Origin of the sequence: Winogradskyella rapida (genome assembly GCF_042675845.1) — a bacterium.
GTDB lineage: Bacteria > Bacteroidota > Bacteroidia > Flavobacteriales > Flavobacteriaceae > Winogradskyella > Winogradskyella rapida.
The window spans coordinates 230,687-346,029 of the sequence record NZ_JBHTKM010000001.1; the positions used below are offsets into that span (position 1 = coordinate 230,687).

General features: G+C 36.5%; 104 protein-coding genes and 2 riboswitches (2 of these 106 running past the window's edge). Of the genes, 57 read left to right on the plus strand and 47 right to left on the minus strand.

Translation table 11 applies throughout. The features are described from left to right. On the plus strand, positions 1–1,250 hold the 3' portion of the coding sequence (gene purB, locus ACFQ13_RS01060) for an adenylosuccinate lyase (protein WP_386113241.1). The gene continues 94 nt to the left of window position 1, outside the view; only the last 1,250 of its 1,344 coding nucleotides appear in the window; its start codon lies off the left edge, out of view; it ends in the stop codon at positions 1,248–1,250. Positions 1,251–1,262: 12 nt separating this feature from the next. Beyond that, complete coding sequence (locus tag ACFQ13_RS01065; RefSeq protein ID WP_386113242.1) at positions 1,263–1,493, plus strand: hypothetical protein; 231 nt, start codon at positions 1,263–1,265, stop codon at positions 1,491–1,493. A gap of 38 nt (positions 1,494–1,531) precedes the next feature. Here ACFQ13_RS01065 and ACFQ13_RS01070 read toward each other — a convergent pair whose 3' ends face one another. Genes ACFQ13_RS01070 through ACFQ13_RS01085 form a run of 4 tightly spaced genes read right to left on the minus strand, consistent with a single transcriptional unit; the run spans position 1,532 to position 3,698 of the window. Continuing rightward, on the minus strand, positions 1,532–2,077 hold the full coding sequence (locus tag ACFQ13_RS01070) for a DUF4252 domain-containing protein (RefSeq protein ID WP_386113243.1): 546 nt from the start codon (positions 2,075–2,077) through the stop codon (positions 1,532–1,534). A gap of 11 nt (positions 2,078–2,088) precedes the next feature. Continuing rightward, on the minus strand, positions 2,089–2,697 hold the full coding sequence (locus ACFQ13_RS01075) for a DUF4252 domain-containing protein (protein ID WP_386113244.1): 609 nt from the start codon (positions 2,695–2,697) through the stop codon (positions 2,089–2,091). A 13-nt stretch (positions 2,698–2,710) separates the two neighbouring features. Then, positions 2,711–3,202 (minus strand): hypothetical protein, encoded by a 492-nt coding sequence (locus ACFQ13_RS01080; RefSeq protein ID WP_386113245.1) that lies wholly within the window; start codon positions 3,200–3,202, stop codon positions 2,711–2,713. Beyond that, the gene (locus tag ACFQ13_RS01085) at positions 3,189–3,698 is read right to left on the minus strand and encodes an RNA polymerase sigma factor (RefSeq protein ID WP_386113246.1); all 510 of its coding nucleotides are present in this window, start codon (positions 3,696–3,698) and stop codon (positions 3,189–3,191) included. The genes ACFQ13_RS01080 and ACFQ13_RS01085 overlap by 14 nt, the downstream gene beginning before the upstream one ends. A 188-nt stretch (positions 3,699–3,886) precedes the next feature. On the opposite strand from ACFQ13_RS01085, the gene ACFQ13_RS01090 reads away from it, so the two are divergent. Beyond that, the gene (locus ACFQ13_RS01090) at positions 3,887–5,308 is read left to right on the plus strand and encodes a S41 family peptidase (protein WP_386113247.1); all 1,422 of its coding nucleotides are present in this window, start codon (positions 3,887–3,889) and stop codon (positions 5,306–5,308) included. Positions 5,309–5,421: 113 nt separating this feature from the next. On the opposite strand, the gene ACFQ13_RS01095 is transcribed toward ACFQ13_RS01090, so the two are convergent. Together ACFQ13_RS01095 and ACFQ13_RS01100 are read right to left on the minus strand one after the other, a co-directional pair. Further along, the gene (locus tag ACFQ13_RS01095; RefSeq protein ID WP_386113248.1) at positions 5,422–6,468 is read right to left on the minus strand and encodes a YncE family protein; all 1,047 of its coding nucleotides are present in this window, start codon (positions 6,466–6,468) and stop codon (positions 5,422–5,424) included. 10 nt (positions 6,469–6,478) lie between these two features. Next, on the minus strand, positions 6,479–8,329 hold the full coding sequence (locus tag ACFQ13_RS01100; RefSeq protein WP_386113249.1) for a TonB-dependent receptor plug domain-containing protein: 1,851 nt from the start codon (positions 8,327–8,329) through the stop codon (positions 6,479–6,481). A gap of 32 nt (positions 8,330–8,361) precedes the next feature. Then, positions 8,362–8,593, minus strand: a riboswitch (cobalamin riboswitch). A gap of 200 nt (positions 8,594–8,793) precedes the next feature. On the opposite strand from ACFQ13_RS01100, the gene ACFQ13_RS01105 reads away from it, so the two are divergent. The 7 genes from ACFQ13_RS01105 (at position 8,794) to ACFQ13_RS01135 (ending at position 15,282) form a co-directional block, all read left to right on the plus strand. Beyond that, positions 8,794–9,945, plus strand: a complete 1,152-nt coding sequence (locus ACFQ13_RS01105) for an ABC transporter substrate-binding protein (protein WP_386113250.1) — start codon at positions 8,794–8,796, stop codon at positions 9,943–9,945. A 49-nt stretch (positions 9,946–9,994) separates the two neighbouring features. Next, a complete protein-coding gene (locus ACFQ13_RS01110) occupies positions 9,995–11,017 on the plus strand; it encodes a FecCD family ABC transporter permease (RefSeq protein ID WP_386113251.1) in 1,023 nt (340 codons plus the stop codon). A gap of 1 nt (position 11,018) precedes the next feature. Then, positions 11,019–11,813 carry an ABC transporter ATP-binding protein gene (locus ACFQ13_RS01115; protein WP_386113252.1) on the plus strand — a complete coding sequence of 265 codons (795 nt, stop codon included), beginning with the start codon at positions 11,019–11,021 and terminating at the stop codon, positions 11,811–11,813. Between the two features lie 86 nt (positions 11,814–11,899). After that, the gene (gene rmuC, locus ACFQ13_RS01120; protein ID WP_386113253.1) at positions 11,900–13,288 is read left to right on the plus strand and encodes a DNA recombination protein RmuC; all 1,389 of its coding nucleotides are present in this window, start codon (positions 11,900–11,902) and stop codon (positions 13,286–13,288) included. A 140-nt stretch (positions 13,289–13,428) separates the two neighbouring features. Then, the gene (locus tag ACFQ13_RS01125; protein WP_386113254.1) at positions 13,429–14,046 is read left to right on the plus strand and encodes a SatD family protein; all 618 of its coding nucleotides are present in this window, start codon (positions 13,429–13,431) and stop codon (positions 14,044–14,046) included. After that, on the plus strand, positions 14,037–14,753 hold the full coding sequence (locus ACFQ13_RS01130) for a DUF3307 domain-containing protein (RefSeq protein ID WP_386113255.1): 717 nt from the start codon (positions 14,037–14,039) through the stop codon (positions 14,751–14,753). The genes ACFQ13_RS01125 and ACFQ13_RS01130 overlap by 10 nt, the downstream gene beginning before the upstream one ends. Then, positions 14,746–15,282: an acyl-CoA thioesterase gene (locus ACFQ13_RS01135; RefSeq protein ID WP_114309919.1), complete on the plus strand. Its 537-nt coding sequence runs from the start codon at positions 14,746–14,748 to the stop codon at positions 15,280–15,282. Before ACFQ13_RS01130 ends, ACFQ13_RS01135 begins: the two co-directional genes overlap by 8 nt. Before the next feature lie 58 nt (positions 15,283–15,340). Here ACFQ13_RS01135 and ACFQ13_RS01140 read toward each other — a convergent pair whose 3' ends face one another. The 3 genes from ACFQ13_RS01140 to rpmH form a co-directional block, all read right to left on the minus strand. Beyond that, on the minus strand, positions 15,341–15,649 hold the full coding sequence (locus tag ACFQ13_RS01140) for a T9SS type A sorting domain-containing protein (RefSeq protein ID WP_386113256.1): 309 nt from the start codon (positions 15,647–15,649) through the stop codon (positions 15,341–15,343). 74 nt (positions 15,650–15,723) lie between these two features. Continuing rightward, on the minus strand, positions 15,724–18,576 hold the full coding sequence (gene carB / locus ACFQ13_RS01145; RefSeq protein ID WP_386113257.1) for a carbamoyl-phosphate synthase large subunit: 2,853 nt from the start codon (positions 18,574–18,576) through the stop codon (positions 15,724–15,726). Positions 18,577–18,675: 99 nt separating this feature from the next. Continuing rightward, complete coding sequence (rpmH, locus tag ACFQ13_RS01150; RefSeq protein ID WP_114309922.1) at positions 18,676–18,837, minus strand: 50S ribosomal protein L34; 162 nt, start codon at positions 18,835–18,837, stop codon at positions 18,676–18,678. 174 nt (positions 18,838–19,011) lie between these two features. On the opposite strand from rpmH, the gene ACFQ13_RS01155 reads away from it, so the two are divergent. Continuing rightward, positions 19,012–19,590 (plus strand): DUF2892 domain-containing protein, encoded by a 579-nt coding sequence (locus ACFQ13_RS01155; RefSeq protein ID WP_386113258.1) that lies wholly within the window; start codon positions 19,012–19,014, stop codon positions 19,588–19,590. 9 nt (positions 19,591–19,599) lie between these two features. On the opposite strand, the gene ACFQ13_RS01160 is transcribed toward ACFQ13_RS01155, so the two are convergent. The 4 genes from ACFQ13_RS01160 to ACFQ13_RS01175 form a co-directional block, all read right to left on the minus strand. Then, the gene (locus ACFQ13_RS01160; RefSeq protein WP_386113259.1) at positions 19,600–20,913 is read right to left on the minus strand and encodes a Na+/H+ antiporter NhaC family protein; all 1,314 of its coding nucleotides are present in this window, start codon (positions 20,911–20,913) and stop codon (positions 19,600–19,602) included. 48 nt (positions 20,914–20,961) lie between these two features. Beyond that, a riboswitch (SAM-I-IV-variant riboswitch) is annotated at positions 20,962–21,058 on the minus strand. A gap of 76 nt (positions 21,059–21,134) precedes the next feature. Beyond that, entirely contained in the window at positions 21,135–22,583 is a 1,449-nt protein-coding gene (gene cls / locus ACFQ13_RS01165; protein WP_386113260.1) for a cardiolipin synthase, read from the minus strand. Positions 22,584–22,586: 3 nt separating this feature from the next. Next, on the minus strand, positions 22,587–23,540 hold the full coding sequence (locus ACFQ13_RS01170; protein ID WP_386113261.1) for a lytic transglycosylase domain-containing protein: 954 nt from the start codon (positions 23,538–23,540) through the stop codon (positions 22,587–22,589). A gap of 145 nt (positions 23,541–23,685) precedes the next feature. Continuing rightward, entirely contained in the window at positions 23,686–24,348 is a 663-nt protein-coding gene (locus tag ACFQ13_RS01175) for an alpha/beta hydrolase (RefSeq protein ID WP_386113262.1), read from the minus strand. A 183-nt stretch (positions 24,349–24,531) separates the two neighbouring features. On the opposite strand from ACFQ13_RS01175, the gene ACFQ13_RS01180 reads away from it, so the two are divergent. Continuing rightward, positions 24,532–24,828, plus strand: a complete 297-nt coding sequence (locus ACFQ13_RS01180) for an N-acetyltransferase (RefSeq protein ID WP_114309928.1) — start codon at positions 24,532–24,534, stop codon at positions 24,826–24,828. Between the two features lie 80 nt (positions 24,829–24,908). Here ACFQ13_RS01180 and ACFQ13_RS01185 read toward each other — a convergent pair whose 3' ends face one another. Together ACFQ13_RS01185 and mtaB are read right to left on the minus strand one after the other, a co-directional pair. Further along, positions 24,909–25,409 (minus strand): hypothetical protein, encoded by a 501-nt coding sequence (locus ACFQ13_RS01185; protein ID WP_386113263.1) that lies wholly within the window; start codon positions 25,407–25,409, stop codon positions 24,909–24,911. Positions 25,410–25,489: 80 nt separating this feature from the next. Continuing rightward, the gene (gene mtaB / locus ACFQ13_RS01190) at positions 25,490–26,824 is read right to left on the minus strand and encodes a tRNA (N(6)-L-threonylcarbamoyladenosine(37)-C(2))-methylthiotransferase MtaB (RefSeq protein WP_386113264.1); all 1,335 of its coding nucleotides are present in this window, start codon (positions 26,822–26,824) and stop codon (positions 25,490–25,492) included. A gap of 45 nt (positions 26,825–26,869) precedes the next feature. Between mtaB and ACFQ13_RS01195 the strand changes: the two genes are divergently transcribed. Then, positions 26,870–28,492, plus strand: coding sequence for an ABC transporter substrate-binding protein (locus ACFQ13_RS01195; protein WP_386113265.1), 1,623 nt, complete (start codon positions 26,870–26,872; stop codon positions 28,490–28,492). On the opposite strand, the gene ACFQ13_RS01200 is transcribed toward ACFQ13_RS01195, so the two are convergent. Together ACFQ13_RS01200 and ACFQ13_RS01205 are read right to left on the minus strand one after the other, a co-directional pair. Continuing rightward, positions 28,489–29,664, minus strand: coding sequence for a GlmU family protein (locus ACFQ13_RS01200; RefSeq protein WP_386113266.1), 1,176 nt, complete (start codon positions 29,662–29,664; stop codon positions 28,489–28,491). The two genes, ACFQ13_RS01195 and ACFQ13_RS01200, sit on opposite strands and share 4 nt — an antisense overlap. 147 nt (positions 29,665–29,811) lie before the next feature. Then, positions 29,812–30,063 carry a type B 50S ribosomal protein L31 gene (locus ACFQ13_RS01205; RefSeq protein ID WP_114309933.1) on the minus strand — a complete coding sequence of 84 codons (252 nt, stop codon included), beginning with the start codon at positions 30,061–30,063 and terminating at the stop codon, positions 29,812–29,814. 172 nt (positions 30,064–30,235) lie between these two features. Here ACFQ13_RS01205 and ACFQ13_RS01210 point away from each other — a divergent pair, with 172 nt between their 5' ends. The 7 genes from ACFQ13_RS01210 (at position 30,236) to ACFQ13_RS01240 (ending at position 37,324) form a co-directional block, all read left to right on the plus strand. Beyond that, positions 30,236–30,757 (plus strand): DUF4199 domain-containing protein, encoded by a 522-nt coding sequence (locus ACFQ13_RS01210; protein WP_386113267.1) that lies wholly within the window; start codon positions 30,236–30,238, stop codon positions 30,755–30,757. 44 nt (positions 30,758–30,801) lie between these two features. Continuing rightward, on the plus strand, positions 30,802–31,764 hold the full coding sequence (locus ACFQ13_RS01215; RefSeq protein WP_386113268.1) for a glycosyltransferase family 2 protein: 963 nt from the start codon (positions 30,802–30,804) through the stop codon (positions 31,762–31,764). An 87-nt stretch (positions 31,765–31,851) separates the two neighbouring features. Continuing rightward, positions 31,852–33,579, plus strand: coding sequence for a phospho-sugar mutase (locus tag ACFQ13_RS01220; protein WP_386113269.1), 1,728 nt, complete (start codon positions 31,852–31,854; stop codon positions 33,577–33,579). 3 nt (positions 33,580–33,582) lie between these two features. Further along, complete coding sequence (locus tag ACFQ13_RS01225) at positions 33,583–35,418, plus strand: ABC transporter ATP-binding protein (protein WP_386113270.1); 1,836 nt, start codon at positions 33,583–33,585, stop codon at positions 35,416–35,418. Positions 35,419–35,706: 288 nt separating this feature from the next. Then, positions 35,707–36,249 carry an RNA polymerase sigma factor gene (locus tag ACFQ13_RS01230; protein WP_386113271.1) on the plus strand — a complete coding sequence of 181 codons (543 nt, stop codon included), beginning with the start codon at positions 35,707–35,709 and terminating at the stop codon, positions 36,247–36,249. A gap of 88 nt (positions 36,250–36,337) precedes the next feature. After that, positions 36,338–36,844 carry a hypothetical protein gene (locus ACFQ13_RS01235; protein ID WP_386113272.1) on the plus strand — a complete coding sequence of 169 codons (507 nt, stop codon included), beginning with the start codon at positions 36,338–36,340 and terminating at the stop codon, positions 36,842–36,844. A 6-nt stretch (positions 36,845–36,850) separates the two neighbouring features. After that, the gene (locus ACFQ13_RS01240) at positions 36,851–37,324 is read left to right on the plus strand and encodes a Spy/CpxP family protein refolding chaperone (RefSeq protein ID WP_386113273.1); all 474 of its coding nucleotides are present in this window, start codon (positions 36,851–36,853) and stop codon (positions 37,322–37,324) included. A gap of 49 nt (positions 37,325–37,373) precedes the next feature. On the opposite strand, the gene ACFQ13_RS01245 is transcribed toward ACFQ13_RS01240, so the two are convergent. The 11 genes from ACFQ13_RS01245 to ACFQ13_RS01295 all read right to left on the minus strand — a co-directional run bounded on the left by ACFQ13_RS01245 (position 37,374) and on the right by ACFQ13_RS01295 (position 45,927). Continuing rightward, positions 37,374–38,462: an oxidoreductase gene (locus tag ACFQ13_RS01245; protein ID WP_386113274.1), complete on the minus strand. Its 1,089-nt coding sequence runs from the start codon at positions 38,460–38,462 to the stop codon at positions 37,374–37,376. An 88-nt stretch (positions 38,463–38,550) separates the two neighbouring features. Continuing rightward, positions 38,551–39,255 carry an SCO family protein gene (locus ACFQ13_RS01250; protein ID WP_386113275.1) on the minus strand — a complete coding sequence of 235 codons (705 nt, stop codon included), beginning with the start codon at positions 39,253–39,255 and terminating at the stop codon, positions 38,551–38,553. Further along, entirely contained in the window at positions 39,230–39,850 is a 621-nt protein-coding gene (locus ACFQ13_RS01255) for a toxin-antitoxin system YwqK family antitoxin (protein WP_386113276.1), read from the minus strand. The genes ACFQ13_RS01250 and ACFQ13_RS01255 overlap by 26 nt, the downstream gene beginning before the upstream one ends. A 3-nt stretch (positions 39,851–39,853) precedes the next feature. Continuing rightward, positions 39,854–40,621, minus strand: coding sequence for a YHYH protein (locus ACFQ13_RS01260; protein WP_386113277.1), 768 nt, complete (start codon positions 40,619–40,621; stop codon positions 39,854–39,856). 84 nt (positions 40,622–40,705) lie between these two features. Continuing rightward, positions 40,706–41,170 carry an EF-hand domain-containing protein gene (locus tag ACFQ13_RS01265; protein WP_386113278.1) on the minus strand — a complete coding sequence of 155 codons (465 nt, stop codon included), beginning with the start codon at positions 41,168–41,170 and terminating at the stop codon, positions 40,706–40,708. A 259-nt stretch (positions 41,171–41,429) separates the two neighbouring features. Further along, the gene (locus ACFQ13_RS01270) at positions 41,430–42,185 is read right to left on the minus strand and encodes a hypothetical protein (RefSeq protein WP_386113279.1); all 756 of its coding nucleotides are present in this window, start codon (positions 42,183–42,185) and stop codon (positions 41,430–41,432) included. Between the two features lie 207 nt (positions 42,186–42,392). Next, positions 42,393–42,674, minus strand: coding sequence for an EF-hand domain-containing protein (locus ACFQ13_RS01275; RefSeq protein ID WP_114309946.1), 282 nt, complete (start codon positions 42,672–42,674; stop codon positions 42,393–42,395). A gap of 208 nt (positions 42,675–42,882) precedes the next feature. Next, the gene (locus ACFQ13_RS01280) at positions 42,883–44,313 is read right to left on the minus strand and encodes a CotH kinase family protein (RefSeq protein ID WP_386113280.1); all 1,431 of its coding nucleotides are present in this window, start codon (positions 44,311–44,313) and stop codon (positions 42,883–42,885) included. 175 nt (positions 44,314–44,488) lie between these two features. Beyond that, positions 44,489–44,992, minus strand: coding sequence for a hypothetical protein (locus ACFQ13_RS01285; protein ID WP_386113281.1), 504 nt, complete (start codon positions 44,990–44,992; stop codon positions 44,489–44,491). A gap of 2 nt (positions 44,993–44,994) precedes the next feature. After that, a complete protein-coding gene (locus ACFQ13_RS01290) occupies positions 44,995–45,309 on the minus strand; it encodes a hypothetical protein (RefSeq protein ID WP_386113282.1) in 315 nt (104 codons plus the stop codon). A 39-nt stretch (positions 45,310–45,348) separates the two neighbouring features. Next, complete coding sequence (locus ACFQ13_RS01295; RefSeq protein WP_114309950.1) at positions 45,349–45,927, minus strand: RNA polymerase sigma factor; 579 nt, start codon at positions 45,925–45,927, stop codon at positions 45,349–45,351. Between the two features lie 220 nt (positions 45,928–46,147). Here ACFQ13_RS01295 and ACFQ13_RS01300 point away from each other — a divergent pair, with 220 nt between their 5' ends. The 3 genes from ACFQ13_RS01300 (at position 46,148) to purL (ending at position 52,349) form a co-directional block, all read left to right on the plus strand. After that, a complete protein-coding gene (locus tag ACFQ13_RS01300; RefSeq protein WP_386113283.1) occupies positions 46,148–47,359 on the plus strand; it encodes an RsmB/NOP family class I SAM-dependent RNA methyltransferase in 1,212 nt (403 codons plus the stop codon). 19 nt (positions 47,360–47,378) lie between these two features. Beyond that, the gene (locus tag ACFQ13_RS01305; protein WP_386113284.1) at positions 47,379–48,467 is read left to right on the plus strand and encodes an endonuclease; all 1,089 of its coding nucleotides are present in this window, start codon (positions 47,379–47,381) and stop codon (positions 48,465–48,467) included. A 165-nt stretch (positions 48,468–48,632) separates the two neighbouring features. Beyond that, positions 48,633–52,349, plus strand: coding sequence for a phosphoribosylformylglycinamidine synthase (gene purL, locus ACFQ13_RS01310; RefSeq protein ID WP_386113285.1), 3,717 nt, complete (start codon positions 48,633–48,635; stop codon positions 52,347–52,349). A gap of 97 nt (positions 52,350–52,446) precedes the next feature. On the opposite strand, the gene ACFQ13_RS01315 is transcribed toward purL, so the two are convergent. Further along, positions 52,447–55,080: a chondroitinase-B domain-containing protein gene (locus ACFQ13_RS01315; RefSeq protein WP_386113286.1), complete on the minus strand. Its 2,634-nt coding sequence runs from the start codon at positions 55,078–55,080 to the stop codon at positions 52,447–52,449. A gap of 263 nt (positions 55,081–55,343) precedes the next feature. On the opposite strand from ACFQ13_RS01315, the gene ACFQ13_RS01320 reads away from it, so the two are divergent. The 8 genes from ACFQ13_RS01320 to ACFQ13_RS01355 all read left to right on the plus strand — a co-directional run bounded on the left by ACFQ13_RS01320 (position 55,344) and on the right by ACFQ13_RS01355 (position 65,102). After that, complete coding sequence (locus ACFQ13_RS01320) at positions 55,344–57,116, plus strand: AMP-dependent synthetase/ligase (protein WP_386113287.1); 1,773 nt, start codon at positions 55,344–55,346, stop codon at positions 57,114–57,116. 315 nt (positions 57,117–57,431) lie between these two features. Beyond that, positions 57,432–57,887, plus strand: a complete 456-nt coding sequence (locus ACFQ13_RS01325; protein WP_114309954.1) for a MarR family winged helix-turn-helix transcriptional regulator — start codon at positions 57,432–57,434, stop codon at positions 57,885–57,887. A gap of 1 nt (position 57,888) precedes the next feature. Then, on the plus strand, positions 57,889–60,297 hold the full coding sequence (locus tag ACFQ13_RS01330; protein WP_386113288.1) for a 3-hydroxyacyl-CoA dehydrogenase/enoyl-CoA hydratase family protein: 2,409 nt from the start codon (positions 57,889–57,891) through the stop codon (positions 60,295–60,297). Between the two features lie 105 nt (positions 60,298–60,402). Next, the gene (locus tag ACFQ13_RS01335) at positions 60,403–61,593 is read left to right on the plus strand and encodes an acetyl-CoA C-acyltransferase (RefSeq protein WP_386113289.1); all 1,191 of its coding nucleotides are present in this window, start codon (positions 60,403–60,405) and stop codon (positions 61,591–61,593) included. Between the two features lie 46 nt (positions 61,594–61,639). Next, positions 61,640–61,996, plus strand: coding sequence for a four helix bundle protein (locus ACFQ13_RS01340; protein WP_386113290.1), 357 nt, complete (start codon positions 61,640–61,642; stop codon positions 61,994–61,996). A gap of 37 nt (positions 61,997–62,033) precedes the next feature. Continuing rightward, positions 62,034–63,842, plus strand: a complete 1,809-nt coding sequence (locus ACFQ13_RS01345) for an acyl-CoA dehydrogenase family protein (protein WP_386113291.1) — start codon at positions 62,034–62,036, stop codon at positions 63,840–63,842. Positions 63,843–64,044: 202 nt separating this feature from the next. Further along, positions 64,045–64,302: a DUF6265 family protein gene (locus ACFQ13_RS01350; RefSeq protein ID WP_386113400.1), complete on the plus strand. Its 258-nt coding sequence runs from the start codon at positions 64,045–64,047 to the stop codon at positions 64,300–64,302. A gap of 2 nt (positions 64,303–64,304) precedes the next feature. Continuing rightward, entirely contained in the window at positions 64,305–65,102 is a 798-nt protein-coding gene (locus ACFQ13_RS01355) for a sugar-binding protein (protein WP_386113292.1), read from the plus strand. Here the strand turns inward: ACFQ13_RS01355 and ACFQ13_RS01360 are convergent, their stop codons facing one another. Continuing rightward, positions 65,103–66,914, minus strand: coding sequence for a glycoside hydrolase family 15 protein (locus ACFQ13_RS01360; protein WP_386113293.1), 1,812 nt, complete (start codon positions 66,912–66,914; stop codon positions 65,103–65,105). It lies immediately after the preceding gene. An 82-nt stretch (positions 66,915–66,996) separates the two neighbouring features. Here ACFQ13_RS01360 and ACFQ13_RS01365 point away from each other — a divergent pair, with 82 nt between their 5' ends. From ACFQ13_RS01365 to ACFQ13_RS01380, 4 genes are all read left to right on the plus strand, one after another. Next, a complete protein-coding gene (locus ACFQ13_RS01365) occupies positions 66,997–69,204 on the plus strand; it encodes a bifunctional alpha,alpha-trehalose-phosphate synthase (UDP-forming)/trehalose-phosphatase (RefSeq protein WP_386113294.1) in 2,208 nt (735 codons plus the stop codon). Next, on the plus strand, positions 69,197–70,543 hold the full coding sequence (locus tag ACFQ13_RS01370; protein WP_386113295.1) for a M28 family peptidase: 1,347 nt from the start codon (positions 69,197–69,199) through the stop codon (positions 70,541–70,543). The genes ACFQ13_RS01365 and ACFQ13_RS01370 overlap by 8 nt, the downstream gene beginning before the upstream one ends. Positions 70,544–70,589: 46 nt before the next feature. Then, positions 70,590–72,236, plus strand: coding sequence for a M1 family metallopeptidase (locus tag ACFQ13_RS01375; protein WP_386113296.1), 1,647 nt, complete (start codon positions 70,590–70,592; stop codon positions 72,234–72,236). 105 nt (positions 72,237–72,341) lie between these two features. Then, positions 72,342–72,914 carry a YdeI/OmpD-associated family protein gene (locus ACFQ13_RS01380; protein WP_386113297.1) on the plus strand — a complete coding sequence of 191 codons (573 nt, stop codon included), beginning with the start codon at positions 72,342–72,344 and terminating at the stop codon, positions 72,912–72,914. Between the two features lie 93 nt (positions 72,915–73,007). On the opposite strand, the gene ACFQ13_RS01385 is transcribed toward ACFQ13_RS01380, so the two are convergent. The 3 genes from ACFQ13_RS01385 to ACFQ13_RS01395 all read right to left on the minus strand — a co-directional run bounded on the left by ACFQ13_RS01385 (position 73,008) and on the right by ACFQ13_RS01395 (position 76,563). Then, positions 73,008–74,471: a magnesium chelatase gene (locus ACFQ13_RS01385; protein ID WP_386113298.1), complete on the minus strand. Its 1,464-nt coding sequence runs from the start codon at positions 74,469–74,471 to the stop codon at positions 73,008–73,010. Positions 74,472–74,579: 108 nt separating this feature from the next. Continuing rightward, complete coding sequence (locus ACFQ13_RS01390; RefSeq protein ID WP_386113299.1) at positions 74,580–75,710, minus strand: vWA domain-containing protein; 1,131 nt, start codon at positions 75,708–75,710, stop codon at positions 74,580–74,582. Between the two features lie 169 nt (positions 75,711–75,879). Beyond that, a complete protein-coding gene (locus ACFQ13_RS01395; protein ID WP_386113300.1) occupies positions 75,880–76,563 on the minus strand; it encodes a Crp/Fnr family transcriptional regulator in 684 nt (227 codons plus the stop codon). Between the two features lie 100 nt (positions 76,564–76,663). Between ACFQ13_RS01395 and ACFQ13_RS01400 the strand changes: the two genes are divergently transcribed. From ACFQ13_RS01400 to ACFQ13_RS01445, 10 genes are all read left to right on the plus strand, one after another. Next, positions 76,664–79,036 (plus strand): heavy metal translocating P-type ATPase, encoded by a 2,373-nt coding sequence (locus ACFQ13_RS01400; protein WP_386113301.1) that lies wholly within the window; start codon positions 76,664–76,666, stop codon positions 79,034–79,036. Between the two features lie 73 nt (positions 79,037–79,109). Then, complete coding sequence (gene ccoS / locus ACFQ13_RS01405) at positions 79,110–79,298, plus strand: cbb3-type cytochrome oxidase assembly protein CcoS (protein WP_114309969.1); 189 nt, start codon at positions 79,110–79,112, stop codon at positions 79,296–79,298. Between the two features lie 5 nt (positions 79,299–79,303). Then, positions 79,304–81,496 carry a cytochrome-c oxidase, cbb3-type subunit I gene (ccoN, locus tag ACFQ13_RS01410; RefSeq protein WP_386113302.1) on the plus strand — a complete coding sequence of 731 codons (2,193 nt, stop codon included), beginning with the start codon at positions 79,304–79,306 and terminating at the stop codon, positions 81,494–81,496. 6 nt (positions 81,497–81,502) lie between these two features. After that, positions 81,503–81,688 carry a CcoQ/FixQ family Cbb3-type cytochrome c oxidase assembly chaperone gene (locus ACFQ13_RS01415; protein ID WP_114309971.1) on the plus strand — a complete coding sequence of 62 codons (186 nt, stop codon included), beginning with the start codon at positions 81,503–81,505 and terminating at the stop codon, positions 81,686–81,688. Then, complete coding sequence (locus ACFQ13_RS01420; RefSeq protein ID WP_386113303.1) at positions 81,685–82,575, plus strand: cbb3-type cytochrome c oxidase N-terminal domain-containing protein; 891 nt, start codon at positions 81,685–81,687, stop codon at positions 82,573–82,575. Before ACFQ13_RS01415 ends, ACFQ13_RS01420 begins: the two co-directional genes overlap by 4 nt. A gap of 15 nt (positions 82,576–82,590) precedes the next feature. Beyond that, positions 82,591–84,015, plus strand: a complete 1,425-nt coding sequence (ccoG, locus tag ACFQ13_RS01425) for a cytochrome c oxidase accessory protein CcoG (protein WP_386113304.1) — start codon at positions 82,591–82,593, stop codon at positions 84,013–84,015. A 144-nt stretch (positions 84,016–84,159) separates the two neighbouring features. Continuing rightward, positions 84,160–84,606, plus strand: coding sequence for a FixH family protein (locus ACFQ13_RS01430; protein ID WP_386113305.1), 447 nt, complete (start codon positions 84,160–84,162; stop codon positions 84,604–84,606). Then, positions 84,607–85,308, plus strand: coding sequence for a sulfite exporter TauE/SafE family protein (locus ACFQ13_RS01435; protein WP_386113306.1), 702 nt, complete (start codon positions 84,607–84,609; stop codon positions 85,306–85,308). Between the two features lie 160 nt (positions 85,309–85,468). Then, positions 85,469–85,957 (plus strand): YqiA/YcfP family alpha/beta fold hydrolase, encoded by a 489-nt coding sequence (locus ACFQ13_RS01440; RefSeq protein WP_386113307.1) that lies wholly within the window; start codon positions 85,469–85,471, stop codon positions 85,955–85,957. A gap of 28 nt (positions 85,958–85,985) precedes the next feature. Next, the gene (locus ACFQ13_RS01445; protein WP_386113308.1) at positions 85,986–86,549 is read left to right on the plus strand and encodes a hypothetical protein; all 564 of its coding nucleotides are present in this window, start codon (positions 85,986–85,988) and stop codon (positions 86,547–86,549) included. A 150-nt stretch (positions 86,550–86,699) separates the two neighbouring features. Here ACFQ13_RS01445 and ACFQ13_RS01450 read toward each other — a convergent pair whose 3' ends face one another. Continuing rightward, positions 86,700–87,533, minus strand: a complete 834-nt coding sequence (locus tag ACFQ13_RS01450; RefSeq protein ID WP_386113309.1) for a universal stress protein — start codon at positions 87,531–87,533, stop codon at positions 86,700–86,702. An 11-nt stretch (positions 87,534–87,544) separates the two neighbouring features. Then, positions 87,545–88,909 (minus strand): oxygen-independent coproporphyrinogen III oxidase, encoded by a 1,365-nt coding sequence (gene hemN, locus ACFQ13_RS01455; protein ID WP_386113310.1) that lies wholly within the window; start codon positions 88,907–88,909, stop codon positions 87,545–87,547. 152 nt (positions 88,910–89,061) lie between these two features. Between hemN and ACFQ13_RS01460 the strand changes: the two genes are divergently transcribed. From ACFQ13_RS01460 to ACFQ13_RS01475, 4 genes are all read left to right on the plus strand, one after another. After that, a complete protein-coding gene (locus ACFQ13_RS01460) occupies positions 89,062–89,691 on the plus strand; it encodes a YceI family protein (protein WP_386113311.1) in 630 nt (209 codons plus the stop codon). A gap of 202 nt (positions 89,692–89,893) precedes the next feature. Next, positions 89,894–90,475 (plus strand): superoxide dismutase family protein, encoded by a 582-nt coding sequence (locus tag ACFQ13_RS01465; RefSeq protein ID WP_386113312.1) that lies wholly within the window; start codon positions 89,894–89,896, stop codon positions 90,473–90,475. 101 nt (positions 90,476–90,576) lie between these two features. Continuing rightward, positions 90,577–91,104, plus strand: a complete 528-nt coding sequence (locus ACFQ13_RS01470) for an RNA polymerase sigma factor (protein WP_386113313.1) — start codon at positions 90,577–90,579, stop codon at positions 91,102–91,104. 1 nt (position 91,105) lies between these two features. Then, complete coding sequence (locus ACFQ13_RS01475; RefSeq protein ID WP_386113314.1) at positions 91,106–91,906, plus strand: anti-sigma factor; 801 nt, start codon at positions 91,106–91,108, stop codon at positions 91,904–91,906. A 133-nt stretch (positions 91,907–92,039) separates the two neighbouring features. Here the strand turns inward: ACFQ13_RS01475 and ACFQ13_RS01480 are convergent, their stop codons facing one another. Beyond that, positions 92,040–93,512 carry a T9SS type A sorting domain-containing protein gene (locus tag ACFQ13_RS01480; protein WP_386113315.1) on the minus strand — a complete coding sequence of 491 codons (1,473 nt, stop codon included), beginning with the start codon at positions 93,510–93,512 and terminating at the stop codon, positions 92,040–92,042. A gap of 373 nt (positions 93,513–93,885) precedes the next feature. Between ACFQ13_RS01480 and ACFQ13_RS01485 the strand changes: the two genes are divergently transcribed. Continuing rightward, complete coding sequence (locus ACFQ13_RS01485) at positions 93,886–94,446, plus strand: type 1 glutamine amidotransferase domain-containing protein (protein ID WP_386113316.1); 561 nt, start codon at positions 93,886–93,888, stop codon at positions 94,444–94,446. A gap of 100 nt (positions 94,447–94,546) precedes the next feature. Here ACFQ13_RS01485 and ACFQ13_RS01490 read toward each other — a convergent pair whose 3' ends face one another. Continuing rightward, positions 94,547–95,479 (minus strand): peptidylprolyl isomerase, encoded by a 933-nt coding sequence (locus tag ACFQ13_RS01490; RefSeq protein ID WP_386113317.1) that lies wholly within the window; start codon positions 95,477–95,479, stop codon positions 94,547–94,549. Positions 95,480–95,789: 310 nt separating this feature from the next. Here ACFQ13_RS01490 and ACFQ13_RS01495 point away from each other — a divergent pair, with 310 nt between their 5' ends. Further along, positions 95,790–96,248, plus strand: coding sequence for a hypothetical protein (locus tag ACFQ13_RS01495; protein WP_386113318.1), 459 nt, complete (start codon positions 95,790–95,792; stop codon positions 96,246–96,248). 1,015 nt (positions 96,249–97,263) lie between these two features. Here ACFQ13_RS01495 and recQ read toward each other — a convergent pair. Beyond that, positions 97,264–99,465 (minus strand): DNA helicase RecQ, encoded by a 2,202-nt coding sequence (gene recQ, locus ACFQ13_RS01500; protein WP_386113319.1) that lies wholly within the window; start codon positions 99,463–99,465, stop codon positions 97,264–97,266. Positions 99,466–99,553: 88 nt separating this feature from the next. Here recQ and ACFQ13_RS01505 point away from each other — a divergent pair, with 88 nt between their 5' ends. From ACFQ13_RS01505 to lptB, 4 genes are all read left to right on the plus strand, one after another. Further along, positions 99,554–100,519 carry a KpsF/GutQ family sugar-phosphate isomerase gene (locus ACFQ13_RS01505; protein ID WP_114309989.1) on the plus strand — a complete coding sequence of 322 codons (966 nt, stop codon included), beginning with the start codon at positions 99,554–99,556 and terminating at the stop codon, positions 100,517–100,519. Then, the gene (tatC, locus tag ACFQ13_RS01510; RefSeq protein WP_386113320.1) at positions 100,519–101,349 is read left to right on the plus strand and encodes a twin-arginine translocase subunit TatC; all 831 of its coding nucleotides are present in this window, start codon (positions 100,519–100,521) and stop codon (positions 101,347–101,349) included. Before ACFQ13_RS01505 ends, tatC begins: the two co-directional genes overlap by 1 nt. A 4-nt stretch (positions 101,350–101,353) precedes the next feature. Further along, positions 101,354–101,716: a carboxymuconolactone decarboxylase family protein gene (locus ACFQ13_RS01515; protein ID WP_386113321.1), complete on the plus strand. Its 363-nt coding sequence runs from the start codon at positions 101,354–101,356 to the stop codon at positions 101,714–101,716. A gap of 96 nt (positions 101,717–101,812) precedes the next feature. Continuing rightward, positions 101,813–102,553 (plus strand): LPS export ABC transporter ATP-binding protein, encoded by a 741-nt coding sequence (gene lptB, locus ACFQ13_RS01520; RefSeq protein ID WP_386113322.1) that lies wholly within the window; start codon positions 101,813–101,815, stop codon positions 102,551–102,553. A 173-nt stretch (positions 102,554–102,726) separates the two neighbouring features. Here the strand turns inward: lptB and ACFQ13_RS01525 are convergent, their stop codons facing one another. Together ACFQ13_RS01525 and ACFQ13_RS01530 are read right to left on the minus strand one after the other, a co-directional pair. Beyond that, entirely contained in the window at positions 102,727–103,608 is an 882-nt protein-coding gene (locus ACFQ13_RS01525; RefSeq protein WP_386113323.1) for a DUF808 domain-containing protein, read from the minus strand. A gap of 49 nt (positions 103,609–103,657) precedes the next feature. Further along, positions 103,658–104,416: a CDP-alcohol phosphatidyltransferase family protein gene (locus tag ACFQ13_RS01530; RefSeq protein ID WP_386113324.1), complete on the minus strand. Its 759-nt coding sequence runs from the start codon at positions 104,414–104,416 to the stop codon at positions 103,658–103,660. A gap of 338 nt (positions 104,417–104,754) precedes the next feature. Between ACFQ13_RS01530 and ACFQ13_RS01535 the strand changes: the two genes are divergently transcribed. Both ACFQ13_RS01535 and ACFQ13_RS01540 read left to right on the plus strand, forming a co-directional pair. Continuing rightward, positions 104,755–105,807, plus strand: a complete 1,053-nt coding sequence (locus tag ACFQ13_RS01535; protein ID WP_386113401.1) for a putative type IX sorting system protein PorV2 — start codon at positions 104,755–104,757, stop codon at positions 105,805–105,807. Positions 105,808–105,818: 11 nt separating this feature from the next. Next, the gene (locus tag ACFQ13_RS01540; RefSeq protein WP_386113325.1) at positions 105,819–106,994 is read left to right on the plus strand and encodes a lipoprotein N-acyltransferase Lnb domain-containing protein; all 1,176 of its coding nucleotides are present in this window, start codon (positions 105,819–105,821) and stop codon (positions 106,992–106,994) included. Between the two features lie 255 nt (positions 106,995–107,249). Here the strand turns inward: ACFQ13_RS01540 and ACFQ13_RS01545 are convergent, their stop codons facing one another. The 7 genes from ACFQ13_RS01545 to ACFQ13_RS01575 all read right to left on the minus strand — a co-directional run. Continuing rightward, the gene (locus ACFQ13_RS01545; protein ID WP_386113326.1) at positions 107,250–108,644 is read right to left on the minus strand and encodes a sugar transferase; all 1,395 of its coding nucleotides are present in this window, start codon (positions 108,642–108,644) and stop codon (positions 107,250–107,252) included. A 55-nt stretch (positions 108,645–108,699) separates the two neighbouring features. After that, on the minus strand, positions 108,700–109,710 hold the full coding sequence (locus ACFQ13_RS01550; RefSeq protein ID WP_386113327.1) for a glycosyltransferase family 4 protein: 1,011 nt from the start codon (positions 109,708–109,710) through the stop codon (positions 108,700–108,702). Then, complete coding sequence (locus ACFQ13_RS01555) at positions 109,661–110,959, minus strand: O-antigen ligase family protein (protein ID WP_386113328.1); 1,299 nt, start codon at positions 110,957–110,959, stop codon at positions 109,661–109,663. Before ACFQ13_RS01555 ends, ACFQ13_RS01550 begins: the two co-directional genes overlap by 50 nt. Before the next feature lie 150 nt (positions 110,960–111,109). After that, positions 111,110–111,916 (minus strand): transglutaminase domain-containing protein, encoded by an 807-nt coding sequence (locus ACFQ13_RS01560; protein WP_386113329.1) that lies wholly within the window; start codon positions 111,914–111,916, stop codon positions 111,110–111,112. Between the two features lie 63 nt (positions 111,917–111,979). Next, positions 111,980–113,113, minus strand: a complete 1,134-nt coding sequence (locus ACFQ13_RS01565; RefSeq protein ID WP_386113330.1) for a glycosyltransferase — start codon at positions 113,111–113,113, stop codon at positions 111,980–111,982. Then, on the minus strand, positions 113,110–114,207 hold the full coding sequence (locus ACFQ13_RS01570; RefSeq protein WP_386113331.1) for a glycosyltransferase family 4 protein: 1,098 nt from the start codon (positions 114,205–114,207) through the stop codon (positions 113,110–113,112). Before ACFQ13_RS01570 ends, ACFQ13_RS01565 begins: the two co-directional genes overlap by 4 nt. Positions 114,208–114,381: 174 nt before the next feature. Beyond that, positions 114,382–115,343: the 3' portion of a glycosyltransferase family 2 protein gene (locus ACFQ13_RS01575; RefSeq protein ID WP_386113332.1), read on the minus strand. The gene runs 355 nt beyond the window's last position; 962 of the gene's 1,317 nt are visible here — the last part of the coding sequence; its start codon lies beyond the right edge, outside the window — the gene reads right to left on this strand; it ends in the stop codon at positions 114,382–114,384.

Here is a 115,343-nt window from a genome sequence, read left to right on the forward strand (position 1 = left end):
TTATTAAATATCGTGTTTTAGTAGAAATTGAATACTTTATCGCACTTTGTGAATTACCCTTACCTCAATTAGAACCGGTTTCAGCTTCTGTTTTTGAAGATTTAAGAGCGATTTATAAAAATTTTACAGCTGAGGATGCTCAGGCTATTAAAGACATTGAAAAAGTAACCAACCATGATGTAAAAGCGGTTGAATACTTTATAAAAGATAAGTTTGATGCCTTAGACCTTGCGGCTTACAAGGAGTTTATTCACTTCGGATTAACGTCTCAAGACATTAACAATACCGCAATTCCTTTAAGTATTAAGGAGGCGATGAATGACGTTTATGTTCCTGAATATTTAGCCTTATTAGAAAAGATTGAAGCTTTGGCTACAGAATGGGCAGACATCCCAATGTTGGCAAGAACCCATGGTCAACCTGCTTCACCAACACGTTTAGGTAAAGAAATCAGTGTATTTTCTGCACGATTAAAAGAGCAGTTTAACTTATTAAATGATGTTCCTAGTGCGGCTAAATTTGGTGGTGCAACAGGAAATTTTAATGCGCATAAAGTGGCTTACCCAAATATAGATTGGAAAGCTTTTGGAACACGCTTTGTTCAAGAAAAACTAGGTTTACAACACTCGTTTCCAACAACGCAGATAGAACATTACGATCATGCAGCAGCTTTATTTGATGGACTAAAACGTATTAATACCATTATCATAGATTTAGATAGAGATATCTGGACCTACGTTTCTATGGATTACTTCAAACAAAAAATTAAAGCTGGTGAAGTTGGAAGTTCTGCAATGCCTCATAAAGTGAATCCTATTGATTTTGAAAATAGTGAAGGAAACTTAGGGATTGCTAATGCAATTTTTGAACACTTATCGGCTAAACTTCCTATTTCTAGATTACAACGTGATTTAACGGATAGTACGGTTTTAAGAAATGTAGGAGTTCCTTTTGGACATACACTTATTGGCTTTAAATCGACTTTAAAAGGTTTAGATAAATTATTATTGAATGCCTCTAAATTTGCACAAGACCTAGAGAACAATTGGGCTGTGGTTGCAGAAGCAATTCAGACTATATTAAGACGTGAGAGTTACCCTAATCCTTATGAAGCTTTAAAAGGGTTAACAAGAACCAACGAAGCTATCACTCAAAGTTCTATATCAAATTTTATTGATACCTTAGAGGTTTCTGATACGATTAAGGCTGAATTAAAAGCTATTACGCCAAGTAATTATACAGGAATATAAGTGTTATAAACCATGTTGAAATTCATTCCTAAAACGATAGACACTATTGTCTTAACCCTTGTCACCTTGCTTACTATCGGTGTTTTTACCGCTGGACTTTGCGATGTTCTTGACTATATTATTGTTAAGGTTGTACTGGTAATTAGTTTTGGAACGCTTTTCTTTATGGCTTGTTATTATGCCATAAAAAATGATGTTATAGAAAATCGTCTTGAGGAAACCCCTCAAGACGATTTAAATTAATGGGGTTCTAAGTCCCCAGATAAGCGTTAAAGCTGTAATTATTTAAAGAATTCTGTTAGGCCTTTTAATTGTTCTTCTTCAAAACTAGCCTTATCCAATACAGAACGCAAAGCCATAAGTTTTTTGGCATTCATCTCATCACCTAATACTCTTGCCACTATAAATCCTTTATTATTGGCATTGCCAAAGAGCACAAGTTCATCAATAGCATCTACCTCTCCTAAAAATTTAATTACAAATTTTCCATCCTTAGCATTCCCACCTCTCATTAACTCATCATATTTGGGATCTTTTAAGATGGTTTTCACCTTATTTAATTCTAATTTATAAGCCTCATCTTCGGTATTATCAATGCTAAAGGTTAAGACATTAAGTTTATCAACCGAATTGTAAGCTTCTTCTTGCGTGTCTGTTAAAGTTATATTTTCAACATTAACAAAGCTTTTAGGCACATCAAAGGTGGCAAAGCCGGGCTCTAATTCATGATCTACAAAATAAGTTTGTAAAGTAGGCTCTTGATTACAGCTGGTAAAAGCCGTAACCAAAAGCAACACAACTATTGATTTTTTGATTGATTGTATCATTTGATTATTTATTATTTATTACCAACTTTCTTTAATTGCTCCCCACCAGGAATGTCCATTTTACCGGTAATCTTAGAGATTTCTCTTAAATCAATATCCCCAGTTAAAGACAATACTACGGTTTCAAAAACACGCTTCTCTCCATTTATCTCAATATCAGAACCTTCGGTTAATCCTTTTAAACCTGTCATATACATCAACAATTCTTTTACATGGTTTTCGTCATTACCTTCTTTTACGTAAAACTTTACGGTTTGGTCACCGTCTTTAAAACGCATTAATTCTTCAAGTTTAGTAGAATTTAAATAAGACTCTACCGTAGCTTTCATATCGGCTGACACTTTATCATTTCCGGTAGTAAACACTTTAAGACCCGTTATTTTCTTAACCATCTCTAAAGTCTTTTGTTCTTCCGGATCATCTAAATCAATATCAATACTGGCTAACATTCTAAACATCTTCTGATTGATTACAAAAGAAGTCACTTCTTCATTGTCTTCAAATTTATCGAATATACCCTGAGCAAACGTCAATACGGGAGTCAATAAAAAGGCGGTGATGATTACTAATTTTTTACTCATACTAATTCTATGATTTAAATATTGGTGAAAATTTTTCATGATTTCTAATGTTTTAATGGGACTTGTTTTTTAAAATTTTGTTTGTAATGGTACTAAACGTTCCTAGCTTACTGGCTTGTTGCACACCTTCTTCAATGTTCTCGCCTACCAAAGCTAGATTTGTTAATTGTGATTTTCCTTCGTGCATGCCTATAGAAATTAAACTAAAAGCCTCCATGGTTTGGTTATAGACCAATTGTGCTTCTTGTTTTTCTTTTTCTGTAGGTCCCATAAAATTTGGTACCACTAAACCAAGTATAAGAACGGCAACGGCTGCGACAGAAATCCATGGATACAATGAAGTTTTCTTAGATTTTAATGGAACGTCTTTGGTGTACTGTTCTTTTTTAGATTCTGAAAAGTATTGAAACATGGGCTTATAAGCCTCAAATTGTGGTGCAACATCATCGTTATTGAAGTAGGCTTTTAACTGCGCTTCTTCTTGTAGAGAGGTTTCTGCATTGAGATACTTTTCTATTAATTTCTCTATATTATTTAATACCATATTGATGTGTATTAGTTAATTTTTCTCTAATTGTTTTTCGTGCTCTAGACAAATTCACCCGAACTGCTGTTTCATTCATATCTAACATCTCAGCGATTTCAGCAAAATCATAGGCTTCAATATCTCTTAACTGCACAATAATTTTTTGTTGTTCTGGCAGGGCTTCCATAATTTTAGACACCCAATCTACGCTATCCTTAGCTTCAACTTGCTTTTGTAAAGACGTATGGTCATCGGTATAATTACTATGAACAATTTTTAAATTAGACGCTTGCTTGGATTTTAAGCGGTCTAAACAAAAATTCTTTGTCATCGTCATGCTAAAGGCTTCCACATTTTTATACTCACCAATCTTTTTACTATTGTTCCATAATTTCAACAATATTTCTTGCGTGGCGTCTTCTGCTTCTTCACGAGATACAAGTAATCGTTTCGCTAAACGAAATACTTTATCCTTAAAAGGCATTACTAAGCTTACAAAATCTGCTTGCTTCATGTTGTGGTTAGATTGGTTGGTCTCATCATTTTCACATGATACAAAGTCCTATTTAAGGCCTTCTATCTTTACGACGACCCAGTTCAGCATTTGTTACAAAGTTTTTTTTATTTATAATAATGTCAGTAAATTTAGAGTTTTACTTCTAAGCTTGTAAAAGCGCTCCAAAAAAAAGAAAAATTGAAAATATGAAAAAGCTAAAAATTTTATTACTCACTTGCCTTATTGGTTTTAGTGCCAGCAGTTGTTTTGATGACATGGACGACAACATCGTTTCTAGTGGAGAAATTAAGGACTTTATATGGAAAAGCATGAATTATGTTTATTTATATAAGTCTGAAATTCCAGATTTAGCCGATGACCGCTTTACGTCCTCCGCAGAATATGCCGATTATTTAGACAGTTATAGCTCGCCTGAAGACTTATTTGCTTCCTTAAAATACCTACCTACAGAAGTGGATAGATTTAGCGGAATTTACAGCAATTACTATGACCTTCAAAATTTGTTATCGGGGACCACACTGAGCAACGGTATGGAATACAATCTGTATTACGTCCCTGGTAGTCAAACCGAAGTCTTCGGGGTGATCACTTTAGTTTTGGCCAATAGCCCAGCAGAAAGTTTAGGATTGCAACGTGGGCAAATTTTTAGAGCGGTTAATGGTGAAAATCTAAACTTAAACAATTATACAACGCTATTAAGTGCTAACTCATATACGCTAAATTTTGCAGATTATGATGATAATGGTACTACCGAAACTACAGATGATGATACCCTAAGTTTATCTAACGTCAATGTCAGTTTAACAAAAGTGAGCTATACTGAAAACCCTGTTCATAAAACTGAAATTTTATCTGTTGGAGGTTCTACCGTTGGCTACCTTATGTACAATGGTTTTACCAGTGATTTTGATAACCAGCTGAATGCTGCTTTTGGCGAGTTTAATGCGGCGGGAATTAGTGATCTTGTTATCGATTTGCGCTATAATGGCGGTGGATCTGTGCAAACAGCTGCTTATTTAGGAAGTATGGTAACTGGGCAGTTTACAGGGCAAGTGTACTCTAAACTGTTTTATAATGAAAATTTAGCCAATAATGATACAGACTACCTCTTTACTAATACGATTAATGGCGGCGGAAGTATTAATAGTCTTAACCTTTCTCGTGTTTATGTGCTCACTTCAGAACGACGAACGGCCTCTGCTAGTGAACTTCTTATAAACAGCTTAAAACCCTATATAGAAGTGGTGGTTATTGGTGAAAACACCGTAGGAAAAACACAAGCTTCGAGAACGGTTTACGATTCGCCAACAGTATTTTCAGATACCCAAGCCAATCCTAGTCATACTTATGCCTTACAGCCTTTAATTGCTAATTCTACTAATGTTGATGAAGAACTGGTGCCTTCAACCGGAATGGTCCCTGATATTTTAATTTCTGAATCGGCAACGAACTTAGGGATATTAGGAGATGTTAACGAGCCACTTTTAGCCGAAGCTTTAGCCCATATTTCTGGTTCTGGAAGATCGGTATATCAACCTGAAGCTGCAGCTCTAAAAACCGTAAAACTGCCAATTTCTGCTTTAGAACAAGATATGCATATAGATTAAATAACCACAGAAACTAAAAAAAGCCGCTTTTACACCAAGTAAAAGCGGCTTTTTTATATAACACCTCAATTGCGACACAGTACATAGTCAACAATCTGAAGTGGCTTCTTTTTTTAGTTAAAATATATTTTTGAAGCCCCTACACCAACACTAAACGTATTTGTTTCTGTTCCTGTAGCTATATCGTAAATCAATAATGTACTGTTCTCTGTAAAGCTAGCATCAGTTACAAATAACTGGTCATCATCAACAGATAAACCATAAGCATAACTTGCATTAATATCAAATAAAGATGTGGTTGGTAAGCTAGTCGCATTATCCGTTAACCCATAAACTCCATTGTTTAAAATATAATAAGCAACTCCATCCTCATAAGACATTAAGCCTGGGTGGTCTCCTAGAGGAAACTCTAAAGTAGAGATTACAGAATTGTCACTTAAATCGATTTTAACTATTGCTGCCGTAGTTTCTCCAATGGCATTCCAAGAGTTACCACCTTGACATAATACAACTAAGTCACCCTCTTCATTAATTGCCATTTCATCTGGTACATCTTTAACCGTAATTGTTTCCACTGAATTATCTGCTGTATTAATTACAGAAACAATATTATTGGTACTATAGCCTCCACTGTGAGACACATAAAGTTTATCCGATTCCTCTAAAATTTGTTCAGGACCTTCTGCAACAGCAATTGTTGAAACTACTGTATTAGAGTTTAAATCAATAACTGCAATATAGTCATCGGTAGCATCAATTGGATCTCCCCAATCAGAAACATAAGCCTTATCATCTTCAAAAGCAATGTATCTTGGTAATGTTAATCCGGTAGAAATGGTCGCTAATTTTTCAAATGTATAACGGTTAACCACTGTAATTGTACCATCTTGTACTACGATATAGGCTTTTTCATCTTCAAAACCTAAAGACTGCAAGTATACGCCTGTTGTTTCATTATTAACATTGTAAAAAATTTGATTTTCTGATGTGGTTAAATCTTCAGAAATAAATGAGATCGATGATGGCCCACCTTCTGCACTTACAATAATTCCATCTTCATAAGCTCCTAATGGCTCAGATGGAGATATAGTATCGTCATCGTCGGTACATGAAACGATAAATAATGACATCGTAAAAATTGATAAAATAACTTTTTTCATTGTAATGGTTTTAAAATTTATATTGAACTTGAAAATTAAAATTACGATCTGGCATAGGTCTAAATGCCACGTTCTCGTAAGCGGTATTAAATAGATTGTTCACTTTTAAGCTTAGATCTATTTGTTGTGATTTTTTATTAAAGAGCGGGTAACTTATCCCTAAATTACTTAAAGTATACGCCTCTACACTGTAGAAGACACCCGATAGATTTTCTGTTGTGGTATACACTTCACCGGTATACAACCGCTGAAAATAGGCTGTTAATTTTTGATAATTATAAGCTAGATTAAAATTCGCTTTATGGTAAGGCACATAAATTAACTGGCTTTTGGTTTCTAAATCTTCTGAAACCGTATACGCATAATTGGCATGTATAGAAAACTGATGAGCGTTGATATGATGCGTATAATCTAAGCTCAGCTCAGCGCCATAATTTTGGGTCTTAGCCACATTTTCTGGACTCCAAAATCCGGAAGCACTCGGTTGCCACTGAATGAGATCACTGGTTTTAATATAATAAGCATTCAGACTTAATTTGGCACTTTTATAGCTAAGCTCTTGACCAAAATCTACCTGATAGGAACGCTCTGGTACTAAGTCTAGATTACCACCGGGCTGCCAATACAGATCATTAAAAGTAGGCACGCGATAATTTTTAGAGCCATTTAATTTTAGTTTATAGTACTCCGATACGGCGTAAGCCACATCAAAAGAAAATAACAACGGACTTTTAAAACCTGAAGTGAAATCTTGTCTTAGATTTATTCCATACTCCCATTGGTCAGTTGGTTGGTATTGAAGCAGTGCCGTAGTGGAAAACTCTTTGCGGTTAGGATCGCCAAAGCTACTGCCCTGACCTTCATAATAATTATAAGAGAGTATAGGTTTAAAATTCAATTCCTCCGAAAGCTTGATATCTGAAGTATAATTTATAAGGTAAGTATTTACTTTTCCGAAGGAATAATTGGAGGTATTTTTATTCCCGTAATATTTAAAATGCTCTTGCAAATGCGCCACTTTCAGTTTAGAAAATGTCTTATCGCCTTGATGCGACCATTCTAACATCGTTCTAAAATTCTTATCGTCATATTTCGCTAAAGAGCTTGAACTTACAGTGCCTGAAAATTCACGTTCTCCTATAAAACTTTGATGATAAAGTTTTAGCACATTTCTTGGCGATAGCACATAACCAATATTTGCATTAAGACTTCCGTTGTTAAACGCCCCATTTTCATTACGCTGATCGGTATTTAGATATTTATAATCATTATCTGAATCCACATAGTTAAGCCCAATATTAAAACTTAATTTATCATTAGCATAGGAGGACAAATAGCTGATATTTTTGGTATTGTAACTTCCGTAAGACAGGCTTAAGGAATTATCAAAATGAGACTCAAAACTCAACGTATTGTTAAGATGAATACTACCGCCAATGGCACCACTTCCATATTGCACAGAGCCACCACCCGATCTAATTTCAACACTCTTAAAATTTGTGATATTTATGGTATTAAAATCGGTCTGACCTGTGAGCTGGGAGTTAATGGCAATGCCATTCCATATCACCGCCGTTTGCGAAGCATTCGTTCCTCTAAAGGAAGGTGAAGACACCATACCATATCCATTTTCTTTAAAATATAGTGTTGAATTAAAACGTAAAACATCGGTAAACGAGCCTTTGTTTTGCTTCAGTAAAGAGTCATTGAGTACAGCGACTTTAAACCCATGGGCATAGCGTTTAAGCTTTACATCACTCAACACCACTTCATCTAAACGTTGAATAGAATCCGTAGGCTTTTGGGCCCTAACCATAGGAGCCAAACAGAGTAATAAAACTAAGAGTATTATACGTACCATACTGCAATCACTTTTATCCCGAAAGTTTGATTTCTTATTAATGAAAATAGGCAGGTCTCCTGACTTGTTTTATCGTATTTAACCTTCCCAGCATATAGCCAGTGGTGTTGAAGAAAATACAATTGCTCTTAAAAGAGCTGCCCTATTAAATACGGCAAAAACTTACAGTTGCGGGAACAGTTCTGGACTTGAAATTAAATTTCTCACCAGATTCCCTTTTAATCCAATCGGTTAACAATTAGAACCTAATTCTGCCGCAAAAATAGCCTTTTAATCATCGTTCAATGCTGATTTTTGTCACTTTTTTTTAGCGTTGTATAAGCCTAAGCGATGAAAAGAATTAAAAAATAGGCAGCAATTATTCATGAAATGATATATAGTGTTAAATTTGAAACGTCCCTCTAGACTTTAGAGAGCTTAGAACACCACAGATAGTATTCAATCCTTAGTGACCACAGTGCCCTATGAAAATCATAAAATTCTTCTTGCTTTTACTTGTCTTTAGCGCTTGTAAAAATGAATCCGGAAATCAAAGCCTTCCCCCGCTTAAGGCTTCAGAAGTAAACGAAGTCAATTTAAGCTACGCCAAAGGTTTTAAAATTAAAAAATCTGAAGATCTTACACTTTTAGAGATCACTCAACCTTGGCCAAAAGCTGAAAAAACATACAAATATTTATTGCTTAACAAAGCGCAAGCCACCAAAACCACCTATAACAAAGCTGATTATGATGGGGTTATTATTACGCCTGTCTCAAAGTTAGTCGTAACATCAACCACGCATATTCCGGCCTTAGAACTTTTAAATATGGAAGAGCGCTTAGTTGGTTTTCCTGGTACAGACTACATTTCCTCTGAACGTACACGACGTTTAATTGACAATAAAAAGGTGAGAGAGCTCGGTAAAAATGAAGGGATTAATACGGAAGTCCTTTTAGAACTGAATCCTGAAGTGGTTATTGGTTTTGGTGTTGATGGAGTGAATAAAACCTTCGAAACTATAAAAAAAGCTCATATTCCGGTGATTTATAATGGCGACTGGGTAGAGTCTTCTGCGTTAGCCAAAGCGGAGTGGATTAAATTTTTCGGGTTGCTTTTTAATAAAGAGAAAGAAGCCGATTCTATCTTTACCGCTATTGAGCGCGATTATCTAGCCGCAAAAGCACTAGCCACCCAAGCCCAACAGCAACCCACGGTTTTAAGTGGTGCCATGCATAAAGACGTTTGGTATTTACCGAATGGGTCTAGTCCTGAAGCACAATTTTTAAAGGATGCTAATGTGAATTACCTCTGGAGCGAGACCACAGGAAATGGTAGCTTAGCCCTTAGTTTTGAAGTGGTGTTAGATAAAGCTAAGGACGCCGATTTATGGTTAAGTCCTTCGTATTACAGCAGCTTAGAACAATTGGAAGAAGCCAATGCTTTATATACCAACTTTAAGGCCTTTAAAACAAAAAACATCTATAGCTTTACAAATACCACTGGAGCTACTGGCGGCGTTTTGTATTACGAGATGGGGACTGCAAGGCCCGATTTAGTCTTAAAAGATATCATTAAAATTTGTCACCCTCATTTATTAGAAGACTACACGCCATATTTTTTTAAAAAATTAAATTAAAACCGATTAGAACCTTAGGAGTTTTAGAATTCGTAAGCGCAACGCCTTAATGAAAATTAATTACACATATCAATTTATAAGTTTAACCGCTCTACTCCTGTTATGCTTTGTTTTTAACTTGAGTTTAGGCTCTATCAGCATTCCTTTTACAGAAGTGTTTAAAAGCCTTTTTGCTTCCACCGAAAATAAAACTTGGGAAGTCATTATTATGGAATTTAGACTTCCAAAGGCACTTACGGCAATTATGGTGGGGTCTGGCTTAGGCGTTACAGGGCTTTTAATGCAAACACTGTTTAGAAACCCACTTGCAGGTCCGTTTGTATTGGGGATAAGTTCTGGTGCCAGTTTAGGTGTCGCTTTAGTGATCTTAGGGTCTGGACTTTTCGGAGGCTTATTTGCCACCGCGTTAATCACCAAATGGAGTATTGTTATTGCAGCTAGTTTAGGGAGTTTTTTGGTGTTACTCGCCGTACTTGCCGTTTCTAATAAAGTAAGAGATACGATGGCAATTTTAATTATTGGGTTAATGTTTGGTAGCATCACTGCCGCCGTTGTTAGCGTATTGTCTTATTTTAGTTCAGCAGAACAATTACAGCAATATATATTTTGGGGTTTTGGGAGTTTAAGTAACTTATCGTGGTACGAGATTTTAATTTTCTTCTTAATTTATGCCTTAGGTTTAGTACTCAGCATGTTTTCCATCAAAGGATTAAACGGCTTATTATTAGGCGATAATTATGCAAAAAGTTTAGGCTTAAATTTAAAGCAAAGCCGATTGATCATCATTTTAGCTACAAGTTTAATTGCAGGAACCATCACCGCGTTCTCAGGTCCTATTGCCTTTATTGGATTAGCGATACCGCATTTAACACGTCAGATTTTTAAAACCACCGATCATAAAATATTATTACCCGCCGTGTTTTTGTTTGGCGCCATCGTCATGTTAATTTGCGATAGTATCGCCCAAGTTCCTGGCAGTGATTATACCTTACCCATTAATGCTATTACCGCTTTGGTGGGAGCACCGGTTGTGATTTGGTTATTAGTGAAACAACGTAAAATGATGTTTTAATATGATAAAAGAAACATCACATAGCATCCTTAAAGTCGAGGAACTTTCTATAGGGTATAAATCCAAGAAGGGCGACACGCTTATTGCTTCTGATATTAATTTTGAATTACAAAAAGGGCAACTCATTGGCTTGGTTGGTGCTAATGGTATTGGAAAATCCACTTTATTACGCACTCTAATTAAAGTGCAACCCGAATTGTCTGGTCGGTTATTTCTAAACCAGAAAGACCTTAAATCGACTTCAATATTAGAACTTGCTAAACAATTGAGTATTGTTTTAACCGAGCCCCTAAGCTCTAAAAATCTGTCTGTGTTTGAACTGGTTTCCTTAGGACGCCATCCTTATACCAATTGGATCGGACGCCTTACAGAAGCTGATACAGCCATAATAAATAAGGCTTTAACCCTTGTTAATATTACAGCACTGAAAGAAAAAAAATGTTATGAACTTAGTGATGGTCAACTCCAAAAAGTAATGATTGCAAGAGCTTTGGCCCAAGATACCGATTTGATTGTTTTAGATGAACCGACTTCGCATCTCGATATGTATCATAAGGCCTACATCTTAAAATTGCTTCAAAAATTAACCAAGGAAACCGGAAAAACCATCTTATTTTCTTCACACGAAATTGATTTGGCCATTCAACTATGCGACACCATGATTGTAATGACCAAAGATCAAGTGGTTTGTAACCAGCCTTGTCAATTAATTTCAGAAGGTATTTTTAACGCCCTTTTCCCAAAAGATTTAATTGTTTTTGATGAAAAAACGGGAAGCTTTAGAGTCACCAAATAGGCCTTACCCTTTTAGACAATTTGGCTTTTTATTCTTCGTCCTATTTAACTTTAAAATTTATCTTTGATACATAAGCATTTTCAATTATGAACGACACCATCATTCTTTTTATAGCAAGCCTTGTTTCAGCAGGACTTGGCGGTTTTATAGGTTTAAAATTTGCACAACTAAAAAGTAAAAGTGATAAAAGCACGCTAGAAGAGCGCAATACAAACCTTCAGCAACAATTAAATGAGCTTAAAAAATCGTCTGAATTAGACCTTGAGAAACAAGTTCAATACTTTAATCAGCAAGTCACACAAGTTAAAGAAAGCCTTTCTAAAGCGGAATCTGAACGTGAAGAAATCCGAAGAGAAAAAGACTTTTTAAATGCTGAACTTTCAAGACGAAATACCGAATTTGAAAACTTACAGCAACGCCACAAACAACGTGATGAAGAATTTATAGCCCAGCAAGTACAACTGCGTAAAGATTTTGAACTGATGGCTTCTAAAATTCTAGAAGAAAAGTCTGAGAAATTCACCATTCAGAATCGCGATAACATTAAGAACATCTTAAATCCGCTTGAAGAGAAAATTAAAACCTTTGAGAAAAAAGTAGAGGATACACAAAAGGAAAGCATCAGTATGCATTCCGCATTAAAAGAACAGCTTTTAGGCTTGAAAGACCTTAACCAACAAATGACCAAAGAGGCTACAAACCTTACTCGCGCTTTAAAAGGCGATAGTAAAACACAAGGTAATTGGGGCGAATTGGTCTTAGAACGCGTTTTAGAAAAATCTGGTTTAGAGAAAGACCGTGAGTATTTTATTCAGCAAAACTTTCAACGCGAAGATGGTTCGCGGGTTTTACCTGATGTGGTGTTATACCTCCCGGATTCTAAAAAAATGATCATTGACTCTAAGGTATCTTTAACGGCCTACGAGCAATTTGTTAATGCAGAAGATGAGGAACGGGCACTGTTCTTAAAAGCCCATGTTAACTCTATAAAAAAACACGTCGATCAACTTTCAGCTAAGAATTACCAAGATCTTTACGATATACAATCGCCCGATTTTGTATTGATGTTTATTCCTATAGAGCCTGCTTTTGCCGTGGCTATAAATGAAGACAACAACCTCTATAATAAAGCTTTTGAGCAAAATATTGTTATTGTAACGCCTTCTACCCTTTTGGCTACCCTACGAACTATTGATTCTATGTGGAACAATGAAAAACAACAGCAAAATGCTTTAGAAATCGCCAAACAAGCCGGTGCCTTATACGATAAGTTTGAAGGCTTAGTGACGGACTTAACCGGAGTTGGTAAAAAAATTGACGCCGCTAAAAGCGACTATTCTGCAGCTATGAATAAACTTGTTGAAGGTAAAGGCAATTTAATTTCTCGCGTGGAAAAGATTAAAAAAATGGGCGCTAAAGCTAAAAAATCCCTTCCTGAGAATATTATAAAACGTGCGGAAGACGAGCAGTTTTAATCCTTTTTTTAGGGCTTCTTCTCCGGCTAATTTATTATATGCCATTTTAAAAGCATAATTAATTTTATTCCTTTAAAATGGCATACTTTTGTTTATTCCATAAATAAGGCATATATTTGAAATACTAATTTTTAGGTCTTATGACGAGTATTATTACAGGAGATATTATAAAATCGCGGCAAGCAACAAATGAAGACCTATGGCTTCAGCCCTTAAAGGCCGCCTTGTCAAAACTCGCTACAGATCCCAATTTGTACGCTATTTACCGTGGTGACAGTTTTCAAATAGAATGCAGCACCATTGGTGATAGTTTTAGGCATGCCGTGTATATTAAGGCTTGTTTAAAAACGATTAAAAATTTAGATGTCCGCATGGCTATTGGTGTAGGCCATAAAGCTTATCAGGGCAATTCGGTGAGTGAATCTAACGGAGAGGCATTTATTTATTCTGGAGAGACTTTTGAAACCTTAAAAAAAGAAAAACAGAATCTTAAGATAAAAACAAAAGACGAGGACTTAAATAAGGAAATTAATCTTTATTTTAGGCTAGCGCTTATTGCTATGGATCATTGGACGGTTAATTCTGCTGAAATTGTAAAGTTAAGTTTAGAACAGCCAAATATGATTCAGGTAGAATTAGCTAAAATCATTGGCATTAGCCAAGATGCTGTAAGTAAACGTCAAAAGCGAGCATATTTAGACGAGATTATAGCCTTAGACCAACTATATAGACAAAAAATTAGTCCGCTATGCTCTTAGTGATCTTAAAATTAACGTTAGCCCACCTTATTGGTGATTTCTTTTTACAGCCCAAATCATGGGTAAAATCTAAAGAAAAGAAAAAACTAAAATCAATATGGTTGTACGTTCATGTGGCTATACATGCAGCCTTAATGTTTCTTATCGTCTGGAATGTAACATACAGCTTACTCATTATAAGTATCGCCGTAGCACACCTTGTAATTGATGGTGCTAAACTGCTTTTACAAACCAAAAAAACAAAGCGCTTATACTTTTTTATAGATCAACTCTTACACGGAATGGCTATTATAGGCCTCCCTTTTTGTTTTGGTTATGCCGCGCTGCCACATATTATGCCTATGCCTACAGACTTCTTTTTATTAGTCCTCTGTGGCACCTTTTTAACCCTGCCGACCTCCATTATAATGAAAACTATATTTTCTAAATGGAACATCTCTAAAATCACCAAAGGCAAGGCTTCTTTAAAAGATGCGGGCACTTACATAGGTGTTTTAGAACGCTTGCTTGTCTTTACCTTTATTGCAACAGATCATTGGGAAGCTGTGGGCTTTTTAATCACAGCAAAGTCGGTCTTTAGATTTGGAGATTTGACCGCTTCTGGAGAACGCAAGCTTACCGAATACATTTTAATTGGAACCCTTATAAGTTTTGGTCTTGCCATACTTGTAAGCCTTATATACTTAAATTTAAAAGCTCATGTTTAAATCTACAAAAGAATCAAAAATAGAAATATCCGAACTTATGCTACCCTCCAACACTAATTTTGGTGGTAAAATTCACGGAGGCTATATCTTAAGTTTAATGGATCAGATTGCATTTGCCTGCGCCTCTAAACACTCACGAAGTTATTGTGTAACAGCATCTGTAGATAAAGTCAATTTTTTAAGACCTATTGAAGTGGGCGAATTAGTCACCATGAAGGCTTCGATTAATTACGTTGGAAAATCTTCTATGGTAGTGGGAATCCGTGTTGAAGCTGAAAACATTAGAACAGGTCATACTAAACACTGTAACTCGTCTTATTTTACCATGGTAGCCATTAACGAAGAAGGAAAAACGGAATCAGTTCCAGGGCTCATCATCAGCACAAAAATTGAAGCTAAACGTTTCTTAAGAGCTATAAAAAGACGCCAGGATGATGTTAAAAAAGATGAATATCTCAATGAAATTTATAAAAACGTAGATCAGTATCTCGATATTCTGAAAGACTATAAAGTTCAAGTTGATATCTAATTAAAAAAAAAAAGCCATTTCAAATGAAATGGCTTTTTTTATATCCGTTACTAAACGTTTATTGCTTTATAAATCTTTTCGTCTGTGTGGTCTTATCATCAGAGACTCTAACTAAATAGACTCCATTTTTCCAATTAGAGACATTTACTGTAGCCTTTAATTTGGTAATAACACCACTATAAACACGTTTTCCTAACACATTGAAAACTTCTAACTTTAAATCGCCCTCCGTATGTGGAAGCGAAATATTAAGACTCGTTTTCGCTGGATTTGGCGATATTGTAAACTCCTCAATAGGATTTGACGCTACCTGTGCAAACGAAAATGCTGATATAAAAAATAATAAAATAAGTAATTTTTGTTTCATAGAAGTAGGACATTTGTAAGCTAAGTTAATAATTATAAGCCAATAACAAATATACTTTAACTAAAACTATGCCATTATTTACTTAAATACATTTTTCTTCTTGCATATAAATCATAAAACTGATCGTCCTTTAAACTATCTATAAATAAGATACTTTCTCCAGTACTTTTCATCTCTGGTCCTAGTTGCTTATTTACATTAGGGAATTTGTTAAATGAGAATACCGGTTGTTTAATAGCATACCCTTCTAATTGTGGGTTAAAATCAAAATCCGTTACTTTTTTCTCGCCTAACATCACTTTTGTTGCGTAATTAACGTAAGGTTCTTTGTAAGCCTTAGCAATAAAAGGAACCGTACGCGATGCTCTTGGGTTGGCTTCAATAATATATACAATATCATCTTTTACCGCGAACTGTACATTAATTAAACCAACAGTGTTTAATGCTAAAGCAATGGTTTTAGTATGGTCTTTAATCTGCTGTAAAACAAACTCACCTAAGTTAAACGGTGGTAATGTAGCATTACTATCCCCAGAGTGTACACCACAAGGTTCAATATGCTCCATAATTCCGATGATATAAACATTTTCACCATCACAGATCGCATCAGCTTCAGCCTCTATAGCGCCATCTAAATAATGATCGAGTAATAATTTATTACCTGGGATAGATTTTAACAATCCTACCACATGCTCTTCAAGATCTTTCTTATTAATTACAATTTTCATTCCTTGTCCTCCAAGAACGTAAGATGGACGCACTAAGATTGGGAAATCTAAAACATCTGCAATTGCTAAAGCTTCATCTGCCGTTTCAGCAACATCAAACTGTGGATAAGGAATATTATGTTCTTTTAATATGTTAGAGAAACTTCCTCTATCTTCAGCTAAATCTAAAGCTTTAAAGCTTGTTCCCATAATTTTAACGCCCCACTTTTCAAGCTTTTCAGCAAGCTTTAACGCGGTTTGTCCTCCTAATTGAACAATAACACCTTCAGGCTTTTCATGCTGAATAATATCGTAGATATGTTCCCAGAATACCGGTTCGAAATATAATTTATCAGCAATATCAAAATCCGTTGATACGGTTTCAGGGTTACAGTTAATCATGATGGTTTCGTAACCACATTCCGCAGAGGCTAATACCCCGTGCACACAACAGTAATCAAACTCAATCCCTTGACCAATACGGTTAGGTCCTGAACCTAAAACTATAATTTTCTTCTTATCTGTTACAACACTTTCGTTTTCAACATAGACCTCACCATCAGCAGTTTCTACTTCACTTTCAAATGTAGAATAATAGTATGGAGTTTGTGCTTTAAATTCTGCCGCACAGGTATCTACTAATTTGAAGACACGGTTAATTTTTAATTCGCTACGCTTGTTATAAACTTCACTTTCTAAACAGCCTAACATATGTGCAATTTGTCTATCGCCATACCCTTTTTGTTTCGCCTCTAAAAGCAATTCTCTATCTAAGGTATCAATAGTATAGGTAGAAATTTCTTTCTGAAGTTCAAAAAGCTCTTCGTATTGACGTAAATACCACATATCAATTTTAGTGATTGCATGGATACGACTTAATGGAATTCCCATAGCAATAGCATCGTAAATCACAAAGACACGATCCCAACTTGCATAGGTTAATTTTTCAATAACGGTATCGTAATTGGTGTAACCTTTACCATCTGCACCTAAACCATTTCTCTTAATTTCAAGAGATTGCGTGGCTTTATGTAGGGCTTCTTGGAAAGAACGACCAATAGCCATCACCTCACCTACGGCTTTCATTTGAAGTCCTAAAGTACGGTCTGAACCTTCAAATTTATCAAAGTTCCAACGTGGAATTTTAACCACAACGTAATCTAAAGTTGGCTCAAAAAGTGCCGATGTCGATTTTGTAATTTGGTTAAGTAATTCATCTAAATTATAACCAATCGCTAATTTTGCTGCAATTTTTGCAATAGGATATCCTGTAGCTTTACTTGCTAATGCAGAAGAACGCGATACACGAGGATTAATTTCAATAGCGATAATTTCTTCTTCGTCATCCGGACTTACCGCAAATTGTACGTTACAACCACCAGCAAAATCACCAATACTTCGCATCATATGGATTGCCATATCACGCATTTTTTGATAGGTTTTATCTGATAAGGTCATTGCTGGAGCAACCGTAATAGAGTCTCCTGTATGGATCCCCATTGGGTCCATATTTTCAATGGTACAGATAATTACAACATTATCATTTTTATCTCTAAGCAGCTCTAATTCATACTCTTTCCAACCGATTAAAGCTTTATCAATCATCACCTCATGAATTGGAGACACCTCTAATCCGCGGGTTAATAATTCATCAAAATCTTCTTCTTTATGAACAAATGAAGCACCGGCTCCACCTAAAGTATAAGAGGCTCTAATAACTAAAGGAAATCCAAATTCTTGAGCGATTTCTTTTCCTTTTAAATACGATGTTGCGGTGGCTTGTGGCGCCATACCAACACCTATTTTTAGCATTAATTCTCTAAACTGTTCACGATCTTCAGTAATATTAATAGCATCAATATCAACACCGATGATATCAACATTAAAATCTTCCCAAATTCCTTTTTCATCAGCCTCAATACACAGATTTAGAGCTGTTTGGCCACCCATTGTAGGTAAAACAGCATCAATTTGAGGGTGCTCTTTTAAAATCTGAATTAAAGATTTTGTTGTTAATGGCAACAAGTAAACATGGTCTGCCATGGTGGGGTCAGTCATGATAGTTGCAGGGTTAGAATTGATTAAAATGGTCTCAATTCCATCTTCTCTTAACGACCTAAGGGCCTGAGAACCTGAGTAATCAAATTCACAAGCTTGTCCAATAACGATTGGACCAGATCCTATAAGTAGTATCGATTTAATGTTTTTGTTCTTTGGCATGTGTAAAAATTGTTATGGTGTACAAAAATAAGTATCTATTAGGTATAAAAAAAGGCGCTACACCTAAGTAACGCCTAATATATTAACAATTGTTAATCATTATTTTTTATGTCTTGTTTCAGAAGATACAGACAATCTCTTTCTACCTTTAGCTCTTCTACGTGCTAAAACTTTTCTTCCGTTAACAGAAGCCATTCTTTCTCTGAAACCATGTTTGTTTCTTCTTTTTCTTTTTGACGGTTGAAACGTTCTTTTTGGCATTGTCTTATATTTTAAATCTTATAATCTTTTTTTATTTTTTTGAGCGCTATCCCAAAACTGCGTGCAAATATACAACAACTTTTTACATTAGCAAATAGCAAAAGAAAAATTTTGAATAGAATTTTAACTCTGAGATTTTATTATCTTTGCGCACTGTAAAAATACACCTTAAATATGTTTAATAAAAATATAAAATTAGTCATAGCAGCATTAATAATTGGCTATGGTATATATCAATTTACTGAAGGCTATATAGGAAACGGTATTATGTACCTTTTACTATCTACTATTTTCATTTTCTTATACTTTAAGAACGAAATCATTTTATTAGCTTTTCTTAAACTTAGAAAGCAAGATTTTGTTGGCGCTAAAAAATGGCTTGATAAGATAAAAAATCCTGAAGGCGCCTTAGTAAAAAAGCAACAAGGGTATTTAAATTACCTTAATGGTATTATGGTATCGCAAACCAATATGAACGAAGCTGAAGCTTATTTTAAGAAAGCTATTGATTTAGGCTTATCTATGGATCATGATTTAGCAATGGCGAAATTAAACTTAGCCGGTATTGCATTTTCTAAACGTAGAAAACCTGAAGCTCAAAAATTATTAGCTGAAGCTGAAAAATTAGATAAGCGTGATATGTTAGCGGACCAAATTAAAATGATGAAGCAACAAATGAAAAAAGCTTCAATACCAAAGCACCAATACGGTCAACCTACATCAGCTAGACAAAACCGTAGAAGTAAACGCTAATAGCTTCTTTTACCTTGCTTTTTTCTTGGCTAACAGCGGTTGCATCCCAATTAACGCTATCGTTGTTACAAACAAAATAAGTAAATACCAGGTATTCTGAATAAGGTCTAAATAATCAATTTGACCTTTAGAAAAACTTAAAATCATCAAGACTTGTGCTCCATATGGGAGCACTCCTTGTATTATACAGGCAAAGACATCTAAGATAGAGGCTGTTTTTCTATTGGTTAAGCCGTATTCGTCATTAATTGTTTTTGCAATTGGCCCCGATATAATAATAGAAACGGTATTATTAGCAATAGCCATATTTACAGTACTCACCAAGGCGGCAATACCAAATTGGGCTGACGTTTTATTCTTAATAAGCACTTTGATTTTATTTAAAATATAATCGATTCCTCCATTAATTTCTACCAAAGCAGCTAAACCACCCGTTAAAAGTGATAACAAGAAGATTTCTGTCATATTAGTAAAACCTTCATAGGCAATTCGGGTCGATTCCATAAGGGTAAAGTCGCCATAAAACACGCCTAAAATTCCGGCTGAAATAATACCTAAAAACAGCGTTATAAAAACATTTACACCGAGAACAGATAACAGAATCACCAATAGATAAGGGAGTATTTTTACGACAGAATACACATAAGTAACCTCCTCTAGCGCATTAGATTTTAAATCTAAGCCTTGAAAGGTTAAAATCACTAAAGTGATTAAAGCCGCTGGAAGCGCAATTTTGATATTCTCTTTAAATTTATCACTCATTTTACAATCTAAAGATTGTGTGGCTGCAATTGTAGTGTCTGAGATGACCGAAAGATTATCTCCAAACATAGAACCACCTAATAAGGCACCACAAAGTACAGCGAGAGAAATATCACCTTGACCAGAGAAGCCTACTACAATTGGGGCCAGCGTTACAATAGCGCCCACGGAAGTTCCTGTTGACACCGATAAAAATGCTGCGATCACAAAAACACCTAAATAAATGTATTGTATGGCAATGTAATCTAGGCCTAAATTTACAATAGCATCTACACTGCCCGTAGCTTTTGTCACCGTAGCAAAGGCGCCTGCAAGCAAGTAAATTAAACACATGGTAAGTATCTTATGATCGCCACAACCTTTTAAAAGGGTCTGAATTTTAGACTCTACGGAAGATCTAAACATTAAAAAGGCCACAACAATCCCTACCACAACCGCTATAGGTGCTGGTAAAGCATAAAAATCATCTTTATAGATTCCGACGCCTAGAAAGGTAATAACAAATACGAGTAATGGAATTAATGCGGTAACACTTGGGGAAGCAACTTTTGGATTTTTCATTCGATTATGCCTTAAAAAAAGGAGTGCATAGCAAATCAATAGAAAAATTAGATTAACATTTTTTCCAAAGTATTGGCTTATCGCTTTAGCACCTTGCTCGTTATTGCAGGTTGCTATCTCCTTTTAGAGATTCTTGATAATTTATTTAAGGCGGCAAATATATCTATATAAACACATTTAGCACAAACTTTAACGCTTTATTATTATCTGTAACCTTCTTCTTACAATAAAGGCGCCATTAAACGTGCGGTAGCTTCTACAACTTTAGTCCGCTTAGATCGTTTCTTCCAAGAGGCTAGTTCTAATTTTTCGCAATCCTTAAGATCGGCTTTAAAAAGTGACGTCAGATCATCACTAATGGCCTTATTGTAAATTAAAGCATTCACTTCAAAATTAATATTAAAGCTTCGGTAATCCATATTAGTTGTTCCTATGGTACTAAATACACCATCCACAACCATGGTTTTTGCATGTACAAACCCTTTGGTATAGTGATATACTTCTACACCTGCTTCTAAAAGCATTTCCAAATAAGAATTGGTCGCATATTCTGCAATCCAAGAATCCGATTTTTGAGGAACAATGAGTTTAACTTCAATATTACTTCTGGCAATGACTTGTAGAGCCGTTAAAATTTCAGGATTAGGAATAAAATAAGGGGTCGTGATGTAAACATAATCTTCCGCATTGGTTATGGCAACAAATATGGCTTCCATAATATTAGACCAATCGGTATCGGGTCCGCTTGCCGCAATTTGAAGCGGTACATTAGCTTTACAGTTATGATCAGGGAAATAATTTTTGGAAATCTCTAAGGCATCACCGCTTACAAAGTCCCAAGTGGTAAAAAATAAAATCTGAAGGGGTTTTACCGCCTCCCCTACTAATCGTATATGCGTATCTCGCCAATACCTATCATTATTGGCATTAACGTAGGTGTCTGAAATATTCACCCCACCGACATAGCCAATCTTACCATCAATAACTATAATTTTACGGTGATCGCGATAATTCATTTGCCCTGTGAATTTAGAGAATAGCACAGGCATAAATGGGTGCATTTCTATTCCACACTCTTTGAGTTGGCGTTTCATTTTAGAGCTTATAGAACTTCCTACATCATCTATAACAATTCTTACTTCTACGCCATCCCTTGCTTTATCACACAAGAGATTGAGTAATTCTGTACCAATCTGGTCGTCTTTAATTATAAAATATTCTAAATGAATATGATCTGTAGCGTCTTTTATATCTTTGAAGAGGTGTTGAAATTTATCATCACCATTTTTAATAAGCGTAACTTCATTATTAATGGTGAGCTTAGATTTCTCACTGTTGTAAAGCAGTGGAATTAATTTAGATTTCTGCTCTAACAGTTCATCAACCTCATTAATGGTTTTAGTATCTAGCTCTAACTGATCTTGAATCTTTTTAATTACCGATTGGTTAAGGACATTCTTTCTGCTAAAAATCTTTGTTTTACGATATTCTTGTCCGAAAAGATAATACACAATTAAACCCAAGAAAGGCAACGCTAATAAGCCTATGATATAGCTTAGGGCCTTTGTTGGGTTTAGTTTTTTAAGCAGAATGGTAACCACTGCAGATAATGCAATGGTATAATTAAGTATGATTAATACCTGCCAAATATGATTTTTTAAATAATCCAAGGTTTAAGGATGGGTGTTATAATATCCGGCTTCTGGAATTTCTATCTCATATAATTTACGCGAACTATTATTTAAATGGGGCTCTCTTAACCAAGGGTTATGAAGTTTTAAAATCTTATAGTTGATTCCGAATTTCTTAGAGAATTGCGCAAAATCTTTTACGGCCGTATCTACCTTAACCTTGTACGTTGGGATCTCTTTGTATAAATGCGACTTATTAAAGTTGAAACCGTATTTATCAGGATGTGATAAAATTTCTTTTAGAGCTACAATTCTAAACACATAACGCCCCGTTTCTTCACCCAAAAGTAAATCGTAATAATCATTAACATCTTGAGCTTCTAAACGTCTAGAAACTCCGGCATTTCCGGCGTTATAGGCCGCAGCAGCTTTGGTCCAAGACCCTAAATTAGCTTTTGCTTTCTTTAGGTAATTACAAGCTACCTCTGTTGCCATTTCAATATGGTAACGCTCATCGACATTAGAATTGACTTCTAATCCATTCTCACGTCCTGTAGCAGCCATAATTTGCCACATCCCACTTGCTCCTGCAGGTGATTTCGCTGTTGGTATTAATCCGCTTTCAATAACCGCAAGGTATTTAAAATCGTCTGGCACCCCATTTTTCTTTAAAATAGGTTCTATAATCGGAAAATATTTTTGAGCACGCTTAAACATTAATAAACCATTAGATTGCCAATAGGTATTCACTAATAATTCACGATCCATACGCTCATAAATATCCGGATCTTCAACAGGAACGGCTTCTCCTGCAAAATTTAAGTTTTCTGGCATTTCTAAGGCATAGACATTATAATTGTTAACCACAGGATCTTCATGGCCTAAATTACGATCTGAAGGCGCTTGTGCATTCGGTGATTTTTGCATTGAAAAGATAAAGAGTCCTGAGACACAAATGACGCCTACTAAGGCTAAACTATTTTTTATAATTTTCATAAATTTAATTTTAAGTTATAACGGTTTTGAGTTCTCAAATTGGCTTTCCTCCTTTAAGTGTACCTTATGAGGGGCCTACCGTTTAATAGAATTCTATATTTTGCTTTAACATATAAAGATAAGCAATCTGCATAGAGAAATGCATTTAAGCTTCGATAAGTTTTGGTAAATTTTCGTTAAACCACTTATATTTATTGATGATCATTATATGCGTCCCACCACGCAATACAATACAATCATCTTTACAAGAATAAGGAAAGATCACGTCTTTATCCCCATGGATGTATATCGCATCGGGATGCGGCTCCTCTTGGCCCCAGCAAACCACTTGTTTTATAGACCAATCTAAGTAGGTCTTATCTTTTACGGATAAATACTTTTTATAAAGGTCTACACGCTTTTTAACGGTTTCTCCAAAAGCGTACTTGGCCAGTAAATCTATATTACTCACCAATTGTGTAGGGAGAATTTTATAGGCTTTGGTCACTTTTAGTAATTTAAAGCGTTTAGGCAGCTCGTAATGGGATTTTACACTAGACACCACAAACAGTTTTTTCACTTTGATGTATTTTGTCATTTCTTGAACAAGAATTCCCCCAAAGCTCACTCCGAGCAAGACCACATTATCATGGACTATAAATTGACACATCCGTTTGGCATAGGCTTCTAAAGACTCGCGCTTGTCAGGAATCTGCCATTCTAACCAATGAATTTCATACTGGGCATCTGGTAATTTTATATATTCAAATATCGATGGATTTGCAGCCATACCGGGCATTAAATAAACGTGTGTAAGCTCTGTTTTCATGAGTTATTAAGGTCTCAATATTTGTGTTAAAAATTTCTAAAAACAATCTTATAAATCATTACTCAGCAAGGTTTTAACAGTGCCTTTAATAGGTTTATAGCTCATTTTTGCGTATCTTCGTGATACAAAACTATATAAAATATAGTACCTACTCTTCAACTGCTAATTATAAATTAAACAAATATGACAGAAACTGCTGAACTGATTGATAATGATTTTTTACGTCAATTTGAATTAAACGTTGAAAATGAGATGGCTATCATAGAATATTCACTGCAAGAACGTAAGATATTCTTAACCAAAATGATTATTCCAGACACTATTAGAACAGACGAATTTGAATTAGAATTTATAGATTTAGTGTTCAAGAACATCAAAGAACGAGACATAAGCGTGGTCCCAACAAGTCCAGAAATTGCAAAATTTGTGAGGCGTAACAGAAAATATAAGCGTATGCTACCTGTTGGGATTCGTATTTAATCCACACAATTTTAAGGTCATAAAAAAACCGAAACATTCTATGTTTCGGTTTTTTTTATGAGCGTGTATTTTACCGCTACTTATTTTGTGTAAATCAAGGTAAGATCTTTAGTTTCTAAAGCTTCTGAAAAGTCTTCATTATAAATCGTAATGGCATCTTCAAAAACCACCGTCATGGTGTCACCTTGGATCTCATAATTTCGTCCTGAAATTTGAACCGTATTGGCATTAACTTCATCATAACTGGACGCAAAACTTATAAGGCTTTCTTTATTGCAATCCACTTGAAGACCGTAAGTATCGTCTTCATCATGTTTATAAAATTGCATTAGTACTGAAGCTTCATTACCCGAGTAAACGCTCCCATTTTCTTCAAAAGTTAACGTTTCTAAGCTATTACAATCTATTTCTTCAACCAAATTGGTATTTGCTACCCCGTCTTCATTCACATCAAAAGGAATGGCAATAGTGCGTGTGGTTAATTCCCAAACCCCAATCACTTTAGATTTATCATTGTCTGAGCAGGCGGTTGTGACCCCCACTAAACAAAGTATTAAAAAAGCTTTAAATGTTATTTTCATTGTAAGAATTTACGGAACGGTAAAGATAAAACGAAATAGTTTATTAATTAAAATTTTAAGAAAAAAAGATTATTGTTCAATTAGTTAGGTACTAAATCCGCTAAAAAATCAAACCTTACCAATCCATCATCATCAATTTCTGTTAATCTCACCTCATGTAGTGTATTGACCAATTCTGGGTTCCATGGTGCTTTTACTTTGACATAATTTTCAGTAAATCCGTGGATATATCCTTCTTTGTTTTCTCCTTCAAATAAAACGGTACGATCGGTATTTAATTGCTTTTCGTAAAACGCCCGACGTTTTTTAGCCGATAAGCCACGTAACATTTTACTGCGCTTTGCTCTCACATTTTTAGGCACTACACCTTCCATGGCAGCAGCTTCCGTATTATCGCGTTCAGAATACATAAACACATGTAAATACGAAATATCCAGTTCATTTAAGAAATTATAAGTCTCTAAAAAAATCTCGTTAGTCTCTCCTGGAAATCCTACAATAACATCAACTCCGATACATGCGCTAGGCATCACTTCTTTTATTTTAGACACCCGATCTACATAAAGCTCCTTCATGTAGCGACGTTTCATCTTTTTAAGAATAACGTTACTCCCACTCTGTAAAGGCACATGAAAGTGCGGCACAAAAGCTCTTGATTTTGAGACCAAATCAATGGTTTCATTCTTAAGCAAATTAGGTTCAATAGACGAAATTCTTAATCGCTCTATCCCTTCTACTTTATCGAGTTCAGTCACTAAATCTAAAAAGGTATGCTCGTGTTTTTTAATTCCAAATTCACCTTTTCCGTAATCCCCAATATTAACTCCTGTAAGCACAATTTCTTTAATGCCTTGTGCAGAAATTTCTTTGGCGTTAGTTAAGACATTACTCATGGTATCACTACGAGAAATCCCTCTTGCCAATGGAATGGTACAGTAAGTACACTTATAATCGCATCCATCTTGAACCTTTAAAAAGGCTCTTGTTCTATCGCCAATAGAGTAACTTCCTACATAAAAATCGGCATCCTCAATTTCACAAGAGTGCACCTCACCAAAATCATTTTTAGTTAAATCGTTAAGGTAATCCGTGATTTTAAATTTTTCGGTGGCACCAAGAACCAAATCTACACCATCTACATCCGCCAATTCTTCTGGTTTCAGCTGTGCATAACAACCAATAGCTGCCACAAAAGCGTCAGGATTGACTTTCTGCGCTTGCTTTACAATAGATTTAAATCGCTTATCTGCATTCTCAGTTACCGAACAGGTATTTATAACATAAATATCTGCCGACTCTTTAAAATCGACACGGTTAAAGCCCTCTGACTTAAAGCTTCTCGCTATGGTAGAGGTTTCCGAAAAATTAAGTTTACAACCTAGTGTGTAAAATGCGACTTTTTTTGTTGGATTCATTCTTGTATTTTTACCAAGTTGGCAAATTTACAACATATAAGTTATATGCTAAAATTCACATCCTCCTTATTCTACCGACTTCTCTATAGTTTTTTACTTGTAGGCTTATGCGCTTGTTCTTCTGAACAAAAAACAAATACAGAAGCGCAAGTTTTTCGGTACAATGAACATAAAAACATAGGCTCTTTAGACCCTGCTTTTTCTAAGGATCTCGCTGATATTTGGGCCAGCAATCAACTTTTTAACGGGTTGGTAGAAATGGATAACCAACTCCATGTACAGCCTGCAATTGCAAAATCATGGACCATTTCTGAAGATGCCCAAACCTATACCTTTCAATTAAGAAAGGATGTGTTTTTTCATAAGCATGAATTATTCGGGAAAGATTCTACACGAACCGTTGTGGCTTCAGACTTTGAATACAGTTTTAAGCGACTTCTAGATTCTAAAATTGCCTCGCCTGGAAGTTGGGTTCTTAATAAAGTGGATCATTTTTCAGCTGTTAACGATTCCGTATTTCAAATACAATTAAAACAACCTTTTCCGGCCTTCTTGGGCTTATTAACCATGAAATATTGCTCGGTGGTGCCTCAGGAAATTGTAGCGCATTACGGCAATGACTTTAGATCGCACCCTATTGGTACAGGCCCTTTTAAATTTAAACGTTGGGAAGAAAACCTAAAGCTTGTCTTCAGAAAAAATAACGCCTATTTTGAAACGGATTCTACAGGACAAAACCTACCATATTTAGAAGCCGTTGCTATCACTTTTTTACCCGATAAACAAAGTGAGTTTTTGCAATTTGCACAAGGGAATATTGATTTTGTTTCAGGCTTAGACAGTTCTTATAAGGATGAAATATTAACCGCAGATGGTCAATTACGTGCCCAATACGCAGAACGTGTTAGAATGATTAGAGGCCCTTACCTTAACACGGAGTATTTAGGCTTTTTTATGCCTTCGGAAATTAAAACCATTCAGTCTAAATCTTTACGAAAAGCTATTAACGTAGGTTTTGATCGGGCTAAAATGATGACCTATTTAAGAAATGGTATTGGCATTCCCGCTAACGGTGGTTTTATTCCAAAAGGCTTACCCGGTTATGATGAACATATAGGCTATACCTACCAACCTGAATTGGCAAAACAATTGGTGGCTGAATACAAACGAGAAACGGGCATACAAAACCCAGAAATTACATTAACCACCACAAGTAATTATCTGAGTTTTTGCGAATTTATACAGCGTGAACTCCAAAAAACAGGACTTTTGGTCCATGTTGATGTTATTCCGCCGTCTAGTTTAAAAGATGCCAAATCTAATGGTCAGGTAGACTTTTTTAGAGCGAGTTGGATTGCAGATTATCCGGATGCCGAAAATTACCTTTCCCTCTATTACAGTAAGAATTTTGCTCCCAACGGCCCCAACTATACACATTTTAAAAGCGCTGAATTCGATACCTTGTATGAAGCCGCTTACTTAGAAACCGAAGCTAAAAAGCGCGAAGCACTATATACCAAAATGGATGCTTTAATTATGGAATCTGCACCAATAGTCCCTTTGTTTTATGACGAAGTGGTTCGGTTTACACAAAAGAATGTTCATGGGTTAGGCATCAACCCAACCAATTTACTAAGCTTAAAAACGGTAAAAAAAGAAGCGCATTAAGATTTACGATACTTCTGTGTTTCTTCAAAAACGTGCTCTAAAATAGCTTTATCTATGGTGGTGAGTTCTATTTGGCGTCTTTGCATCACTACTTCGGCGACTTCAAAAGCTTTAGCGGTTTTGTAAGTTACAAAGCCTTTACTGCCTCCCCATGAAAAACTAGGGACAAAGTTTCGCGGAAAACCACTTCCAAAGATATTCGCACTTACGCCTACAACGGTCCCCGTATTAAACATGGTATTAATTCCACATTTACTATGATCTCCCATCATTAAACCGCAGAACTGTAAGCCGGTTCTAGCAAAACCTTCAGTTTCATAATCCCACAAACGGACTTCGGCATAATTGTTTTTCAAATTACTATTGTTGGTATCGGCGCCAAGATTACACCACTCTCCTAAAACAGAGTTTCCTAAAAATCCATCGTGCCCTTTGTTAGAATACCCAAAAAGCACCGAATTATTTACCTCTCCACCAACTTTACTATGAGGTCCCACAGTGGTAGGGCCGTAAATTTTACTCGCCATTTTTAAGGTGGCATCGTGGCAGAGTGCAAAAGGCCCTCTTACAATTGAGCCTTCCATTACTTCAGAATTTCTTCCAATATAAATTGGCCCCGTACTCGCATTTAAAGTCGCAAAGTTTACGGTTGCTCCCTTTTCGATAAAAATATGTTCAGGATTAAGAGTATTTACAGTTGCTGGTATTGGTTCTGACTCGCGATCTTTAGTAATTAGATTAAAATCTTCAAGAATAGCCGCCCCATTTTTAGCAAAAATATCCCAGGTGTGTTCAATTTTTAAAATTTCGCCTTCAAATTCTATAGCTTCAAAATCAGAAAAATCAGAATGTTCTTCTCCTTCTTTAGCAAAAAAGGCAATAACATCTTCGCCTTTAAATAAAGCTTGATTGTGTTTTAAGTTTTTAACGAGTTCTGCAACTTCTAAATTGGGCAAAAACGAAGCATTAATCATAATGTTCTCTTCCATTTCTACCATCGGATATTTTTCCGATAAATAATCTTCAGTAATGGTTGTTGTGGTATACTCTACATAAGATTCCCATTTCTGGCGTATGGTTAATATTCCAACTCTGAGATCTGCAACAGGTCTTGTATAGGTAAAAGGTAAAAGATTATTACGATAAGGACCATCAAATAGAATATAGTTCATCAATTATTTAAATTTAGATTGCTTTTATAATGCGAGCGCCACTCTACTAAAGTAGCTGTATTGAAACTCAAAAATAACGTAATTACAGAACATAAAAAAGCCTTTCTGAAAATCAGAAAGGCTTTTATAATATGAGTAAGCAAAGTTTTATTTCTTAAACTTAGCGTATTTGTTTTTAAACTTATCAATACGACCAGCTGTATCAACCAATTTAGATTTCCCAGTGTAAAAAGGGTGAGATGTTCTAGAGATCTCTAATTTTACTAATGGATATTCAGTACCATCGATATCGATAGTTTCATTTGTATCTGCTGTAGACTTGGTTAAATACACCTCTTCATTAGACATGTCTTTAAACGCTACAACTCTATAATTCTCTGGGTGTATTCCTGCTTTCATTACTAAATGCTTTAAATAAATTCGATTTTTTCGAGGTGCAAATTTAAATATTTTTTACAAACCTACAATCTTTTTCTTAATTTTTATTTTACAAATGTATGTAACATTTATGTAACTTTGACTACTAACAAGTCCATTAACTAAATTAATATCATTTCTTATGGATAAAACTATGAAATCTTCTGCTATGAATTTGGGGCTATATCTAGCACTCATCATCTCTTCTTTTACAATTATAGGTTATGCGATCTACCTCGATTTATTTACACAGTGGTGGTTTGGTATCGGACAAATGTTCTTGGTTATTATCTTCGGAATTATTTCAGCAGTAAAAGCACGTAAGATTAACGGCGGATTTTTAAGCTTTAAAGAAGCATTTTCTGCATTTTTTATCACCATAGCTATTGGTATATTAGTACCTGCCCTTATAGGTTTTGTTATCTTTAATATTGTAGATCCTGAAGCTGCAGTGATTCTTCAAGAAAAAATTATCAACTCTCAAGTTGCTATGATGTCTAATTTTGGAGCACCACAAGAGGCCATCGATCAAGCGAGAGCACAATTGGAAGCAGAGGACAGTTTCTTCTCTCTAGGGAATACCATTAAAACCAATGCTTACCAATTAATTGGTTTCTCTGTTATAGGATTAATTGTTGCTGCCGCTACAAAACGAAAAGATCCTGACGCAGCTTAATTAATTTCTTTATTTTTGAAATTTAGAAATTAGACCCAATCTCTATGGATATATCAGTAGTTATACCACTACTAAATGAGGAGGAATCCTTAAAAGAATTACACAATTGGATTGTATCAGTGATGCAATCCAATCAGTTTTCTTACGAAATACTATTTATAGATGATGGTAGTACGGATCAATCATGGCCAATAATCACAGAATTAAGTGAAGTAAACCCTAAAGTAAAAGGAATTAAGTTTCTTAAAAACTTTGGCAAATCTCAGGCTTTACATGCCGGTTTTGCAAAAGCTGAAGGGGATGTTGTGATTACCATGGATGCCGATTTACAAGATAATCCTGAAGAAATCCCGGAACTCTTCAAAATGATAAAACAAGAGGGACTTGATTTGGTCTCGGGCTGGAAAAAGAAACGCTACGATTCCGTTATTTCTAAAAATCTACCGTCTAAACTATTTAATTGGGCGGCTCGAAAAACTTCAGGCGTACAACTCAATGATTTTAACTGTGGCCTAAAAGCTTACAATAACACCGTTGTAAAACATATTGATGTTTATGGCGAAATGCATCGCTATATCCCGGTTTTAGCTAAAAATGCCGGTTTTATTAATATCGGTGAAAAAGTGGTGTTACACCAAGCCCGAAAATACGGGAAAACTAAATTTGGAATGAACCGTTTTATCAATGGTTTTCTAGATTTAATAACCATTTGGTTTATTTCTCACTTCGGAAAAAGACCAATGCACCTTTTTGGGGCCCTTGGGGTGATTATGACCATTATTGGCTTTGGCTTTGCGTTCTATCTTGGAATTGACAAATTGTTCTTAAACCCTTCAGGCCGATTAATTACCCAGCGTCCACAGTTTTATATTGCGCTTTCAACTATGATTATTGGTTCGCAATTTTTCATTGCCGGTTTCTTAGGAGAACTTGTGCTACGTACTAATCATCCTAATCAACGTCGCTACTTCATTAAAGAGGAATTAAATTTATCTAAAGCCGTATAATTATAAGGTAATTACTTACTAAAAAATTGTTATATTGTTTATTTTTGTTACTCAATCAATTTCATTTTCAATTAATCTCATTTTTCCATGACAACGATAAAACCAGAAATATTAGAGCGTGTTAACGCGTGGTTAACACCAACTTTCGATGACGCTTCTCAAACTCAAATCAAAGACCTTATGGCGACAAACCCTAAGGAGCTAGAAGAAAGTTTTTATAAAGATTTAGAATTCGGAACTGGTGGAATGCGTGGCGTTATGGGACTTGGTACCAACCGCATTAATAAATACACCTTAGGGAAAAACACACAAGGTTTAAGTAATTACTTAAAAGCCTCTTTTCCTGGGGAAGATTTAAAGGTGGCTATTGCTTATGATTGTAGACACAACAGCCAAACTTTTGGAAAATTAGTAGCAGATGTCTTTTCTGCCAACGGTATTAAAGTCTTTTTATTTGAAGAATTAAGACCTACACCAGAATTATCATTTGCTTTAAAGGATTTAAATTGTCATTGCGGAATTGTTTTAACAGCCTCTCACAACCCACCAGAATACAATGGGTATAAAGTGTACTGGCAAGATGGTGGCCAATTGGTACCACCACAAGACGCAGGCGTTATTGCTGACATCAATAAATTAAATTATTCTGAAATTAAGTTTGAAGCTAATGACAGTTTAATTCAGTATATCGGTAAAGATGTTGATGATGTATTTATCAATGCCTCTATTGAAAACGGAAGTTTTGACACCCCTAAAGAGGCCAAGGAAAATTTAAATATTGTTTTTACGTCTTTACATGGAACTTCTATTACGGCTATTCCAGAAACTTTAAAACTTGCAGGTTATACCAACGTTAATATAGTTGAAGAACAACGCGAGCCTAATGGCGATTTCCCAACCGTGGTATCTCCTAACCCTGAAGAACCAGAAGCTTTAAAAATGGCTATGGAATTGGCAGAGAAAGTAGATGGAGATATCGTTATTGGTACCGATCCTGATTGTGATCGTTTAGGTGTTGTGGTACGTAATTTAGAGAATGAATTGGTGATCCTTAACGGTAACCAAACCATGATTTTAATGACCAATTTCTTATTGAAACAATGGAAAAATTCAGGAAAAATAAATAATAACCAATTTGTAGGGTCTACCATTGTATCTACACCAATGATGTCTGTATTAGCTAATGCTTATGACGTAGAGTGTAAAATAGGCTTAACCGGATTTAAATGGATTGCTAAAATGATTAAAGACTTCCCTACCATGGATTTTATTGGTGGTGGAGAAGAAAGTTTTGGTTTTATGGTGGGTGATTTTGTTCGCGATAAAGATGCTGTAACCTCTACCCTATTGGCTTGCGAAATTGCAGCCCAAGCTAAGGCGGAAGGTAAAACTATGTACCAAAGTTTAATTGACTTATACGTTGAACATGGTTTCTTTAAAGAGCGTTTAATTTCTTTAACTAAAAAAGGCATTGAAGGAGCGCAAGAAATTAAACAAATGATGGTCGATGCTAGAGCTAATCCTCTAAAGGAAATCAATGGCGAAAAAGTTGTTTTAATTGAAGACTACCAATTAGCGATCTCTAAAAACCTTCAAACCAATGAAGAAACAGCTATAGATATTCCAAAATCTAATGTTTTAATTTATTATACTGAAGAAGGTAGTAAAATAGCCTTAAGACCGAGTGGTACAGAACCAAAAATAAAATTCTACATCAGTGTTAATACCGATCTTGACAATTCGGCAGACTTTGAAAAAGCGGAGCAATTGTTGGATGACAGAATCGAAGCTATCCTCAAGGATATGAAATTATAATTAATGGACTACATAAAGAAGTTAACGCGGTTTATAACCCCGTACAAGAAATATGCTTATCTAAACATATTCTTTAATATTTTATATGCCCTTTTTGGGACTTTATCATTTGTTTCTCTAATGCCAATGCTAAAGGTTTTGCTAAAAACAGCAGAGCCAATTGCGAGCAAACCAATTCCTGCTAATTATGAAGGCATTTTAGAATATGGTGATTATTTAGAGGACTCTTTAAATTTCTTTATTACTCAAAAAATTGAAGCAGACGGGCAATACAACGTTTTAATATTAATGATTTGTGTTGTCCTAGCGACGTTTTTACTTAAAAATGCGGCAGGATATTTTTCTAATTTCTTCTTAGCCTACCTGAGAAATGGAATTCTAAAAGACATTAGAAATGAACTGTACAATAAAACCGTAACCCTTCCGATCTCCTATTTTTCAGAAAAAAGAAAAGGAGATATTATAGCAAGGATTTCAGGTGATGTTAATGAAATTCAAAATTCATTATTAGCAATTTTAGAATTGCTTGTAAGAGAACCTTTGACCATTATATTTACCATTATTGTAATGTTCACCATCAGTCTAAAACTTACCATTTTCGTCTTTATATTTATTCCAATTTCAGGAATTATAATCTCTAGAGTTGGAAAAAGTTTAAAGAAACGTTCTAAACGTGTCCAAGAAGAAAATGGAGCCTTTCTGTCCGTATTAGACGAAACCTTAAACGGTTTAAAAGTTATCAAAGGGTTTAATGCAGAAAGTAGGTTTAACACAACTTTTCAGAGATCTACCTCTAGACTGTATAAATTTGCTAACGAATTAGCCCATAGACAGAATTTAGCCTCACCAACCTCTGAGTTTTTAGGTATTGTTGTTATCGCCGTAATTCTATTATATGGAGGCCAAATGGTGCTAGTTGATAAAACCTTAACGCCAGATCAGTTTATTACGTATATGGCATTAGCCTACAACATACTAACCCCTGCAAAAGCGATTAGTAAAGCGTCTTATAAAGTAAAATCTGGTAATGCTTCTGCAGATCGTGTTTTAGAGATTTTAAATACAGAATCTATAGTACAAGATCCTAGCGACGCCAAGGTAAAAACAGCGTTTGAGTCGGAACTTAAACTGAATCAAATTTCTTTTAAATATGAAGATGATTTGGTGCTTAAAAATTTCTCTCTTAGCGTACCTAAAGGTAAAAGTGTAGCCTTAGTTGGACAGTCAGGAAGTGGAAAAAGTACGATTGCTAATTTAGTGACACGGTTTTATGATGTTAACGAAGGTAGCATTACCATTGATGGCGATGACATTAAACAAATCACTAAGCATTCCCTGCGTGATTTAATGGGCTTAGTAACTCAAGATTCAATCTTATTTAATGACACGGTTGCGCATAACCTAAAAATAGGTAAAGCGGATGCTACTGATGAGGAAATCATAGATGCTTTAAAGATTGCCAATGCTTGGGAGTTTGTAAAAGACTTACCAAATGGTATAGATACTAACATCGGAGATTCTGGTGGAAAATTATCTGGTGGTCAAAAACAACGTTTGAGTATTGCGAGAGCGGTTCTTAAAAATCCACCAATTATGATCTTAGATGAAGCGACCTCAGCTTTAGATACAGAGAGTGAAAAACTGGTGCAAGATGCGCTAGAAAAAATGATGAAAAATAGAACTTCTATTGTGATTGCACACCGTCTTTCTACCATTCAAAATGCCGATGAGATCGTCGTTATGAACAAAGGTGAAATTGCTGAACAAGGTACACATGCCGAATTAATTGCTCAGAATGGTGTTTATCGTAAGCTCGTAGACATGCAGAGCTTTGAGTAATCTTGGAACTTTATTAAATAGAAAAAGGATGTGTCTTACGATACATCCTTTTTTGTTATCAAACTTGGGGCAATGATAACGCTTATTAGGTTAAGCTGAGACAAACATATAACAAATTCTCATAGCCACCAAATAAAATATGTATTTTATCGATTTTATTTACACTTTAACGAGTTAAAGTACCGTAAAGACCTAATAATCAGCACTAACAAAAGCAAGGCAAAATATTAACGTTAAGGCATTAAACTTTTATTACATTCACAAGTCTAAATAGTAAAGCTTTTATACTTGGTTAACGAATCGGAATTTATTGCGCGCTTACAAGACCCTAAGTCTAAAGAAAATGCCTTTAGAGAATTATTACAACTCTATAAGGAGCGCTTGTATTGGCATATACGAAAAATAGTACTGAATCATGCCGATGCCGATGATGTGCTTCAAAACACTTTTATTAAAATTTATAGAAGTATCGACAAGTTTAAAGGGGAAAGTAAACTCTTTTCATGGATGTATAGAATTGCAACGAATGAATCGATTACTTTAATTAACAAGAACGCAAAGCGCTTACAGATTACTAATGAAGAGTACCAAGACCGCGCCATTAATAATCTAACCGCTGATGTCTATTTTGAAGGAGATGCCATTCAACTTCAATTACAAAAAGCCATTGCGACTTTACCCGAAAAGCAACAACTTGTTTTTAATATGCGTTATTTTGACGATTTAAAGTATAAGGATATTGCTGAAATTTTAGAGACTAGCGAAGGCGCTTTAAAAGCCTCATACCATATCGCAGCAAAAAAAATTGAAGCCTTTTTAACTGCCGATTAAACCATTCTTCTAATTTGAAGTCTAACAGTTATCTAAGCTTTTCTAGGACAGTAAAAACACCTACTGAAAACAGTATAGCCTAAAAAAAATGAAAAACGAAAACTTACATAAAATCAAATCTACAGGATTAAAAACGCCAGATCATTATTTTGAGTCGTTTGAAACTGATTTTTTTGAACGTCTCCATAAGACCTCAAGTTTAGACGCGATAGAACAACCAGGTTTTAGCGTTCCAGATTCTTATTTTAGCGATGTAGAAGCACAGATTTTAAATCAGGTTGAAGATCCAAAACCTACCCCTGTTATTCCGTTAAAACCCAAACGCTCATTTTATTATGTGGCAGGGATTGCAGCCAGTTTTGCATTGTTTTTCAGCTTAATTTTTAACACAAAAAACACGGTATCTTTTGATACTATAGACACCGCAATAATTGAAGGGTATTTATACCAAGAAGAATACACTAATGAAGATTTTGCCTCTTTATTTTTGTCCGACGAGATCTCGGAGACCGATTTTATAGACCTTTCCATCTCAGATGAGACCTTAGATCAATATTTTGAGCAAATAGACACTGAAGATTTAATTTTTGAATAATAGCCTATGAACGTTTCAAAGACCCACCACAATAAGATTAACCGCACCAAAATTGCCATGACGCTATTTTTAGGGCTGTTGTTCTCCGTAAGCGTATTTGCACAACGCATGGACCGCGAAAAAATAAAAGCTTTAAAAATTGCCCATATTACAGAGCAATTAGACTTAACTAAAACAGAAGCTCAAAAATTTTGGCCCATTTATAATGCCAATGAGACTGCTCAAAATAATCTTAGAGATGCCTCTAAAAACCGACGTAAAGAAAAAAAGCTAGAGTCGCTTTCTGAAGCTGAAGCTAAAACCCTATTGTTAGATATCGAAGAGATAGAACAGCAGAAAATGGCATTGGAGTCTAAGTACTTAAACGACTTACTGCAGATTCTTCCGGCTAAGAAAATAATTAAACTGTATCATGCAGAACATTCTTTCCGACAAAAAATGTTTGAAGAATACAAAAAACGACATGCTAACGATAAATAAACGTTAGATCACAATAAAAAAAAAGGAAGCCTCATGAGCTTCCTTTTTTTTATAATTGAAATAGTAATTTACTAATCCGACCATTACCTGCGGCATAGGCAACAGAATCATTTAAAAACCGAATCGTATAAAAACCTTCGTCACTTAAATGGGTCCAGGTTTCTCCAGCATCACTACTATAATCCACACCTTTAAACCCTACAGCAACAAGTTTTTGTCCATTGCTATGCGGTACATACTGCACACAACTTCGATACCCTGGTCCGGTTTTATTTGCAACCACTTCCCAAGTTACGCCTCCATCTGAAGTTCTTATTTTATTGGCCGTATTGGCATCTGCTTCAGTATAATCGCCACCAATAGCAAATCCCGTGTAACGGTCGTAAAAATCAATAGAGTAAATCCCTGTTGTTGCCTTACCTTGCACGATAGGCGTTTCAAAAACACGCCAATGCATCCCTTTGTCTGGGGAATATAAAACTCTACTGGCCTTTCCTCCTGTAGCCACCCAAGTGTGATCACCTACAATGGCAATATTAGTATCGCTAGCCGCAAAAGCCGCTTCACCTTCTATTATAGGAGGTAAATTATCGCAACTTAACTTAGACCAAGTTTCACCACCATCACGTGTAATAAGAATACTCATACACCCTTCCGTAGGATCGCCAATAACAATGCCTTCTTGATCATTCCAAAAATCCATAGCGTCATAAAACACATCAGGATGATGTTCAGAATACACAATAGTATTCTTTTCTTTATCTGCATTCAGTTGGTAGAGTAAGGCGGGATTCCCAATGGTAATTCCATAGCCCTTGTCTTTATTCACCGCTAAGGCTCTAAAGTTTAATTGAAGTGAGTCTGTAGACAGATTGACCGTGTTATTGGTAAACGATGGAGCATTTAATGTATCTACAGATTGTAGTACTTTATTTTGGAATAGCATTCCTAACTCCCCTTTAGAGGTTAAATACATAGGACCAACAGAATCTAAGATTTCTAGCGCTCTTACATTTAAGGTGCTATCTTCCACCATAGGAACCATGGTTACCAGAGGCGTTTTTTTGGCATTTTGTAAGCCATTTGTTTTACAGGCTCCTAATAGTAAAAGCAACAAGCCTAAACTTAATAATCGCATAAGATTTCTTTTTTTTATAAAAATAGAAAACCTTCAGGACTTAAGAGGTAATCATCAAAAATAAAGCTGTATTTCTACAAGTGGTCTGCTAATGCAAGGCCTCCTCATCCTTTAAAGCTTTAGCATCAATAATTAATTGTTGCATAGACGCTCTGTTTAAACCGTTGTATATCCCTCTAATATGCTTATCCTTATCAATTAATAAGAAATTCTCAGTATGTAAAAAATCTTCAAGAGTCTTTGGAGTCCCTAAATCATTTTCAACAAAATATTGGGTTCGGCCCAAGTCGTAGATTTCTGTTCGCTCCCCTGTAACCAAATGCCATTTATGCGGAATCACCCCATGCTTATCGGCATATTGTTTTAAAACCGGTATGGAATCTTGCGTCGGCGTCACGGAATGTGATAAAAATAAAATATCATCATCGTCTTTAAAGGTTTCTTGCAATTGAAACATATGTCCTGTCATTTGCGGACAGATTCCAGGGCAACTCGTAAAAAAGAAATCTGTAATATAAATCTTATCCTTAAAAGTATCTTGAGTTACGGTTTCCCCAAGCTGGTTCGTAAGTTTAAAATCTTTAATCTTATGAAAGGCCTGCTCTTCCTCACTACCTGGCACCAACCACTGGGGTGTAAACGATTCTTCATTATAGTAGGGCAAGTAGGCTACACGACTATCGGTTTCAACATCATTAACCGTTTTGGTCTTCGCTTCATTGCATCCTAATACTAGTATTCCTAATACAAGTACCCCTAAAATGCCCTTATTTCTTCTTAACAACTTTTTCATTTTCTAATTTATAACAAGCGTTTGCACGCATCAGTCCAAAAACTCTATCGTTTTTAACTTCGTAATTCACATATAATTTTCCATTGGGTAGCCAGGCCTTTTGTAAACCTTTTTCCTTCCCGCCTTCTAACCAGCGTAGTTTTGAAAGTTCACCATTAGAGTAAAACTGTTTCTCTCGGCCTTCTTTTTTTCCGGCTTTATAAGTGACCTCTAAAGCCACAAGGCCATTTTCCCAATAACTTGTGTAAAGCCCTTCTAATTTATTCTGATGATAATAAGCCTTACTGCGCAACACCCCGTTATCGGACCATGTTTTGGCAACACCTTGCCGTTTCCCTTGGTAGAATCCTAATTTCTCAATATGCTGCCCTTTCGCATTTTCTTTAACCGCATAACCATTATAAGGCTTATCGTTATAAGACCAGACGCCGTTTAATGGATTTAAGACTAAATCTGACTTTTTAACCAGGGTATCGCTAATAAGCAACTCAAGGTCTTTAGCTTTAGGAGCGTTTTGAGCAACAGAATTGCTCGCCCGCTCCTGACAGCTATAATAAGAAAGTAATACGCTAAGCGCTAAAATTAGAAATCTCATAAATTAATACCCTTGAAATGGTCCTGCAAAAGCTAAATAAGAACCTGTTGTAGAATACACTTCATTGATAATATGATAATGATATTCTTCCTCTCCATTAGTATATTGAGTTGCAGAGGTATGCCCTCCTGAAACATCTAAATCCGTTGGATACGTTCCGGTAGAAGCACATTGTCTTCCATAGAGAAATACACCATCTAATAATATACCCACCAAAGCATCGTCATCATCACTGAACGCTTTAGGCTCTAAATGGTAATGATACACCCCAGGACCAATATGGCCTCCTGTCCAATCTAAAGACCCCGCAGCTTCGTCTAATTGCCCTGCACCTTCTTGATCATTAAATATTGATACGCCACTTACCGCAATGCCGATAGTATCGAAATTTGTAGCAACAGAACTTCCAGTAAGATCTGGCGTTGCATCTACCATTATGGTTACCGCATTATTATTACTAGACATAATACTAGGGGTAACATCTACTGTAGGCTCATCTCTATATAACTCATGGCCTTCTCCCCAATACACGGTTTCATGATCTGGTAACCCCGAAGTTTCAATAACAACTTGTGATCCTTCTAAATAGATTGTTGTGGCGTCTGAATTAAACGCGGCAAAAGCAGGGTGAAGTTCTGTAACGACCTCATCGTCGGTATCCGATACACCTGATGTTGAATCGTCTGTGCTGTCATCTTCCGAACAAGCAGTATTCAGTGTAAACATTAATACAGTTAAGCCTAATAATTTTAATACATCTTTCATTTCCATATGATTATTTTAGTTAATATTTGTTTGTCTTTAGAGCAGTATAAAAGGGCTCTTATCTTTTTAGTGGTTTCGTTTTTGTGAATCTTATTTTTGGTAATAGGCTTTTAATTCTTCTTCATCTAACTGAGCATCTCCGTTACGATCAATGGTCTTAAAATCAGCCATCAAGTCCCGTTGATCCTTAGCGGCAATCTCTAATTCATTTAGCATCCCATCGCCATCATGATCAATGGCTTCAAGTAGTTTTTCTACTGTTACAGATTTTAAAACCGTTCCATTAAGTGAGGCCTCTAGTTCTTCAAGAGAAACAAAACCGTCACCATCAATATCAATTTCTTCAAAATCTTCAGCAATTTTTCCTCTTCGGTCGTTTGCAGCTTCACGGGCTTCTATTTTACCGTCGTTATTGGTATCTAACAGCTTCAAAATTTCTGACGCTTCAGGTTGTTCTCCATTTGGCGGCCCTCCACCTTGACGTCCACCTCTACCGCCTTGTGAAAAAACAGATAGACTACCAGCGAAAGCAAGGAGTACTAAAAATGACTTCATATTCATCCGTGTTATTTATTTTGATTTAAAGTTTAGATGCCATACGATTTATAAACTTGCGGTGTCCCCGTATTTTTTTTTAGCTGACATTCAAAAAAAATAATAAAGACTTCGTATTGGTGTACGAAGTCTTATTAAAACAATTTATAAACTTAAACTACAATTTGGTGGAACAGCACCTCATCATTAGATTAATCCTATAGCTTTAGATGCCATAACGAAATTAAACTTGCGGCACTTTACTATTTTTTTTTGCAGCCTACTCATTTTCTAGTTCTTTAGTAAGCTTATAAGCGATCATTTGAGTTTTATCGCGCAGTGTTTTTGCATTTTCTAGTTGGATTTCCGTTTGCAATAACCGATCTACCAAACAGTTTTGATACGATCTACTTAACAGTAAATTATCATAATTAGAGGCCAAAGTAAACTCTTTATGCTCCTGACATGGAAACTCACGCTGCGTTAAAATATCAATAAGGGAAATGTACTTTTCTATGGTGGGCTGCAAGCGATTAACTATAATGTTTTCAATTTTAGTTTCTTGATTCTGAAAATTATCTAATTCATTAGGGTAAGCGGCAATGAGATCTTTTAAGAATACACTTTCTATAAACTCAAATTTATTGGTGGTGTTTACAGAATTTATAGCACCATTGTGTAATTGAGTAGGTTTATAAGCTACATCAATAATGGCTTTTTTTTCGTCGTCAGACAATAGCTTCGGCGTCTCTTCTAAAATTAAATCAATAGTACTATCTAGGTTTTGCACATTTTGAGTATAACTAGCAATGGCATAATCTAATAGGTCTAAATTGGCGTTTAACTCTTCATTTAAAGATTGGTAAATTTTAATTTCAACAATTTTATTTTTTCGCAACTCATTAAGCGTATTAATTTTCCAGGCAATTAAAACCCCTAGTACAATTAAAATAATCTCTCCAAGAGCGTAAATTAAATAGTTTTTAATCTTACCAGACACCAATAATTTTTTTCTAATTTTTCTAAATATTCGCATAATGAGGTTGGGGTATTTTTAGTTGTTTTTTTAGAGGAATAAAAAAGCTTCGCAATTTCTTACGAAGCCTTTTCTCAAAACAATCAATCAAACTATCTATTATAAAATCTTGATGCTGCACATGAATATACAGAATCCAATTTTACAATCTTTTTTATACCTTTTTAAGCGCTGCACACTGAGGTTGTATGCTAGAGCTTTAGGTGCTTATCGTTTTTTTCGTTCTGGTTTTGGTGCGTTTTTAAACTCCTCTTCACTTATAAATCCGTCTTCATCTGTGTCAATTTTAGAAAATTGATCTTTTAAAGGCCCTTTAATTTCAGATTCTGCTAGTTTCCCATCCTCATTCGCATCCATTTCTTCTAATAGTTGTGCAAATGTTGGTGGCGCTTTACGCTCTTGTCGATCTTGCGATTGTGCAAATCCTATACTTGAACTGATCATTAAACCAAATGCTAATACTGCTGTTGTCATTGTGTTACTTTTCATGTCTTTTTATTTTAAGATTATATACTTTTAGATGTGCTTATCACTTTAAACTATTGCGTCTTCGTGTTAAAAAAAACACAAATAAAAAATGATGATAATAGGGTTTATTGATGAATAAAATAATGCTGTATACCTTTAAGAAAAAGCTTCGCAAATCTTTACGAAGCTTTCACTAAACTATTATTATTAAAAACTAAAACATCTTTTTTTACTGATTACTTAAGTACGTACTTACCGCACTATTACGTGAGACCACATGGGCATTTAAGGTACTTACTGCCGACTGAAAATCGGAGCTTCCATTTAAAAATGTATAACCATCCAATTCTGAAGTTGCATAAGGCTCAATTAAGGCGGAGTACGACGCGTATTGTGCCTGAATTTCACTCACGCTAAAGGCACCATCAACAACCTCTTGCACATAAGTATTGTATTGCGCTCTATACACATCATCGGCGTATAAATACCCAATCAATGGCCATTCGTTACTGTTTAGTCCTGAGAAATCTAAAGGTAAAGCGCCTTGCATATTTCCAGTTTGTAAGGCTTCATTATTATCCCAAGGAATCCAAGTTAATTTATCAGTATCGGCATCATTATAGAGGAAATAGTTATGCGTCATTCTTCCGTAGGTATCCCAATTTTGAATCACCGTATTGGTCGCTAAATATTTTAAAAATACATCGGTATCTAAAACCGCATCGAGATTGGTTCTCCAGCTTGCTGCATCTGAAGTTCTACTAGCATCATTAAGTATCGTATAAAGACTTTCAACATCAGAGAAATCAGCCTCATCTTCATTGGTTTTCTTCACCAATTCATCTTCATCATAAGAACCATAAGCAAAACTCGCTGCGTCCCCATCTGGCTTGTATAAATTACCATCATTATCTGAGAATTGAGTATCTATAACCGTATCGTCTACTTCTTCAACTAAAGTATAGAGTCCGAAATAAATAGGTCCATCACCATGATCTATATACACCGTATAGAAAGCTGTATGCGATCCGACCAAACCTGCATTTCTAAAAACATCACCAGCAACTTTTTCTCTCAGCATCGATTTATCGTTATAATTATTTTTTAGACTTAACTTTTTAAATCCATAAAAACGTTGGTTATCAATCTGTGGATAATCATCTTCAAACTCATCAAAATCGAGTTTTAGAGACAGCTTAAGAATACCATTAGCCCAAGAAGAGGCCAAGCTAGAATTTCCTTTAAAGCGCACTCCTACTCTATACCATTCTATGCCGTTATAAAAAACTTCAGCAGGCACAAAAATAGGATCTTCATCATCATCTGAGAACGATCCGTTACCACTTCCAAAGGCACCGTATAAATCCGTCATATCGTCTAACATACTTTCCCATCTAGATTCAGTGATTACAATATCTATTCGTTTTACGGCATCGTCTTCAAAGACTTCTTCAAAATTAGGGTCAGCATCTTTACTGTGTGTTTCGGTAGTCCAATCTGTAGCTTCAAAATCACTATCGTCTACCTCTTCAATATCATCATCTGTAGCGGTTGTCGTTGAACTATCATCATCAGTACTACAAGCATTAAAAGTGACTAGAGCGACACTAAATAGTAAGGCGAAGTACAAGAGGTTAAAATTACTTTTTAGGTTTTTCATCTGTTCTAAATTTTAGAGTTTATGTATTATGCGGATAGTCTTATCCTGCTTAAGCTTTTTACAACTTATACACCTTTAGATGTCTTTTTAGTTTTTAACTTGTGTTCTCTTATGTTAAAAAAAACAAAAAAAAGACCTTCAATTGCTGAAGGTCTTTTTTTATAGTCTGTCGTTATTAATTTCTTTCGGGTGGTGGCGGTCTATGCCCTTGCCCTTCTCTTGGTGGTGGTCCTTGACCTTGATCGCCTTGACGAAGGGCGTCCATTATAATGCTTTTAAATTTTTCTTTCTGCTTATCATTAGACAATTCTTGAATCATTTTAAAATGATAAAAGATTTCTTTTTCCTTTTCGCTTTCTTTTTCACTAATTAATACGGCTAGCGAATCTATGGTAGAGGCCTCAACATGCGTATCAGATAACTTATTATAAAGTTCATCTTTTAGATTTCTAATATCATCAGACAACCGTTTCATTAAGGCATGATGGGCTTCATTTTTAGGATTAAACGCTGCTAATTGTGCGTTATTAAATCCGAGCTCTTTAACTAAAAAATCTCTATTTTCTTGTGGTGCATTGCTGCTCTGCATCCTGTTTTTCCCCATATAATTAAACAAGAAAAAACCGTTAACCACAATTAGAAAAATAAGCAATATATAGACAATTATATTTTTCTTCATAATTAGTTAATTATAGACGTTTCTAAATTTGTAGATAAACCATAAGACTCAGCAAAACTACTAAGACTCTCATCGTAAGTGGTTTCTTTTAAACTGTTAAATGCCATGATATTTAATATTACAATGGCCACTAATGTTACCAATTGTAATTGAGGCGTAAACCATGACCCCGTAGCCTCCTGAACCTCTTCGGATGCCTGACGAATTTGATGCATTACATTTTCCTTAAAAAAAGGAGACACTTTAACCTCTTCAATAGACGCCATGGCATCAAAGGTGTCTTTAACTTTTTTATTCATTTCATCATTAGTTTTCATAATCATAGCTTTAGATGCGTTATTTTAGAAAAACTTGCGCTAATATTCATTTTTATAAAAATTCTCTAAAAGATTTTTTAAATTCTTTTTAGCTCTAAACATTATAGATTCTACAGAAGACAGACTGCGCTTGGTAATATCAGCCACTTCCTGATAACTTTTGCCATCAATTTTATGTAAGGTAAAAACCACTTTCTGACTTTCCGGAAGGTTATTAATGGCTTTAAAGAGCGTGGCACTAAGTTCTTGATTTTCTAATAAGATTCCCGGATGGTTCATTTCCGTAAAATAATTAGTTTTATCAATAGGTACCGCAGTTCCGGTGATGGACTGTAAAAAGGCAAAACGTTTTTTGGTGTTTTTCTTTCTAATAAACTCCAAACATTTATTAGTTGTAATTCTATAAATCCAAGTCGATAATTTAGAGTCGCCTTTAAACTTCCCTATAGAATTGAAGACCTCCACAAACACATCTTGTGCAATATCTTCAGCATCTTCTTTATTAGGCACAAATGAAATACAAGTACTAAACACCTTCTGCTGATAGGCATCCAAAAGGGCACTATACGCCTTTGGGCTTTTAGACTTTAGTTCTTGTATAAATTCTTTGCTTTCCAAAAATATATGATAAATAACAGATTGCTAAATTAATTGAGATCCGATAACTAAAAAATAATTCGGTCATATATTTAATATTAAAGTAACAGTTTAGAATAAAGTCTTAAACTCTAAAAGTTTTCTCTTACCTTTGCCCGTTATTTAATTAATAATTAGTTCTGTTTATAGAAGTTTTAAAATGTTTAAAACGATAAACAGAAACCCGAATACAAGAATAGAAATGCGACTACACAGAAATTTATGCTTTGCCGTAATTGACGGATTACACCTTATTTTTAATGAAGGTGAATATGCAGATAAAGTCATACAACAATTACTAAAACGCGATAAACGCTGGGGAAGTCGCGACCGAGGATTTGTAGCAGAGACTGTTTACACCATTGTACGTTACCAAAGACTTTACACTGAAATTGCAGATGTAAAAGCGCCTTACGATAGAGACAATCTTTGGAGAATCTTTGCGGTATGGGCTACTTTAAAAGGTATAAAATTACCCGATTGGAAATACTTTACAGATACTCCAACTCGAAAAATTAAAGGCCGTTTTGACGAACTGTCTAAAGTGAGAAAATTTAAAGAGTCAATCCCTGATTGGATTGATGAATTAGGTGTTGCCGAATTAGGAGAGGCAGAATGGTCTAAAGAAATTGCTAAGCAAAACGAACAGGCCGAAGTTATCCTAAGAGTAAATACCTTAAAAACCAACAAAAAAGATCTACAGTTAAAATTAGAATCTGAAGGTATTGAAACGGAATTTTTACCTGATCATCCTTCTGCCTTAAAACTGAAAGAACGTGCCAACGTTTTTGTTACAGAAGCTTTTAAAAACGGTTGGTTTGAGGTGCAAGATGCGTCTTCACAATTAGTTGCCGATTATTTAGAGGTTGAACCAGGTATGAAGGTTGTTGATGTTTGTGCTGGTGCCGGTGGAAAAACCTTACACCTTGCTTCTTTAATGGAGAACAAAGGACAACTAATAGCCATGGATATTTACGAAAGTAAATTGAAGAAACTCAAAATTAGAGCACGTCGTAATGGCGTTCATAACATTGAGATGAAGGTGATTGATTCTACAAAACCGATTAAAAAATTACACGGAAAAGCAGACCGTTTATTAATTGATGCGCCATGTTCTGGTTTAGGAGTGTTACGTCGTAATCCTGATGCCAAGTGGAAATTAGAGCCTGAGTTTATAGAAAACATTAAAAACACGCAAGCCGAAGTTTTACAACAGTATTCTAAAATGGTAAAACCTGGAGGAAAAATGGTTTATGCCACTTGTTCTGTATTACCTTCTGAAAACCAAAAGCAAGTTGATAAATTCTTAAACTCTGAAGCAGGTAAAGACTTCACCTTCGTTAAAGATAAAAAAGTCTTAGCCTACAAATCGGGTTATGATGGATTTTACATGGCTTTACTTCAAAAAAAATAATCCCCTTAAAATTTAAATAATGAAACAAATTTACTTACTACTATTTGTGTTCATTACCACCACGGTATGTGCACAATTAGTTCCCCCTACAGAATTAGAATCTTATTATAACACCGTAGATTTTACAGCTACAGGCATTAGTCTTAAAAATGATTTAATTGAAGTTACGGAGAATAAGCACACCAATTACTTAAGTTATAGCGATGTTTGGGAAGCTTCAATGGCTACCGACCTTGACCCAGATAATGCTAATAATGTGCTTTTATTATATGGTTATAACGATACGGATGGCGATGTCACTACAGACCGTACCAGAGGAAAAACTTTAAACGGAGGAAACGTTGGCGATTGGAACAGAGAACACGTTTACCCAAAATCTTTAGGAAATCCAAATTTAGGAACTTCAGGACCAGGATCTGATGCGCAAATGCTAAGACCTAGTGATGTTCAAAGAAATGGAGCCCGTGGTAACCTATTATTTGCAGAAAAAAGTGCCAACCAATTTTTAAACGGTGAATCTGGAAGTACTAATGGAGGTTGGTATCCTGGTGACGAATGGAAAGGCGATTGTGCTCGTATCATTATGTATATGTATATCCGTTATGGCGATCGTTGTTTACCAACAAATGTTGGTATTGGTAGTAGCATCACTACACCTGATGATATGATTGACTTATTCCTTGAGTGGAATGCCGAAGATCCTGTTGTAGAAGGAGGTATTGAAGACCTACGTAACAGCTACCACAGTAACACGAGCAACACTTACGCACAAGGGAATAGAAATCCATTTATTGACAACCCTTATATTGCTACTGCAATTTGGGGCGGACCAGAAGCTCAAAACCGTTGGGACAATCTTTCTATTGAGGACAACGAACAAAACGTTGTAACCGTATACCCAAATCCAGTTCGAGGAAATGAGGTTACCATACTTTCTAACCAAGATATTATCGCCGAGGTTTACGATATTTTAGGAAAAAAGGTTAAAGTTCAGAGCATCACAAACAACCAAAAGAAATTAAATATCTCCGGATTATCAAAAGGGGTTTACCTATTAAAATTAAATTCTGAAACCGGAAGTCAGACTAAACGACTGATTAAACAATAATTACGAAATTTTACCCATTTTATAAAGCGACTCAGTGAGTCGCTTTTTTAATGTTTAAAACCTCGTGAATAACTCCCCTATTTTCAATAGCATATTATATACCAAATCACGTTTAAAAAAGGTAAATTTGCATTTTACTAAACACAACTCAAACACCAGACATAAATGATTCATTTCTTCGGAAACCAAAACAGCAAAGTATATGCTGTTCAAGCCACAAAAGAATTATCAACAGAAACCATCTCTAAATTGACATGGTTATTTGGCGACCAGCCCAAACTTGAACAAGCATCAATCGATGCTTTTTTTGTTGGACCTAGAGCTGCGATGATAACCCCTTGGAGTACCAATGCTGTAGAAATTACTCAAAACATGGGAGTTTCTGATCTTATAAGAATTGAAGAGTTTACTTCAGTTTCAGAAGATTTCACGGATTATGACCCTATGATTTCTGAAAAATATCAAGGCTTAAATCAAGAGATTTTTACGATTGATATTCAACCAGAAGCCATTCTCAATATTGAGGACATTGCGGCTTATAACCAACAAGAAGGCTTATCGCTTAGTGATGAAGAAGTTGCTTATTTAGAAGGCGTTTCTAAAAAAATAGGCCGTCCATTAACCGACTCTGAAGTCTTTGGCTTTTCGCAGGTGAACTCAGAACATTGTCGTCATAAAATCTTCAATGGGACCTTCGTTATTGATGGTGAAGAAAAAGAAACCTCGCTTTTTAAACTGATTAAAGAGACATCGAAACAAAACCCTAATGCTATTGTTTCGGCCTATAAAGATAATGTGGCTTTTATTAAAGGTCCTGTGGTACAGCAATTTGCACCAACCCGTGCCGATGTACCGGATTTTTACACCACAAAAGATTACGAATCTGTAATTTCATTAAAAGCAGAAACACACAATTTCCCAACTACCGTAGAACCTTTTAACGGTGCTGCTACAGGATCTGGTGGAGAAATTAGAGACCGTCTTGCTGGAGGAAAAGGTTCTTTACCCTTAGCAGGAACTGCGGTTTATATGACCTCTTATTCACGATTGGAAGAGAACAGACATTGGGAAAATAAGTTTGAAGCTAGAGAATGGTTATACCAAACTCCAATGGATATTTTAATTAAGGCTTCTAACGGGGCTTCAGATTTTGGAAACAAATTCGGACAACCTTTAATTACTGGGTCTGTATTAACCTTTGAACATAATGAAAACCCTTCTTCTAGCACCTCTAAAGCTCGAAAATTAGGCTATGATAAAGTTATCATGCAAGCCGGAGGTATTGGTTACGGAAAAGCAGAACAAGCCTTAAAAGATACGCCTAAAACAGGTGATAAAATTGTTATTCTTGGTGGTGAAAATTACCGCATAGGAATGGGTGGTGCTGCGGTATCTTCTGCAGACACGGGCGAATTTGCTTCTGGTATTGAGTTAAATGCCGTACAACGTTCTAACCCTGAAATGCAAAAACGTGCTGCAAATGCTGTACGAGGAATGGTAGAGAGTGATGAAAATTTCATTGTTTCTATTCACGATCATGGTGCAGGTGGACATCTTAACTGTCTCTCTGAACTTGTAGAAGATACCGGTGGAAAAATTGATTTAGACAAACTTCCTGTTGGAGACCCTACCCTTTCAGCAAAAGAAATTATTGGTAACGAGTCTCAAGAACGTATGGGCTTAGTTATCGGAGATCAGCACTTAGAAACTTTACATAAAATTGCCGATAGAGAACGTTCTCCTATTTACGATGTCGGTGAAGTGACAGGAAATGAACGTTTTACTTTTGAATCGGAATCCTCAGGAGCTAAACCTATGGATCTGGCTTTAGAAGATATGTTTGGGTCTTCGCCAAAAACGGTAATGACAGATAAAACCGTTGCAAGAAATTATAAAAACCCACGTTATAAAACTAAAAATTTAGACATCTACTTAAAGCAAGTGCTACAGTTAGAAGCTGTGGCTTGTAAAGATTGGTTAACTAATAAAGTAGACCGTTGTGTAGGTGGTAAAGTGGCAAAACAACAATGTGTGGGTCCTTTACAGATTCCGTTAAACAACGTTGGGGTTATGGCTTTAGATTACAACGGAAAAGAAGGGGTGGCAACATCTGTGGGTCACGCTCCTATTTCGGCTTTAATTGATCCGGCTGCAGGAAGTAGAAATGCAATTACTGAAGCTTTAACAAATATCATTTGGGCGCCGTTAAAAGACAATTTACAATCTGTATCCTTATCCGCTAACTGGATGTGGCCTTGTAAGAATGAAGGTGAAGATGCACGTTTGTACCAAGCGGTACAAGCGGTTTCAGAATTTTCTATCGACTTAGGCATTAATATTCCTACCGGAAAAGATTCGCTTTCTATGAAACAGAAGTACCCTGATGGTGATGTTATTTCTCCGGGTACGGTTATTATTTCTGCAGCAGGAAACTGTAATGAAATTACCAAGGTTGTAGAACCTGTTTTACAAGTTGATGGTGGTAATATTTATTACATAAACATCTCTCAAGACAATTTTAAATTGGGTGGAAGTTCTTTCAACCAAGTTTTAAACGCTATCGGAAACGAGACGCCTGACATTAAAGACACGGCCTTTGTAAAGACGACATTCAATGCCTTACAAGAGCTTATTAAAGCTGATAAAATAAAAGCAGGACACGATGTTGCTTCGGGAGGTTTAATTACCACTTTATTAGAAATGTGTTTCGCAGATGTAAACTTAGGGGCTAATTTAGACTTAAGTGCACTACAAGAAGACGATGCCATTAAAATCCTTTTCTCAGAAAATTCAGGAATTGTTTTTCAAGCTGATGCCTCTGTTGAAACTATTTTAAAGTCACAAAACATCGAGTTCTTCAGCTTAGGAGAAGCGAATACTTCTGGAACCGTAAACATTAAAAATAATGAAGAGCTGTTCACTTTTGATGTTGCTGAAATGAGAGACGTATGGTTTAGAACCTCGTTCTTATTAGACAAAAAGCAAACAGCAAATAACTTAGCGCAAGAGCGTTATGACAATTATAAAAATCAAGCTTTAGACTTTAAGTTTCCTGAAGGATTTTCTGGAAAATTAAATGCGGTCTTATCTGGCTCTACGACAAACACTGAGGCTTCTCAGAACTCTGTACGCCCTAAAGCTGCTATTCTTAGAGAAAAAGGTTCTAACTCTGAACGTGAAATGGCGAATGCAATGTATTTAGCCGGATTTGACGTGAAGGATGTGCATATGACCGATTTAATTTCTGGACGAGAAACCTTAGAAGACATTCAGTTCTTAGGTGCTGTTGGTGGCTTTAGTAACTCGGATGTATTAGGTTCTGCTAAAGGATGGGCTGGCGCTATTAAATATAACGAGAAAGCCAATAAAGTCATTAAAGATTTCTTTAAACGTGATGACACCCTTTCTATCGGAATCTGTAATGGAGCACAACTTTGGATGGAATTAGATCTGGTGAATCCAGAACATGAAGTTCATGGAAAACTGACCTATAACGATTCTAAAAAACACGAAAGCGGATTTACATCTGTAGCCATTCAAAAAAATAACTCTGTAATGTTATCGTCTTTAGAAGGGACAACCTTAGGAGTTTGGATTTCTCATGGTGAAGGAAAATTTAGTCTTCCTTATAGTGAAGAACAATACAATATTGTAGCGAAATACGGTTATGACGCTTATCCAGCAAACCCTAACGGTTCTGATTTTAATACCGCAATGCTTTGTGATAAAACCGGAAGACACTTGGCTACAATGCCACATATAGAACGTTCTATTTTCCAATGGAATTGGGCTAATTATCCTCAAGGTCGAAAAGATGAAGTTTCACCATGGTTAGAAGCTTTTGTCAACGCTAAAAATTGGATAGAAAAAACCAAAGCTTAAGCATAAACATTAAGCACATTGCTTAAAACTAAAATGAATAAAAAAGACTTCTCACCTTGAGAAGTCTTTTTTTGTTTACAGAAAAATTATTCAGTTTTTAATCTGAAACGATAATCTTTTTAGATAAGGTCTGTCCTGCTGCACTGTTCAGTTTTAAAACATAAGTACCGCGTTCTAATTTTGAAACGTCTATTTGAAAAACGCTATTGTTGATCTTCGGTTGTGCTTCTAGAATTAATCGGCCATCTAAAGCATACAACTGATACGCACTTACACTACTCGCTTCCGTTACTTTTACGTTTAACATCTGCTGTACAGGATTAGGATAAAGCGTTATTTGTTGCTCTAAGTCTACAGAATCTACACTTAAACTCTGTGTCCCAAAAAATTCGATTTCTGTAATGTTGGTCCAAGCACTCACACGACTTGTTCCTGCAGTATTAAAGCGTCCAAAGCTCAGGAGTTTTACATAACGTGCTTCAGTATCCACTTCATACTGATCAAAATCTACACGAGTTCCGGTAGTGGTTGTAATTTGCAAACCGCTTTCCACTGGTATTATTTTTGTAAAATCTTCATCCGCCGTTCCTGTGGTTGACACCCATATTTGAAAACCATAAGGATCGGGCTTATCATCGGTTGCGATTTGAATCATATCTAAATCATAACTGCTACCTAAATCGTAAATGACGTATTCCCCATCTCCTTTAAAATCATCTATTAAAATTGAACCATCAGAAGCTGTCCATTGGGTATCGGTATCTTTATCTAAGGTATTCACCGCATAATTGGTTTTAGGCGGATTAGCATTAAGATCCACTTCTTCTTGTGAAAAGGCAAAAACAGTCACCGGATCATCTTCTAAACCAGTATTAATAAGATCGTATAAATCTACCAAATCCGCCCCTTCTTGAGTAACATTAAGCACTCTTACAATATCATCACCTCCGGCATCTTGCGTAAAGGTCAACGTCCCTTCTCTACTTGAGGTTTCTGTATTTTCAGTAACACTTAAAACTACCGTTGCATCTCCAGACCCTGAACTTGTAGCGATAGTCATCCAATCTGCATTAGAAACTGCCGTCCAACTTACATTAGCATTTACAGTGACGTCGTAGCTTCCTGCTTCAGGACCTAATGGCTGAAGTGTACTTACCGTTAAACTTTCAGGAATTTCAATAGTACAATCGCCATCTGTAATAGAAGCGCCCAAATGATTGACGTAACAAGCACCAATACCGTAACCAACCATAGCATCGGTTGTTGGGGTATAAACGCCCATATCAGCACCTTTACCTTCAGATCCCGCACCTGTAAAGCTAAAAATTTCACCTGTTGCAGTGGCTTCTAGCGTTAAGGTTTCTGTAAAGCCCGTATTTGTTTCGCCAAGAATAGCCCCAGCATAAACATTACCGGTATAACTTAAGGTAGTTCCTAAATCTGTGTAAGACGAGGCTGTATCCCCAGAAATAACCGGAGTTATATTGGCGTTAGATGCGGTGAAATAAATAAGGTTGTTGGTTACTGTTCCCGTAGGATCCGTAGAACCTTTATCCGTATTATAAAAAAGCGGTGCATTGGTATTCACAATTGTATTTTGTGACACGTTTATATTTTCAACTTTTTGATAACCGTTAGAAGTATTTGATGAAGAACAAGACACATCATTATTAGCACTACCACCTAAAAAAGTAATCCCATTATTCCACTTCGCCTGATCACCAACACTAATACAATCTTGAATATAATTATTGGTAACCGTGTGCTCACTGTCTACAATTCTAATGCCTCCAGTTCCTTCTATATTTTCACCTAAAAAATAATTACCCTCAACAGTCGCATGAGAACCATGACGTAATACTAAAGAGCCTCTACTACGACGAAAGGTATTATTAATAAAACTATTATTTTTACTCTTATTGGTAATAATCTCATTTTCACCATCAGCTTGCACAAAGTAATTGTTAGTTACTAATACGCTACTATCGACATTCTGGTACGAACTTGTCCCAATTCTAATGGTCTCACTGTCGCCAGAGTTCGTTAATTCTGAATCTATTTTTTCGTAATTATAAAAATAGTTATTGCTAATGGTATGGCCTACAATAGCACAACTGTTGTTAACTTCTGGCTCCCCATCATCTACTGGAGGATAGGCGTTATAAGCAAGCTCTGCTAAAATCATATTTCCGGCATTTGTTTTATTCATAAAAGAACAATTAATCACCGTATTATAAGTTCCATATAATACCACCCAGTTATGTTTTTGACTTGCCCCAGCTTCAAAATCATCAGGATCTACTGTAAGTCCATCAATCACACAGTTCTGTAGGGTACTGTGGTTGGCGTAATCATAGCCGTCCCTAAACTCTATAACAACGCTAGCACCATAACCGCCGTCCCAATGAAAACCGTCAACAACAACATGGTCGCCGCCAATACTCATCCGTAAACCTCCAGTAAACTTTACTCCTCCAGGCGTTTCTGCCCTAAAAGTAATTGGCAAAGCGGCGGTTCCTGTAGTCGGTGAAAATTTAATACGGTCATCTGTAGTGTAAATTCCGTTTTCAAGGATAACGACATCACCAGCTTGCAGCGTTTCAGATAAAGCATCAAGGTCCTCGGGATCATCAATAGTGTAAGTGCTCTGTGCTTTAACACATAACACACTAAATAAAAAGAAACTAAAGCATAACAAGGCTTTAGTCTTAAAGCGATAGATTGTTGTCATAATTAAAAAATTAAAAATGTTAGAGATAAATTGGTTAACCAATCTGGTTAACCAAATATATAAAAATATATCATTCAAGAAACCAAGGAATTAATTAATTTTTAGGAAAATATTTAGGCTTTATTATGCAAATCCTGAAATTTAAGGCTAGATATCCCAGTATAAATTCATAATTCTTAATTTATTCTTAGTCCCATTAGTGATTTTATATTCAATATTTTTATACTTTCGTAATATCTCTTACTAAATAAGCGTTGACAACTATGACTAAAGTAACTCGGCTTTTCGATTTTCCATACTATCAATTAAAGCACAAGCCTAACCCTAAATCTCTAGTTACCAAATACAATGGTGAATGGGTCGCGACATCGACGCAAGATTATATCAATAAATCTAATGCCGTCAGTAGAGCTTTACTGCGTTTGGGAATTAAAAAAGACGATAAGATCGCTGTAATTTCAACGAACAATCGTACAGAATGGAACATTATGGATATCGGTATTCTGCAGCTTGGTGCACAGAACATCCCGATTTATCCTACAATTTCTGCGGAAGATTATGAATACATTCTCAACCACAGTGAGTCTATTTATTGTTTCGTTTCTGACGAAGGTGTTTTAGAGAAAATTAAAAAAATTCAACATAAAACGAAGCTGAAGGAGGTGTACTCCTTTGACCATATAGACGGTTGCAAGCATTATTCTGAATTATTTGAATTAGGAAAAGATGAAAGCAATCAACCGGAAGTTGAAGCGCATAAAGATGCCGTACAACCCGATGATTTAGCGACCATTATTTATACCTCTGGAACCACGGGAAAACCTAAAGGCGTTATGCTATCGCATTGGAATATTACCAGTAACGCTTTAGACAGTTCGCCAAGAGTACCCATGAAACCAGGTGAAAATAGAATATTAAGTTTTTTACCCATTTGTCACGTTTTTGAACGCGTGCTCATTTACATTTATCAATATTCAGGCTTTTCTATCTATTTTGCGGAAGGCATCGATAAAATTGGTGATAATGCCAAAGAGGTAAAACCTCATTTAATGAGTGTAGTTCCTAGATTACTTGAAAAAGTTTTTGATAAAATTATGTTTAAAGGCGAAGAGCTCTCTGGAATTAAGAAAGCACTTTTCTTTTGGGCTGTAAAATTAGGAGGCGAATGGCAACCTTACCAAGCCAATGGCTGGTGGTACGAGTTTCAACTTAAAATCGCCAACAAAATTATCTTTAATAAATGGCGCGAAGCATTGGGTGGTGAATTAAGCACCATGGTTTCAGGAAGTGCTGCTTTACAACCGCGATTAGCAAAAGTTTTTGGGGCCGCAAAAATGCAGGTTATGGAAGGCTACGGTCTAACGGAGACTTCTCCTGTTGTTGCTGTGGGACTCTATAAGAACAACAATTATCGTGTTGGTACCGTTGGTAAACCTATTGATAACGTCGAGGTAAAAATTGCTGAAGATGGCGAAATTTTAGTTAAAGGTCCTAACGTGATGTTAGGCTACTATAAAGATCCTAAAAAAACAGCCGAAGTAATGTCTGACGGCTATTTCCATACCGGAGATAAAGGGATGATTGATGCCGACGGATTTTTACAAATTACCGGTCGTAAAAAAGAAATGTTTAAAACTTCGGGCGGTAAATATGTCATTCCACCACTCTTAGAAAATGACATGAAGCAATCGCATTTTATAGAGCAAATTATGGTCGTTGGTGAAGGTGAAAAAATGCCTGCAGCTTTAATTCAGCCTAATTTCGACTTTATACGCGATTGGATCGATATTAAAAAACACGATATAGGAAAAACCGATGCTGATATTGCGAGTTCTCCAATTGTGATTGAGCGTATTCAAAAAGAAATTGATAAATACAATCACCATTTTGGGAAATGGGAACAAATTAAACGTTTTGAACTCACCCCTGATATTTGGTCTATTGATGGAGGTCACCTTACCCCAACCTTAAAAATGAAACGTGCCATTATTAAAGACAAGTATCAAGATCTTTACGATAAAATTTACCGCTCTTAAGTCATAAGAAGGTTCTTATAAACCTTAATGAAGAAAATATAATGCCCTCTGAAAAACAACAGTCTGAGCATTATACATTTTATAAAATTTACGCCTTGTAAAGCCAAGTCCTGAGGACACTCATTATCTTGGCTTAAAAGGTGATAAAGCCCTAAAATTTGAGGCCACCTAAACCTCAGTTTTAAAGATTTAAAACCCTTACTAAATCTTTAAAAATAGGCACAGCCCTTCTCTCCCATTCTTTAACAAAATATTCTCTTAATTTACTATGCGTGCATAGTATTTTTTGTTATATTTGGGTATCAATATATTTTAATGAAAGATAAAACGATAGATTACATACTAAGAACCACTTGGTTAGCGGTTAATAAAATGTACAACGAAGAAGCTGCTAAATTTGACTCAACGATGGCTACAGGCTTTGCCTTACTTAGTATTGACCCCGAAAATGGCACCCCATCGACCTCTCTAGGGCCTAAAATGGGAATGGAAGCCACAAGTCTTTCCAGAACCTTAAAGACGATGGAAAAAAAAGGCTTAATAGAACGTCGTCCTAACCCTGAAGATGGACGTGGTGTTTTGATTTTTTTAACCGAATTTGGTTTAGAAAAAAGGAACTATTCTAAAGCTCGAGTTTTAACCTTTAATGAAACCATAAAAGCTAATGTTACCCCCGAGGAACTAGCCAACTTTCAGAAGGTTGCCGAAGTCATCAATAACATGATCTCTAACAAACAAATATACAACCAAAACGAACACATAATAAAGTAATATGAGCAAACGTAGAATTAATAAGATTGCAATTATCGGCTCCGGAATTATGGGAAGCGGTATTGCCTGTCATTTTGCCAATATTGGCGTTGATGTCTTACTCTTGGATATTGTGCCAAGAGCATTGAATGATAAAGAAAAAGCGAAAGGCTTAACCTTAGAAGATAAAGTGGTGAGAAACCGCTTAGTTAACGAGGCTTTAGCTGCGTCTATAAAATCGAAACCCGCACCGCTCTATCATCCTTCTTTTGCCAGCCGAATTACTACTGGAAATATCGAAGATGATATCGCAAAAGTGAAGGATGTAGATTGGATCATGGAAGTCGTTGTAGAACGCTTAGACATTAAACAACAAGTCTTTGAAACATTAGAAAAACATAGAACTCCAGGAACCCTGATTACCTCTAATACGTCAGGTATTCCTATTAAGTTTATGAGCGAAGGTCGTAGTGAAGATTTCCAGAAGCATTTCTGCGGAACACACTTCTTTAACCCCGCACGTTATTTAAAATTATTTGAGATTATTCCAGGTCCTAAAACAGATAACACAGTTTTAGAATTCTTAAATGACTATGGTGAAAAATTCTTAGGAAAAACTTCGGTTGTTGCTAAAGATACTCCTGCGTTTATAGGAAACCGTATTGGAATATTCAGTATTCAAAGTTTATTTCATACTGTAAAAGATTTAGACCTTACTATTGAAGAAGTAGACAAACTTACAGGACCTGTTATTGGTAGACCTAAATCGGCCACCTTCCGTACGGTAGATGTCGTTGGTTTAGATACTTTAGTACATGTAGCCAATGGTATTAGTGAAAATTGTCCTGATGACGAGCGTTTAGAGCTATTTCAACTCCCAGATTTTATCAATACCATGATGGAAAATAAGTGGTTGGGGAGTAAAACCGGTCAAGGATTTTATAAAAAGACCAAAAACGATAAAGGCAAAACTGAAATTCTTTCTTTAGACCTCAACACATTAGAATATAGAGAAAAGAAACGTGCCAAATTTGCAACTTTAGAACTTACGAAAACGATTGATAAAGTTGTAGACCGATTTAAAGTTTTAGTCAACGGAAAAGACAAAGCGGGAGAATTCTACAGAAAAAGCTTTGCCGCCTTATTTGCTTACGTTTCGCACCGTATTCCAGAAATTTCAGACGACTTATATAAGATTGATGATGCCATGAAAGCCGGATTCGGCTGGGAACATGGACCGTTTCAAATTTGGGATGCTATTGGCGTTTCCAAAGGAATTGAAATGATGAAAGCTGAAGGCTTAGAACCTAAAGCTTGGGTTGATGACATGTTAGCCTCTGGGCACGACAGTTTTTATACTGTAAAAGATGGTGCTAGCTATGCCTATGATATTCCAAAGAAATCACATACTAAAATACCAGGACAAGACAGTTTTATTATTCTAGATAACATTAGAAAAACAAACGAAGTCTTTAAAAACTCAGGTGTTGTTGTAGAAGATTTAGGCGATGGTATTCTTAATGTAGAATTTCAATCTAAAATGAATACGATTGGTGGTGATGTCCTTGCCGGTCTTAATAAAGCTATTGATTTAGCCGAAAAAGATTTTGCCGGTTTAGTCGTCGGTAACCAAGCTGCAAACTTCTCTGTAGGTGCTAACATCGGAATGATTTTTATGATGGCAGCAGAGCAAGAGTATGACGAATTGAATATGGCCATCAAGTATTTCCAAGATACCATGATGCGTATGCGCTACTCCTCTATTCCTACCATCGCTGCTCCTCATGGAATGGCTCTTGGTGGTGGATGTGAACTTTCTATGCATGCCGATAAAGTTGTTGCAGCGGCAGAAACCTATATTGGTTTAGTAGAATTTGGCGTTGGTGTTATCCCAGGTGGTGGGGGTTCTAAGGAAATGGCTTTAAGAGCATCTGATACCTTTAAGAAAGGGGACGTACAACTGAACACCCTTCAAGAGTATTTCTTAACAATAGGGATGGCTAAAGTAGCAACATCAGCTTATGAAGCTTTCGATTTTGGCATTCTTCAAAAAGGAAAAGATGTCGTTGTGGTAAACAAAGATCGTCAGATTGCTGTGGCCAAACAACACGCAATGCTCATGGCCAATATGGGCTATACCCAACCTGTAAAACGTAAAGACGTTAAGGTATTAGGAAAACAAGCCTTAGGGATGTTCTTAGTAGGAACCGATTCTATGGAAGACTCTAATTATATCAGTGAGCACGATAAGAAAATTGCGAATAAACTCGCTTATGTTATGGCTGGTGGTGATTTGTCTGAACCTACCTTAGTGAGCGAACAATATTTATTAGATCTAGAGCGTGAGGCCTTCTTAAGTTTATGTACTGAACGAAAAACTTTAGAACGTATTCAACACATGTTAACCAAAGGGAAACCGTTACGTAACTAGAAAAAAGAGTAAAGATTCTTAACGACAGTATTTAGAGACCGATCAGAAAGTTATTTTTCTCTTATCTATTTTCTTGAGTCTCTTCCAAAATTAAACAATAGAATTATGAAGACCGCATATATAGTAAAAGCATACAGAACCGCAGTTGGTAAAGCACCAAAAGGCGTGTTCCGTTTTAAAAGAACCGATGAATTAGCAGCGGAAACCATCAAATATATGATGAAAGAACTGCCTAATTTAGATCCGAAGCGTATTGACGATGTTATTGTTGGTAACGCTATGCCAGAAGGTTCTCAAGGATTAAATATGGCACGCCTCATCTCTTTAATGGGCTTAGATATCGTAGATGTCCCTGGAGTTACCGTCAATCGTTTTTGTTCCTCTGGAGTTGAAACTATCGGAATGGCTACAGCAAAAATACAGGCCGGAATGGCCGATTGTATCATTGCTGGTGGTGCCGAAAGCATGAGTGCCGTACCCATGACAGGATTTAAACCAGAACTTAACTACGATATTGTTAAGGCTGGCCATGAAGACTATTATTGGGGAATGGGAAACACAGCAGAAGCAGTAGCCAAACAGTTTAATGTCTCACGTGAAGATCAGGATGAATTTGCCTACAATTCGCATATGAAAGCCTTAAAAGCGCAAGCTGAAGATCGTTTTCAAGATCAAATTGTACCTATTGAAGTTGATGAAACTTATATCGATGCCAATGGTAAAAAAGCAACCAAATCCTATACCGTCACTAAAGATGAAGGTCCAAGAAAAGGCACCAATAAAGAAGCATTAGCCAAATTAAGAGCTGTATTTGCTGCTGGTGGAAGTGTTACGGCCGGAAACTCATCTCAAATGAGTGATGGTGCAGCATTTGTAATGGTGATGAGTGAAGACATGGTTAAAGAATTAGGTTTAGAACCTATTGCAAGAATGGTCAACTATGCGGCGGCTGGTGTAGAACCACGCATCATGGGAATTGGCCCTGTAAAAGCCATACCTAAGGCGTTAAAACAAGCCGGATTAAAACAAGACGATCTGGCACTTATTGAGCTTAACGAAGCCTTTGCCTCTCAATCCTTAGCCGTTATTAGGGAACTGAACCTCAACCCTGACATTATTAACGTCAACGGTGGAGCCATCGCCTTAGGTCACCCCTTAGGATGCACAGGAGCAAAACTATCCGTACAACTATTTGATGAAATGCGTAAACGCGACATGAAAGGGCAATATGGAGCCGTTACCATGTGTGTGGGTACAGGTCAAGGGGCTTGTGGGATATTTGAGTTTTTGAATTAGAAACAAGATTAAAAGAGTCAAGAACCAAGACAAAAGACTAAAAATCATGCATAATTTCAAGAAACTAAAAATTTGGAATGAAAGCATGGATTTGGTTTCCGAGTCTTATAAAATTACGAGAAGTTTTCCAAAATTTGAAACTTATGGATTAATAAGTCAGATGAATAGATGTGCCGTTTCTATTCCTTCAAATATAGCTGAAGGAACAAGTAAAAGTTCAAATAAACATTTTTCAAACTATTTAGAACATAGTTTAGGTTCTGCTTTTGAATGGGAAACACAACTGAATGTCGCTTTTAATGAAAGTTACATTTCAGAAGAAAAATTTAAAGAATTAGAACAAAGAATTAAACAAATACAGAAAATGATTTCAAGTTTCAAATCCGGACTTCAGTCGTCTTGATCCTTGGTTCATAGATCTAAATAAACTAAAAAAACATATGGCAACAGAAGAAAAAGATATCCTACGCGGAGGTCAATTCCTAGTAAAAGAAACAAATTGTGAAGATGTGTTTACTCCTGAAGATTTCTCAGAGGAACAAAACATGATGAAAGAATCCGTGATGGAATTCAACGATCGTGAAATTATTGCTCATAAAGCAAGATTTGAAGCTAAAGATTACGCTTTAACCGAAGAGGTGATGCGTAAAGCTGGTGAAATGGGCTTTTTAAGCGTTGCGGTCCCTGAAGCCTACGGCGGAATGGGTATGGGTTTTGTCTCTACAGTTTTAACCTGTGACTATATCTCTTCGGGTACAGGATCATTTAGTACGGCTTTTGGTGCTCATACAGGGATTGGTACAATGCCAATTACCTTATACGGTACCGAAGAACAAAAACAAAAATACGTTCCTAAATTAGCTTCTGGGGAATGGTTTGGAGCCTACTGTTTAACAGAACCTGGAGCCGGATCAGATGCCAATTCTGGTAAAACCACTGCTGAACTTTCAGCCGATGGCAAGTCGTACAAAATTAACGGACAGAAGATGTGGATCTCTAACGCGGGTTTCTGTAGTTTAATGATTGTTTTTGCACGTATTGAAGATGATAAAAACATTACCGGATTTATTGTAGAATACGATGATGAAAACCCAAATGGGATTACGTTAGGCGAAGAAGAACATAAATTAGGTATTCGTGCCTCTTCAACACGACAAGTATTTTTTAATGATACGGTTGTTCCTGTTGAAAACATGTTAGCCGGTCGTGGTGAAGGTTTTAAAATTGCCATGAACGCCCTTAATGTTGGCCGTATTAAATTGGCCGCCGCTTGTTTAGATTCGCAACGTCGCATCTTAACCACCGCAGTAGAATACGCTACCGAACGTAAACAATTTAAAACGCCTATTGCAGATTTTGGTGCTATTAAAACCAAGTTAGCAGAAATGGCCGCCAATGCCTACGCCGGTGAATCAGCGACTTATAGAGCAGCCAAAAATATTGAAGACCGCATTGCCATGCGTGAAGCAGCCGGAAATACGCATCAAGAAGCAGAATTAAAAGGTGTTGAAGAATATGCCATTGAATGTTCAATTTTAAAAGTTGCCGTCTCAGAAGATGTACAAGCTTCTGCTGATGAAGGGATCCAAATATTTGGAGGAATGGGCTTCTCTGAAGACACCCCAATGGAAGCCGCCTGGAGAGATGCAAGAATTGCAAGAATCTACGAAGGAACAAACGAAATTAACCGTATGCTTTGTGTAGGCATGTTGGTAAAGAAAGCCATGAAAGGTCATGTAGACTTGTTAGGTCCTGCACAAAAAGTACAAGAAGAACTCATGGGAATCCCTTCTTTTGAAACTCCGGATTATTCCGAATTATTTTCAGAAGAAAAGGCCATGATTGCCAAACTAAAAAAAGCCTTCTTAATGGTTGCGGGTGGAGCTGTTCAAAAATTTGGACCTCAGCTTGAAGAGCACCAACAACTCTTAATTGCGGCTGCAGATATCTTAATTGAAATCTATATGGCAGAATCAGCCATCTTAAGAACAGAGAAAAATGCGAAGCGCTTTGGTGAAGATACGCAATCTGCACAAATCGCCATGGCTAAATTATACTTATACCACGCCGTAGATATCGTTGAGGAAAAAGGAAAAGAAAGTATCATTTCTTTTGCTGAAGGTGATGAGCAACGTATGATGTTAATGGGACTTAAACGTTTCACAAAATACACGAACTATCCTGATATTGTAGACTTACGTATTGAGATCGCAGAAAAAGTAAAAGCAGAAAAGAAATACTGTTTTTAGTAATTTTAAGTTAAGTTAAGTTAAGTTCAAAAAGCCAATGCTTCCCTTCCATGATTAGGGTTAGCATTGGCTTTTTTTAGTTTATAAATGAAACTTTTAGTCTTCCATTATTAAGGCTTTATATATCATATTAGCAATGTCCGTTTATCCATTCGGGTTGGTAACGATTCCATAATCTTTAACATTCGTTAAATAACAAGTCATCTTTTATGAAATTGAAGTGATCCGAGAAGTCGAAAATTCTTTAATGCTTCAACTAAAACATTTTAGTTCTGATTTAACAGGTTGGAAATCCATAGAAGAGACCGTAAATTTTCCTTTAAAAGAAATTACAGAAAATAAAGTTACTTTTGAGGGCATGACTTTTGAAAAAGTTTCTGCTAATGAAATCACTATCGACGTCGCAATTAAAAATAAAAACCAAACGGTAGATCCCGTAAAATTTAATTACAACAACTAACCATGACCAAAGCCGCTTACCTCCTACTCCTTTTAACGCTAGTTTTTAATTGTAAAAATGAATCGAAAACAGCGGAAACAGATACAAATAAAGAAACGACTCAACCAACTCAAAAAATAGCAACGTCTAAAACTGAAAAGCAATTACGACACGTGTATAAAGCTAAAGATACCATTGTTATAGATGCTGTTGCTAACGATTCTGCATGGGCAAAAAGCAGCTGGTACGCTATAGACCAAGTATGGTTAGGCGATTCCCTATCAAAAGAAGATTATTCGGGCCGTTTTAAATTAAGCTGGTCTGATGAGGCACTTTACGTTTTAGCCGAAATTAAAGACGATACCTTAATCGATACAATTGAAGATCCATTAGAACGATGGTGGGATGACGACTGCTTAGAAATTTTTGTTGATGAAGATAATAGCGGTGGCGAACACCAATACAACCATAATGCCTTTGCTTATCATATTGCTTTAGACGGGAATGTTGCGGATATGTCTACTGAAAAAATCGGGAAACTTTACAATTCTCATGTAGAATCTAAAAATAGAACTATAGGCAACACGACAATTTGGGAAGTAAAAATGGCCTTATATGACGATTCTTATAACGATAAGGGCACAAATACCCCAGTGGCACTAAGTGCAGACAAAAAAATAGGCTTTGCCATTGCCTACTGTGACAATGACAAAAGCCTAGAACGTGAGCACTTTATTGGCTCTATTCCTGTAGAAGGTGAAGATAAAAACAGAGGATGGATTGATGCTAATATCTTCGGAACACTTCTTTTAAAAGATTAATTAATGTTTCGTTCTTATGATTGTTTTTACGCGCTCTTCTGCCGTAGTTACATTAGATAAGTTAATTGCAGTTTCAATTAAGGCCAAATGTGAATAGGCTTGTGGGAAATTCCCAAGTAAGCGTTTGGTCTTAAAATCAATATCCTCACTAAATAAACCTAAGTGATTACTGTAAGACAGGAGTTTTTCAAATTGCTCGGTGGCCTTTTGCTCTTCGCCTATTTTATATAAACTGTTTATAAACCAAAACGTACAAATGGTAAATGAAGATGATGGTAAACCAAAATCATCCTTCGTTTTATAGCGGTATAACAATCCTTCGTAGCATAATTCGCGCTCAATAGCTTTTACCGTACTCACAAATTTTGGATGTTTAGCGTCTATAAAACCGTAAGATTCCATGAGTAACACAGAAGCATCTAAATCTTCAGTATGGTAAGCCTGTGTAAAGGCCTGCGCCTTTTCATTCCAAGCATTATCCATAATATCTTGTCTAATATCTTGTTCTAAAGCTTCCCACTTGGCTATTTTAGACGTTTTCCCTAATAATTGAGCCACTTTTAAAGCTTTATCAACCGCGGTCCAACATAATACTTTAGAAAATGTAAAGTGCTGATCGCCTTCTCTAAACTCCCAAATTCCCTTATCAGGTTCTCTCCAGTGCTTACTCACCACCCAAACAATTCCTTTAGTCATGGTCCATAACTCTTCACCATTGTCAATATCATTACTAAAATTGACTAATAACTGATGAATTACATCCATTAATATTCCGTAGATATCGTTCTGCTTTTGCATATACGCGGCATTACCAACGCGTACAGGGCTGGAGTTTTTATAACCTGAAAGATGGTCTAAGGATTCTTCTGTTAATTTTTTCTCCCCACTGATGCCATACATAATCTGTAGTTTTTCATCCTTATCAGGCATGAGGTCAATAATAAACTGAAGATAACGTCTCGCTATATTTTTATGACCTAGTTGCGACATCACTTTAATCACCATAGAGGCATCTCTAATCCAACAGAACCTATAATCCCAATTTCTAACTTCACCAATCGTTTCTGGTAAAGACGTTGTTGCTGCGGCTAAAACGGCACCTGTTTTATCATAACTCAGTAACTTTAAAGTCATGGCACTACGCGAAATTTGTTCATTAAATTTCTTATACGTTGGGGTGCGTTCTAACCAATTTAACCAATAAACCTTTGTACGTTCATATTCTAAACTTGCATATTTTAAATGCGGTACAAATAACTTTTCATTATAACCAACAAGGAAGAAATGGTCAGATTCTAGCGTTATGGTTTCAGCATTAATCACCGCCGTCTTATCGAGATCGGTATATAAAAATAGCGTATCGTAAGTATCCTCGTTATTTAAACTAACAATAAAATCGTCTTTAACATAAGTAGACGTTACTCCTTTGGCATATTCTAATTTAGGATCATAAGCCACTTTTAGTTGTGGCGCTCCAGAGATATATTTAAGGTATCTAATAAATTCTGGAGGAGAATGGTAATCGCCATTGGGTTTATGATATCTCGGCATAAAGTCAATCACCTCAAAGACATCATTGCCTTTAGTAAAGCGCGTCACTAAAATGGCCGTATTTTCTTGATAAAACTGATCAGTGGTATAGCCCTCGTCTACGTCAAATCCAAAGCTTCCCCCAATGTTATCATCTAATAACTTTGCGAATACAGATGCAGAATCAAATTTAGGCAAACAACACCAATCAATAGACGCTTCTTTGGATATTAAAGCGGCACTTCTACAATTTCCTATAATTCCGTAATCTAAATTATTCATTAATTTTTTGATTTAAAATGATGATAAAAATTCTAATTTCTTTAAATTAACGAAAATCTTGAAAACCATCCAAAATATTATCATGAATAAAACAATAATAGTTTCTAACAGACTCCCATTACAAATATCAATTGAAGAAGACAAACTAAACGTAACTCCCAGTGTTGGAGGACTTGCCACAGGAATGAAGTCCGTTCATGCCGATGGAAATGGCGTTTGGGTGGGATGGTCTGGTATTACTGATGAAGATTTAGATGAAGACTTAAAACCTAAAGTCAATGAAAAAATTGAAAACGCTAAATGTAAAGCGGTCGGACTTACAGAAGCCGATGTTGAAGATTTTTATTTAGGATTCAGTAATCGTACCCTATGGCCATTATTTCATTACTTCTTAGAATATACCAAATTTGAAACCGAACAATGGGACGCCTATAAACGGGTTAATGAAAAATTTGCTGAAGTGGTATTAGAGACCATAGAAGAAGGCGATACGGTTTGGGTTCACGATTACCAATTACTCCTCTTACCGCAACTTATAAAGGACAAGAGACCAGATGTTACTATAGGATTCTTTTTACATATCCCCTTTCCTTCTTATGAGATTTTTAGAACCTTCCCATGGCGTCAAGAACTCCTAACCGGAATGTTGGGTGCCGATTTAATAGGGTTCCATACCTACGATTACGAACGTCATTTCTTAAGTTCTGTAAAACGTATTTTACGTCTCGATGTTAATTTTAATGAAATAACTTATCACGATAGAATTGTAAAAGTAGATTCGTTCCCAATGGGTATTGACTACGGAAAATTCTCTAATGCCGCATTAGCGCATGATAATCCGGACACTAAAAAATCAGAATTACAAAAACGTTTGGATACCCACCTTAATGAAGGCGATGATCAAAAATTCATTTTAAGTATTGATCGTTTAGATTACACCAAAGGAATTCCAAATCGTTTACGAGCTTTTGAGCATTTTCTAAACACCTATCCACAATATAAGGAGAAAGTAAGATTGGTTATGCTTGCCGTACCTTCACGATCTAATGTGCCGCAATACCAAAAGCTAAAACGTGAAACCGATGAATTAGTGGGCCGTATTAATGGTGAGTTTTCTACGGTGAGTTGGACACCAATTTGGTATTTCTACAGATCCTTACCTTTTGAAAACCTTATCGACCTCTACACCTCATCAGACATTGCCTTAATTACCCCTGTGAGAGATGGTATGAATTTAGTCGCCAAAGAATATGTAGCAACACGTACCAAACAAGATGGTGTTCTTATTTTAAGTGAAATGGCCGGTGCGGCAAAAGAAATGAACGAAGCTATTTTGATCAATCCTAATAGCCTTGAAGATTTTGCCACGGCATTAGATAAAGCTTTAACAATGCCTTTAGAGGAACAGCAAAGCCGAATGAAAATCTTACAAAAACGCCTTAAAAGGTATGATGTTGAGAAATGGGCTGAAGAATTCTTTAAAACCTTAGAAGCAACCAACCAAATTCAAGAAGTTGCTGTGTCTAAAAAGTTAAATGACACGGAAGAAGCTAATATTGTAGAACAGTTTAAAAACGCTAAAAACCGACTCGTTCTTTTAGATTATGACGGTACTTTGGTGGGCTTTAAAGATAATCCGCAAGATGCAAAACCAGATGCCAAACTGTTTAACTTATTAGACAAGTTTGAAAACCAAGATAACACAAGGTTATGTTTAATTAGCGGTAGAGATAAAGCAACCTTTGAAGATTGGTACGCTAAAAAAGATTACGACTTAATTACCGACCACGGTGTTTGGATGCGCGAACATAAAGAATGGACGCCTTTAGAAATTCTGAAAACGGAATGGATGGCCAACATTAAACCTATTCTTGAAACTTTTGTAGACCGAACGCCAGGAACTTTTATTGAAGAAAAAGAATACTCTTTAGCGTGGCATTACCGTACCGCAGACCCTGAATTGGCACAAATCCGTACCTTAGAAATTAATACCGTCCTTACCAGTATGGTTGCCAATAATGAACTATCAGTATTACAAGGGAATAAAGTTATTGAGATAAAAAGTAGTAATGTTAACAAAGGAAGAGCGACTACTCAACTGTTACGAAAAGAAGATTACGATTTTATTTTAATTATGGGCGATGATTGGACCGATGAATACATGTTTGAAGCGGCTCCAGAATTAGCAACAACCATTAAAGTTGGCTATGTAAAAACAAAAGCTAAGTATCAAATTAAAGGCCCTGAAGAAGTAAGACAACTCTTAGAAAAATTAACTTTAGATGCATAAACCATTATTAGTTCTAACCTTAGCTTTAGGTTTAAATTTAGGCGCTCAAACCGATCCTAAAATTTATAACATCATTGATGCGGTATCAGAACAACGTCTTGAAAAAGACATCAAAACTCTTGCTGATTTTGGAACTCGACATACACTGAGCGATACCGTTTCTAATACTAGAGGTATTGGGGCGGCCCGCCGTTGGATAAAATCGGAATTCGATAATATCTCCAAAGATTGTAACGATTGCTTGGACGTCTTTTATCAAAACAATTTTGTTGAAAAAGGTCGTAACCAACGTATCGTTAAAGACGTTAATGTCGTTAACGTCGTTGCAATACAACGTGGTACTACCTACCCTAATCGTTATATTATAATGAGTGGGGATATTGACTCTAGAGTGACAAACCCTAACGATTATACCTCCGATGCTCCGGGTGCCAATGACAATGCCACAGGAATGGCAGGTGCTATGGAAGCCGCCCGAGTGCTCTCAAAATATCAGTTTGAAAATAGCATTATTTATGTGGGACTTTCAGGTGAAGAGCAAGGTTTATTTGGCGGACAAGGTTTAGCCGCTTACGCTAAGGAACAGCAATGGGAAATTATCGGAGTTTTAAATAACGATATGATTGGAAATATTTCAGGCGTAGATGGGGTTATAGACAATAGAACATTCAGAATTTTTTCTGAACCCATAACCACAGCAGAAACCGATCCAGAACGATTAGCGCAACAAGCCACGGCAAGACGCTTTTATGGTGGTGAAGTGGATGGCGTATCGCGTCAATTAGCACGTTATGTTTATAAAACAACAAAAACCTATATGCCAGAAATGAACCCTATGCTCGTTTACCGATTAGATCGTTTTGGGCGTGGTGGTCATCATAGACCTTTTAACGATGCGGGTTTTCCGGGACTGAGAATTATGGAAGCTCATGAAAACTATACACAGCAACACCAAGATCTTCGTTTTGAAAATGGTATAGCCTACGGAGATACCTTCGAGCATGTTAATATTCCTTATTGTAAAAAATTAACGACGGTAAATGCGATTACTATGGCAAGTTTAGCTTCTGCCCCACCTTCACCAAAAACAGTTAGTATTGGCGGTATTGTAGAAGCGTCAGCAAAATTAAAATGGTCTAAAGTTGAAGGTGCTAAGGGTTATAAAATTTACTGGAGAGCAACTACCTCGCCAACCTGGGATCACAGCCGTTATGTAGAAGATGTTACTGAGTTTACCTTAGACGGTATTGTTATTGATAACTCCTTCTTTGGTGTGGCCGCAGTGGCTGAAGACGGACATGAAAGTGTCGTTGTATTCCCAAATAAAATTTTAAGATAAAACGGAACCTCAAGCCTTACTATTGATTTAACCTTATAACCTTGTTATGAAACCCTTTGCATATATACTTTTTACTTTATTGTTTGTTTCACTAGGACACAGTCAAGGACTGTTAACTGAAAAAAACACGTTTACACATCAAGACACTCTAAGAGGTAGTATTACACCTGAACGCGAATGGTGGGATTTAACCTATTACCATCTTGATGTTGAAGTGCAACCTGCAACAAAATTTATTTCAGGAAAAAACAGCATTCAATATAAGGTTTTAAAACCCTATCAGGTCCTACAAATTGATTTACAAGCACCTTTAGAAATCACTAAAGTCCTTCAAGATGGTAAAGTATTACCTGTTAAAAAAGATGGTAATGCCCACTTTATTACATTAGAGCGACCTCAAAACACAGGGGATATAAACACTTTAGACGTTTTTTATAAAGGACATCCTAAAGAAGCAAAACGTGCCCCTTGGGATGGAGGCTTTTCTTGGAAAAAAGATCATAATGGCAAAGATTTTATCGCTACCTCTTGTCAAGGTTTGGGTGCTAGTGTTTGGTGGCCAAATAAGGATCATATGTACGACGAGGTTGATAGTATGCTTATAAGTGTTACCAACCCTAAAGGGCTTACCAATGTTTCTAACGGCCGCTTACGAAAACTTGTAGATAACGGTGATACGGTAACCTCTCATTGGTTTGTAAATAATCCGATTAATAACTACGGGGTGAACATCAATATTGGAGATTATGCCAACTTCTCTGAAGTTTACAAAGGTAAAAAAGGTGATTTAGACATGAATTACTATGTCTTAAAAGAGCATTTAGAGATGGCCAAAGTACACTTTAAAGATGCGCCTAAAATGATGGAAGCTTTTGAGTATTGGTTTGGACCATATCCTTTTTATGAAGATAGTTTTAAGCTGGTGGAAGTGCCTTATTTAGGCATGGAACACCAAAGCTCTGTAACCTATGGTAATCAGTATAAAAAAGGCTATTTGGGTAGAGATTTATCCGGAACAGGTTGGGGATTAAAATTTGATTTTATTATTATTCATGAAGCTGGACACGAATGGTTTGCTAACAATATCACCAATAAAGACATTGCTGACATGTGGATTCATGAAGCGTTTACCTCCTATTCTGAAAACCTCTTCTTAGACTATTACTACGGTAAAGAAGCTGCAGCAGATTATGTGATTGGAACCCGCAGGAATATTCAAAATGATCGCCCTTTAATTGGTGTGTATAATGTTAATCATGAAGGTTCTAGTGATATGTATTATAAAGGTGAAAATTTACTACACACCTTACGTCAATTAGTAGAAGATGATGATAAATGGCGCCAAATCTTACGAGGATTAAACTCGGAGTTCTATCACCAAACCGTGACCACGCAACAAATTGAAGATTATTTAAGTGAACAAACCGGCATCGATTTAACAGCCTTTTTCAATCAGTATTTAAGAACAACAAAAATCCCTACTTTAGAATATGAAATAAAAAAGGGAACCTTAAAGTATCGTTGGACAGCCATTGTTGATGGTTTTGACATGCCTATAAAAGTTCTTATTGGCGATAAAGAACAATGGATTTATCCTAAATCAGAATGGAAATCGCTAACCATAAAGTCGAGTACAACACCATTGGTTATTGATCGAAATTTCTATGTTAATTCAAAAGAAATAAAAAAATAACTTCAAAGTTGACTTCAGCTAGACAACGCACTCAACTGAATTCAGTAAGACTAAAAAAACCGACAGGTCTAAAATAAAAGATTCCCGCTTTCTCGGGACCTAAGCATGGAATTACCTGAATTATATTTTGAATCTGACACAGAATGGCGTGCATGGTTACACGACAATCATGCTACGGCTAAAGGCTTGTATTTAATTTTCTATAAAGTTAATCACGAAAAGAAATCAATGCGATGGGAAGAAGCCGTTAAAGTGGCGCTTTGCTATGGTTGGATTGATGCTACGGTAAAAAGTTTAGGCGAAGGAAAACGCCGGCAGTACTTTTGCCCTCGGAAACCAAAAAGCGTTTGGAGTGCCGTAAACAAAAACTACGTTGTAGCGCTGCAACAAAACAATTTAATGCATTCTAGTGGTCTTAAAGCTATAACTCTTGCTAAAGCTAATGGCAGCTGGACAGCTTTAGATGATGTAGAGCAAGGTGTGATTCCTGATAATCTTCAGCGTGCTTTTGATAAAAACAAAAACGCTTACTCCAATTTTAACAAGTTTGCTCCGAGTTACAAAAAAGGATATCTCTATTGGCTTAACCAAGCCAAACGTGAGGATACCAAACAAAAAAGAATCGCAGAGATTATAAAACTCTGCGATGCTAATATTAAAACTCGTGGTAATCGATAGGTTTACATCAATAGATTAAAAAAAAGTAAAACCTATTGCCTTATGTCCTTATAGTCTTCTCCTCAAGACTGGTTTTCAACCTAATTCTATACGCTATAAGCCACTGATATAATTTCCGTAAGGATCTTGAAACTGCATTCCTTTAGAATAACGGTATTTACTCAGTTTTTTATACTGTGTTAATCCCCATAGAATAAATTCTTTTTCAAAATAAACATCCTTCGGATCTATTTCGGGTTGGTAATCTGCAATAAGGGCATCTAGAGGAGTAACTTCATCTAATTTAGCCTTATACGTTGCATCATCAAATTCATTTAATAATTCGAAACCATTACTGTTGAAAAACCAAGAAATAAGATCGTCATAAGGGGTTTCTTCGCCATGCTTTTCAAGCTTTTCTACTTTAGGAAAATAGTTTGGGAACAACGTTTTCACCGCCGCTTCCATTAAGGCATTGGCCACAAAATCGGCACCTTCCTGCTCGCCTTCATAAACCAATTCTACTTTCCCTGTAATGGCCGGAATAACACCAATAAAATCCGCTAAACGCACCGTAGTTTCATTGTCTCCGGCGAGCAAGGCACGACGTTCTGCCGTACTTAAAAGGTTTTCAAAAGCGGTAATACTCATACGCGCACTAACCCCACTTTTAACATCTACATACTCACTTTCTCTCGCTTCAAAACTAATCTGCTCCAACAAATCTTTAGCCAATTCTGGCACATAAACCGATTCTGATTGTCGGGTATCTAATTGGGCTTCTTGAGCGGTAATGGTTCGGGCCGTTTCTACATTCCCTGGATAATGTGTTAAGATCTGAGAGCCTATCCGATCTTTTAAAGGCGTTACAATACTACCTCTATTGGTATAATCTTCAGGATTAGCCGTAAAGACAAATTGCATATCTAAGGCTAAACGCAACTTAAAACCGCGAATCTGAATATCGCCTTCTTGCAGAATATTAAATAACGCTACTTGAATACGGGCTTGCAAATCAGGCAATTCGTTAATCACAAAAATACAACGGTTCGCACGTGGAATCATACCGTAGTGAATAACACGATCATCAGCATAACTTAATTTTAAATTGGCCGCTTTTATAGGATCAACATCTCCTATAAGGTCGGCAACCGTGACATCTGGTGTTGCTAGTTTTTCTGCAAAACGATCCTCTCTAGGCAACCAAGTAATAGGTGTTTCATCGCCTTTTTCGGCAATTAATTCTACGGCATATCTAGAGATTGGCGCCAAAGGGTCATCATTAATCTCTGAACCTTCCACAACAGGAATATAAGCGTCTAAAAGTTGTACCATCATTCGCGCTAAACGGGTTTTTGCCTGTCCTCTTAATCCTAATAAGTTAATATTATGACGCGATAAAATAGCACGCTCTAACTCTGGAATTACCGTATTCTCATAGCCATGAATTCCTTGAAAGGTGGTTTTCTTCTGTTTTATATTTTCAATTAAATTATCTCTTAATTCGTCTTTAATAGACTTTGATTGATAACCTGAGGCCTTTAATGCCCCTAATGTTTTTATAGCTTCTTTTTTCATATCTATTTTTATTGAGAAGAGCTCTTAGAAAATAGCCATATCTCCCTTCTGTTCTCTTTATTCTCTGTTCTCTTTTTTCTTTTTTCTTATTATCGTTCGTCTTCCGACCTAGCCATTAATTCTTTTCTTTCTATTATTTTCATAATCCTCAAAAATCATTTCTCCTAAGCCTTTCAATCCCGTATAAAAGGCTTTTCCTCTATTGGCTTGGGTAAATGCCCTAACAAATTGCATTAAATACGGATCTTCAGCAATCATAAAGGTTGTAATCGGAATATGTAAACGTCTTGCTTGTTGGGCCATGCCGTAACATTTATTGGTAATATAAGGATCTAGTCCATTACTGTTCTTATAATACTGTCCGTCTGGCAAGCGTAAACAACTGGGCTTACCGTCTGTGATCATAAAAATTTGCTTATTGGTATTCCGTTTCCGTCTTAGCATATCCATAGCGAGTTGCAAGCCCGCAACCGTATTGGTATGGTAAGGTCCCACTTTTAAATACGGCAAGTCTTTAATTTTTATAGGCCAAGCATCGTTTCCGAAAACTAAAATTTCTAAGGTGTCTTTAGGATAACGCGTGGTAATCATTTCGGCTAAAGCCATAGCCACTTTTTTGGCCGGCGTAATACGGTCCTCGCCATAGAGAATCATACTATGACTAATATCAATCATCAGTACGGTACTCATTTGGCTTTTATGAAGGGTTTCTTCTACCACTAAATCATCTTCCGTTAAACTAAAATCACCGAGACCATTATTAATTTGCGCATTCCGAAGACTTTCGGTCATGGAGACCTTGTCTAATCCATCTCCAAATTGGTAGGGTCTAAAATCGCCGGTGTGTTCATCACCTAAACCGATGCCCTTGCTTTTATGATTACCAGAACCACTACTTTTTATTTTACCGAAAATATGATCTAAAGCTTGTTGCCGTATGGCACGTTCCGTTTTTGCTGTAATGGTGATGCCGCTGTTTCCTGTGCCGTCCGGATCAATCTCTTCTTGGATGTAACCTTTACGTTTTAAATCTTCAATAAAATCATCAATCGTATACTCTGGAGTGGTTAATTTATATTCTATATCAAGCTGACGTAGCCAGTCTATAGCCTCATCAAAGTCTCCTGAGGTATGCGTAATTAATTCCTTAAAAATTTCAAAAAGTTTATCGAAAGGCGATTGATACGGGGCTTCATACGATTTAAAGACAAAGCCCGATTTGTTTAGTTTTTCTTTCATAGCGTTATAAAAATAACACTTTTCACGTTCCTAGTAAGACGTGTTAACATCAATTTAGAAGTTGATGCTCTTGATTTCTGTAAATAAGGGCAGTTCTAATGTTGAAGAAACGGGCTTTCACATTAAAAAGAGGCAGAATACAGCCCTAAAAACAACGCAGTATCGTAGATTACTCCACGCGTCTTAATCCGTCGAAATCTACAATTTTAACATGCTTTCCGGTGGTTGCGATTAAGCCATCTTTTTTAAATTGCGATAGAATACGAATAGCAGATTCTGTAGCGGTACCCACTAAACTGGCATAGTCTTCTCTAGACAGTACCACACTTACATAACCCTCTTCATCCTTATCAAAAGTTTCATGTAAATAGGTTAAAACATCTGCGAGACGGCGTTTTACAGATTTCTGCGCCATATCTACAATAATATTATCAGCAACACGAAGTTCGCGCCCCATATCTTGTAACATATCTAAGGAAAAGCTCGCATTTTTGGCCAAATCATGAAGAACTTCATTCTTAGGAATAAAACACACTTCCATTTCATTTACAGCAGTGGCCGTTAAATTAGAGACTTCGTCGGTGACTAAGGAGCGTTGCCCAATTAAATCGCCCCTAACTACCAATTTAACAATTTGGTCTTTACCGTTAGCACTAAGTTTAGACATTTTACAAACCCCACTTTTCACACAATACACGCCATTAATATTGTCGCCTTCTTTAAAAAGAACTTCGCCTTTTTTTATGTATTTTGAAGTCTTACAGCCGGAAATCCGAATTAAATCATCTTTCTCTAAGGCTCTTAAAGAATTAAACTGTTTAATAATGCATTGGTCACACTTACTCATCGTCATAATAGATAGAAGTCAAAGTTATGGAAAACATGACAATTATCATAGGGATTAGATCTTAGTTTATAGACTTTTGTGCCGGTATAAATGAGCAAATAATAAAATGGAAAACAAAACTTGTTTTCACTGTGGAGATGACTGTGGACATCATCCAATAACATTTCAAGATAAATCATTCTGTTGTCAGGGATGCAAAACCGTTTTCGAGATTTTTAATGAAAACGATCTTACTTGTTATTATGATCTACAAAAATCACCTGGTGCGGTTCCTAAAGAAATTGAAGGTAAATATGATTTTCTTACCCAAGAAAACATCATTGATAAACTCACGGAATTTAGAGACGATACCTTAGAGATTGCAACCCTTTATATTCCGCACATCCATTGTAGTTCTTGTATTTGGATCTTAGAAAACCTCAACAAATTAGATCCTAACATCACCGGATCGCAGGTCAACTTTGGCAAAAAAACGGTTAGAGTTACCTATAAAAACACCACCAACTTAAAATCTGTAGTCTTACTGTTAAGCGCTATTGGTTATGAACCCTACATTAGTTTAGATGATTTTAGTGCTGGTAAAAAGGAAATTAACCGTTCGCTTATTTATAAATTAGGCGTGGCTGGTTTTGGGTTTGGAAATATTATGTTTCTATCCTTTCCGGAGTACTTTGAGGTGAATGAGTTTTGGCTAGAACAGTACAAACCGCTGTTTCGCTGGCTCATGTTTGCGCTCTCTTTACCTATCGTATTTTACTCCGCACAAGATTATTTCATTTCGGCTTATAAAGGCCTAAAAGCAAAAATCTTAAACATAGACATTCCTATAGTTTTAGGGATTACTGTTTTATTTGTAAGGAGTACGATTGAAATTACTTGGGACTTAGGTTCTGGCTTTTTTGATAGCTTGGCCGGCCTTATTTTCTTCTTACTCACAGGAAAGTTTTTTCAACAAAAAACCTATGATTTCTTATCCTTTGAACGCGATTATAAGTCCTATTTCCCTATTGCCATCACTAAAATTAATCATGAAGGCGATGAAGAAACCATTCAGGTTTATGATATTAAAAAAGGCGATCGCATTCTAATACGAAACGAAGAATTGATTCCTGTAGACGGCATCCTTATTAATGGAAACGCAAAAATTGACTATAGTTTTGTTACCGGAGAATCGCAGACCTTACGCAAACACTCTGGAGATAAATTATTTGCTGGCGGTAAACAAACCCAAGGCGTTATTGAAATGGAAGCCCTTAAATCGGTAGAACAAAGTTACCTCACGCAACTTTGGAGTAATGATGTTTTTAATAAAGATAAGGAAGAAGGTTTTACAAACATTACCAACAAAATTAGCAAACACTTCACGCTAGCTATTTTAACCATATCGCTGATTGCTACGAGCTATTGGTTATTTAGAGACCCAAGTAAGGCGATGAATGTTTTTACTGCGGTTTTAATTATAGCCTGCCCTTGTGCCATTGCACTTTCCGCCCCTTTTACCTTTGGAAATCTTTTAAGGCTCTTCGGAAAACATAAGTTTTACGTTAAAAATGCCAGTGTTATAGAGAAACTCGCGCATATTAATACCATTATTTTTGACAAGACGGGTACCATTACTTCTAATAGAAAAAGCCATGCGAAATACGCGGGAACGGAACTTTCTGAGGAAGAACATCAGGTATTAAAAAGTTCGTTACGTGGATCTAACCATCCGCTAAGCCGTACGCTCTACAGCATTTTAAAGGCCAATAATATTGAAACCTTAGATACGTTTGAAGAGCATATTGGAAAAGGTATTGTTGCACAACACAAGGCTCTGAACATGAAGATTGGCTCTGCCAGTTTTGTGGGGAATCCGGAAGAGCGTTCGGTATTAAACACTACAGTGCATGTTAGTAGTAATAATGTTTATAAAGGGAAATTCACCTTTTATAACAGTTACCGTAAAGGTGTTTCTAAACTTTTTAACACCCTCAAAAAGCATTATGATTTGGTGATACTCTCGGGAGATAATGAAGGTGAACGCGAAAACCTAAAAAAATTACTTCCTGCAAAAACCAAACTTATTTTTAATCAAAAACCGGAGGACAAGTTAGAGTTTATAAAATACCACCAAACGGAAGGCGCCAAAATTATAATGATTGGAGATGGCTTAAATGATGCTGGTGCCTTAGCCCAGAGTGATGTTGGTATTGCGCTATCGGAAGACGTTAATGTCTTCTCCCCAGCTTGTGATGCTATTTTAGATGCTACAAAATTTAATACGTTGTATCAATTTATTAAAGCTTCTAAATCCGCTATAAAAATCATTCAATGGAGCTTTGTTCTGTCCTTCATCTATAATGTTGTAGGACTTTACTTTGCCGTTACAGGACAATTAGAACCGGTAGTGGCTGCAATTTTAATGCCCTTAAGCTCAATTAGTATTGTGATATTCACCACAATTACCACTAATTTTTTAGGAAAGAAATTGAAATAAATAGGCCAATATGATATTTATCATGTTTTTAAACCGGCATCAATACTAATTTTGGGCCGTAACTTCAGTAGGTATGAGTGTTATTTATATATTATTAACCATAAGCATTATTGTGGCTATCGGATTTTTTATTGCTTTTATCCTCGCGGTAAAAAGCGGACAATTTGATGACAGCTACACCCCATCGGTGCGCATGCTTTTTGAAGACGAACTGGTCAAAGAAAAACCAAAATCAACAAATAAAACCACTAAGACTAATTAATTATTATGGAAGTACAACAATTCTATTACGATAATAAAATCGTTAAAAATTTCCTTTATGCCACCATTTTTTGGGGTGTAGTAGGTATGGCTGTAGGATTACTACTCGCATTTATGTTTGTGTTCCCCAACCTTACCGATGGCATCTCATGGCTAAGTTTTGGGAGGTTAAGACCTTTACACACCAACGCTGTTATTTTTGCATTTGTTGGTAACGCTATTTTTGCAGGGGTCTATTATTCCACACAACGTTTATTAAAAGCCCGTATGTTTAACGACACCTTAAGTCAAATTAACTTTTGGGGTTGGCAAGCAATTATTGTGGCAGCGGCAATTACCTTACCTTTAGGGTATACCTCATCTAAAGAATATGCCGAATTAGAGTGGCCTATAGATATTGCCATTACTTTAGTTTGGGTCGTTTTTGGTTGGAACCTTATCGGAACCATCTTAAAACGTCGTCAGCGTCACCTATACGTTGCCATTTGGTTTTACCTCGCTACGTTTGTTACGGTTGCTGTTCTTCATATTTTTAATAGTTTAGAACTTCCTGTGAGTGGCATGAAAAGTTACTCAGTTTACGCTGGGGTTCAAGATGCTTTAGTGCAGTGGTGGTACGGACACAATGCGGTGGCCTTTTTCTTAACCACACCATTTTTAGGATTAATGTATTACTTTGTTCCTAAAGCGGCCAATAGACCGGTATACTCTTACCGCCTATCTATTATTCACTTTTGGTCTTTAATCTTTATATACATTTGGGCAGGACCGCATCACTTATTATATACAGCCTTACCAGAATGGGCGCAAAACCTAGGGGTTGCTTTTTCTGTAATGTTATTAATGCCATCTTGGGGTGGTATGATCAACGGACTTCTTACACTCCGTGGTGCATGGGATAAAGTTCGTACGGATCCGGTTTTAAAATTTATGGTTGTGGCCCTTACCGGTTACGGTATGGCAACTTTTGAAGGCCCTTTACTCTCTTTAAAAAATGTAAATGCCATTGGTCACTTTACAGATTGGATTATTGCACACGTACACGTTGGAGCCTTAGCTTGGAACGGTTTCTTAACCTTTGGTATGGTGTACTGGTTAATCCCAAGACTATTTAAAACTAAATTATTCTCTACTAAATTAGCGAATGCACATTTCTGGATTGGGACCTTAGGAATTATCTTCTATGCCTTACCATTATACGTGGCTGGTTTCACCCAAGCGAGTATGTGGAAACAATTTAATCCAGACGGTACCTTAAAATACGGTAACTTCTTAGAAACGGTAACCGAAATTATGCCAATGTACTGGATGCGTGCTATTGGAGGAACCCTTTATATTATTGGTATGCTTATCTTACTTTATAATGTTGTTGCCACAATTCAAAAATCTAAGGTTAGTGTTGAAGATGAATTAGCTGAAGCTCCTGCATTACAACGTGTTTCTAAACACAGAGTTGCTGGTGAAGGATGGCATAGTGTATTAGAACGTAAGCCTATTAAACTGACTATTTTTGCAACCATCGCTATATTAATTGGTGGAATTGTTCAAATTGTCCCTACGATTTTAGTGAAATCAAACATCCCTACTTTAACCAGTGTAAAACCGTATACACCTTTAGAGTTAGAAGGGCGTGATATTTACATTCGAGAAGGTTGTGTGGGTTGTCACTCTCAAATGATTCGTCCTTTTAGAAGTGAAGTAGAACGTTATGGCGAATACTCTAAGGCCGGAGAATATGTTTACGATCATCCATTCTTATGGGGAAGTAAACGTACCGGACCAGATTTACACCGTATTGGTGGCAAGTATTCAGACAACTGGCACCTTAACCACATGTACGATCCACAAAGTACCTCATCTGGTTCTATAATGCCATCTTATAAATGGTTGGTAAAAAATGAATTAGATAAGACGCAAACCGAAGCTAAAATGCGCGGTATGGTGAAACTCGGTGTGCCTTATACTGAAGAAGATATTGCCAATGCACAACAGCAAATGACCGCTCAGGGTACAAAGATTGAGAAAAACTTATATGCTGATCCTGATTTTGAAGCGACGTATGAAGCTGATAAACAAAACGGAGGACCTGATTTTGTAGAAATGCGTAATCGCGAAATTGTAGCCTTAATCGCCTATTTACAACGTTTAGGAACAGATATTAAAGTGCAAGACATTGCTCCTGAAACCGCTAAAAATTAATTCACGATGTTAAAATTTGTAAAAAACCATATGGATAGCATTTCTGGAATAGAAATCTATCCCATCATATCACTTCTCATCTTTTTTGGCTTTTTTGTCATCTTATTCTGGTGGGTTGTAACAGCAAAAAAAGAATATATAACTAAGGTAAGTGATTTACCATTTGATAATAAAAACCAAACAGAACTATGAGAAATTTAACACCATCTTGGTTACGAGTTCCAATCCTATTTTTTATCATTTTCGGAATTGTAGAATACTTCGTTGAATCGGGTGATGAACCAGCATTTATAGCCCAACCTTTAATTGCTCTATTTCTAGTCTTAGTACTGTTAATTTTAATAGCTATTGAAGGGATTTCAAAATCCATAAAAAACGTCTTGTATCAAAGTTTAGATGCTGCCGGTAAAGCGCGTTTTGATGCTCGCGAGCAAGAGCCTTCAAAATTTATGCTATGGATTCAAAGTACCTACAAAAAAATGTTAGGATCTAAAGCTATAGAAGAAGAACATGAAATTATCTTAGATCATAATTACGACGGTATTAAAGAGTTAGATAATGATCTTCCACCATGGTGGTTATACGGGTTTTATGCCTCAATTATTTTTGCAGTTATCTATTTAGTTAAATACGAAGTGTTTGATGGAGATAGCCAAATAGACGAGCTTAAAACGGAGTATGCACAAGCAGCCATTGCTATTGAAGAATACAAAAAAACAGCTAAAGATCTTGTAGATTATAATACGGTTGAAGTTTTAACCGAAACCGCTGACCTTAACGCTGGAAAAAAGATATTTGAAACCAATTGTGTGGCTTGCCATAAAATTGATGGTGGTGGTGGTATTGGGCCTAACCTTACCGATAACCATTGGATTTTAGGAGGTGGTATTAAAAATGTTTTTAAAACCATTTCTGAAGGTGGTCGTGATGGAAAAGGAATGATTGCTTGGAAACAAAGTTTAAAACCGGCAGAAATTGCTCAGGTTGCTAGTTATGTATTACAATTCCAAGGCACCACCCCTGCTGAGCCTAAGCCTGCCGAAGGTGATATTATTTGGGACGCAGAAACTGAAGAATAATTTAAACCTCCTATTGTGGAATCCTCAAAAAAAGAAGCCTTTAGAGATAGTATTGGCACAGTAACAGATGACGGCAAACGCGCCTGGGTATATCCTAAAAAACCTAGCGGAAATTTTTACCGCTATCGTAAAATCGTCAGCTATGGTCTACTGCTCTTTTTATTGGTAGCGCCGTTTATAAAGGTAAACGGTAACCAGTTTTTATTACTCAATATTTTAGAACGTCGTTTTAATGTATTTGGGCTTCCTTTTTGGCCACAAGATTTTTACCTTGTTGTCATCTCAATGCTTATCGCAGTAGTGTTTATAGCACTATTTACAGTAAGTTTTGGTCGTGTGTTTTGCGGATGGATTTGTCCACAAACCATTTTCATGGAAATGGTATTCCGCCGTATTGAGTATTGGATTGAAGGGGATAGAAATAAACAACGGAAATTAGACAAGCAAAAGTGGAATGCAGAAAAAATTAGAAAAAAGGGCTTAAAGTGGTTCATCTTTTTAATCATCTCATTCCTTATTGCAAATGTATTTTTAGCTTACCTCATTGGTAGCGATAAACTTTTACGCTATATCTCTGAGAGCCCTTTAGATCATTTAGGCACCTTGTTTCCCTTGCTTATTTTTACAGCGGTCTTTTATTTTGTATTCGCTTGGTTTAGAGAACAGGTCTGTATTATTGCTTGTCCTTATGGACGATTACAAAGTGTGTTATTAGATGAAAAATCTATTGTTGTAGCCTACGACCATAAACGTGGCGAAGGTGAGGAAGGACGCAAAAAGTTTAGAAAAAATGAAGATCGTGAAGCCTTAGGCCATGGTGATTGTATTGATTGTTTACAGTGTGTCAATGTCTGCCCTACCGGGATAGACATTAGAAACGGAACGCAATTAGAATGCGTTAACTGTACCGCCTGTATCGATGAGTGCGACCATATCATGGAAAGCATAAATAAACCTAAAGGCCTCATTAGGTATGCTAGTGAGAACGAAATAGAAAATAAAGCCAAATTTAAACTTACGGCAAGGATGAAAGGCTATATCGCCGTCTTGTCCATTCTAATTGGTGTATTTGTAGGCTTATTATTTCTTAGAAATGATGTTGAAGCTACGATTTTAAGGCTTCCAGGGCAGTTGTATGAACATAAAGCGAATGAAGTTATAAGTAATGTATTTACCTATAAATTGGTGAATAAAACCACTAAGGATATTGAAAACATTCACTTTAAGTTAAGAACTTATGAGGGCGATATTAAATTGGTATCTACAACAGATAACTTTATTGTACCAGCTCAAGATTTGGCCGAAGGAACTTTGTTTATTGAAATCCCGAAGCGCGAATTATCTGGTGATAAAAATAAACTGATTATTGAGGTCTATAGCAATGAAGAACTAATAGAAACTACTTCTGTTAACTTTTTAGGCCCCCGTAGTTATAATTAAAACGGTTAGTAAATGTTGTTATTAGAGAACGTTTTACTGTTAATAACAACGAGTTTAAATACCTATCGAGCTTCTGAAAACTTTTAATTTCAGAATTAGATAACTTAAAATATGGAGATTCCTACACAGATGGGAAGATGAATTATGAAAATAAATTGGGGAACCGGAATTGTTGTTGCATTTATAGGCTTTATAAGCTTCATTATGTATTTTATCATTACCATGAGTGTCGATGATAAATATGATTTTGATCTTGTTACTGAAGATTATTACGGTCAAGAATTAGAATTTCAAGAGGACTTAAACAAAGAAGCTTTGTCTAAAACTTTAGCCACAAATCTAAATTGGTCAAAGAGTAGCGAAGGTCTTAGCATCAATTTCCCAAAAGACATCGATTATAATACCATCACAGGCACAGTGTTCCTATATAGACCATCTAATAAACAATTTGATTTTGAAATTCCAATTTCATTATCTAACCACAATTTGCTCATACCTGACAAACGTTTATTAGGTGGTCGTTGGAACATTAAAATTGACTGGAAAACAGCAGACAAAGCCTATATTTATAAAACCGAAATTATATACTAAATGTTAATATCGGCACTTATACTGGGGATGTTAGGAAGTTTACACTGCGTTGGGATGTGTGGCCCTATTGCATTTATGCTTCCCGTAGATCGTTCTAATTCGGTAAAAAAAATAAGTCAGATTGCCATTTATCATTTTGGAAGATTATTGGCTTACAGTATTATTGGCCTCTTGTTTGGTCTGGTAGGAAAAAGCCTTTACATTTTCGGGTTTCAACAACAACTCTCTATTGCTATTGGTGTATTGATGATTGTCGTGGTTTTATTACCACAGCGCATCATCGGTAAGTACCAACTTTCAAAACCCTTATACAAACTTATAGGAAAAGTAAAATCTTCCTTAGGGCAAGCCCTAAAAAAGAAAACTGCAGACACGTTTTTAACCATCGGTTTTCTAAACGGTTTTCTCCCCTGTGGTCTTGTGTATATGGCTGTTTTTGGAGCCGTAGCAACGGGAAATTTACTCCAAGGCAGTTTGTATATGCTTTTATTCGGACTCGGAACAATCCCTTTAATGACCACAGCTATTTATTTAGGAAAGTTCTTAAATAGCAACATTAAACAACGCATTCAGAAAGTCATTCCCGTTCTGGTAATGGTTATTGGCGTGCTCTTTATTCTTAGAGGATTAGGCTTAGGTATTCCTTACATTTCCCCTGCTCCTATTACCGAAATGGCCACCAGTGCTATGGAATGTCATTAAGACCACACCAAGGGTTTTTACCACTTTAATTTTCAAACCTTAGCGTTACTTTAAAAATTTTAGGGTTTTTACAAAAATAATGCTTGTAATAGGAGTCTACTTGCAATGCATAAGTTATTTTTAGGGTATAAAACTAACGTTATCAATAGCTTTAATTCCCATGAAAATTTTATACATACACGGCCTAAACAGTTTACTGAGTCTCGAAAAACGGCAAATTTTAGAACAGTATGGCGACGTTTTTGCCCCAACCCTCAATTATAAAGAAAACCCAAATGCTATTGCAGATATCATCGCTCAGTATGCAGACCATAGCTTTGAAGTAATTATGGGAAGTAGTATGGGTGGTTTCGCTGGATTTTATGTCTCTAACCATTTTGAATGTCCAGCCTTACTTTTTAATCCCGCCTTATCAAAACGACCGGTAACACAACAGATCCCAGAAACGCTTAAAACCATAACGCATTTTAAACAACTCGTTTTAGGCACCGAAGACGAAGTCGTCAATCCAAAGGATACCCTTCAGTTTATAGCCAATCTTATAGACCAACAGCCTCGTATAACATTGCACCTTAAAAATAAGTTGGCGCACCGTATACCTTTACCGGTTTTTAAAGCGGAAGTAGAAGCTTTTTTCAACACGCTATAATCATCATTCACCTAAAATCCTTTTATTTATGAAACATATGCTTCTCACCTGCCTTTTGGCACTCTCGTTTTTAACAGCCACGGCTCAAGATATTAGTGTTGAAAAATCGACCTACGGTATTCAAGTTGGATTTTTTGGGGTGTATGGACATAACGAATCACGCTTATCTAATAGCATTGCCTTGCGGAGTGAATTGGGCTTAGATGCTGCTATTTACAGTGACAATTTTGTAGGCAGTAGAAAATTTGTCTTAGTTCCGGCTTTAACATTAGCGCCACGTTGGTATTATAATCTAAAAAAACGGGTGTCCAAGTCGCGACGTATCGATGGCAATAGTGGAAATTTTATTGCTATAAAAACCACTTACCATCCCGATATGGTTATCGGCCATTTAAATGACAACGTTAATTTTATCAGTGATATTTCAATTATTCCTACTTGGGGCATCCGCAGACATATAGGACAACATTTTACATATGAAACCGGAATTGGAATGGGCTTTATCCATTTTTTTGAAGAAGACAATGTCTACCTTTCTAACACGAGTGGATTAGCGCTTAATCTGCATTTAAGAATTGGATACCGATTTTAAACGCAAAACTTCACAGAAAAGAAGTTAAAGCTGAAGGCTCAAAAAACATATTAAAATAGAGGTCTCTTTTATAAAAAAACGCCAAAACCGTACAGCTTTGGCGTTTTTAACACGATGTTAAAATAAAACACTAACTTTGAACACCGTTAATTAGAACTTAAATGTCATTACCGGTAAGGTTGAATGGTTGGCAATATCTTCAGAAACGCTACCTTCAAAAAAATGAGATAAGCCTTTTCTACCATGAGTTGCAACAGCAATCAAATCGGCACCAATAACATTAGCAAAATGTAATATGCCTTGTTCAATGGTGTAATCGGAAACCACATTTATTTCATTTAATAATTTTAAATCGCCTTCGGCTCGTTCCAAAAATTTAGAGACACGTTGATCAATCTCTGATGAACTATTAAAATTACCATCGGGAGAATTCACATAAACCAGGTGCATCTTAATACCTAAATTTTCAAACGTTGCCTTAGCCTTCAGATAAGGTGCAATAGCATCTTCAGAAAAATCACAAGCAAAAACCCCATGTTCAAACTCCAACAAAATAGGATTATGCTTAATAACCAATACCGGCACATCAGAATAGCGTACAACTTTCTCGGTATTAGAACCTATTAGCACTTCTTTAAACCCACTGGTGCCTTGAGACCCCATAACTATAATATTGGCCTCATACGCTTTAGCTACTTCATTAACTTCACTCCAAACTTTAAAGTGTTTAATAACGGGCTTCACCTTTACCTCTTTTAAATAAGGTTTGTCTAAAAATTTATCAAACTTTTGTTCTGCCAGCTTTATAAAGTAAAGCGTTTCTTGGTGTAAGGCTTCATTGGCAGACGATATTATTGTATTAGACAACTCTAGCATATGCAAAACAATCAATTCTGCCCCATGTTTCAAGGCTAAACTTGCCGCAGCTTCTAGGGCAAATTCCGATTGTTCAGAAAAATCAACAGGTACAATAATTTTGTTCATTTCTTAAGATTTTAAATGGTCATAGAAAACAACTGAGTTTCTGGCTTTTTACGTTGTAATAGCAAATCAAAAGCCATACATATATTTCTTATAAATGGTTTTCCTTTTTCAGTAACACGGACTTGTTGGGGATTGAACACGAGTAAGCCATCGTGTTCAAATTCTTTTAATTTAATAAGGACTTCAGGCAAGGCATCAAACTGTAATGCATCATCCTTCCACTCTGTTTTAAAATGACACATTAGATTAAGAATGTGTTTTCTAATTACTAAATCCTCAGCATTTAAAATATGCCCCTTAAAGACGGGGATAATTCCATGCTCTAATAAGTGGTAATACTCTTGGTTAGATTTTACATTTTGCGCAAAACCATACCAACTATCACTAATAGACGAGACCCCTAAACCTATCATTACATGCGTCTTTGAAGCCGTATAACCCATAAAATTACGATGTAGCTTTTGGGTATCCATAGCCTTATACAAGCTGTCTTCTTTTAATGCAAAATGATCCATCCCAATCTCTACATATCCCGCCTGCTGTAGACGTTGTTTTCCAGTTTCGTATTGCTGACGTTTAGATGCTGGTGATGGTAAATCGGCATCACTAAACCCGCGTTGACCATTACCTTTAATCCATGGCACATGGGCATAACTATAAAAAGCAATTCGGTCTGGCCTCAATTCTTCCGTTTTGTTAATGGTTTCTATAACATCGGCTTCGGTTTGAAAAGGAAGACCAAAAATAATATCGTGTCCTACAGAGGTATAACCAATGGCTCGTGCTAAGTCTGTGGCACGCTTCACGTTTTCAAAAGGTTGTACTCTATTGATGGCCTTTTGAATGGTTAAATTATAATCTTGAACCCCGTAACTCACTCGTCTAAATCCTAAATCGAATAACGTTTGAAGATGGGCTTCAGTCGTATTGTTAGGGTGACCTTCAAAACTAAACTCATAATTATCGGCAAGATCTGAAGTCATTAATAATTCAGAAATTAACAAATGGAGATGTTCAGGAGAAAAAAATGTAGGTGTACCGCCCCCTAAATGCAGTTCTTTAATTTTAGGCTTGCCTTCTAATACATCTAAATACAAGCGCCATTCTTTTAAAACGGCCTTGATATAAGGCATCTCAACTTCGTGACGTTTAGTAATGCGTTTATGGCAACCACAAAAGGTGCATAAGCTTTCACAAAAAGGCAAATGAAGATAGAGACTTATCCCTTCTTTGTCATTATGCTCTTCAAAAGAACGTTTTAAAGACGCTTTCCATTGCACTAGAGAAAACGCTTCGGTATTCCAATAGGGAACCGTAGGATAACTCGTATAGCGAGGTCCTGATACATTATATTTATCGATTAACGACTGACTCATTTTCATTCAAATTTCAGATGTAAAATTAGACGAATCGCCAACCGTAAACTATGATAATTATCATAATCAAAAAATCATAGCACTGAAGAATCACAAAGGGCTTGCTTTACACTAAAGAACTACTTAACTTTACTCAAAATTAAATTTAAGTCATGAAAAGCACAAAATTTTTAGCAGTATTGGTTATTCTTACCTTAGGATTAACATCTTGTAAAGAAGAAAAAAAAGAAGTCAAAACCGAATCGACTGAGACGGTAGATAATGCGGTTAAATACGTTATTAAACCCAACGCCACTTCTGTAAAATGGACGGCTTATAAAACCACTGAAAAAGTTCCTGTAGGTGGTGAATTTTCAACTTTAAATTTTGATGCTAAAGAAGGAGCAACACCTCAAGAAGCTTTAAATAATTTAGAATTTGCAATTCCTATTGAAAATCTTTTTACTAAAGATGAGTCTAGAGATTTAAAAATAAAAACCTCTTTTTTCGGTAGCATGTTGAATACTGAATTTATAAAAGGTAAAATAAAATATATTGATAATGCTTATGTCGCAGAGATTACAATGAATGGTGTTACTGCAGATTTACCATTAGAGGTCTCAATTACGGATGAAAGACGCGTGAGCCTAAAAGGGGTTATGCAGTTAAAAGACTGGAATGCTTTAGGTGCCTTAGAAGCTTTAAACAAAGTGTGTTTTGATCTTCACAAGGGTGCAGATGGTGTAAGCAAAACTTGGGAAGAAGTTGCTATTGAAGTAAATACGTATTTACGTGATAAATAAGGAAAGTTTTTAAGCTGTTGTTTTACAGACGCATGTAAGACAATTACCATATGAACTAACCTTTTTTTGGATTGAGTTCTTAAAACTTTGCGTACTTAATTAATTTGGGATTGCTGTTAAATCATATTTAATAGCAGTCCCATTTTTTGTGTAATGAGGCTGTACAGCGCAATTATTAACGCAACATAAAATAAGAACACTCATGAAAAATTTAAAATTTTTAATCCTAGGTCTTTCCGTGGTCGTAGCAACCGCATGTAAAGACAACAAGAAAGACAACGAAACGGTACAGGAAACTGAAGTTGAAGTTATTGAAACTCCAGAAAAGACCGCAACTAAATTATCGGTGACTCTAGCGCCAAAGAGCGATAGTGAGGTTTCTGGAACCATTAACTTTACTCAGAATGATGATAAGGTCACTATGGTAGGAACCGTTACCGGTTTAGAAGAAGGCAAGCATGCCATTCATATTCACGAAAAAGCCGATTGTTCTGCCGCAGACGGGACCTCATCTGGCGGACATTGGAATCCTACAGGACAACCACATGGCGCATGGGGAGACGAAGCCGGTTACCATAAAGGCGATATCGGAAATTTAGAAGCCAATGCTAACGGACGTGCAACAATTACAAAAACAACCGACGAATGGTGTATTGGTTGTGGTGACCAAACCAAAGATATCTTAGGGAAAGCTGTGATTGTACATGTTGGAGTTGATGATTTTAAATCGCAACCTTCAGGTGATGCAGGCTCTCGTATTGGCTGTGCTGGAATTATAGAATAATTGTAGTACATTTACAACAACAAATAAAAAAATTAATTGTTAGAACAATTGCGGTGATTTTCTTCCCCATTCTGCGAAAATTCTAAGAAAATGACCTAGCAATGGAACTAGAACTCCTAGTAAAACAATTTCAAGATAAAAACCATAGCGCCTTCGAGGCGCTTTATGGTATGTATAGTAAAAGCATACACGGTGTTATTTACAATATTGTTAAAGACAATGCCATCGCAGACGAAATTATGCAAGATGTGTTTATAAAAGCATGGCACAAATCAGAGACTTACTCCTCTAAAAAAGGGCGCTTTTTCACATGGATTCTCAATATTGCGCGGAATGCAGCAATAGATAAAACAAGGTCTAAAGCCTTTAAACAAAAGAGACAAAACCTTAGTGCCGATAATTTCGTAGATATTATAACCAGCCATGATAATTTAGACCTCAGTACCGATGCCATTGGCATTAAAAATTTTGTAACCCAATTAGGTGAAAAATGTAAAGCTGTTATTGAACTCCTTTATTTTAAAGGTTTCACTCAAAAAGAAGCTTCAGAAACCTTACAAATGCCAATTGGTACGATTAAAACAAGAAATCGGAACTGTATACAACAATTAAGAGAGATGGTATTATAATATGGATATTAAAGCATACATAGAATCAGGGATATTAGAATTGTTCGTTGCAGGACAACTTTCTGAAAGCGAAAATCAGGAGGTTTATGAACTGTTACGACAACATCCGGAGCTCCTACAGGAAGTTTTAGAAATTGAAGCTGCTGTGCTTAAGCTTACTGCGGCGGCATCACCAGGTGCTCATAGTTTTGAAGCGATTAAAGCCAACTTAAAAGACGTTAACGATTCTAAGGTGGTGAAATTAGCTCCGAGAAAAACCAATTGGTTGGCTTACACCGGATGGGCAGCCTCCATAGCCTTGGCGGCAGGTTTCTTTTGGACCTTAAATCAGAAAAACGATTTAGAGCAACAACTGCAAACGGCAGATATTGAAAACCGTTATTTAGAAACTCAGATTGAAACCGCAAAATCTGATTTGGCGACCACTAAAAATTTATTAGACGTCTTAAGAGATCGAGATATTATTAGCGTACCCTTGGGAGGACAAGGAAATTATGCTTCAAGTTTCGCTAAAGTCTATTGGAACAAATCAGACAATACCATTTATTTAGATGCTGAAGGTTTACCCGACGCCCCTGAAGGTAAGGTATGGCAGGTTTGGTCATTAACGTTAAATCCATTGACCCCTACTAGTTTAGGAACCATTGATGATTTTAATAGCGATACCAATAAGATTTTCACTATTGCTAATGCTAATGAGAGTCAAGCCTTTGGAATTACTTTAGAACCAGAAGGTGGAAGCGAATCACCAACCATGGAACAACTTTATACGCTAGGTGTTGTAGACGTCAACCCTTCCTAAACCGTATAAATACAATAAAAAAAAGCCAACTAATAGAGTTGGCTTTTTTTATACTTTTATAACACATACAGACCGTTTTACACAAAAAAGCTCCACCATAGGTGAAGCTTTAATAGGCTGTAATAGCATTTTATTATTGGATAACCAACTTCTGAGTCATTTTGGTTGTGCCTCCTGTAAACTCTAAAATATAAACGCCTGTTTGTAATTGAAGTGCTACAGTTTGATTGCCTACTTGTAGTTTTCTTTTCGTAATTAACTTACCATCTATCGTATAGATATGCATGTCGTTAAACCTGGTATTACCTGCAATATTTAAAACATCGGTAGCAGGGTTTGGAAAAACGTGTAGGGTCTGAGCCGCAACATCATCAACACTTAAGAATCCACAATTCACAGGATCAAAAGTTACTAAACCTAACGTTGAAATATCATTTGCGTGAACAATTACAGCTTCGGCATCAGCTAAAGTATTCGGCGTATTTTCTTCATCCCAACAGTTATTCATTGCCATAAGTGCATTCCCCGTATTGTTATAAAGCGCATAGGTGGTTCCGCCATTTCCATTTTCTGAAAACACGTTTTGCCCTACATTGTCTACACCATCACCTAAATTAATAGAAGCTTCATCAATAACGGTAATTCCCCAAAGGTTACGTCTAATTTCATTTCCGCTAGCAATAACCTCCATCGTTGCTGAAGGCGAATTAAGTGAGATCCCACTTCCTCCTAAATTAGGACTTCCTTGGGTATCATTATCTTCTATAATATTGTTTCTAATATAGGCAAAGGAATTCCCTCCTAATATAGAAATCCCGTAACGGTTATTGTTGATAATGTTATCATCAATAATGGCATTAATGGTGGCTCCGAAAAAGTTAGACACGGCAATAGCGCCTACCTGATCTAAGGCACGGTCTCCAATAATGGTATTCTGAATAATTTGTAAAGGTGACGATGCTAAGGTTGTCCCAAGATTAATTTGAGGACGGTTGTTATTCGTTTGGTTATTTCCTTCAATATAATTATTAAAAATATAAGGCGATACATCACTATTGGCTCCAGAACTAATAGCTGGAGTATCATTAAAGGTGATTGTATTATTGGTAATCTGAGCTTGCCCTCTAGACAATGCGATAACCCCTCCTGTTGCAGCACCCGAAACATTATTTGTAATTAAACAATTATCAATACTAAAGGTTTCTGTAAGCACACGAAGTCCACCACCATACTGAATTGTGGCATTAGAAATGGTGATAACTGAAAGTTGCTCAAAGCGGAAACCTTCATACGGCATGGCAGGATCAATAGCGGTAAAAACAACATTATCAGCGCTAACGGTAAAGTTCCCCGATACGCTGATTAAGACATCAGCACCAATTTCAATTGTAGCATCTGATGCAATAAGCAGGGCATCGGAAGCCGCAATGCTCAAATCATCTGTTAGGGTGTACACACCATCGGAGACTGAAAGGGTTGATGGACTTAAAGCCACCAAATCGTCTAAGCTATAAGTTACACCTGTATCAGGTGTTGTGTAGCCTTGTGCCACGAGCATACTTATAATACCAAAGTTTGCAAAAAGAGTAAGTAATAGTTTTTTCATGTTTAAAATTGATTTTTTAGTGCCTCTAAATTAAAGGAATTATCAGAGGAAACGAAATTAGAGCCTTCTTTTTATAAGAAAACGATTACAAAATAAGCGGACTTCTAGAAGCACGACTTCAGAAGCTTTGTTATAGTACTTACTCCCCTAACCCTTGATTACCTATGTATAATTAAAGCCCATGACCGAGGAAATTATCTTAAAGGTGTTAAATAATTTTAACGCTTTTCCTACAATTTAACAACTCTCGTAATCCTTTTAACAAACGGTATTAAAGTGACGTTAAGAGGCCTTTAAAATTCGATATCGACCTCTTATCTTTTTATCTTAGTAGTGAATTTAATGAATAATAATTTTAAAAATAATATCACAAATGAAAGATTTAAATAAGAAGACTGTCGCTATTTTAGCTACAAATGGATTTGAGGAAAGTGAATTAAAAGAACCAATGCAAGCTTTAAAAGAAGCCGGAGCAGATGTTCATATTATCTCAGATGTTTCAGGTAAAATACGCGGATGGGAAGACGGAAATTGGAGCAACTCCTACGACGTTGATAAAACTTTAGAGACAGCATCACAATCGGACTACAACGCCTTAATGTTACCAGGTGGGGTTATGAATCCGGATACCTTACGTCAAAATAAGGATGCTGTAAATTTTGTAAAATCCTTTTTTGAACATAAAAAGCCTGTCGCAGCAATTTGCCACGCCCCTTGGTTATTAGCAGAAGCTGATGTGTTACAAGGTCGAAAAATAACCTCTTATAGCTCTATTAAGAAAGATTTGATTAATGCAGGAGCCGAATGGGAAGATAGCGAAGTGGTTGTAGACCACGGTTTAGTAACAAGTAGAAATCCTAACGATTTACCAGCCTTTAATGCGAAACTTGTTGAGGAAGTTTATGAAGGTAAGCACCAAATGCAAACGGCGTAAACCTTTGATATTTATAAAATAAAAAAAAGCGAACTTTAAAAGTTCGCTTTTTTTTATGTCCGTACTCAACCGTTAAGCTAAGTAGTAGGGTTGTGAGGTCTTATTTTGTCCCCATTAATTCAACATCAAATACTAAGGTTGCGTTAGGAGGAATAACGCCACCAGCGCCAGCAGCACCATAAGCCAAATCACTAGGAATTACAAAACGTGCTTTATCACCAACGCTTAATAAACAAATTCCTTCATCCCAACCTGGAATCACTTGTCCTACTCCAACTTGAAAATCTAAAGGCGAATTTCTTTTATAAGACGAGTCAAAAACAGTACCATCTGCTAACTGTCCTTTGTAGTGTACAGAAACCATATTTCCTTTTTCTGCTTTTTTACCCTCTCCTTTTTGGATAATTTTATAACGTAAACCAGAAGCTGTTTCTTCAAAACCTGCAGCTAATTTATCTAACTCTGCTCTTGCAGCTTCACGCTCAGCAGCAATACGCTTTTCGCGAGAACCTTCAAAAGTTCTAAAAGCTTCAACCGCGTTAAAGCTTTCAGCAGCATCACCTTGTCTTACTATTTCTAAGCTCTCAATCTGATCACCTTGAGCGATAGCATCTACAACATCTTGTCCTTCAACAACATTTCCAAAAACAGTATGCTTGTTATCTAACCAGTCTGTTGCAACATGTGTAATATAAAATTGACTTCCGTTAGTTGCAGGACCAGAATTAGCCATGGCTAAAACTCCAGGACCGCTGTGTCTTAAATCAGGATGAAATTCATCATCAAACTTATACCCAGGATTTCCGGTTCCGGTTCCTTGAGGACATCCTCCTTGAATCATAAAATCAGGAATAACTCTGTGGAATTTTAAACCATCATAATAAGGTGTCCCTTGTGGCTTTACTGCGTTCTCTAAATTCCCTTCTGCTAAGGCAACAAAGTTACCCACTGTTCCAGGAGCTTTTTCAAACTCTAAATTTACTAATATCTCACCTTTTGAAGTGTTGAATTTTGCGTATAAACCGTCTTGCATTGTGTGTGTTTTTATTTAAAGCTGCAAAGATAGTGAATTGAAAGTTGAATACATAAAGCTACAGCTTTAAAGACCGTCATTCTAAACATTCCATAAAATTACCGCAAAGCATTAGAGCCTTCACCGTTTGACCTGTTGATGGTCTTCTTCTCTATAAATTAAGCGATAACATTAGAGCTTATAAGTAGGTTCTAAAACTTATGAGTGCCAACGAGTAGATTGTGTTTGTCATGGCTATCCTTCTCAACAGGAGTCGCAATAAAAATTGGGGAAGTAAATTATTAAAGTTAGTTTTGAAAAAAATAAAACTATGGCTTTTTCCTTATCTCAACTTTTCGGTTCAAAAACAGCGCAATCTACAGATTCTATAGAGGCAATTATTAACGATGTGGAGAATAATCCTTTTGCTGTTTCAGAAACGAATGTTCTTTTTGCAGGCTTAAATGAGTTGGGAGGCTACTTCTTTTTTCAAACGGTCATTGTTGGCGACCTCAACATTAAATGTAAGACAGGAGCTAAATTAACGTTTTCAGGTCCTAATTTTATGTTGAATCTAGACGCCGATATGCCTGAGTTTGAATCTGAAAGTTCAGACGTTAAAGGACGTTATGTCACCAAAATCGATTTTCAGATGGAACAAAGTGACGTTGAAAAATTAGAAATGGCCACTTTACAAAAAATTCAATTGAAGATTAAAAAACAGGAGTTATCTTTTGCTAAATACGTGGTACTTGAAGATTCAGGAGTCCTAAACGAAGAAGAGGAATAAAACAGAGCCCAACAATCGTCAGTTCGAGTGGAATTAAAATTGAAACAAAGTGGAAATTTAAATGTTGTATCGAGAACCTTAATAAGGCCAGCACTTCAAGCACAAATCATTTCAACGTCAAACTAACCCCTTCTACGCGTCAGTTCGAGTGAAATTAAAATTGAAGCAAAGTAAAAATTTGAATTTTGTATCGAGAACCTTAACAACACCAATACCTCAAACACCAACTATTTCAACTTCAAACAAACCCCCAACAATCGTCAGTTCGAGTGAAATTAAAATCGAAACCACGTGGAGATTTTAATTTTGTATCGAGAACTTTTACAGGTCCAGCACTTCAAACACAGCCCATTTCAACTTCAAACTAAACCCCAACAAACGTCAGTTCGAGTGGAATTAAAATTGAAACCCCGTGGAAATTTGAATTTTGTATCGAGAACCTTAACAAGGCTAATACCTTAACCACAAATCATTCCAACGTCAAATTAAACCCTTACACGCGTCAGTTCGAGTGAAATTAAAATTGAAACATCGTGGAAATTTTAATTTTGTATCGAGAACCTTGACAAGACCAATTCTTCAAACCTCAACCATTTCAACTTCAAACTAAAACCTCCAATCGTCAGTTCGAGTGAAATTAAAATTGAAACAAGGTGGAAATTTGAATTTTGTATCGAGAACCTTAACAAGGCCTAATCTTCAAACACAGGCCATTTCAACTTCAAACAAAACTTCAAACTAAACCCCAACAATCGTCAGATCGCGTAAAATTAAAATTGAAACAGCGTGGAAATTTAAATTTTGTACCGAGAACCTTAACAAGGCCAATACCTCAAACACCAACCATTTCAACTTCAAACAAAACCCCACCAATCGTCAGTTCGAGTGGAATTAAAATTGAAGCAACGTGGAAATTTGAATTTTGTATCGAGAACCCTTACATAAAACGACTCTCGATACAAAATCTATAAAAACTAAGATAACTGATCATAAGGCTAGCGCCTCAAAACGTCTCTTAATTGGCCACTTCACTCATAAACTTAATACGATATAACCTTAATTCTTCATCATCATAATCGCCATCAAACTCTTCAATAGCATCATCAATTTTATCGCTTTCCGTCTCCATGAAATAGTCATGAATTTCTTCCTGTTGATCTTCGTCTAAGATATCATCAATCCAATAATCGATATTCAGCTTAGTCCCAGAAAAAACAATGGCTTCCATTTCCTTTATAAACTTAGACATGTCCATACCTTTAGACTCAGCAATATCATCTAATGGTAATTTTCGGTCTACATTCTGAATAATATATAGTTTTATTGCTGAATTAGTTCCGGTAGATTTCACGACCATATCTTCAGGTCTTAGAATATCATTATCCTTTACATAGTCGGCAATTAGATTTACAAAATCCTTACCGTATTTTTTAGCCTTACTTTCTCCAACCCCATGTACATTGTTTAATTCTTCAATCGTAATCGGGTATTTTAGAGACATATCTTCTAAAGAAGGATCTTGAAAAATAACGAATGGAGGTACTCCTAACTTTTTGGCATTACGTTTTCGTAAGTCCTTAAGCATTTTCATTAATTTTTCATCGGCACTAGCGCCACCACCTTTAACATTAGTAACAATACCATCGTTAGAGGTTTCATCAAACACATGGTCTTCGGCCATCATAAAAGAACTAGGGGTCTTAATAAATTCTTGTCCTAATTCACTTAATCTTAAAACGCCATAGGTTTCAATATCTTTCTTTAAATAACGCGCTACTAATACTTGGCGAATTAATGCCATCCAATAGCGTGGATCTTTAGACTTTCCAATTCCGAAGAAAGGCTGTTGGTCCGTCTTATGCGATGAAATAAGCGCATTAGAGTTTCCGACTAACACCTGTACTAAATCTTTGGCTTTATATTTTTCGTTGGTTTTAGAAACAGTTTCTAAGAGGGTTTTTACATCATCTTGAGCTTCTACCTGCTTTTTGGGGTGACGCACATTATCATCCATATCTCCACCTTCGCCGGTTTCATTATCAAACTCTTCCCCAAAATAATGAAGAATAAATTTACGTCTAGACACCGAAGTCTCTGCAAAAGCGACTACTTCTTGCAACAACGCATGACCAATTTCTTGTTCGGCCACGGGTTTACCCGCCATAAATTTCTCTAATTTCTCTATATCTTTATACGCATAGTAGGCTAAACAATGGCCTTCACCTCCATCTCGACCAGCACGACCTGTTTCTTGATAGTAGCTTTCTATACTTTTAGGAATATCATGGTGAATAACAAAACGCACATCGGGTTTATCAATCCCCATACCAAAGGCAATGGTTGCTACCACCACATCGGTATCTTCCATTAAGAACATATCCTGATGTTTTACACGGGTTTTAGCATCTAAACCGGCATGATAAGGCACGGCTTTTATGCCGTTAACCTGAAGCACCTGCGCTAAGCCTTCCACACGTTTTCGACTTAAACAATAGATAATCCCCGATTTCCCTTCATTCTGTTTTACAAAACGAATAATATCGGCATCTACATTTTTAGTCTTCGGACGTACTTCGTAGTATAAGTTAGGACGATTAAAAGACGCTTTAAAGGTCACCGCATTGGGCATCCCCAAACTCTTTAATATATCTGCTTGTACCTTTGGCGTAGCGGTAGCGGTAAGTCCAACAATAGGAATATCGTCACCAATACGTTTAATTATGGTCTTAAGATTTCGATACTCAGGCCTAAAATCGTGCCCCCATTCGCTAATACAATGGGCTTCATCTACGGCCATAAAAGAAATCTTGACGGTTCTTAGAAAGTCAACATATTCTTCTTTGGTTAAAGATTCAGGAGCGACATACAATAATTTTGTAATGCCGTTTGTAATATCGTCTTTTACGCGTTTTACTTCAGTTTTATTCAAGGAAGAGTTTAAAACGTGCGCCACACCTTCGTGTTCTGAGACGGCTCTTATGGCATCAACCTGATTTTTCATCAGTGCAATTAGTGGCGAAACCACAATAGCCGTCCCATCTTTAATTAAAGCGGGAAGTTGATAACATAAAGATTTTCCGCCACCTGTAGGCATAATAACAAAGGTGTTATTACCTGCAACGACGTTCTTTATTACTTCTTCTTGTAGCCCTTTGAATTCAGAAAATCCAAAGTACTTTTTTAATGCGGAGTGTAAGTCAATTTCTGCAATACTCATTAATCCCTATTGGTATTTTATATACATTTGCAACAAGTTTAAAGATAATAAATTCTTTAAACCAAAAAAACTCAATAAAAAATAAGTTTTGAACACTAAGCAATCCATTTTACAAACGGCAACCTCCACCATAACATTAGAAAGTAAAGCAATCGCAAATTTGTCTGAATTACTGACCGACGATTTTGCAGAAGCGGTACAATTAATCTATAATTCTAAGGGGCGTGTTATTATCACCGGAATCGGCAAAAGCGCCATTATTGCTAGCAAAATCGTGGCTACGCTCAATTCTACGGGGACACCATCGGTATTTATGCACGCTGCAGATGCCATCCATGGCGACCTTGGATTAATTCTTGAAAACGACATTGTAATTTGTATTTCTAAGAGCGGAAATACGCCAGAAATTAAAGTTTTAGTGCCACTTATTAAGAAAGCAAAAAATAAAATGATTGCGATAACAGGGAATATTGATTCCTTTTTAGGGCAAAATGCCGATTTTATTTTGAACGCTTTTGTTACAAAAGAGGCGTGTCCGAATAATTTAGCACCGACAACAAGCACAACAGCACAGTTGGTTTTAGGCGATGCTTTAGCAGTTTGCTTATTAGAATTACGTGGTTTCTCTAGTAATGATTTTGCAAAATACCACCCTGGTGGCGCCTTAGGAAAACGCCTTTATTTAAGAGTAAATGATTTATCTTCTCAGAACCAAAAACCGCAGGTCAATTTAGAGGCTTCGGTTAAGGAAGTTATTGTTGAAATTTCTGAAAAAATGCTTGGGGTAACAGCTGTTGTTGAAGATGAAAAAATCATAGGAATTATTACCGATGGGGATTTAAGACGTATGCTAAGTAAGAGTGATGATATTTCTAGCTTAAAGGCAAAAGATATTATGAGTAATGCGCCAAGACGTATCCAAGAAGATGCTATGGCTGTAGATGCGAAAGAAACGATGGAGACTTATGGCATTTCACAATTGTTAGTAGAGCACGACGGAAAATACGCAGGTGTTGTACATCTTCACGATTTAATAAAAGAAGGCATTATATAATGGCAAAAAAGAATATAGATGAGATGTCTTTTTTAGACCATCTCGAAGACTTAAGATGGCATTTAGTAAGAGCAACACTTAGCGTTGTCATTGCGGCAACCGTAGCTTTTATTTTTAAACGCTTTATTTTTGATGTCATCATCTTTGGGCCTACCCATATGACCTTCCCTACTTATGAAGGGCTTTGTGCCATGTCCCAACTTTTAGGCATGTCTGATGTGACTTTTTGTGCGGACAAACTCCCATTTATTATTCAAAATAGAACGGTAGCCGGACAGTTCTCTGCCCACATTTGGACCTCAATTTATGCAGGTTTTATCATTGCCTTCCCTTACGTGTTATATCAACTGTGGAGTTTTATTAGTCCAGGCTTAAAAGCTAGCGAACGTAAAAACTCTAGAGGATTTATTATTGTAGCCTCTATCCTATTCTTTATTGGGGTCTTATTTGGTTACTATATTATTACACCTTTATCGCTAAATTTCTTGGCGAACTATGAAATTAGTGATCAAATTAAGAATGAGTTTGATGTCAGTTCGGTTATTGCCATTGTAAGATCATCGGCAATTGCTTCCGGTTTTGTTTTTGAATTACCAATTGTAATTTATTTCTTAACCAAGGTTGGATTAGTTACGCCACTAATCTTAAAAAAATATAGAAAATTCGCATTGGTTATTGTCCTTATTATATCGGCAGTGATTACACCACCTGATATTGCGAGCCAGGTTATTGTCGCTATTCCAATACTATTACTCTACCAAATAAGTATTTACATTTCGGCCATAGTCGTTAGAAAACAAAATAGAAAAAATTCAAAAGTTAAGTCATAAATAGATGTCTGATATAGTAAAAGAATTCAATGATTATCGTGCTAAAATGAACGATAAGATCCTTGCTGATAAAAATAAAATTGTAAAACGTATATTTAATTTAGATACGAATGCCTTTCAAGAAGGCGCCTTAGATAAAAAAACCAAAGAGCTTTTAGGTTTAGTGGCGTCTACGGTATTACGATGTGACGATTGTGTAAAATACCACCTTGAAGCCTCTTATAACGAAGGGATTTCTAAAGCCGAAATCAGCGAGGCTTTAGGGATTGCAACTCTAGTGGGAGGTACTATTGTAATTCCTCACCTTAGACGTGCTCACGAATATTGGGATGCTATAGAGCAGCATCATGCCGATACAGAGGTTTAATTGCAGCGCATAGACAAGGTTAAACTTGTTATAAATGCGCCAAGTGAACCAAAAAATCTATGAGATTTTATTATTTTTAGCATTCTAAAGCCAAATATGAAGTTACGAGCAGAACATTTAATGAAGTCCTACAGCGGACGAAAAGTAGTAAAAGATGTTTCCCTAGAAGTTAATCAAGGAGAAATTGTTGGATTATTAGGTCCTAATGGCGCTGGTAAAACCACATCTTTCTATATGATTGTAGGAATCATAAAACCCAATGGCGGTAATATTTATTTAGATGATACCAACATTACCAAGTACCCCATGTATAAGCGGGCTCAAAATGGTATTGGGTATTTGGCTCAAGAAGCTTCTGTGTTTAGAAAACTGAGTATTGAAGATAATATTTTAAGTGTTTTACAGCTTACTAAATTAAGTAAGAAAGAACAACATCATAAAATGGAATCGCTTATTGAAGAATTTGGTCTTGGCCATATTAGAACCAATAGAGGTGATTTACTTTCTGGTGGCGAACGTCGTAGAACAGAGATCGCTCGTGCCTTGGCGACAGACCCTAGTTTTATTCTTTTAGATGAACCGTTTGCCGGTGTAGATCCTGTTGCGGTGGAAGATATTCAGCGTATTATTGCTAAACTGACCAAGAAAAACATTGGTATCTTAATTACAGACCACAACGTACAAGAAACCTTAGCCATTACAGATAGAACGTATCTCATGTTTGAAGGTAATATTCTGAAGGCCGGAAAACCTGAAGATTTAGCCAGTGATGAAATGGTTCGTAAAGTGTATTTAGGTCAAAACTTTGAACTTCGTAAAAAGAAATTGGAATTCTAATACCGAGTTCCCTTCTTCCCTATTTATTGTATTCAATTTTACCTTTAGAACCTATAAGCTAAAGGCTGACCGCGCTATGCGTAAAAATTTAGAAATAGTCCTTAACGCTATTCCTATGCGGCAATCTAAATTCTAAGTTGAAGGGCTTTTCAGGTTTACAATATGACAAGAGTTTAGTGTGCTTCTTTTTTCTTAGGAAGTAACGCTTTAACAGCGCTCACCAATAATAAACAAGCAATACCGGCAATTAAACCAACAATAAAATCTCTTAAAATCGCAGGGATCTGTTCTAAAAAGTGATGCATAAACTCCACATTATGAACAAAGATTCCACCGGAAACTAGGAGCAATGCAATGGTTCCGATAACGGATAAACTCTTAATGACAATCGGTAAGGCTTTTACTAGAAAATTACCGATGCTAAATAGGAAACCTTTACTGCCATTACTTTTATTAATAAATCGTAAACCTAAGTCGTCCATTCTTACAATTAAGGCTACAATACCGTAAACTCCAACCGTCGCGATAAGTGCGACAATAGAAACCACTATAATTTGAGTCACCAAAGGTTCATCAACCACAGTTCCTAAGGCTATAATAACAATCTCTACCGATAATATAAAGTCGGTTAAGACGGCAGATTTAATCTTCTTTTGCTCTGCCTCTAGCAGTTCCGCCTTGGTTAAATTCTCATGAAGATCAACTTTTACCGCTTTTGGATGCGGCACAATAAATTCATAAATCTTTTCGGCACCCTCATAGGCCAAATAGAAACCTCCGAGAATTAAAATAATGACAATGGCTACCGGCACAAAAGCACTTAATAAAAAGGCTAAGGGTAAAATAATCAGCTTGTTTAATAAGGAGCCTTTGGTTATGGCCCATAAGACGGGTATTTCTCGAGACGACACAAATCCGGATGCCTTTTCTGCATTAACAGCCAAATCATCACCTAGGATTCCTGCTGTTTTTTTAGTGGTTATTTTAGTCATTACCGCTACATCATCCATGATTGCAGCGATATCATCTAGTAGTGCAAAAAATCCTGAAGCCATTTATGTGTGTTGTTTTAAATGAATACCTGTTAAACCTTGAGTTAAAATCTTAATGAATTTTAGAATTGGTCAATAATGAAAGTAAAATATAGAGTCCGATTATTAATGGAATGGCTGCAAAATGAAGTACCACAATGCACACCACACTTAGCAATAAAAAGATATAACGCACCGCATTATCTTTAAAACCGTAATTTTTAAATTTTAATGCGAATAACTTAATGTTAGAATTTAGCAAGTAGCAACTCAACAAGGTTAACCCGATTAAAAACCACTTATTAATTATGATGTTATTGATAAGGTCGCTATTTTGATACTCTAAAATTAAGGGTAAGGCTAAAATTACTAAGGTATTGGCCGGTACAGGTAAACCTTTAAAATAGGTTTGCTGATCTTCATCTATATTAAACTTAGCCAAACGATAGGCAGAAGCTAGAGGAATAAACAAGCCAATTAACGGAAGTACAGACAATTTAAATCCTTGCCAATGGAATACGGAATTCCAACTGTCACTGTACGCTGCGTAATCTGGAGCATCTACAGTTAATGAAATCAATTTAAACATAACGATTCCGGGCACAACGCCACTAGTTACTAAATCGGCAAGCGAGTCTAGCTGAATCCCCAAAGGACTTTGAACATTGAGTTTACGCGCCAAGAGTCCGTCGAAAAAATCAAAGAAAATTCCTAAAAACACAAAAATAGCAGCCGCAATAAAGTTTCCGTTTACGGCAAATATCACAGCAATACATCCCGAAAATAAGTTGAGAAGTGTTACAAGGTTAGGAATGTGTCTTTTGAAACTCATAAATTTATTTTTTGTAAAAATAGAAAAGAATTTTTGTCTGAACGGATATTTTTTCAAATTCAGAGCTTTTGCGTTAAGGGTTCTCGCTGTAGGATTAGTTTTCAACATAAGATTGGAAACAACACAACATTATAAGACTTCAAAACGTTAGGTTCCACCAAAAATAAGACCACAGTAGAACGTTAATTTTGTCCTTTAGACGCATTTGCTGTTAGAAAGGGCATTAAAAACAAGATCTTAGAGGATTAAAACAATAAGAACCTTGTTCTAGAGTTAAATAGATAGAAAAATATTATGCATCTTTGTAAAAAACTTTGCTGTTGAAAAATTACTATGTAATGCTCCTAATGCTTGTGACTCTTACAGTTTCAGCACAAACAACGCGGAAATATTCAAATGAATTTATGAATATAGGTGTTGATGCTGCAGCTTTGGGGATGAGTAATGCCGTGGTCTCACAAACAGCGGATGTTAATTCGGGCTACTGGAACCCTGCTGGCTTAGTCCATATAGAGGACAATCAGTTGGCCTTAATGCACTCTAGCTACTTCGCTAATATTGCCAATTATAACTATATCGCTTACGCGCTACCGATAGATGATAAAAGCGCTATGGGGATTTCGTTAATTCGTTTTGGTGTCGATGATATTTTAGACACCACACAATTAATTGATGACCAAGGCAATATTAATTACGATAGAATTAGCACTTTTTCTACTGCCGATTACGGACTGACCTTCTCTTACGCAAGAAAACTTCCTTTAGATGGTTTTAATTATGGCGTTAATGCGAAAATTATTCGACGCATTATCGGTGATTTTGCCTCGTCTTGGGGTTTTGGTTTTGATGCCGGAATTCAGTTTGAAGGAAAAAACAATTGGAAATTTGGACTGATGGCTAGAGATATTACCACCACATTTAATGCCTGGTCTATTGATGAAGAGAAATTTGAAGCAATCAGTGGTGCTGTTGATGGAGAAAACCAAGAACTTCCTGAAACCACAGAAATTACCATTCCTAAACTTCAAATTGGTATGTCAAAGAAATGGCTATTTAATTATGACTATTCCTTATTAGCAGCAGCCAATTTAAATATGCGTTTTGCAGAGAACAACGATATTATTTCCACCTCATCTGCAAGTATTAATCCGGCTTTAGGTTTTGAATTTGGGTATACCGATTTAGTATTTTTACGCGGTGGTGTTGGTAATTTTCAGAACGAATTACAGATTGACAACTCTGAACAAGTGACATTTCAACCTAATTTTGGTGTTGGTTTCAAATACAAAGGCATTGCCATTGATTATGCGTTTACAGATATTGGTGATCAGAGTGCCGCTTTATATTCCAACGTCTTTTCTTTAAAAATAGACTTTAGTGTCTTTAGATAATGTTACACCCTATGAAAGTTAGACTCTCATTTCTTGTTTTACTTTTCACCTTTAGCTTTGCGTTTGCCCAACCTTTTCAACTTTCTGAAAATGCTAAAATCTCAGTATTAACAGTAGGCCCTGGCACGTCGCTAAATGATGCTTTTGGCCATAATGCCTTCAGAATTAAAGATCCTTCACGAGGAATAGATCTTGTGTATGGTTATGGCGAATACGATTTTGATGCGCCTAATTTTTATTTAAAATTTGCTCAAGGGAAACTAAATTATCTCATTAGCAGGCATCCCTTTCAGAATTTCTTTTATGCTTATAAGCGCGCCAATCGCACAATTGAAGAACAAGTATTAAATCTCTCTTCAGAGGACAAACAGCACTTATTTGAATACTTAGAAAACAATTACAAACCTGAAAACAGACGGTATTTATACGATTTCTTTTATGATAATTGTGCGACGAGGATTAGAGACGTCAGCCAAACCAGTACGCAAGCCCCAATTGTATTTACACCGCCACCAAGTTACGAACCAAAAACCTTTAGAACCTTAATCCACGAGCATGTAGGACTTAACACTTGGGGAAGTTTTGGTATTGATTTGGCCTTAGGTTCGGTTATTGATCAAAAGGCTTCTCCTGAAGAATTTATGTTTCTTCCTAAGTATATTCATGCCTTTTTTGCAACTGCCAAGTTAAATGCTAACAAGCCCTTAGTCAAAAGTTCGGCTACGCTGTACCAAAAAAAGGACAGTTATACGCCCGCTAATAGTCTAGGAACCCCATTAGTTATTATAGGCTTATTAGCCATTGGGATTCTTTTTATTACCTATAAAGACAAGAAAAACAAAACGAGAAGCGTTTGGCTGGATGTCACCCTTTTTGCCCTTACCGGTCTTATTAGTTTGGTATTGCTCTTATTATGGTTTGCTACCGATCATTCTGCCACGGCTTTTAACTATAACCTCTTATGGGCATTTCCGCTTAATTTATTTGTTATTGGGCAATTGCGAACCTCGAAAGCAAAGACTTGGTTTATTAAATACTTAAAATTACTCGTCATTTTACTGTGCTTATTAACCATGCATTGGATTATTGGTGTACAGGTCTTTGCCTTAGGACTACTTCCGTTTTTGATCGCCTTATTCCTGAGATATCTTTATATAATACAATGGTACAAAAGCCATCACATTTAAAACTAAGGCTTTAGGATCTTATAGCATCGTTAGGATCACGATGTTCTAAAGGACGTCAACACTTATTTAGGGTTAGAATTTACGGAAGCAATTTAATCATCCATTCTTATGTCTCGGGTTACGCGTTTAAGCACCAACGCTCCTCTTATTTACAATCGGTAAAGCTTTATTTCTGATTTAGAAACACGTTTAGTCTTTGGAAAGTGTATTTATGCTTTTGTTCGGTAGAACTAACCTTATCAATGCATGCCGAGTTTATTGTCCACGGTAATAGACAATGGTACTCAAGGTTTTTATAAAGATGCTGAAATCTAAGAAGACACTACGGTGTTTTATATAATAGAGATCGTATTGCAGTTTGGTGAGGCTATCTTCAACGGAAGCCCCATAACGGGTGCTCACCTGTGCCCACCCCGTTAAGCCTGGTTTAATGATATGTCGGGTTTCGTAGAAAGGAATAATACGGGCTAATTCACTCACAAAAAAGGGACGTTCTGGCCGTGGACCTATGATACTCATATCGCCTTTAAGTACATTGTAGAATTGCGGAATTTCATCCATCCTAGAGCGTCTTAAAAACATGCCGAATTTGGTAATCCGTGTATCGTTTTTTTGTGCCCATTTGGCGCCTTGTGCTTCCGCATCGACCACCATACTCCGTAGCTTAAGTATATTAAAAGGCTTACTGTTCTTACCAACGCGTTCTTGCGTATAGAACAAAGGTCCTCGGTTCCCTAAGGCATTTCCTAGGAGAATAAACGGTATAAAGACCATTCCTATGACTAACCCTATAATGGAAAATAGGATGTCGAAAGTCCGTTGAAAAAAGATATAGAGCTTATTTTCATTACTGCGACTGAACGGGAAGTACTTGTAAAAATCCTTACCTACAAATTGAATGGGAACTTTCTGAAGGAGTTCTTCATAAACCTGGGTATAATCTCTAATTTTAAACCCGCGTTCTAACAGCACCATTAAATCATGGTAAACCTCAGCCATAATGGCTTCCGAATCAAAACTCGCGACTAAAATTTCAGATATTTTTTCCCTTTCAATGGTTCCTAAAAAGTCGGAAGCTTCAAATTCTGGCAAGCCCTTAAACTTTACCGATTCTTCTGAAGACTTTTCACTATTGATAAATCCGACAATTTTATAATTGGGATCGGTGGTGTTTAAAGCTTTAATTAGGCCATCAATATTAGAAATCTCTCCTACTAATAGCACACGTTTATAAAAACGCGGTGTTTCTATAAGATAAATGTAGAGTAAGCGCCATGAAAGTACAGAAAGAATAAGCGTAAAAAATAAATAAAGGATTTGAATACGTTCATCTGGCAAATTAGGCGATAACACCGGTGTTAACAGATAAAATAAGACCGCGGTAGATACCGTAATCACGAGGTTTTTAAAAGTAGTGTCTAAGCGACTAGCTTTTTGTAAATCATAGAGTTCAAAGATACTCGCAAATATGGTGTAATACACGCCTAGCAAGACTAAGGCTACGGTATTGGCTGCACTAAATTCAATATATTCAAACTTTACATAGAGACTTAAACCATAGACCCCTAAATACAGCATAACCACGTCTAAAATTCTCAAGAGAATCTTGCGTTCTGATACTTCAAAATGAATATTTTTTTTAGCCAACATGTTTTAAAAATAGTCTGGGTAAATATAAGAAGTCTATTGGATTTTTAACCTTTAATTAGTTCAAAACCATTTTCCATTGCTGTTTTACACGGTTCCAATCAAACATCTCTACTTTTTCACGCGCCTTTTTTACCATAGCTTCTCGTTCTTCGGGCTGTGCTTTCAACTTTACAATGGCTTCTACAAAGGCTTTGGAATTATTAGGGGGCACTAAGATCCCATCGACGCCCGCTTCAATGAGAAAAGGCATCCCTCCCACATTGGTGGACATAATGGGTAAACCTAAAGCCATCGCTTCAATAACACTCACAGGCATATTATCGAAGTTCGTGGTATTGATAAACACGTTGTACTCCTTAGCCATTGTGGTCCATTGTGCCTTTGTTAATTTCCCTGGCGTATGCACCGTAACGTTTAAGGTTTTCGCGTAGACTTTCACTTTTTCTAAAGTTCCATCGGTATCTGGGCCAACCATACATAAATTGGTTGCATAGCCCAAATCTTGAAGTTTTTTTAAGATGTCAATAGCAAGACAAGGATTATAAATTTCAGAAAAAGAACGCACCCATAATAACTTGATATGTTCTATAGGTCTTAACGCAAAAGGATAGTTTTTTACTTGTAAACTGTTAGGAATATATTGAACCTTCGTAAAACCTTGCTTTATAAACGCTTCTTTTAAATAGACTGATGGTGAAACCAGTACTTTAGCCGGCTGAAACAATAGTTTTGACAGTCTTGGGTTTTGTTTTAAACGCAGTGGCAAGTTCCCCCCATGTAGAATAGGGATATAAGGAATTTGCAATAGACGACACAGCTGACTCACAACTAAGGCGTAATAAAAATTTTGAGTACTGTAGGTGTCTATTAACACAACATTGACCTGAGACTGTAATTTTAAAACGCTATAAAGCATATCCATCAACCTTAATATCTTGTTAGATTTACTTGAAGAATAATAGAGATTAAATCCCTCTTCATCAAGTAAAGGTCCTAAGCTCTGAATCCCTGAAGCATTAGATCGTTTGTTGCTTAAGTTGTTTCCTATGTATAGGACGTTTGTCATGTGTCACGTTTAATAAGGCCAATCCATAAATAAATGCAGGCATTGCAATACGCATGGACATATGATTAATAGTTAAAAACCAAAAAGCTAAAAAAGCATAAAAATAATAATTTCCCTTATTGCGGGAGCGGATTTCCAAAGGCTTAAAAATAAGTATCAGCAAAATAATAACCCCCAACATCCCGTGTTCGGCTAACGTTCGGCTAAACTCACTGTGAGAGGTCACACCCTGCCCATCTGTTTCTATACGCTGATCCTTAGCCCGACTTGATCCAATTCCTAAAAAGGGATTATCAATAAAGCCTTCTAATTCATGTTCAAATAATTCAGCACGTCCGGTAGACAAACTAGCCTTTTCACGTCCTAAATGATCCTTATTGGCATAGCGTAAATTCACCAAGCCATTAGTCTGACTAATACTCACAAACCAGGTAATCACCAAACTCATACAAAACAGTCCAAATAATAAAATCAGCTCATTACGCTTGCGGGTTTTGGCAGACCGGTAATAATAAAACAAGAAAATAAAAATCGCCATTACAGCGGCTATCACCCCACCCCGGCTCATTGTGGTAACGGCGCGGAAAGCTATCAACCCCAGAATCAAGGCATTTAAAACCTTTAAACCCATATTAGGTGACTTGGTAAACAAACGTACCGCCATAATAAACATCCCCAACCCTAAGGCTGCCGATACTTGATTTGCACCCCAACCACCTGCTGCGGCACGGTTGGATGCCGTACTATTCAAGACCTCTTTCAAATCCGGTACATATAAATACAGATAAGCCGTATGAGCTATAATCGGTAGTACCATAAAAAGCATAATCTGGCTCAGTTGCTGGTAACTAACCCGTTTATCATAGCAAAATAAGGCCGCCAAACCTAAACACACAGGCCCACTTAATACAAAGGCGATATTGGTTCTAAAATTCGCATCAAAACTCAAGGTAGTCGACGCCACAAAAATAGAAGGAACTAAAAACATCAGGTAAATAAAATAGGGATACCCACGTCCGGATAAGCCCTTATAAAACATCCCAATCAGTACAAACAAAATTACGATATACTTGCCCGCCTCATAAGAAATGGCTCCCTTGGTGGTTCTAAAAAACACCTCAGCCCCTACAAAATAGGCACAGGCCTTTAAAACCTCATAGGTACGGGTTTTATCTGTAGCACCAATGACCCGATACAAAAAATAAAATAATGCCCCCAAAAAATAGAGTTTGGCAAGGGTTTCATTCATGTAGATTAACACTCCCAAAGCAACATGAAAGCCTAAAGCACTAATATATGTTATATTCGTCTTCAAATAAGTCTATTATATTTTCTACCGTAAATCAATTCAATGCAAGAGTAATGTAGTCTCCTATTATAAAAGAAAAGTCTGTAAAATTTATGAAAAGATTTTTCTATAATCATCCAGAGGAAACTTATAGTGGTAACTCTTCCCGCTAAGCAGTACCATAAAATGTATAACAAATACCGGCAAATAAGGGCGTGCCCGTTCCAAATACCTATCATAGGTTTTGTTACGATACTCACAAATTAAAAAAGGCGTCACATCTGGGTTTAGGTAATTCTTAAGCACCTGCTTCTCTGCTATACGTTTTCCAGCTATAAAAGAATTAAAATCTACCGTTTGTCTAGTTCTAGATAGGTCATAAAGTTCCAACACAGATAATGGCTCAGCAGCCTCATTATAAAAAATCATGCCCCATGAGGGATCAATCAACACCCATTTGTTCAGTTCCCTTACAAATACCTCATTAAACGAATGACCTCCATTATCCCTGTTAAAAGGGGCACTAGTCGTTCCCCATTCTCGAACCCTTAAGTCATTAATAACACAAAAATTATTAAACACCTGTGCCACATCACTACACACCCCTCCGGCCCCATAAACCAACGTTTTTAAAGCGGCACCTGAAGGTTCACTCAAACCAGGACCAACCTTACTATTGTCTAATAACCAACGCACCAAAATTTTCACACTCAACAAATCCGATTCTGGTCGCCCCTCAGGAAATACTTCCATATTGATACGGTGGTAAATAGTCGGAATATCCGCCTTAGCATTCAAGGTATTATAGTCACAATCAGTTATCCCTAGGCGGTCTGTATTTTTAGACAGCAAGCGGAAACGTGTAAGGTATAAGAAAGGGTGACGTTTTAAGGTCCAGAGCAATTTCTTAAAAATCATCAATGATTAATAGCTTTTATGGGTTAAAAATATCATTTTTTTGTATTATACCTCGTTTTTTATTCAAAAACTAGAAAGAATATCCTGTTCAAGTCGCTTATTGTAAAAATCGTAAGTAAATCGCGCTAATTCTGCTTCTGTCACCCCTTTCAATTCCTTATACCCCACACTTTCCAAATCCAATACCCGTTTTAAACAACTTGCCAAACTAGCTGTATCCAAACGCTTAATTAAAAAACCAGTCTGCCCATCTTTAACATAGTGGCTAATGGAGGACACATCCGATACCACAGGGATACACCCAAAATTAAGTGCTTCGGCTATCACTTTCGGAAACCCTTCTGATGCCGAAGGTAACACAATAGCATGCGAACGTTTATAAATCCCATGAACAGCCGATCGGGATAAAAACCCATGAAAAATAACAGACAATCCCAAGGCTTCAGCCTGAGCCTGATAAGCCGCTAAGCCTACACCGGCACCTACCAAGTGTATATTTCCTAGTTTCTGACGCGTTGCCACATCCAATCCTCCTAAGGTTTCTAACAATAAATCAACCCCTTTAGCAGCTTCCAATCGGCCTACAAAACACAAATCCAATGGGTAATTGCGGGTTTTAGCCTTTTGAACCGCTTGCCCCTCAGCTAAGTCATCAGCTGTTAAACATGGGTTTTCAAAACTCAAACAATGGCTGGGCTGATCTGGCCAAAAGCCATTAATCGTTACAGGGCAGCGCTGTTTTTCTAACAGCCATTTCTGAAACCGATACGCCAAGGGCGCCTGTGTCTGTTTCCAATTCCCAGCATATTTAAACCATCCCTTTTGAGAGGCAAAAAACAGCAAATACGGTAGCACATAAACCCCAATCCCTGTAGGGGCACGAAACTGAAAATAATCAGCTGTTTTTAAAGCCGTCCGCACCGTACGGATAACCCCCAACGATGCGGTTATAAGTCGTATTTTATCAGAAAAACGAGGCCCGCCAACTGCTGGTAGCGCTACAAATTTAATCCGGTCGGACACGTAGGGCAAGGCACTCGGTGGCGCTTCTGTATCATGCAGCATCGCCACATGGGTAATCGTATCAAAAATAGCCAAAAGCGCATTCAATTCGGTTACGGTCGGCCCCAAACCAAGGAGGCTGCCGTTTGCCTTTTTATAATGTTCTGTATGTGATATAATGGTTAACCGACTCATGACAAATAACGTATATAGTGTTTAATAACAACATCCCAATCATGGGCTGCTGCCCAAGCTCTAGCTTGTGCGCGATAGCTTTCTTGGTCAGATAATAAGGCATCTAAATAACTTTTAAAAGCAGCGGCATCGGTACTGGGCACCAAATACCCCGATGCACCTATTGAAACCGCATCGGCTATCCCACAACCAACAGACCCTATGGCAGGAATTCCCATAGCGTTGGCTTCCAAAATAGCAATACCAAAACCTTCCACATCGCCGGTCTGACTCTCCGTACTCAGCATCACAAAAACATCGGTTCCACCCAATAGCTGTTTTAACTCGGCATCAGAAACCGCACCGTGAAAACACACATGCTCCCGAACCCCCAAAGCTGTTGCAGTCTCTAAAAAAGCCGCTGCTTCGGTAGGGATGCCAATACAGTGATACATAAGTTCCGGATAGGCTTTTACCAATTCTGGTAATAATTTTATAACCCCTAACTGCCCTTTTCGTGTACTCACACGTCCTACGGTTGTCAATACCGGATTTCCCGATAAAGAACGTGACTTAGGGGCTGGCATTGGCCAAGATTCCAACGTAATTCCGTTAGGAATAACAACCACAGGTTTATTTAAATGTTTTACAAAACCTGCAGTATAGGTCGAAACAGCCACAATTTTATCAAAACGCTTTAAAGCCCTATCGATACTTTTTCGTAAAACGGCCGATTTAAAATTAACCTCACTTCCATGAATTACAGCCAGTTTAAAACGCTTAAAAAACAAAGAGCAAAAGCCCACATTCCAAAGTGAAAATTTCCCTGTAGCAATCACATAATCAGCCTGCTTAAAAGCCCCTAATGTGGTTATAATGCGTTTGCCGTACATCAGAAAACGCGGCTTTGAAATAGTAATCCGCTGAACCTCAAAATCCAAATCCGCATCAAAAGCAACCTCTTCCGCATTCGCTACATCCCGCTGATCTGCAATAACAGATACCGCATAGCCGTGCTTAGATAAATACAAAGCCAAATGATACGCGTGATTCCCAATCCCACCAGGCTGTGGTGGAAACTCCGAAGTCACAATAAGAAGCCGCTTATTTTCCAAATTTTATAATATATTTTTTTTTAATCACTCCACTACTCACTATTCACCACTCACCATTCACTACTCACTCCTCACTACTCCACCATTCACCACTCACCACTCACCACTCACTACCTCACTAATCACTACTCCACCACTCACCATTCACTAATCACTCCTCACTATTCCACTAATTCAACTCCAAGCCCCATCCCGCAATTTCTTACTCGCCAAATGCCAGGAGCTAAACACCTGACAACAAACCACTGGCAGCAGCAAAACACTAAGTAAGGCGCCAATTACCAATAAGGGTTTATTCTTTTTAAACTGATAAGGAAAAATAGAAATGGGAATAGTACGCCATAAGGCCCAACGCGCCGCTGAATTCCCATAATAAGATCTAAAATAGTACAGCACACTAGGTATTGGTCGTGGTGCAAAAAAGTTTGATGGTCTAAAAGCATCCCAGCTTCCCATTTCACGCAATCCACCCGTACCCGCTTTTACATCAATACAGCTCGCGTAGGGGTTGGATACACTCCGAATGCCAGCCAGATACACACGAGCACCAAATTCGCCATCACCCATACGCTGCTTTTCAAACTGCCTATCAAACAGTCCTACTGCTTCAAACACCGATTTATAGAGCATGGCATTACCCGTTGCAAATTGGGTAGCCATAGCAAAAAACGAACGGTCTTGAGGAATCGTAGAACCAGCAGCATAAAACACACCGGCAGACACCTGTGCATCAAAATAATCCAGACATTGTATATGATTAGACAACCAATCAGGAGCAATCCGCACATCATCTTCAGACAAGGCTATTAAATCCCCTTTAGCAAGTGTAACCGCCGTGTTTCTTGCCAACCATAACGCTTTCTCCTCTTGCCGCGCAACCCGGATATCTAAATCAAAAGCCTTATAAAAATCCGGCTGAAATGGCTCCGACTGATCCACGATAATAAGTTCAAAATTAGGGTAATCTTGTGCTTCAAAATCATGAAGTACAGCCTTTAAATACTCGTATCTATTTAAAGTAGGAATCACCACACTCACTAATGGTGCTGAAACTAACATATCGGATTCAAACCCGTTCCAATCCGGATACGTAATAGGATGAATTGCTGTATTGCTGACAGCTATTTTACCACTAG

Coding starts and splice junctions, on each gene's coding strand:
- ACFQ13_RS01065 (WP_386113242.1), top strand. CDS start 1,263: ATGTTGAAATTCATTCCTAAAACGATAGACACTATTGTCTTAACCCTT.
- ACFQ13_RS01070 (WP_386113243.1), bottom strand. CDS start 2,077: ATGATACAATCAATCAAAAAATCAATAGTTGTGTTGCTTTTGGTTACG.
- ACFQ13_RS01075 (WP_386113244.1), bottom strand. CDS start 2,697: ATGAAAAATTTTCACCAATATTTAAATCATAGAATTAGTATGAGTAAA.
- ACFQ13_RS01080 (WP_386113245.1), bottom strand. CDS start 3,202: ATGGTATTAAATAATATAGAGAAATTAATAGAAAAGTATCTCAATGCA.
- ACFQ13_RS01085 (WP_386113246.1), bottom strand. CDS start 3,698: ATGAAGCAAGCAGATTTTGTAAGCTTAGTAATGCCTTTTAAGGATAAA.
- ACFQ13_RS01090 (WP_386113247.1), top strand. CDS start 3,887: ATGAAAAAGCTAAAAATTTTATTACTCACTTGCCTTATTGGTTTTAGT.
- ACFQ13_RS01095 (WP_386113248.1), bottom strand. CDS start 6,468: ATGAAAAAAGTTATTTTATCAATTTTTACGATGTCATTATTTATCGTT.
- ACFQ13_RS01100 (WP_386113249.1), bottom strand. CDS start 8,329: ATGGTACGTATAATACTCTTAGTTTTATTACTCTGTTTGGCTCCTATG.
- ACFQ13_RS01105 (WP_386113250.1), top strand. CDS start 8,794: ATGAAAATCATAAAATTCTTCTTGCTTTTACTTGTCTTTAGCGCTTGT.
- ACFQ13_RS01110 (WP_386113251.1), top strand. CDS start 9,995: ATGAAAATTAATTACACATATCAATTTATAAGTTTAACCGCTCTACTC.
- ACFQ13_RS01115 (WP_386113252.1), top strand. CDS start 11,019: ATGATAAAAGAAACATCACATAGCATCCTTAAAGTCGAGGAACTTTCT.
- rmuC (WP_386113253.1), top strand. CDS start 11,900: ATGAACGACACCATCATTCTTTTTATAGCAAGCCTTGTTTCAGCAGGA.
- ACFQ13_RS01125 (WP_386113254.1), top strand. CDS start 13,429: ATGACGAGTATTATTACAGGAGATATTATAAAATCGCGGCAAGCAACA.
- ACFQ13_RS01130 (WP_386113255.1), top strand. CDS start 14,037: ATGCTCTTAGTGATCTTAAAATTAACGTTAGCCCACCTTATTGGTGAT.
- ACFQ13_RS01135 (WP_114309919.1), top strand. CDS start 14,746: ATGTTTAAATCTACAAAAGAATCAAAAATAGAAATATCCGAACTTATG.
- ACFQ13_RS01140 (WP_386113256.1), bottom strand. CDS start 15,649: ATGAAACAAAAATTACTTATTTTATTATTTTTTATATCAGCATTTTCG.
- carB (WP_386113257.1), bottom strand. CDS start 18,576: ATGCCAAAGAACAAAAACATTAAATCGATACTACTTATAGGATCTGGT.
- rpmH (WP_114309922.1), bottom strand. CDS start 18,837: ATGCCAAAAAGAACGTTTCAACCGTCAAAAAGAAAAAGAAGAAACAAA.
- ACFQ13_RS01155 (WP_386113258.1), top strand. CDS start 19,012: ATGTTTAATAAAAATATAAAATTAGTCATAGCAGCATTAATAATTGGC.
- ACFQ13_RS01160 (WP_386113259.1), bottom strand. CDS start 20,913: ATGAAAAATCCAAAAGTTGCTTCCCCAAGTGTTACCGCATTAATTCCA.
- ACFQ13_RS01170 (WP_386113261.1), bottom strand. CDS start 23,540: ATGAAAATTATAAAAAATAGTTTAGCCTTAGTAGGCGTCATTTGTGTC.
- ACFQ13_RS01175 (WP_386113262.1), bottom strand. CDS start 24,348: ATGAAAACAGAGCTTACACACGTTTATTTAATGCCCGGTATGGCTGCA.
- ACFQ13_RS01180 (WP_114309928.1), top strand. CDS start 24,532: ATGACAGAAACTGCTGAACTGATTGATAATGATTTTTTACGTCAATTT.
- ACFQ13_RS01185 (WP_386113263.1), bottom strand. CDS start 25,409: ATGAAAATAACATTTAAAGCTTTTTTAATACTTTGTTTAGTGGGGGTC.
- mtaB (WP_386113264.1), bottom strand. CDS start 26,824: ATGAATCCAACAAAAAAAGTCGCATTTTACACACTAGGTTGTAAACTT.
- ACFQ13_RS01195 (WP_386113265.1), top strand. CDS start 26,870: ATGCTAAAATTCACATCCTCCTTATTCTACCGACTTCTCTATAGTTTT.
- ACFQ13_RS01200 (WP_386113266.1), bottom strand. CDS start 29,664: ATGAACTATATTCTATTTGATGGTCCTTATCGTAATAATCTTTTACCT.
- ACFQ13_RS01205 (WP_114309933.1), bottom strand. CDS start 30,063: ATGAAAGCAGGAATACACCCAGAGAATTATAGAGTTGTAGCGTTTAAA.
- ACFQ13_RS01210 (WP_386113267.1), top strand. CDS start 30,236: ATGAAATCTTCTGCTATGAATTTGGGGCTATATCTAGCACTCATCATC.
- ACFQ13_RS01215 (WP_386113268.1), top strand. CDS start 30,802: ATGGATATATCAGTAGTTATACCACTACTAAATGAGGAGGAATCCTTA.
- ACFQ13_RS01220 (WP_386113269.1), top strand. CDS start 31,852: ATGACAACGATAAAACCAGAAATATTAGAGCGTGTTAACGCGTGGTTA.
- ACFQ13_RS01225 (WP_386113270.1), top strand. CDS start 33,583: ATGGACTACATAAAGAAGTTAACGCGGTTTATAACCCCGTACAAGAAA.
- ACFQ13_RS01235 (WP_386113272.1), top strand. CDS start 36,338: ATGAAAAACGAAAACTTACATAAAATCAAATCTACAGGATTAAAAACG.
- ACFQ13_RS01240 (WP_386113273.1), top strand. CDS start 36,851: ATGAACGTTTCAAAGACCCACCACAATAAGATTAACCGCACCAAAATT.
- ACFQ13_RS01245 (WP_386113274.1), bottom strand. CDS start 38,462: ATGCGATTATTAAGTTTAGGCTTGTTGCTTTTACTATTAGGAGCCTGT.
- ACFQ13_RS01250 (WP_386113275.1), bottom strand. CDS start 39,255: ATGAAAAAGTTGTTAAGAAGAAATAAGGGCATTTTAGGGGTACTTGTA.
- ACFQ13_RS01255 (WP_386113276.1), bottom strand. CDS start 39,850: ATGAGATTTCTAATTTTAGCGCTTAGCGTATTACTTTCTTATTATAGC.
- ACFQ13_RS01260 (WP_386113277.1), bottom strand. CDS start 40,621: ATGGAAATGAAAGATGTATTAAAATTATTAGGCTTAACTGTATTAATG.
- ACFQ13_RS01265 (WP_386113278.1), bottom strand. CDS start 41,170: ATGAAGTCATTTTTAGTACTCCTTGCTTTCGCTGGTAGTCTATCTGTT.
- ACFQ13_RS01270 (WP_386113279.1), bottom strand. CDS start 42,185: ATGCGAATATTTAGAAAAATTAGAAAAAAATTATTGGTGTCTGGTAAG.
- ACFQ13_RS01275 (WP_114309946.1), bottom strand. CDS start 42,674: ATGAAAAGTAACACAATGACAACAGCAGTATTAGCATTTGGTTTAATG.
- ACFQ13_RS01280 (WP_386113280.1), bottom strand. CDS start 44,313: ATGAAAAACCTAAAAAGTAATTTTAACCTCTTGTACTTCGCCTTACTA.
- ACFQ13_RS01285 (WP_386113281.1), bottom strand. CDS start 44,992: ATGAAGAAAAATATAATTGTCTATATATTGCTTATTTTTCTAATTGTG.
- ACFQ13_RS01290 (WP_386113282.1), bottom strand. CDS start 45,309: ATGAAAACTAATGATGAAATGAATAAAAAAGTTAAAGACACCTTTGAT.
- ACFQ13_RS01300 (WP_386113283.1), top strand. CDS start 46,148: ATGCGACTACACAGAAATTTATGCTTTGCCGTAATTGACGGATTACAC.
- ACFQ13_RS01305 (WP_386113284.1), top strand. CDS start 47,379: ATGAAACAAATTTACTTACTACTATTTGTGTTCATTACCACCACGGTA.
- purL (WP_386113285.1), top strand. CDS start 48,633: ATGATTCATTTCTTCGGAAACCAAAACAGCAAAGTATATGCTGTTCAA.
- ACFQ13_RS01315 (WP_386113286.1), bottom strand. CDS start 55,080: ATGACAACAATCTATCGCTTTAAGACTAAAGCCTTGTTATGCTTTAGT.
- ACFQ13_RS01320 (WP_386113287.1), top strand. CDS start 55,344: ATGACTAAAGTAACTCGGCTTTTCGATTTTCCATACTATCAATTAAAG.
- ACFQ13_RS01325 (WP_114309954.1), top strand. CDS start 57,432: ATGAAAGATAAAACGATAGATTACATACTAAGAACCACTTGGTTAGCG.
- ACFQ13_RS01330 (WP_386113288.1), top strand. CDS start 57,889: ATGAGCAAACGTAGAATTAATAAGATTGCAATTATCGGCTCCGGAATT.
- ACFQ13_RS01335 (WP_386113289.1), top strand. CDS start 60,403: ATGAAGACCGCATATATAGTAAAAGCATACAGAACCGCAGTTGGTAAA.
- ACFQ13_RS01340 (WP_386113290.1), top strand. CDS start 61,640: ATGCATAATTTCAAGAAACTAAAAATTTGGAATGAAAGCATGGATTTG.
- ACFQ13_RS01345 (WP_386113291.1), top strand. CDS start 62,034: ATGGCAACAGAAGAAAAAGATATCCTACGCGGAGGTCAATTCCTAGTA.
- ACFQ13_RS01355 (WP_386113292.1), top strand. CDS start 64,305: ATGACCAAAGCCGCTTACCTCCTACTCCTTTTAACGCTAGTTTTTAAT.
- ACFQ13_RS01360 (WP_386113293.1), bottom strand. CDS start 66,914: ATGAATAATTTAGATTACGGAATTATAGGAAATTGTAGAAGTGCCGCT.
- ACFQ13_RS01365 (WP_386113294.1), top strand. CDS start 66,997: ATGAATAAAACAATAATAGTTTCTAACAGACTCCCATTACAAATATCA.
- ACFQ13_RS01370 (WP_386113295.1), top strand. CDS start 69,197: ATGCATAAACCATTATTAGTTCTAACCTTAGCTTTAGGTTTAAATTTA.
- ACFQ13_RS01375 (WP_386113296.1), top strand. CDS start 70,590: ATGAAACCCTTTGCATATATACTTTTTACTTTATTGTTTGTTTCACTA.
- ACFQ13_RS01380 (WP_386113297.1), top strand. CDS start 72,342: ATGGAATTACCTGAATTATATTTTGAATCTGACACAGAATGGCGTGCA.
- ACFQ13_RS01385 (WP_386113298.1), bottom strand. CDS start 74,471: ATGAAAAAAGAAGCTATAAAAACATTAGGGGCATTAAAGGCCTCAGGT.
- ACFQ13_RS01390 (WP_386113299.1), bottom strand. CDS start 75,710: ATGAAAGAAAAACTAAACAAATCGGGCTTTGTCTTTAAATCGTATGAA.
- ACFQ13_RS01395 (WP_386113300.1), bottom strand. CDS start 76,563: ATGACGATGAGTAAGTGTGACCAATGCATTATTAAACAGTTTAATTCT.
- ACFQ13_RS01400 (WP_386113301.1), top strand. CDS start 76,664: ATGGAAAACAAAACTTGTTTTCACTGTGGAGATGACTGTGGACATCAT.
- ccoS (WP_114309969.1), top strand. CDS start 79,110: ATGAGTGTTATTTATATATTATTAACCATAAGCATTATTGTGGCTATC.
- ccoN (WP_386113302.1), top strand. CDS start 79,304: ATGGAAGTACAACAATTCTATTACGATAATAAAATCGTTAAAAATTTC.
- ACFQ13_RS01415 (WP_114309971.1), top strand. CDS start 81,503: ATGTTAAAATTTGTAAAAAACCATATGGATAGCATTTCTGGAATAGAA.
- ACFQ13_RS01420 (WP_386113303.1), top strand. CDS start 81,685: ATGAGAAATTTAACACCATCTTGGTTACGAGTTCCAATCCTATTTTTT.
- ACFQ13_RS01430 (WP_386113305.1), top strand. CDS start 84,160: ATGAAAATAAATTGGGGAACCGGAATTGTTGTTGCATTTATAGGCTTT.
- ACFQ13_RS01435 (WP_386113306.1), top strand. CDS start 84,607: ATGTTAATATCGGCACTTATACTGGGGATGTTAGGAAGTTTACACTGC.
- ACFQ13_RS01440 (WP_386113307.1), top strand. CDS start 85,469: ATGAAAATTTTATACATACACGGCCTAAACAGTTTACTGAGTCTCGAA.
- ACFQ13_RS01445 (WP_386113308.1), top strand. CDS start 85,986: ATGAAACATATGCTTCTCACCTGCCTTTTGGCACTCTCGTTTTTAACA.
- ACFQ13_RS01450 (WP_386113309.1), bottom strand. CDS start 87,533: ATGAACAAAATTATTGTACCTGTTGATTTTTCTGAACAATCGGAATTT.
- hemN (WP_386113310.1), bottom strand. CDS start 88,909: ATGAGTCAGTCGTTAATCGATAAATATAATGTATCAGGACCTCGCTAT.
- ACFQ13_RS01460 (WP_386113311.1), top strand. CDS start 89,062: ATGAAAAGCACAAAATTTTTAGCAGTATTGGTTATTCTTACCTTAGGA.
- ACFQ13_RS01465 (WP_386113312.1), top strand. CDS start 89,894: ATGAAAAATTTAAAATTTTTAATCCTAGGTCTTTCCGTGGTCGTAGCA.
- ACFQ13_RS01470 (WP_386113313.1), top strand. CDS start 90,577: ATGGAACTAGAACTCCTAGTAAAACAATTTCAAGATAAAAACCATAGC.
- ACFQ13_RS01475 (WP_386113314.1), top strand. CDS start 91,106: ATGGATATTAAAGCATACATAGAATCAGGGATATTAGAATTGTTCGTT.
- ACFQ13_RS01480 (WP_386113315.1), bottom strand. CDS start 93,512: ATGAAAAAACTATTACTTACTCTTTTTGCAAACTTTGGTATTATAAGT.
- ACFQ13_RS01485 (WP_386113316.1), top strand. CDS start 93,886: ATGAAAGATTTAAATAAGAAGACTGTCGCTATTTTAGCTACAAATGGA.
- ACFQ13_RS01490 (WP_386113317.1), bottom strand. CDS start 95,479: ATGCAAGACGGTTTATACGCAAAATTCAACACTTCAAAAGGTGAGATA.
- ACFQ13_RS01495 (WP_386113318.1), top strand. CDS start 95,790: ATGGCTTTTTCCTTATCTCAACTTTTCGGTTCAAAAACAGCGCAATCT.
- recQ (WP_386113319.1), bottom strand. CDS start 99,465: ATGAGTATTGCAGAAATTGACTTACACTCCGCATTAAAAAAGTACTTT.
- tatC (WP_386113320.1), top strand. CDS start 100,519: ATGGCAAAAAAGAATATAGATGAGATGTCTTTTTTAGACCATCTCGAA.
- ACFQ13_RS01515 (WP_386113321.1), top strand. CDS start 101,354: ATGTCTGATATAGTAAAAGAATTCAATGATTATCGTGCTAAAATGAAC.
- lptB (WP_386113322.1), top strand. CDS start 101,813: ATGAAGTTACGAGCAGAACATTTAATGAAGTCCTACAGCGGACGAAAA.
- ACFQ13_RS01525 (WP_386113323.1), bottom strand. CDS start 103,608: ATGGCTTCAGGATTTTTTGCACTACTAGATGATATCGCTGCAATCATG.
- ACFQ13_RS01530 (WP_386113324.1), bottom strand. CDS start 104,416: ATGAGTTTCAAAAGACACATTCCTAACCTTGTAACACTTCTCAACTTA.
- ACFQ13_RS01535 (WP_386113401.1), top strand. CDS start 104,755: ATGCTCCTAATGCTTGTGACTCTTACAGTTTCAGCACAAACAACGCGG.
- ACFQ13_RS01540 (WP_386113325.1), top strand. CDS start 105,819: ATGAAAGTTAGACTCTCATTTCTTGTTTTACTTTTCACCTTTAGCTTT.
- ACFQ13_RS01545 (WP_386113326.1), bottom strand. CDS start 108,644: ATGTTGGCTAAAAAAAATATTCATTTTGAAGTATCAGAACGCAAGATT.
- ACFQ13_RS01550 (WP_386113327.1), bottom strand. CDS start 109,710: ATGACAAACGTCCTATACATAGGAAACAACTTAAGCAACAAACGATCT.
- ACFQ13_RS01555 (WP_386113328.1), bottom strand. CDS start 110,959: ATGAATGAAACCCTTGCCAAACTCTATTTTTTGGGGGCATTATTTTAT.
- ACFQ13_RS01560 (WP_386113329.1), bottom strand. CDS start 111,916: ATGATTTTTAAGAAATTGCTCTGGACCTTAAAACGTCACCCTTTCTTA.
- ACFQ13_RS01565 (WP_386113330.1), bottom strand. CDS start 113,113: ATGAGTCGGTTAACCATTATATCACATACAGAACATTATAAAAAGGCA.